Here is a 115343-nt window from a genome sequence, read left to right on the forward strand (position 1 = left end):
AAAATAATTCGACACGCCCCCGTCAAACCGGGTCCTTGGACTTGCCGATCCGTTCGAGGAAAGCGACCGCCATGGCCTTGTAGAAGGGTTCGGGACAGATCAGCTTGGACACGCCATAGGCGATGACCGAGGTGGTCAGCAAGGGAATGGTCATGTTGCTGTTGTCGGTCATCTCGAGGACGATGACCACGGCGGTGATCGGCGCCTGCACCACGCCGGAGAAATAGCCGACCATGCCCAGCAGCACCAGGACCGCCGCCGGCGTCCCCACCAGCCAGCGCCCCCATTCCGCGCCGATGCCGGCACCGATGGACAGCGATGGCGCGAAGATGCCGCCGGGTATCCCCGAGAGATAGGACGCCATGGTCGCCAGCATCTTTTCCAGAGCGAAGCCGAGGGGCGGCGCGGCGCCGTGCAACGCCTGCGCCGCCTGTTCGTAGCCGGTGCCATAGGTGGCCCCGCCCGAAGCCAGGCCGATCAACGCCAGCACCAGCCCACACGCCGCCGCGAAGCGTTCCGGGTATCGGGCCTTGAAGCGCCCGACCGGCCCCGGTAAGCCCCGCCGCCCGGCCAGGATCAGCGACTGGCTGAAAATGCCGCCCAACAGGCCGCCACTGACACCGCAGGCCAGGACCGCCACCCAAGCCTGTCCCAGTTCCATGCCTGCGTCGGCATGGCCGAAATAATGATAATTGCCGACCAAGGCCAACGAGGTGATACCGGCCAGGATCACCGCCGTCAGCACCAGGCCGTTGGTTCGGGCCTCGAACGAGCGGCTCAGTTCCTCGATGGCGAACACCACGCCGGCCAGCGGCGTGTTGAACGCCGCCGCCACCCCGGCAGCGCCGCCGGCCAGGATCAGCCCGCGCTGGATCTCGCGGCGGGTCAGCCGTACCCAGCGGCCGAGGTCGTGCATGATGGCGGCCCCCACCTGGACCGTCGGCCCCTCACGCCCGACCGAGGCACCGCAGCACAAGGCCAGGAGCGTCAGCAGGATCTTGCCCAGGGCCAGACGCAGCGACAGCACCTTGCCACGGGCCTTCTGGTCGGAGATTTCGAGTGCAGCGATGGTTTGGGGAATACCGCTGCCTTCGGCACCGGGGAACACCCGGCGTGTCAGCCACAGGGACAGCCATAACCCCGCCGGTGTCAGCACCAGCACCACCAGCGGACTGAAGGACAGCAGGACGTGGAAGGCTTGGTCGGCCAGGGTCGCGGCACGGGCGAAAGCCACCGCGACCAGCCCCACCGACAAGGCGCCACCCCAGAACACCGCGCGGCGCAGCCATAGCCAAGACGAATACCGAAAACGGCGCGAGGACAGAAAACGGGCTTCGATACGCATGAGAGCCGTTTTTATGCGAACAGGCCGCGCAAGACCAGCACGACAACCGAGCCATGTGCCAAACGGGCATCATCCCCGGCAGCAGCGGGAACCGCTATCAGCGCATCATCAGCCGGAGCACCAGCACCTCGAGGCATTTGGCGCCGTTCGGGTCCTTGCGCACCGCGTCCAGCGCCACCGCCTTGATGGTGGCGGCGGGATTGCCGCGAGAGAACTCCTCCCAGGTCATGGCCGACAGGGTTTGGGAAATCTCGTTCGAAACCTTCTTGTTGATGCTGGTCTGTTCGGCGAAGACCGCGCTCAGTTCCATGTTGACCGTGTGGAACAGGCCGTCGGCATCCCAGAACTCGATGACGATGGAGGGCAGCTTGACATAGATCTCGCCATTGCCGCCGCCACCCGAGGCCTGGGCCGACGACGCGGCCGCCAGCACCGGCAACGCCGCCAGGAAAGCGCGGCGGGACAGTATCGCCATTGCCGTCAGTCCTCGTCCAGGGCCAGGGTGACCTGGGCCTCGGCCAGTTCCGCCCCCATCAGACGGATGTTGCCCAGCAACGCGCCGACGATGACCCGCACCCCCTTGGGGGCCTGTTCCAGTTGCTCGGTCAGCCGGTCCTTGCCGATCACCACACAGGCGGTTTCCGCCTCGGCCACGGCCGAGGCCATGCGCGGCTGGTCGTCGATCAGCGCCATCTCGCCGAAGATGCCGCCCTGGATCACCGTGCCCAAATCGACGCGCCGCCCCTTGACCGTCTTGAAGATGGCGACCCGGCCGTATTCGACCACATAGGCCTCGGTCCCGGGCTCCCCCTCGGCGAAGATCGGGGTGCCGGGCTCGAACACACGCCGGCGCGCGTTGCTGGGTTGGTTCATGGCTGCCCTCCTCAGGCGCGGCGCCGGGCCGAGAAGTTCTTGGGCACCAGGATGGTGCTTTGCACCGGGGCGATGCCGTCGGTGCCGGGAAAGTCGATGGTGTAATGCAGCCCCCGGCTTTCCCGACGCTGCAACGCCGAGCGCACGATCAGGTCGGCGACCATGGACAGGTTGCGCAGTTCCAGAAGGTCGCTGGTGACGCGGAACCCGCCGTAATATTCCTCGATCTCGGACAGCAGCAACTTGACGCGGTGCTTGGCCCGTTCCAGCCGCTTGGTCGAGCGCACGATGCCCACATAATCCCACATGAAACGGCGCAGTTCGTCCCAATTGTGGGCGACCACCACTTCCTCGTCGGAATCGGTGACCCAGCTTTCGTCCCAGGCCGCCAGCACCGGCGGCGGCGGGATGTCGGCCAGACGGGTGGAAATGTCCTCGGCCGCCGCCGCGCCGTAGACCAGACATTCCAGCAACGAATTGGAAGCCAGACGGTTGGCCCCGTGCAGGCCGGTGCACGCCACTTCGCCGATGGCATAAAGACCATCCACGTCGGTATGGCCGGTACGGTCGGTCAGGACCCCGCCACAGGTGAAATGCGCCGCCGGCACCACCGGGATCGGTTCCTTGGTCATGTCGATGCCGTATTTCAGGCACTCGGCATGGATGTTGGGGAAATGGGCGGTGATGAACTCGGCCGGTTTGTGGCTGATGTCCAGGAACACGCTCTTGCAGCCCAGGCGCTTCATGACGTCGTCGATGGCCCGCGCCACCACGTCGCGCGGCGCCAGTTCGCCACGCGAATCGTATTCATCCATGAAGCGGGTGCCGTCGGGCCGCAGCAACTGCCCGCCCTCGCCGCGCACCGCCTCGGAAATCAGGAAGGACTTGGCCTGGGGATGGTAAAGGCAGGTGGGATGGAACTGGCTGAATTCCATGTTGGCGATGCGGCAACCGGCACGCCAGGCCATGGCGATGCCGTCGCCGGTGGAACCGTCGGGGTTCGAGGAATAGAGGTAGACCCGCGAGGCACCGCCCGAGGCCAGCACCACGGCACGCGCCGCCAGCGTGCTCACCGTGCCGGAATGGCGGTCAAGCGCGTAGGCGCCGACACAACGGCCCAGGCGGTTGCCGCCCAGACGCTCGCGGATCAGGTCGATGGCGTTGTGATGTTCGAAAATCTCGGCGCCCGATTCGCGCAGCCGCTCCATCAACCCGGTCTGCACCGCACGGCCAGTGGCGTCGGCGGAGTGAATGACGCGCCGGTGCGAATGTCCGCCCTCGCGGGTCAGGTGGTAGGCGCCGTCCTCGCGGTCGAACATCACCCCCTTGGCGATCAGCCATTCGATGGCCGAACGGGCGTTCTCGACGACAAACCGCACGGTGTCCAGGTTGCACAGGCCGGCACCGGCGACCAAGGTGTCGGCGATGTGGTTCTCCGTGGAATCGATGGCGTCCAGGACGGCGGCGATGCCGCCTTGGGCGTACATGGTGCTGCCTTCCGACAGCGGCCCCTTGGCCAACACGGCGACACGGGCGCGGGGCCGCGCCTCAAGCACCCTGAGCGCCACCGACAACCCGGCCGCGCCCGAACCAATCACCAGAAGATCATAAGCCATGGGAAACGAACTCCCGTCGTTCTTCCTGGGCCGACGGGGCCGTGATCAGCCCTGTCGGACCGTCATTGCCCCGAAGCGTCAGCTCCAGTCCAGGCCGATATCCACCGCCGGGGCCGATTGCGTGATACGGCCCACCGACACGAAGTCGACGCCGGTTTCGGCGATGGCCCGGATGGTGTCCAGGTTGACGCCGCCCGACGCCTCGGTCTTGCAGCGTCCGGCCACCAACGCCACCGCCCGACGCAGCACGTCGGGCCCCATGTTGTCGAGCAGCACGATGTCGGCACCGGCCTCGACCGCTTCGGCCACCTGTTCCAGCGTGTCGCATTCCGCCTCGACGTTGGGCAGGCCGGCAAGCTTGGCCGCACGGACCGCCGCGCCGACGCCTCCACACACGGCGATGTGGTTGTCCTTGATCAGGACGCCGTCATAAAGCCCCATGCGGTGGTTCCTGGCGCCGCCGCACAAGGTGGCGTACTTGGAAAGCCTGCGCAGGCCAGGAATGGTCTTGCGGGTGTCGAGCAGCGTGCAGCCGGTGCCCTTGATGCGGTCGGCATACTGCCGGGTCAGGGTGGCGATGCCGCTCAGCAATTGCAGCAGGTTGAGCGCGGTGCGCTCGGCGGTCAGCAGGCCGCGGGCCGGGCCTTCCATTTCCGCCAGGACGGTTCCGGCCGCCACCTCCTCGCCGTCGCTGACGCGGGGCGTGAAACGGGCCTCGGGCACCACCATGCGAAACGCCTCGGCCGCCACCGGCAGACCGGCCACCACCATGGAATGGCGCGCCTGCATCACCCCCTTGAAGCGCAGATCGGCGGGAATCACCGTCACCGAGGTGATGTCGCCGCGCTCCCACCCCAGGCCGCCGGTATCCTCGTCCAGGCTGGACTGGATGACGCGGCGGGCGTCGGACAGGTCGAATTCGAACGACATCTCATTTGCTCCCGGTGGACATGGGGACCGACGCGGACATTTCCAGCATGCGCTCCAGCGGCTTGAGCGCCCGCACCCGCAACTCCTCGGGCACGGTCAGCGCCGGGGCGGCGTTGGCCATGGCCAGATAGATCTTTTCCAGCGTGTTGCGGGCCATGAACGGGCAGTCGGCGCACGACGCGCAGGCACCGTCGGCGAAGGGCGCGGGGATGAAGGTCTTGTGCGGCGCCGCCTTGGTCATCTGGTGGATGATGTGCGGCTCGGTGGCGATGATGAACTCGGCGGCGTCGGTTTTCACCACGTAATCCAGGATTCCCTTGGTCGAGCCGACATAATCGGCGTGGGCGACCACCGCCTCGGGGCATTCGGGATGGGCGGCGACCAGGGCGTTGGGATGGCGCACCTTGAGCTTGACCAGTTCCTTTTCCGAAAACTGTTCGTGGATCAGACAGCTTCCCGGCCACAACGTCATCTCACGCCCGGTCTTGCGCGCGATATAGCCGCCCAGATGACGGTCGGGCGCGAACAGGATCGGCTTGTCCTTGGGCAGGGCGTTGACGATCACCTCGGCGTTGGAGGAGGTGACGATCACGTCCGACAGCGCCTTGATGTCCGCCGAACAATTGATGTAGGTGACCGCGATATGGTCGGGGTGCTTGGCCCGGAACGCGGCGAACGGCTCGGGCCGGCACGATTCCTCGAGCGAGCATCCGGCTTCGGCGTCGGGAATCACCACGATCTTGCCGGGGCTCAGAATCTTCGCCACCTCGCCCATGAAGCGCACCCCGCAAAACACGATCATGTCGGCATCGGTGGCCGCCGCCTTGCGCGACAGATCCAAGGAATCGCCGACGAAATCCGCCAGGTCCTGGATTTCCCCATCCTGATAGTAATGCGCCAGGATGATCGCGTTCTTTTCGCGGCGCAGACGGTCGATTTCCGCCACCAGGTCCAAGGTTGGGTCGATGTCGGCCTCGGTCATGGCGTCGGCGGCGGGCAAAACAACGGTATCAGTCATCGGCGTTCGTTCTTTCGGACATCGGGCCTTGCGGCGGAGCGGGGCGGAAGCTCCTGAGAGATGAATTGAGAAGTAAGAGCGAATTTCGCCGCCAAGCGCAAGCCATCACGCACGAAGACAAACGCAAGGCCGTTTGGCGGAAAAGCCGTCACACCCTGCCAAGGTCATACGGTGGTATGCCCATAGAACGAATTCCCCCGCTTGCCGCGATGCCGCATTATTCCAGGGAAGTAGAGGGAAGGATTGCGATCATGGCAGTCTTGATGCAAGCGGATGGTGCGACGTCGCCCCTGATCGTGGTGATCGAGGACGAATCCATCGTGCTTGCCGGATATCAGATGCTGTTCGAAAGCTGGGGCTATCGGGTGGTTGCCGCCCCCAGCACCGAGGAGGCGCTGAAGCTTTTACGCGACAGCCATGTCCGGCCCGACTTCATCCTGGCTGATTACCGCCTGAAGGAAGGCAACACCGGAACCGAGGCCATCCAGACCCTGCGCAGCGCCTTTGGCGCCGGCATTCCCGGCGTCCTGGTCACCGGCGACACCGCCGTCGACCGTCTGCGCACCGCCGCCGCCAGCGGTCTGCCCATCCTGCACAAGCCGGTCAACGGCCGCCAGTTGCTGGACATCCTGCAACGTTCGCTGGGCGCCGCCGCCTAGGATTCCCCTCTCAGCCTCAGCCCTTCCAGCAATTCGACGCGGCGGCGCAGGTCGGCGATCTGCGCGTCGAGCGCGTTGCTTTCCAAGGCATTGCGCAAAGCCTCGGTCACCCAGGCGCCCACCGTGCGCCCCTCCGTCTTGGCCCGTTCGACCACGGCCCGCCGCACGTCGTCGGGAATGCCGCGGACCGCCCAGACCATCTCGCTTTTTTGTTCGTTCGTCATGACAGAATTCTTCGCCAGACCACAGTTGTTACGCACAGGCCACACATGCGCCACAAGCGATTACCATCGATTGTGAACAGCATTACTGATGCCGTAGAAAAAATATAGGGGTAACAACTTAGGAACCGCTCGTCATTCCGAGGTAGAAGGCGCCTTACATACTTCTTTCGGAGTAAAGAACTTCATCGCGAACCGACACGGCACGTTATCGGATCCATCGAGAAACCGCTTTATTTTCTAGCTTCTCCGCCGCCGTCTGGACCATCGCGCCACGAGCTTGCGTCCCTCATCCAAAAGAAGGACAAGGCTGGCGACGGCGGTCGCCGTCAGCCACTCGGCGGCGCTCAACGCCGTGGTGTGGAACAGCTCCTGGGCCGGCCCCCAATGCACCGCCAAGGCCTGAAGCCCGACCACCGCCACCAGCGCCAGCCATAGCTTGCGGTTACGGAACATCCGCCGCCCCAGGGCCGATTCCGCGGCGACACGGGCGTTGAACACGTTGAACACCTGGAACAGGACGAAGGTGGTGAAGGCCAAGGTGCGCGCTTCGATCGGATCGGCGCCTCGGGCCAAGGCCACCCACAACACCCCCAGTGTCCCCACCGCCATGGTGGCGCCATAGGTCGCCAGCCGGATCAGCCGGGGACGCGACAAGATGGCTTCGTCACGGTCGCGCGGATGTTCGCGCATCAAGCCGGCGCGCGGCGGGTCGAAAGCCAGGGCCAGGGCCGGGGGACCATCCATGATGATGTTGACCCAAAGGATCTGGATGGGGTGGAACGGCACCGGCATGCCCAGCAACGGCGCGGCGAACACCGCCAGCAACGCGCCGACATTGGTCGACAACTGGAAGCGGACGAACTTGATGATGTTGTCGTAGATGGTGCGGCCTTCCTGGACCGCGCGCACCACGGTGGAGAAGTCGTCGTCGGTCAGCACCATGGTCGCCGCCTCGCGCGTCACGTCGCTGCCGGTGCGGCCCATGGCGACACCGATATGGGCGCGCTTGAGCGCGGCGGCGTCGTTGACCCCGTCGCCGGTCATGGCCACCACATGCCCCCGGCGCCTGAGCGCGGCGACGATCCGCACCTTGTGTTCGGGGGCGACGCGGGCGAACACGGCGATGGAATCGATCCGTGCGGCCAGTTCCTCCTCGTCCATGGCGTCGAGTTCCGGGCCGGTCACCACCTCGCCGTCCACTCCCAGCGAACGGGCCACCGCGGCGGCGGTGACGCGGTGGTCGCCGGTGATCATCTTGACGGCGATGCCGGCACGCCGACATTCGGCCACGGCATCCTTGGCCGCCGGCCGGGGCGGGTCCATCAGCCCAACCAAAGCGGTCAGCACCAGACCGCCGCGCGCCGCCGTCAGCGGGTCGGCCAGGGCGGCTTCGTCCACCTCGGCCTCGGCCAGGGCCAGCACCCGAAGCGCCCGCGCCCCCAGCCGCTCGACCTCGGCCCGCAACATGGCCCGGTCGCCATCGGTCAATGGCCGGTCGCCCTCTGGCCCACGCACCGCCACCACATGCTCCCCGATCACATCGGGCGCCCCCTTGGCGCACAGCAGCAAGCGGCCGTCGGTCTCGCGGCGGTGAACGGTCAGCATCAGCTTGCGTGCCGAATCGAACGGCAACTCCGCCACACGCGGCCATGTGGCGTCGATTCCGGCTTTTTCCGCCAACACCCGAAGCGCCCCTTCGGTCGGGTCGCCGACCAGAGTCCAGCCTTCGGGACCGTTGTTCAACCGGGCATCGTTGCACAGCGCGCCGGCCCGCAAACAGGCAGCCAACGACGGCACCGCGCCATGCGGGTCGTCGGGCATGACGCGGCCGCGCGGCACATAGCCCTCGCCCTCGACCCGGAACCGGCGGCCCAGGGCCCATCCCGCCCGCGCCGTCATCTGGTTGAGCGTCAGCGTGCCGGTCTTGTCGGAGGCGATCACCGTGGTCGAGCCCAAGGTCTCGACCGCCGCCAGCCGTTTGACGATGGCACCCTTGCGCGCCATGCGCGCCATGCCGATGGCCAAGGTCACCGTCACCACCGCCGGCAAGCCTTCGGGAATGGCCGCCACCGCCAACGCCACGGCGGTCATGACCGTGTCGGTCAAGGGCGCGCCGCGCGCCAGCCCCATGACCAGGATCACACCGACCACCACCCCCGCCACCAACGCCAGCCGGCGCCCCAACTGGTCCAGCCGCGCCTGAAGAGGGGTGCCGCCATCGATCGCGACATCGAGCAGGCCGACGATCCGGCCCATTTCGGTAGCGGCACCGGTGGCGGTCACCAGCATCTCGCCACGTCCGCGCGTCACCACCGTATTCATGAACGCCAAATTGCTGCGGTCGCCCAGGGCGGCACCAGGATCGGCCAGGACGCCCACATCCTTGGCGGTAGCCAGCGATTCCCCGGTCAGGCTGGATTCGTCAACCTCGATCCCGTACGCCACCACCAGCCGGCCGTCGGCCGGGACCCGGTCTCCGGCCTCGAGCAGCACCAGGTCTCCCGGCACCAGGGTTTCGGCCGCCACCTCGCGCGTTTCGCCGTCGCGGCGTACCCGCGATTGCTGGGCCAGCATGGATTTGAGCGCGTCGAGAATCCGTTCCGCGCGATATTCCTGATAGAAGCCCAAGGAGGCGTTGAACAGCACCACCACCACGATCACCGCCATGTCGGTGGTGTCGCCGATCATCCCCGCCAGCACGCCGGCCGCCAGCAACACCAGCGTCAGCAGGCTTTTGAATTGCGCCAGAAACAACCGCCATGCCGGCTTGCCCGGCTTTTCGGGCAAGGCGTTGGCGCCGAACCGGGCGCGGCGACGGCCGACCTCGTCCGAGCCAAGGCCGCGATCAAGGTCGCTGTCCAGCCGTTGGCAGGCTTCGGCGACATTCAAAAGATGCCAGGACGGTTCGCGCATGCTCGCCCCTCTCGCCTCCCGATCTCCACAGGATAAGCCCTGGGCCAAAGCCGGCAACAGCGGAGTTGCGAGGGCTGGAGAGCCGAGAGCGCGGAGCCTGCGGCAAGAAACGCCTTGTGCCTTGCGTTTTTCGCCCCAATGTCATGATGCATCGACGATGCATGTTGATACCATGGGGAGACATACAGCCAGGGAGGACGCCATGAAGAGCGACTGGTTGCCCGAAGCCGTGCTGGCCCTTGCCTTTGTCGTCGCGTTGGTGGCGCAGTCGGCCCAAGCTTTCCCCTGAAGCTTACGCGCCGAACGCGATGCCCGGTTCCAGAGCTCAGGCTCAGGAACCGACCTCGGGGGCCGTCAGGCCCAGTTGCGAGGCCGCCACCACCGCGCGCGTGCGGTTATTGACATTCAGCGCCTTGAGAATGGCGGTGACGTGCAGCTTGACCGTGCCTTCGGCCAGTTGCAGCACGCGGGCGATTTCCTTGTTGGACTTGCCCTGGCCCAAAAGCGCCAGCACCTCGCGCTGACGCGGGGTCAGGAACGACACCGCGTTCTCATTGGCCACCGGGCCCAGGGAATCGCCTTGCGGGTTGCCCTGTTCCAGCAAGGCCGGCGGCAGATAGACGCCGCCCGACAGCACCAGCTTGAGCGCCGACAGCATCACCCGCGACGACGACGTCTTGGGAATGAAACCCGCAGCCCCCATGTTGACCGCCTGCAACACGTGACGACGGTCGTCGGACGCCGACAGCACGATCACCGGCACCTGGTCGGACAGCATGTCCTTGAGCCGCTGCAAGCCCTCGTTCCAGCTCATGCCCGGCATGTTGAGGTCCAGCAGCACGATATCCATGTCGGGATGCGCGTCGACGGCGGCCACCGCCTGGGGAAAATCGCAGGCTTCCACGATCGTCAACTCGCCGCCCAGCTGGTCCAGCACATGACGCAGTCCGTCGCGGAACAATTCGTGGTCGTCGGCAATCAGAATCTTCATCGCTTCCACCGTCAACTTTGTCGCCCGACCGTCGCGGAACCGGTTTCCCGGAGACATCCCCGGCGGCGCCTTCCCCGGCAGCCATGGTGTCAGCTGCGCACGGCGACGTCACCAGGAAAAAGCCCGCCCGGACATGGCGATTCCGCCGTTCCGGCCTCTCCCGACTTCTGCAAAATAAGCCGCCCCCTATCGAATGCAATACGAAACCCGAAAAGCGTTCTATTTCCATACCATGGACATAAAATCGGATCAGAAAAGGTTATATCCATGGAGCAAGAAGAGGTACATTTCATCAAACAATGACTATAAGCTTGTCTTTGGCTGGTGCATTCATGGGAGGACACCATCCCCGGATTTGCCACGGTTGCGCCACACCCTTCCGATCACATTTCTCTTCCATGAGTGGGGGTGATTGGCGTACAGACGCCTCCCCCCTGGATCTTACGATCGGGAAACCGGAGAAAAACAAGATGGCACGACGCGAAGTGGCCGTCGGACAACGATATCAGCCCACGGAATCCACCGCCCAATGGGAGGTCCGGGAACTGACCCGCGACGCCGAGGGCATCGTCCACGCCCGCATGGTCAAGGTGGGCGACCCCACCGCGCTGAAGATGATTTCGGCCTTGGCGTTGCGGGACAGCAAACTCTATCGCCTGATGGCGGAACCCGCCGACGACGACACCCCCTGAGAGCCCCCCTGAATCGAGACGCCCCTGAAACAGGTCGGCTGAAATACACAGGCCGCCGGGAAGGTTCCCGGCGGCCTGGCTGTATGGGGCGCCCCCGGATGGGTGGGGGAGGAGAGCGCCGCCGTTTTGCCGCCGAAGGGGGGAAAGGGGGCGGCAACGTCTTGTCGACGCCTCCACTATGACAAAGCCCGCCCCCAGCGAACACTGTTCTTCCGCTGTAACCCACTGGGGCGAAAGAGGCATGCCGCCCCCCGAGATCGATCCGAAAGAAGGGGAGAGGTAATACCAGCGGAGAAGCCCGGTCATGCCGACTTTCCGAGAAATCCCGAACGCCCTCCCCGTCCTGCTTCATGTCCTCCATGGAAAGACGAGGGAATTTCGCATTCAACAAAATTTCCTCTGAACCAAATTAAATATAAATGACGTCACATGAAATTCACGCGCTACCTTTAAGGGTGGGCGCAGCCTTATTTTTATTTCATACGCCGACACCTTCATATAGCATCTTACTTTCAATAAAAGCGCCAAGGTGCCCACCTGAACGCCGGAACTTGGAAATTCATTTTGCCGCCACACCCAAGGTGTCTTGCCGTTTTCGGGGCTGGATTCGACTTCGCAGGTGTGCAATATGGACGACGTCAGAATTCGGCAGGCATTCCGCCCAACAGACGCCCCGTGCCCTCTGGCATTTCCGCCTTGGGGCTGGTCGGCTGGTGCCGTGTCGTTACCCACGTGGAGGAAGAAATGACTGTTCGTGTAGGCATCAACGGGTTCGGCCGCATCGGGCGCATGGTGTTCCGTGCCGCCACCAAGCACTACCCGGAACTGGAAATCGTGGCGATCAACGATCTGCTTGATCCCGAGTATCTGGCCTACATGCTGAAGTACGATTCGGTGCACGGCCGCTTCGACGGCGAGATCGCGGTTGACGGCACCACCTTGATCGTCAACGGCAAGAAGATCCGCCTGACCGCCGTCAAGGATCCGGCCGAGCTGAAGTGGGGCGAGGTCGGCGTCGACGTGGTCATCGAATCCACCGGCCTGTTCCTGACCAAGGAAGCTTGCGAGAAGCACATCGCCGCCGGCGCCAAGAAGGTCGTGCAGTCGGCCCCGTCCAAGGACGACACGCCGATGTTCGTCTATGGCGTCAACCACGAGACCTATGCCGGCCAGGCCATCGTGTCGGCCGCGTCGTGCACCACCAACTGCCTGGCCCCGGTGGCCAAGGTGCTGAACGACAATTGGGGCGTGAAGCGCGGCCTGATGACCACCGTGCACGCCGCCACCGCCACCCAGAAGACCGTGGACGGCCCGTCCATGAAGGATTGGCGCGGCGGCCGCGGCATCCTGGAAAACATCATCCCCAGCTCGACCGGCGCCGCCAAGGCGGTGGGCAAGGTCCTGCCGGCCCTGAACAAGAAGCTGACCGGCATGAGCTTCCGCGTGCCCACCTCGGACGTTTCGGTGGTCGACCTGACCGTCGAATTGGAAAAGCCCGCCAAGTACGAAGACATCGTCGCCGCCATGAAGGCCGCCTCGGAAAGCGCGCTCAAGGGTGTGCTCGGCTTCACCGCCGAGAAAGTGGTCTCGACCGATTTCGTCGGCTGCCCGCTGCCGTCGATCTTCGACGCCGAAGCCGGCATCCAATTGGACGAGACCTTCGTCAAGGTGGTGTCGTGGTACGACAACGAATACGGCTATACCTGCAACATGCTGCGCTTCGTGCAGTTCGTCGCCACCCACTAAGGGCCAAGGGGGACACCCATGTTCCGCACCATCGACGCCTTTGACGTCAAGGGCAAGCGGGTGCTGGTCCGTGCCGACCTCAACGTCCCGGCAAAGGACGGCAAGGTCACGGACACCACCCGCATCGACCGCTCGGCGGCCACTCTGAAAGAGCTGGCCGACAAGGGCGCCAAGGTCATCGTGCTGACTCATTTCGGCCGCCCCAAGGGGCGCGACGAGAAGTATTCGCAGAAACTTCTGGTCGAGCCGCTGGCCAAGGCGGTGGGCAAGCCCGTCGCCTGGGCCGACGACTGCATCGGTCCCGAGGCCGAGGGTGTCATCGCCGGCCTCAAGGACGGTGACATCGCGCTGTTGGAAAACGTCCGCTTCCATCCCGAGGAAGAGAAGAACGAGCCGTCCTTCGCCAGCAAGCTGGCCGATCTGGGCGACCTCTACGTCAACGACGCCTTCTCGACCGCGCACCGCGCCCACGCCTCGACCGAAGGTCTGGCCCACATCCTGCCGGCCGCTGCCGGCCGGTTGATGCAGGCCGAGCTCGAGGCCCTGGGCCGTGCGCTGGGAGCCCCGGAAAAGCCGGTGGCCGCATTGGTCGGCGGCGCCAAGGTCTCCACCAAGCTGGATCTGCTGGGCAATCTGGTGGCCAAGGTGGATTACCTGATCATCGGCGGCGGCATGGCCAACACCTTCCTGTTCGCCATGGGCAAGCCGGTGGGCAAGTCGCTGTGCGAAAAGGAAATGGCCGACACCGCACGGGAAATCCTGGAAAAGGCCAAGGCCGCCCATTGTCACATCGTCCTGCCGGTCGATGCGGTGGTGGCCGGCGAGTTCGCCGAGAACGCGCCCAACAGCGTGGTGTCGGTGGACGCGGTGCCCGAGGACAAGATGATCCTGGACGCCGGCCCGGCCAGCGTCGAGACAATCATCGACCGCCTGGGCGGCTGCAAGACCCTGGTGTGGAACGGCCCCTTGGGCGCGTTCGAGATCGCCCCCTTCAACGCGGCGACCGACGCCGTGGCGCAGGCGGCGGCGGAGCGCACCACCCAAGGCAAGCTGTTGACCGTGGCCGGCGGTGGCGACACCGTCGCGGCGCTCGCCAAGGCCGGCGTGGAAGAGAAGTTCTCCTACGTCTCGACCGCCGGCGGCGCGTTCCTGGAATGGCTGGAAGGCAAGACCCTGCCCGGCGTCGCCGCGCTTGAAATCAAGCATGGTGCCGGGTGCGGCTGCGGCGGCCAGCACTAAGCTTGCCCTTCGACGGTATGACGAAGGCGGGGGCCATTTGGCCTCCGCCTTTTTTTGCGCCCTCACTCAGAACAAATAAAACCAGAGGTGGTAACGATTACATGTCATTCATGTGCGTAAGGGAAATGTGACGAAGAAGATTCGTCCCGCCACTGATGACCTCTCGATAAAGAAATTGTGCGTATGTGCGCAACGATACTCCTCGCAAATTCTTACAATTTGTTGGTTTCTCGTTAAGTATATTAGCCGATAAAATTCCCTTGGACGAGCGCACCACCAAAATGTGGGCGCCGGTGGTCATGGGGACTTGCGGATGCAAGCGGGTATCGAACGGCTGAAGACGTTCCGTGCAAGCAAAGGAACGAAGGGGTATGTCGGCGTCGCCTCGGTGATGCTGAATGTCCTTGCTCTCGCCCTGCCGCTGGCGCTGCTGCAAATCTATGACCGCATCATCCCCAACAGTTCGACCGGCACGCTGTTGATCCTGATGGCCGGCGTGGCCAGCGCGGTGATCCTTGAGGCGCTGTTGCGCGTGGCCCGCACCGAAATCGTCGGCTGGGCCGGCGTGAAGTTCGAACACAACGCCGGGTGCGAGGCATTCGGCCGCATCATGGCCACCCCGGCCGACGAGTTGGAACGCATCGGCGCCGGCGAGCTGATCGAGCGCCTTGCCGGTCTCCCCACGGTGCGCGAGGTGTTCTCGGAACAATGGGCACTGATTCTGTGCGACCTGCCCTTCGTGTTCCTGTTCCTGGGCGCTATCGCCTATGTCGCCGGCTGGCTGGTGCTGGCACCGGTGGTCATGCTGGCCGGCTTTGTCGCCTTCGCCTATGTCTCGACCCGCAGCGTCGGCAAGTCGATCACCGATTTCAACACGGTCCGCGACCGTCGCCAGAACTTCAACATCGAGGTCATCCACGGCATCCACGCCGTCAAGTCCATGGCCATGGAAGGCCAGATGATCCAGCGCTATGCCCGCCTTCAGGAAAGCGTGGCACGGGCCAACCACATGGTGGTCCAGGGCAATTCCAAAGCGCTGGCGGTGGGACAGGCGTTCTCGCAATTGCTGACCCTGGTGGTGGTGGTGGGCGGCGGCTGGCTGGTGGTGCGCGGCCATCTGACGGTGGGCGGCCTGTCCGCCTGTACGCTGCTGGCCGGCCGCGCCTTGCAGCCGGTGCAGAAAGCGGTGGCCATGTGGACCCGTTTCCAGACCGCGCGCCTGATGCGCGAGCGGCTGGCCAGCCTGATGGAATTGCCGGGCGAGCCCCGGTCGGACAAGGTGCCGTCGCTCAAGCTCAAGGGTGCCATCACGCTGCGCGACGTGAGCTTCGGCCATGGCGAGGACGGTGACGACCTGTTCCAGGGGCTGTCGCTGGACATCCGGCCCGGCGAGCGCGTGGCCATCGCCGGCGACAACGGTTCGGGCAAGTCGACCTTGCTGCGCCTGATCCTGGGGGTAACCCAGCCCAATTCCGGCGAGGTGCTGATCGACGGCCAGCCGGTCACCTCCTACGACCCGGAGGCGCTGCGCAGCGGCGCCATCGCCTATGTGCCGCAATACAGCGAGTTGTTCCGCGGCACCATCCTCGACAACCTGACCATGTTCCGGCCCCATCTGCGCAAGTCGGCGCTGGCCATCGCCAAGGACCTTGGCTTGGACGAAGTGGTCTACCGTCTGCCCGGCGGCTACGACACCCGCATCGGCGACGGTTCGGCCGAAGCCTTGCCGCGCGGCGTCATCCAGCGCATCGCCGTGGTTCGCGCCCTGGCGCCGCGCCCCGGCATCGTGTTGTTCGACGAAGCCAACGCCAGCATGGACGGCCCCGGCGACGAACAATTGCGCCGCTATCTGGAAAACCTTGATCGCCACTGCACCATGATCCTGGTGACCTTGCGCCCCAGCCTGCAAAAGCTGGGCGACCGCCTGTTGCTGCTCAAGGGCGGCCGACTGGAGCCCAAGGCGCCAAATCCGGCGGCGCCGACCCCGTATCCCGGTGAATCCTCGGCGGCACCGCTCAGGAGGGCCGCGGAATGAGCACGATCCCGGCATCCTCGTTGGGGTGGGGCGGTTTCGTCCAACATGTCGAACTGACCGAGAAACAGGCGGTCGAGGGCGTCCTGGGCGGATTCCGCGCCGTCACCGACCTTGCCGCCTGTGTCCTGCCGCTGTTGCAGGCCCTGCGCTGGGACGGCGATCTGGTCCACGTCGCCGAGGCGTTGCCCCATTTCGCCGACCAGCTCGACCTGACCGACCTGCTCAACGTCATGGCCAATCTGGGTTACGCCAGCGCTTCCGAGCGGCTGTGCCCTTCGGGCCTGGATTCCCGCCTGTTGCCATGCCTGTTCCTGCCCGATGGCGACCACACCATGGCCATGGTGCTGGTGCGGCCCGCCGACGACGGCAGTGAAAAGCTGGTGGTGTTCGACGCCGCGTCGCGTTCCTATCTCACCATCACCGCCCCCGACAGCGTCGGCACGGTCTATCTGTTCCGCCCGCTGGACGAGGACCAGCGGATCGAGATGGAAGAGGCCCCCAAGAACTTCGTGGCCATGATCCTGGGACGGTTCAAGCCGCTGTTCGCCCAGATGCTGTTCACCAGTCTGGCGTCGAACCTGCTGGTGCTGGCGACGCCGCTGTTCATCATGGCCATCTACGACAAGTTCCTGCCAACCGGCGCGTTCGGCATCCTGGGGGCGTTGGTGGCCGGCATCACGGTGGCGGTGGCCGGCGACTTCGCCTTGCGCAACATCCGGGCCCGCATGATCGCCTATATCGGCGCCCGCCTCGACCACCTTTTGGGACTGGCCATCTTCCGCCGGCTGCTGCTGTTGGCGCCGCCTTACACCGAATTGGCCAACCCCAACGCCCAGATCGCCCGGCTGCGCGATTTCGAACTGGTGCGCGAGTTCTTTACCGGCCCCCTGGCCACCACCTTGGCCGAAGCCCCCTTCGTCGTGCTGTTCCTGATGGTCATGGGCATGCTGGGTGGGGCTTTGGTGCTGGTGCCGTCCGGGGCGCTGGTGTTGTTCTTCCTGTTCGCCCACTTCACCCGCCCCTTGGTCGAACGCCGGGTGATGGCATCGACGCGGGCGTCGTCGAAGCGCCAGGAATTCCTGGTCGAGGCGCTGTCCAAACCGCGGGCCATCAAGGAATCTGGGGCCGAGCAGGTGTGGCGTGAACGCTATCGCACGCTGTCCGCCGATGCCGGCCTGAAAACCCATGCCGCCAATCAGGCCCTGGCCATGGTGGCGTCGGTGTCCCAGGCCATGGTGGTGCTGACCGGTCTTCTCACCCTGGGCTGGGGGGTGTTGCGGGTGCTCGACGGCGCCATGACGGTGGGCGGGCTGATGGCGTCGATGATGATGGTGTGGTGGATCCTGCGCCCGCTTCAGACCGCCTTTTCGCTGTTCTCGCAGATCGAGCGGGTCAAGGCTTCGGTCGCCCAGATCAACCGGCTGATGCAGGTGCGCCCGGAACGGACCGGCACCCCGGCGGTACAGTCGCAACCCCGGCTGTCGGGCCGGCTGTCGCTCAACAACGTGTCGCTGCGCTACCACCCCGACGCCGACCCGGCGGTGCTGGGCGTCACCTTCCAGGTGGAGCCGGGCGAGATCGTCGCGCTGATCGGCCCCAACGGCTGCGGCAAGTCCACCGTGCTGAAGCTGCTGTTGGGACTTTACCGGCCGCAGACCGGCGCGGTGCAGCTCGACAACATCGACATCCGCCAGCTCGACCCGGTCGAATTGCGCCGGGCCATCGCCTATGTGCCGCAACAGCCCGAGATGTTCTTCGGCACGGTGGCCCAGAACCTGCGTCTGGTCCGCCCCATCGCCACCGACGAGGAATTGCGCTGGGCCTGCCGCGAGGCCGGGGTGCTGGACGACGTCGAGGCGCTGGAGAAAGGTTTCGAGACCCGGCTGGGCGACGGTCAGACCGAACGCATGTCGTCGTCGTTCCGTCAGCGCCTGTCGCTGGCGCGGGCCTATCTCAAGCGGGCGCCGATCACCCTTTTGGACGAGCCGGCCTCGGGGCTGGACTTCATGGCCGACCGCAACTTCATGGTCACCTTGGAACGCATGCGCGGCCATTCCACCGTGATGCTGGTGACCCACCGCCCCAGCCACCTCAAGCTGGCCGACAAGATCGTGGTGATGCAACAGGGCCAAGTGCGCATGGCCGGCCCGGCCAAGCAGGTGCTCGACCGCCTGCCCGCCGGCTTCTTCTGACGGAATTTCGCGATGACCAACCTCGCCACCAACCAGGCTTCCGCCATCAAGCTGCAAAAGGCGTCGCGTCAGGTGCGCCACCTGGCCCATTTCGCCATCGTCGAGGAAGCCGGCATGTCGGCCATCTCGCGGGCGGCGGTGATCGTGGTCTCGCTGGTGGTGGTCGCCTTCGTCATCTGGGCGTCGCTGATGCGCATGGACGAAGTGGCGACCACTTTCGGTTCGGTGGTGCCGTCGCGGTCGGTGCAGGTGGTCCAGCACCTGGAAGGCGGCATCGTGCGCGAGATCCTGGTCGAGGACCGCGCCATGGTCGAAGCCGGCCAGCCGCTGATCCGTCTCGACCCGGTCCAGGCCTCGGCGGAAATGGAACAGGCGGACAGCCGCCGCGTCGCCCTGATGCTCAAGGCCGAGCGTCTGCGCGCCTTCGTCGACGGCCGCAAGCCCGATTTCGGCAAGGTGTCGCCCAAGTACCAGGGATTGGCCGCCGACCAGATCGACATTCTGCGGGCCGACACCGAACGCTGGCTGTCGCAAGGCAACGTCTTGTTGGAACAATCGGCCCAAAAGCGCGAGGAAGTCGCCGCCGCCGCCGCCCAGGAACGCGCCGTGCGCGACCAGTTGTCGCTGGTGGCGGAAGAGGCGCAGATGCGCGAAACCCTGTACCGTGCCGGCCATACCAGCAAGGTCGACTATTTCGCCGCGCTGCGCCAGAAAGCCGCCATCGAGTCGGAAATCTCGCGCCTTCAGGGACAGCAGCGCACCGCCGGCAAGGCGCTGGAGGAGCTGGAACGCCGCCTCGCCGACCTCGACAACAACCAGCGCCAGGACGCCCTCAAGGACCTGGGCACGGTGACCGCTGAACTGGCCCAGGTGGACGAATCGGTGGCCCGCCTCAAGGACCGCGTCGATCGCCTGGAGTTGGTGTCGCCGGTCCGCGGCTATGTCCAGAACCTTAAGGCCAAGACGGTGGGCGCGGTGGTGCCGGCCGGCGGCCAGATCATGGAAATCGTGCCCACCGACGACGACCTGTTGGTGGAAACCAAGATCAACACCCGCGACGTCGGCCATCTGATGGCCGGGCAAAAGGTGATCATCAAGGTGGCATCCTATGACTTCGTCCGTTACGGCAGCGTTGAAGGCACGCTGAAGTCGGTGTCGGCCACCACCTACCTAGACGAGAAAGACAACACCCCATACTACAAGGGATGGGTGCAGATTGCCCATCCGTGGGTCGGGGACAAGGCCGCCGGCAACACCATCCTGCCCGGCATGACCGTGCAGGCGGACATCGTCACCGGCGAGAAGACGTTGCTGCAATATTTGTTGAAGCCGATCCACGCTTCGGTGGCACAGGCTTTCCACGAACGCTGAGCGGTTCCGGGATTCAGAAGGCGGGCTTTTGGAGGGGATGATGGCGGAAGAGAACCAGAACCAGAGCCAGGACGACGTCACCGACAGCGGTGCCGACCAGAACATCCAGACCCTGCACGCGCTGCATCTGGACGGCAAAGGGGCGCCCACCCTGGACGAGGCCGACGAGCGTTCGCTGAACGAACAGGGCGACATCCGCCCCGAGGACGTCACCGGCAACGCCAACGTGCAAAGCGCCGGCCGCACCACCTTCGAACAGATGGTCCAAGGCGGCATCCAGGAAGCTCCGGTGGTGCCGACCGGCGACAACGTGGTGCCCGATACCGTCACCCCCAGCGAAGGCGACAACCAGGTCGCCGCCCAGTTCGACAACGTCCACCCCGCCTTCACCCCCACCGCCGGCCTGGACGAACCCGACGCCCCCGCCACGCCGGACCAGCCCCCGTCGCCCGACTTCGCCCCACAGGTGACCCCCGACCCGGAAAATCCGATTCCGGCCGGACCGGACGACAACAGCGCGACCTCCGGCGCCCCCGCCCCGGCGGCCTTCGCGGAAACGCTGTCCGAGCCCCCTCTAGCCGAAGATCCCACCCCGGACGAAATCCCCGAGCCGGAAGAGATCATCCCGCGCGTCGCCGACGCCCCGGCGGTGACGGTCCAGACCGCGTCCGGCATCGAGGACACCGACACCCGCCTTGACATCACCGTCGCCACCGCCGACCGGGACGGCGGCAGCGAAACCATTTCCGCCATCACCATCTCGGGCGTGCCCGCCGGCTTCAGCTTCGTCAACGCCGCCGGCCAGACCGTCGGCGTCAACACCGGCAACGGCTCGTGGTCGTTCACCCAGGACCTGTTGCAGGACCTGTATTTGCGCCAGCCCGGCAATTATTCCGGCGACATCACGCTGACCGTGTCGGCGACATCGACCGAGATTTCAGGCGACACCGCCACCACCACCTTGCCGCTTTCCGTGCACGTCGAGGCGGTGGCCGACGCCCCCGGTCTCGACACCCGCGACGCCGCCGGCATGGAAGACCAGCCCATCGCGCTGTCCATCACCGTCGCCAACAACGATACCGGAAACGAGGGCACCGGCGCCTATGCCGCCGAGACCCAGACCGTCTACATCGACCGGCTGCCATCGGGAGCCACCTTGATCGACGGCGCCACCGGACAGGCCATCACCACCCGTCTCGACGACGATCTGGTCGTCGACGGCACCACCATTCCCGCCGGTTCCTACGTGGTCTCCGCCGCGCAGCTGGCCAGCCTTCAGGTGCAATCCGCCCCCAACGACAGCGCCGATTTCAGCCTTGACGTCTGGGCCACCTCGACCGAACCCAGCAACGGGGCCGTCGCCATCACCGGGTTCCAGACCATCGACGTGGACGTCGGCATCGTCGCCCCCACCGTCGATGGCCAAGCCACCGGCCAGGAAGGCAGTTGGACCACGCTTGACCTGTCGGCGACGGTCGAACACGACCTTGCCGGCGACCAGGAAACGCTGACCGTCTATGTCGAGGGGCTGCCCGACGGCGCCGAAATCCGCTTCGCCGACGGCACTGTCCCCACCGCCGTCGTGGTGGACGGCGTCACCCGCTACGACGTCACCGGCCATCTGGATGAGGTTCAGGTGCGCTGGACCGATTCGCGCTCCGACACCGACATGGATCTGACGCTGCGCGGCGTGGTCCACGACACCGACGTCGGCACCGACCGCGAGACGCCCTTGGGCGACACCACCGCGCCCGACTGGAACCAATCCACCGCCACGGTCCACGTCACCGTCCAGGCGGTGGCCGACGGCCCCAGCGAACTTTCGGCCAGCGGCATCGGCGTCGAGGACAAGTGGTTCGACCTCGACATCACCACCGGGCTGATCGACACCGACGACGGCAGCGAGGTGCTGACGGTCCAGGTGGCCGGCCCCGCCGGCTTCCTGTTGGCCGACAAGAACGACACCGACCATCCCTATGCCGGCGTCACCAGCGACGACGGCACCACCGTCACCTACACCCTGAGCCAGGCGCAGTTGGACGGGTTGCAGATGCGGGCCAAGCCCGACAGCGACACCGACATCGCCCTGACCATCAAGGCCACGGCGACCGAAACCGCCACCGGCGACGACCAGGTCGCGCTGGCCGAGAAGTCGCTGACCATCCCGTTGACCGTGACCGTGCTGTCCGACGCCGACACCCCCATCGTGTCGGTGGTCAAGGACACCCAGACCATCGACGAGGACGCGCTGTTCGACCTGTCGAAATCGGTCACCGGCACCTTCAGCGACGGCACCACCCCGACCACCCACGCCGCCGTCAGCGGCGGTTCGGCGGAAAGCGGCAGCACCCTGGGCGGCGACGCCAGCGGCGACGGGTCGGAAACCATCACCTACCGCATCACCGCCAACCAGGATTCGCGCATTTCGCTGGATGGCGGCGCCACCGTCGTCGACTTCCCGGCCGGGTCGTCGGTGACCGTCAACGCCGAGGACATCCGTACCGGGCTGGTCCGTCTGGGCGGGGTCGAGGATTGGGCCAGCAGCGCCGGCACGCCGCACCTGACCTTCAGCGTGGTGACCATCGCCACCGAAGCCACCAACGACGACGCCCTGGAAACCGCCGATCTGGCGCGAGAGACGGTGCGCGAAAGCGCGCCCGCCATCCTGACCATCGCCGTCAACCCGGTGGCCGACGTCGCCACCGCCACGCTTTCGGTGGTGGCCAGCGGTTACGAGGACGGCCTGTCCGGTGCCGCCGACCACACCGCCGGCGTTTCCGGCGGCGGCATCGCCATCACCCCCACCCTGACCCTGTCCGACGCCGACCATTCGGAAACCCCGACCGGCGTGCTGACCATCACCTCGACCGATCCGAACATGATCGCGGGCGAAATCGAGGTCACCGGCGGCACCGTCAGCCGCGTCGACACGGTGGAGAACGGCGTGGTGGTCAAGACGGTGTGGACCGTCGAGGGCGCCGACTACACCACCGCCGACAACGCCACCTTCACCTTCGGCGGCTTGGTGTTCAAGCCCGAGGCCGACAACGATTCCGATCCCAAATTCGATCTGGCCGTCCAGTTCCAGGACAGCGACGGCGGCCCCACCGCCATGGTCCAACTGGCCGACCAGACCGTCACCGTCGCCGCGGTGGCCGACGCCCCCACCTTGTCCACCACCGCGGCCGGCGGCCTGGAATCCGCCAGCGGCCCGGCCGAGATCGCGCTTGCCATCGACGCCAACCTGACCGACGGCGACGGCTCGGAGACCCTCTACGTCTACGTCACCGGCATCCCCGCCGACGCGGCGACCCTGTCGTCCTATGCCCAGGTGGTCAGCGGCGACGTCACCATCGGCGGCGTCACCATTTCCGGCTCGGCCGACACCCCGGTCTACAAGCTGGCGGTGTCCGACCTGGAAAACCTCAAACTGGTGGTGAACCAGGGCTATTCCGAGGACATGCGGCTTACCGTCTACGCCCAGAGCGTCGAAGGCGAAAACGGCGACGTGGCGGTGACCGGACCCAGCGTTCTGGACGTCGATATCGGCGTCCTGGCCCCGACCATCGGCAGCACCGGCCCATTGGCCGGCGCCGAAGACGATTACGTGTCCCTGGCCAGCATCGTCACCCAGCGTCAGGCCGGCGATGCCACCGACAGCCTGAGCGTCTATGTCGAGGGCTTGCCGGACGGCGCCAGCCTGTACAAGCTGGGAGCCGGCGGCACCTATGTCGCGCTTGAACCCGCCGAGTACCAGGACGCCTCGGGCGCCACCCACACCGGTTACGATGTCAGCGCCCTGGTGGGGGCCGATGGTTCGCTGGCGGGCGTCTACGTCAAATGGGACGACGCCAACAAGGCCGACGCCATCGACTTCACCCTGCGCTCGGTGGTGGCCGACGTGGATGCCGACGCGGCCGCCGACGCCGGTGGAATCGACCGCGCCACCGCCTATGACCAGCCCTACCGCGACATCACCGACCTGACCCAGGATTTCACCGTCACCCTGACCGCCAACGCCGACCAGCCGAATCTTTCGGCCAGCGCCATCGGCGTCGAGGACCAGTGGGTGGCCATCGACATCGACGCCGCCCTGATCGACACCGACGGTTCGGAAAGCCTGAGCGTCACCATTTCCGGCGTGCCGGCCGGCATGACCCTGAGCGCCGGCACGGTGATCACCACCGCCGACGATGGCACCACCACCTGGCAGCTTGATCCCGCCACGGACGACCTGCACGCCCTCAAGCTGACCGGCCTTGCCCCCAACAGCGACGCCGATTTCGATCTGGTGGTCCGCGCCACCGCCACCGAAAGCGGCGACGGCGCCCCGGTGGGCACCGCCACCGCCACCCGCGAGGTCACGGTCAACGTCCAGGTGTTGTCGGACGCCGACAAGCCGGTGGTGTCGGTGATCCAGGACACCCAGACCATCGACGAGGACGCTTGGTTCAACCTCGCCACCCAGATCAGCGGCAGCTATAGCGACGCCGCCAGCGCCGACCACGCCGCCGTCACCGCCACCGCCGGCGAGACCGGCAGCGTGCAGGGCGAGGCCACCAGCGCCGATTCCTCGGAAACCCTGACCTATCGCATTACCGCCAACCAGGATTCGCGCATCACCACCGATGGCGGCCTGACCGTCAAGGACTTCGCCGCCGGCCAAACCATCGAGGTCACCGCCGCCCAGATCGCCTCGGGCAAGGTGCTGATCAGCGGCGTCGAGGACTGGGCCAGCAGCGCCGACAACCCCAACCTGACCTTCAGCATCGTCGCGGTGGCCACCGAAACCCGAGGCGCGGCCGACGACGCCCTGGACGACAGCTTGCCGGACGGACTGAGCCGTTCCTCGGTGTCGATCAGCGCCCCCGCCGTCCTGACCCTGGCGGTCACCCCGGTCGTGGATTCCGCTACCGCCACCCTGACCGTGTCCGCCGTGGGGTACGAGGACGGCCTGTCCGGTTACGACCACACCGCCGGAGCCACCGGCTCGGGCATCGCGGTCAACGTGACGCTGGAGCTCACCGACGCCGACAAGTCGGAAAAACCCACCGGCGCGGTCACCATCACCTCGACCGACCCGACCATGATCGCCGGCACGCTGGAGCTGTCCGGCGGAACCATCCACCGCGAGGATACGGTGGTGGACGGCGTGGTCGTCAAGTCGGTGTGGACCATCGAGAACGGCACCTTCACCACCGCCGACAATTCCAGCTATGCGCTGTCCGGTCTGGTGTTCAAGCCCCAGGCCGACAACGCCGACGATCCCACCTTCGACCTGTCGGTGAAAATCCAGGACACCACCACCGGCGCGGTCGCCGACAAGGACGCGCTGAACCAGACCATCGTGGTCAACGCGGTGGCCGACCAGCCGCTGGTCGAGGCGCACGACACCGCCTTCGTGGAAAGCGCCACCGGCACCGACACCTTCGCGCTGGACATCGACGTGGCGCGCGGCGCCGACGCCGACGGCTCGGAAACCCTTTACGTCCTGGTCACCAACCTGCCCAAGTCGGCGGGCACCATCGTCGGCACCAACGTCGAACGCATCACCGACGGTTCGATCCCCGGTCTCGGCGCCAGCGACGACAACCCGGTCTATCGGGTGCTGGCCTCGGACGTGGACAGCCTGAGGCTGCAACCGGCCGCCGGCTGGTCCACCGATCTGACCCTGACCGTCTATTCCCAGACGGTGGAACAGGAAGGCGACAGCGCGCTCAGCGCCCCCGACAGCCTGCGCGTCGATATCGGCGTGCTCGATCCGGTGGTCGACGCGCCCACCTCCCTGACCGGTAACGAAGACGCCCGGATCAGCCTGTCCTCGGTCAAGGTCACGCTGGACGCCGTGGACGGCAGCGAGACGCGGACCGTCTATGTCGAGGCTCCGTCCGACGTCACCTTGTTCGACAGCAGCAACAAGGCGCTGACCCGGATCACTTTCACCGACGCCGACGGCGTCACCCACAGCGGCTACGACGTCAGTTCCCTGATCGACGCCAGCACCGGCGCGCTCAGGGCTTCGGCGCGCAACAGCGCCGCCAATGATGACGGCAACTTCTCGCTCAAGGTGTTCGCGCTGGCCCAGGACGTGGATTCGTCCACCAACACCGCCACCAACACCGCCTATGGCGAGGATTACCAGGATACCGCCCAGGTGACGGCGACGATCGCCGTCACGGTCAGGGCCATGGCCGACCAGCCCGGCCAATTCAGCGTCGTCGCCGCCGGGGTCGAGGACAAGTGGGTCGCACTGAACCTTGCCAGCCTGAAACTGGCCGACACCGATGGTTCGGAAACCCTGAGCGTGACCATTTCCGGCGTGCCCGAGGGGCTGACCCTGACCACCGCCGACAGTTCTGTCCAGATCACCCAGGTCAACGCCACCACCTGGAAGATCGAACCGGTCGGCGACATCGACCCAACCAAGACCTGGCTGGCCGACACCGACCTGCACATCACCGGCCTTGCCGACGCCCAGGAAGACCTGAACTTCAGCTTCCCACTGACGGTGACCGCCACCTCCACCGAGCACGGCACCGACGGCGAGATCGCGTCCGGCAAGACTACCAGCACCCGCAGCGTCGATGTCACGGTCACGGTGCTGGGTGACGCCGACATCCCGGTGGTCGAGGTGACCGCTGGCGCCACCGTCGCCACCGCCGAGACGGTGGCCGAGGACGAGTTCTATAACCTGAACGACGCCATCCGCGCCTCTTCCGGCGAAAATCCGGGCGTCTATGGCTATGAAAGCACCGACGGGTCGGAAACCCTGTCCTTCCGCGTCACCGTGTCCGAGGATTGCGTCATCAAGATCGGCGACACGGTCTACGAACTGAAGGCCGGCGACACCTTGCCGGTATCGGTCAGCGCCCAGGACATCGCCGAGGGCAAGGTGTGGGTGGGCGGCACCGCCAATTGGGGCAGCGTGGACGGCGATTCCGTCCTGGGCTTCCAATTGACTCCGATCGCCACCGAAGGCGACGCCAACGCCTCGACCGACGCCTTGAACGCCAGCAACGCCGTGGCCGACGAGGACTTGACCCGGCAGACCACCGCCGAGGGAACCGCGCAATGGTTCTACCTCAAGGTCACGCCCCAGGCCGACACCACCGACATCGTGGTCTCGGCGGCGGGGCTAGAGGATTCCACCGGCATCGCCATCGCCCCGACCATCACCTTGCGCGATACCGACGGTTCGGAAAGCTTGACCGGCACGGTGGACATCCTGGTGCGCTGTGACGAAAACGGCGACTTCCCCGGCACCATCGCCTTTTCCGGGACCGGTCTGGTCGATGCCGGAACCGAGGTCTACGAGGGTGTGACCTACCATGTCTACCAGGTCCCGGTGGACCAACTGACCAAGGTCGGCGACAACAGCTATCAACTGAACGGCGCGACCTTCGCCCCCACGCCCAATTCCGACATCGACATCCAGTATTGCATCCGCACCACCACGGTCGAGGAAGGCAATTCCAACAGCTACACCACGGTCAGCACCCCGGCGGTGCTGGCGGTGGCGGCGGTGGCCGACGCGCCGGCCCTGTCCATCGACGCCGACGGCGCCACCACCGACGCCAACGGCGTCGTCACCGTGCATGACGTCGAGGACGGCGGCGCCGACGGCTTGGTCTCGCTCGACCTCAAGGCGGCGTTGACCGACACCGACGGTTCGGAAACCCTGACCAACGTCGAATTGCGCAGCGTCCCCAAGGGATGGGGCGTGGTGGTGGTGGACCAAGACGGCAACACCACCGCCATCGCCGGCACCGACGACGATGGCGACGGGCTGTTCACCTTCGTCATCAACCCTTCGGTGTTCGCCGAGGATTCCGGGCTTTCGGTGGCGTTGGTGCCGCCGGCCAATTCCGACGTGGACGTCAGCGGGTTGCAAGTGTGGGCCAAGTCCACCGAAAACGCCCAGGCCGGCCGTCTGGACGGCGACACCCAAATCGACACCGCCACGGCGGAAAAGACCCTGACCTTCAACGTCCAGCTTGATCCGGTCGCCGACAAGCCGACCCTGATGGTCACCAGCGCCCGCACCAGCGAGGATGCCGGCGTGGCCCTGGACATCCGCGCCAGCGTCACCGACAGCGACGAAACCGCCAGCGTCACCATCACCGGCGTCCCGACCGGCGGCGTGCTCACCTATGTCAGCGCCGAGACCGGCCTGACGGTGACCACCACCTTCGGTGGCGACGTGACCTCGCTCACCTGTTCCGCCGCCGAGGCGCGCAGCCTGCGCTTCATCCCGCCGCCGGACGCCAGCGGCAAGTTCACCCTTTCGGTGACCGCGACCGCGACCGACACCGACCCCGAAGGACTGGCCGCCGCCAGCACCGCGTCCGACACCAAGGAACTGGTGGTCTATGCGCGCGGCGTCAACGACGCCATCCTGGACGCCGGCGGCCACGACATCACCACCATCGGCAATTTGACCGCACAGGGTACCGAAGACGCCAGCGGCAATCTGGTCAGCCTGAACCTGGGCAGCTACAGCGTCGACGACATCGACGGCTCGGAAACCCTGAGCGCGGTGATCAGCGGCATTCCCTCGGGCTTCACTCTGGTGGTCAAGACCGAGGACGGGGTCCAGGACCTGGCCGGCACCTTGCAGTATATCGGCAAGGACGCCAACGGCGGCGCCATCTGGTCGGTGCCGACCCAGTACCTCGACGACATCTACATCCGGGTGCCGCACAATTACGCCGGTGATTTCGACCTCGACGTCCGGCTGGTGACCACCGAGGCGGATGGCGCCGCCACCGCCATCGACAAGACGTTGACCGTTTCGGTCGAAGCGGTGGCCGACGGGCCGAACATCTCGGTCGCGCCCTCGGTCAAGGAGGACGCATTCGACCCCGCCACCGGCATCCCGGTCGCCATCTCCGTCACGCCCTCCGACACCTCGGCGGAAAGCCCCGAGCACATCACCGCGATCACCATCGACGTGGACGTTCCGGCCGGCCTTCCCGAAAACACGGTTCTTCATCTGAAGTTGGGCGACATCGTGGTCGAAATCGGCGCGGGCGCCGAGTTCACCATCACCCCGGACAGCCCGCTATGGGCGTCTTACGACGCCGCCACCGGCAAGATCGAAGGTCTTTCCCTGTTGGGCGTTCCCGACGGCTGGTCCAAGAACATCGCCCTGTCCGTCTCCGCCACGTCCGAGGACATCAACGGCACCACCGCCTCCTCCTCCACCAGCAGCGCCAAGGTGGTGATCACCGCCCAGGCCGACGAACCCGATTGGAGCCTGAACAGCGGCGCCGCCCAAGTGGACGACCACTGGACCGGCACGGCTTCCATCGGTCAGGCGGTGGATATGGGGCTCAGTGCCACGGCGGGCGATCCCGACGGGTCGGAAAGCATCTATTTCATCGTCTCGGGCGTTCCCAACGGGGTCGTGCTGAATCACGGCTACAACAACGGCGACGGCACCTGGACGGTGCTGAACACCGGCGAGGACGGGTGGACGCTGACCGCCACCTCGACCTATAGCGGCCAGGCCACCCTGACGGTCACCCCGGTCGTGGTGGACAAGGACCCCGATGGCGGCAGCGACCGCGAAAGCTTCGCCGCCAAGACCTTCGTCCTGGCGGTGACCGACGAAAACGGCGGCATCGGCACCTGGCCCGACAGCGAGGCGACGGTTCCCGCCTTGTCCTCTTCCCCGCTCGACGGTGTGGAAGAGAACGCCGTCAGCCTGGGGGGCGTCACCGCTTCGGCCGCCGCCGGCGACACCGTCAGCGCCATCGTGCTGACCCTGCCGGCTGGAGTGACGGTGGTCAGCACCACCGACGACGACGGCAACACCATCGCCTGGTACAACCCAGTCAGCGGCAGTTGGACCATCGATCCCGGCCACCTGGACGACTTCACCGTCAAACCGCCCAAGGACCTGTCCGGGACCTTCAGCCTGGAGCTGACGGCGGTGTCGGAACACAACGGCCTGACCTCCTCGACCACCAGCACGGTGGCGGTGGCGGATCTGGCCCCGGTGACCGACGGCGCCAGCCTGACGGCGGCGGTGACCGGCGGCGACAGCACCGAGGACGGCGGTCCCGTCACCTTCTCGCTGACCGTGGAAGGCAACGAGACACAGTATTATTCCGAAATCCTGGAAGACGGCACCATCACCGTGTCGATCTCCACCAGCGGTTCCTCGACGCCGCCCGGCACGTTGGCGACCGGGACGCTGGCCAACGGCGCCGTCGTGGCCGAGGGGTCCACGCCCGGCACCTACGTCATCACCTTGACCGAGGCGCAGAAGACAGCCTTCGCCAATGACGAGTCCTTCACCCTTGAGGACCTGTCCTTCACCCCCGCCGCCAACTTCTCAGGCACGGTCAGCGTCGGCTTCTCGACCTCGGTGGTCGATCCCGGCGCCGATGCCGTCACCTCGACCGGCGGCGTCAGCTTCACCGTCACCCCCGAAGTGGACAGCACGACCTTCGTCGCCGGGACCATGTCCGGCAACGAAGACAGCGCCATCGCGCTGAACCTCACCATCGAGCACCAGGACCTTGCCGGCACCGGCGATTGGGGATCGGAAACCGCGTCGGTGGTGATCACCGGCGTTCCGGCCGGCGCCATCATCCAGGGCGCCACCAACAACGGCCCGGTCACGGTGGACGGCGTCACCACCTACAGCTGGACGGTGAAGCGGGCGAATCTTGAGGTGTCCGAGGACGGCATCACCCTCAAGAACGTCAGCTTCGTCTCGGCCTCCGACGATTCGTCGGATGTGGCGCTGACCTTCACCACCTACGTCTTCGAAAAGGGCAGCTCGGACCCGGTATCGTCCTCGGCCACCTACACCGTCACCGTGGACGGCGTCACCGACGGGGCGATCCTGAACCCCGTCGATGCCGTGGGCGTCGAGGACAAGGTGACCGCCATCGACCTGGGTACCGAACTGATCGACATCGTCGGCACCTCCGAGGAGACCTACATCCAGCTTTCGGGCCTGCCGTCCGACTGCACCTTCACCGACGCCGATGGCGTCAAACTGACCCTGGCATCCGAACCGGTGCTCGATCCCGACACCAACACCACCACCTGGACCTTCTCCACCACCGAGGTCGCGGCCCTGGGGCTGATGACCGGCGGCAAGCTGTATGTGGTCGGGCCGGCCAACGTGTCGGGAAGCTGGAACCTGACCGCCCAGGCCTTCACCCGCGACACCGACGGCGCCAACGCTCAATGGGTGGCCAGCAACGCCTTGCCGCTGACCCTGACGTTGACGGCCGAGGCCGACACCCCCACCCTGACCCTGGGCGGCGACGCCGACGCCACCGAAATCGCCGCCGGCATGGTGGAAGACGGCACCCTCAGGCTGGATCTCGGCGCGGCGCTCAAGGATACGGACGGCTCGGAATCTCTTGGCCTGACCATTACCGGTGCGCCCGCGGGCTCGGTGATCCTGGTCGATAGCGGCGACGGCACCGTGATCGAAATCCACGGCCAGGACGGGGTGTGGACCATCTCCGCCGGCACCGCGCTCAGCCTGGACACCCTTTCCATCGTGCCGCCAGCCAATTACAACGGCGACTTCACCCTTGAGGTCACGGCCAGCGCGACGGAAATGGCCGGCGGATCGGCCTCCAGCGCCACCAAACAGATCCACGTCACCGTCGACGCCGGCAACGACGCCCCGGTCACCACCGTCGTCAGCGGCGGCATCGGCATCGAAGGCGGCGTGCACACCACGCCGGTCATGCTGTTGAAGGACGCCGACCAGATCGGCTTTACCGACGTGGATTTCGGCGTCGCGGAAACCGTGATGCTGGGCTCCATGACCGTGTCCATCAGCGGCGGCAGCGGCCGAAGCGCCGCCGATTCCCTGTCTCTGGACGGTCTCGACGTCACCTTGGCGGAAGATGGAACCTTGCAGGTTCATCTGGACGACGGCTCCACCGTGACCGTGGCCTATGACCACGCCAGCCAGTCGCTGACCTTCACCGGTGCGGCCTCGGCCGAGCAATATGCCGATCTGGCCCGCCATGTGGTGTTCTCGTCCCAGACCGAAGCGGTCGCAGCCGGTACCCGTGTGGTGAGCTTCAGCGTCACCGACCTGGAAGGCGCGGCCAGCACCGGCACCACCACCGGCATCACCGTGACGGTGGCCGAAGGCGCCAGCCTGCAAGGGGCGGCCAGCGGCGACGTGTCCTTCACCGCCGCCGGCGCGCCGGTGCTGGCGGCCGGGACCCTGGGCGTCGTCGAAGACGCCGCCCCGTTCTCGCTGGGCCTCAGCATGGCCTGGACCGCCGACGCCGACATTCCGGTGACCATCAGCGGCTTGCCCGCCGGCACGGTATTGTTGGACGCCAACAACGCCGTGGTCGATCCCGACAGCTTGACCGCCGGTCAATTGGCCGGCTTGCGCGTCGATCTGCCCGACGACTGGAACGGCAGCGTCAGCCTGACCGTCACCGCCACCGCCGGGGCCACGACCCTGACCGAGCAGGTCACGGTGACGGCGACGGCGGTCAACGACGCCCCCACCACCAGCGCGGTGACCCTGACCGGCACGGACGAAGGCACCGCCTTCACCTTCACCCGCGCGCAATTGCTGGCCAACGCCCACGACGTCGAGGGCGACGCCCTGTCCGTCGGCGGCCTCAGCGCCCTGCACGGCACCGTCACCGACAACGGCGACGGCACCTACACCTACCGCCCCAGCGGCGATTACGCCGGCACCGACACCATCAACTACACCATCGCCGACATCCACGGCGCGACGGTGGAGACGACCGCCAGCTTCCTGGTGTCCCCCATCAACGACGCCCCGGAAATAACCGCCGACGTCACCAGCCAGACGGTGACAGGCACCGATGGATCAATTTCCGATCCGTTGCTTGTACTCTCCGACAGCGCCAACCTGGCGTTCTCGGACGTGGACGACACCAAGATGTCGTCCATGGTGGTGCACCTGGACGGTCTGGACGGCGACACGCTGGGATTGGCGGACAAGGATCTGGCGCTCAACGCCTCGTGCGAGCTGGTGATCAAGGGCACCGACATCCTGGTGTCCTACGACCAGACCAGCCACACCCTGACCTTCAGCGGCGAAGCCGACACCTCGGTCTATGCCAATCTGGCCCGGTCGGTGGTGCTGTCCAGTTCCGACGGCACCCTGGCCGCCGGCGAGCGCGAGATTTCCTTCACCCTTTACGATGACGGCGGCGACGCCAGCTTGCCTTTCAGCACCAGCCTGACGCTGGACGACGGCACGACGACCTCTTTCGAGGTCGAGCGCGACGCCCTGGGCACCGTCTATTGGAACGGCGCGACCCCGGTGCTGAACGGGTCCGACGCCGACGACACCTTCATGGTCTCGGCCACCGGCCAATGGTCGGTCAACGGCTATGACGGCGCCGACACGCTGGTTCTCGATCCACAACAGGGAAGCTGGCTGTTCCAGGTGGACACCGACGGCGCCTTGCACGCCACCATGACCGATGCATTCGGCCAGTCGCACGACGGCGTCATCCACCTGAACCCCGATTCGGCGACATCCGGCCTGGATCATCCGTTCAGCATCGACCACAACCAAGTGGTGTTCAACGACGCCGCCAGCGGCAGCATCGACTTCGGCGACGGCAACCACGTCGACTTCCACAACCTGGAAAAAATTCACGGCTGATCCCAATTCCGGGCGGGGACGAACCCCGCCCGGAACATCCGAATCGGCCATGGTGTTGCCCCAATCCCAGCTTATTTTCCGATTTCTGTCGGTGCGCGCCGGAAATGGCTCGGCATCCCAACACCTGCCCCCTCGTGCCCCATGCCGAACAAAGCCTCTCTTTTGTGGGTCAGCGCGCATCAGACCCTGACGTCGCGCGGCGCCCGTCTGGCGACTTTTCCGCTGTTGCTGGCGGTCATGGTGTTGCCGGTCCTGGCCGGGCCGGTGGCGCCGCTGGCCGATTTCGTCAACCACCTGGCGCGGATGCACGTCCTGGCCGCACGCGACAGCCACCCCTTGCTGGCCGAACTTTATCGGGTGCAATGGGCGGTGATCCCCAACCTGATCATGGACGCGGTGGTACCGCCCCTGGTGCGGGTTTTCGGAGTCTACGCCGCCGGCCAGATATTCGTGGCGGCGACGCTGCTGGTTCTGGCCACCGGCCCGATGATGGTGCACCGCGCCCTGTTCGGCCGGTTCTCGCCCCTGCCCATGGTCGCGGTGCTGTTCCTCTATAACGGCATGCTGCTGTTCGGGCTGATGAACTACCTGCTCGGCCTGGGCATCGCGCTTTGGGGACTGGCCGGGTGGATCGCCCTCAGGGACCGTTCCTTGTGGCTGCGGCTGCCGTTGGCAACCGCCATCGTCGCCGTGCTGTTCTTTTGCCACCTGTTCGACGTCGGCCTGTTCGGGCTGGCGGCGGGCAGCCTGGAATTATGGCGGTGGTCCCGCGACTGGCCGGTGGCGCCACGTCGTCTGGTGGCGGATTCCCTGGCGTTGCTGGTGCCGTTCCTGCCGGTGCCGTTGTTGATGCTGGCCAGCCCGACCATGGGCTTGTCCCATGACGTCTTGTGGTTGCCGCAGGGCAAGATGGACGGCATCACCGCCATCATCCAGCTTTATGGCGACGTCACCGATCTGGTGTTCGGCGGCTTGTTGATCGGTGGCGGCCTGTGGCTGGCCCGTCGCCGGCTGCTGGGGCTGCACCCCGCCGGCTGGACGCTGTTCGTGATTGGCGTGCTGGTCTTCCTGGCCCTGCCGCGCATGCTGTTCGGATCGTGGCTGGCCGACCAGCGCATGCCCATCGCCCTGCTGTTCCTGGTGCTGGGGTTCCTGCGGCCGGCCTCCGGGCGGACATTGGGCGCGGCCTTCTACACCCTGCTGATCGGTCTTTCGCTGTTCCGGGTGGTGGACGTCCAGGCCCATTGGAGCCAATTGGGCAACCGTTATCAGGAATTCCGCGCCGCCTCGCAGCTGATTGCCCCCGGCGCCTCGGTTCTGGTGGCGACCGCCGATCAGCCGGCCGGTACCGAGGCCGCCAACCTGGCGATCAGCCACGCCGCCTGTCTGGCGGTGATCGAGCGCGACGCCTTGGTCTCCACCGTGTTCAGCGTGCCGGGGAAGCAAATCCTGGACGTCGCGCCGGCAAAACGCGACCGCGTCGATGCCGAAGACGGCGACCCGCCGACCGTCAGTCAGATGCTTGCGGCGGCCGATGGCCCCTTGCCGGGCAAGCCCCGCTATTGGGACCGCTGGGGCCAACGCTACGACTATCTCTTCGTGCTCTACACCCGGCGCGGCGACGACAATCCCGATCCCGAGCAATTGGCGTTGCTGACGGAAGGCGACGCTTTCCAGCTTTACCAAATCCGGCGCTAAAACAGCCTCAGGCCGCCTTGCGCAACGCCTCGGCGCGGGATTGCATCTTCTTCCAGGCGAAGGCCTTGGCCTTGCCGCCGATCCAGCCGGTGGGATCGATACCGATCACCTTGAGCACCATGGAAACGGCACGTTCGGTGTGTACCGGCCGATAGAAGCCATAGGCCCGCGCCGCGTATTCACGGTTGCAGCGAACATGATCATACGGAACGTCCAGCGGATCGACCGCCGCGTGGTAGGCATAGGCCAGTTCGTCGTCGTCGGTTTCCCTGATCCGGCTAATGGCGACCATGGCACGGCGCATCATGCTGACGCCCTCGCGGGCGACATAATGCTTCATGCCGTCATAGAACCACTTGTAATGGCGGAATTCGTCGCCGGCGATGCGATGGCAGATGGCCTTCAGCACCGGTTCGTCGGTGGCGTCGCGCAAGGCGGAATAAAAGGACGAGGTTCCGGTTTCGACGATACAACGGGCCAGCAACTCGCCGGTCAGCGAACCGCGAACCGAATTGTCCAGGTCGATCGGCACCTTGTAGCCGTCGGTGAAGCGCTTGAAGCGTTCCTGGAAATTGAAGCCGGGGTCGGCCAGTTCGGCATAGCGCCCCAGCACGTCGCCGTGCTGCACTTCCTCGGCCCGCCATTGCACCGACAATTGCTGGAATTCCGGGTCGTCGCGGAAAATCTTTTGTAGGTAGGACGTATAGTCGCCGGCGTTGCGTTCCACCATGGAAGCGGCCTTGACCACCTTGAGGATATCCGGGGAAAGCTTGGAAGCGTCGAATTCGCCCCACGGAATGTCATCCGGCGTCCATTGCGGCATGGTGCTTTCCTCGTCTGAAGGTGATTTGACCATTCTGTTACAGCGGTCGTAAAGTTCAAGGACATTCAACGACAAAGGGGGCAACGACAAAGGGGGCAACGACAAAGGGGCCGACCCGAAGGTCAGCCCCTTGCCAATGTTCGACGGCGCGACACGCGACGGCAACCGACACCAATCAGGCGGCGGCGGCCTTCATGGCGTTGGCGACCGCGATCTTCTTCTCGGCCGCGACCTTCTCGGCCTCGGTGCGGGCGTCGTCCAGCGCGTCCTTGGCGGCCACCAGACGTTCCTCGACCATGGCGGCGGTCAGGTCGGCCACCGGAATGGCCTCTTCGGCCAGGACGGTGATGCGCTCTTCGTTGACTTCGGCGAAGCCGCCAGCCACGAAAATACGGTCGGCGACCTTGCCGGCGTCATGGATGTCGATGACACCCGGACGCACGGTGGCGATCACGGGGGAGTGGCGGGGCAGCGCGCCGAAGTCGCCTTCGGTGCCCGGAACCACCACCATGTCGACGGCCGAGCTGACCAACAGCTTTGCCGGCGACACCAGTTCGAACTGAATCTTTTCGGCCATGAGCCCGGTTCCTTAACTAAATCGAGAAGAGGGGGCGGGCCGGAGCCCACCCCTTCGCGACCGGATTAGGCCTCGGCGGCCAGCTTCTTGGCCTTCTCGATGACTTCCTCGATACCGCCGACCATGTAGAAGGCGGCTTCGGGAAGGTGATCGTACTCGCCGGCGCAGATCGCCTTGAAGGACTTCACGGTCTCGTCGATGGCGACCAGCTTGCCCGGAGTGCCGGTGAACACCTCGGCCACGTGGAACGGCTGGGACAGGAAGCGCTGGATCTTACGGGCGCGAGCCACGACCAGCTTGTCCTCTTCCGACAGTTCGTCCATGCCCAGGATGGCGATGATGTCCTGCAACGACTTGTAGGTCTGCAAGATACGCTGCACTTCGCGGGCGGTGGAGTAGTGCTCTTCACCGACGATGCGCGGGTCGAGGGCGCGGGAGGTCGAGTCCAGCGGATCCACGGCCGGGAAAATCGCCTGTTCGGCGATGGCACGCGACAACACGGTGGTGGCATCCAGGTGGGCGAACGAAGTGGCCGGCGCGGGGTCGGTCAAGTCGTCGGCCGGCACGTAAATGGCCTGCACCGAGGTGATCGAGCCCTTCTTGGTGGAGGTGATACGCTCCTGAAGGGCGCCCATGTCGGTGGCGAGCGTCGGCTGGTAACCCACGGCCGACGGAATGCGGCCCAGCAGAGCGGACACTTCCGAACCGGCCTGGGTGAAGCGGAAGATGTTGTCCACGAAGAACAACACGTCCTGGCCTTCTTCGTCGCGGAAGTATTCGGCGACGGTCAGACCCGACAGGGCCACACGGGCGCGGGCGCCCGGCGGTTCGTTCATCTGACCATAGACCAGGGCCACCTTGGAGCCCGGACCGTCGGTCTTGATGACGCCCGATTCGATCATTTCGTGGTAAAGGTCGTTACCTTCACGGGTACGCTCGCCGACACCGGCGAACACCGACACACCACCGTGCGCCTTGGCGACGTTGTTGATCAGTTCCATGATGGTGACGGTCTTGCCCACGCCGGCGCCGCCGAACAGGCCGATCTTGCCGCCCTTGAGGTAGGGAGCCAGCAGGTCGATGACCTTGATGCCGGTGACCAGGATCTCGGCTTCGGTGGACTGGTCCACGAAGGCGGGGGCGTCGGCATGGATCGGAGCGGTCTTCTGAGCGCCGACCGGGCCACGCTCGTCCACCGGCTCGCCGATGACGTTGAGAATGCGGCCCAGGGTCTCGGGACCGACCGGCATGCGGATCGCGTCGCCGGTGTCCCGAACTTCCTGGCCGCGGACCAGACCGTCCGAGCTGTCCATCGCGATGGTGCGGACGGTGTTTTCACCCAGATGCTGGGCGACTTCCAGAACCAGGGTCTTACCGGCGTTGGTGGTGTGCAGCGCGTTCAGGATGGCCGGCAGCTGGCCCTCGAAACGCACGTCCACGACGGCGCCCGTAACCTGGGTGATCGTGCCGACGTTGGTGTTAGCCATGGGTGTGCTCCTAGACTTCCTTACAGCGCCTCGGCGCCGGAGATGATTTCGATCAGTTCCTTGGTGATCTGAGCCTGGCGAGACCGGTTGTACTTGATGGTCAGGCCGTTGATCATGTCACCAGCGTTGCGGGTGGCGTTGTCCATGGCGGTCATACGCGCGCCTTGCTCGGACGCCTGGCTTTCCAGCATCGAGCGGAAGACCTGCACCGCCAGATTGCGCGGCAACAAGGTGGACAGGATGCCTTCTTCGCTCGGCTCGAACTCGTAGATCGCCTTGGCCCCTTCGTCCTTGGCGGCGGCCACTTCCGGCACCGCGAAGGGAATGAGCTGCTGGCGGGTCACGACCTGGCTGATCGCCGACTGGAAGCGGTTGTAGACGACGGTGCAGACGTCGAATTCACCCGCTTCGAACATGTCGGTGACCTTGGTGGCGACGGCGTCGGCCTCGGGGAAGGTGATTCCCTTGCGGCCCAGACCCTCGAAACCTTCGATCAGGTGGGCGCCGAAATCGCGCTTGATCTGCTCGCGGCCCTTGCGGCCCACGGGCATGATCTTGACGGTCTTGCCTTCGCGCAGCAATTGGCTGACGAGGCGGCGAACATCGCGCACGATGGACGAGTTGAAACCGCCGCAGAGACCGCGATCGGCGGTCACCATGACGATCAACTGGACGTCGTCCTTGCCGGTGCCGGCCAACAGGCGCGGCGCGCCCGCCTGTCCGGCCACCGAAGCGGCCAGAGTGCCCAGCATCCGCTCCATGCGCTCGGCGAAGGGTCGTGCCTGCTCCGCCGCGCTTTGCGCGCGACGGAGCTTGGAGGCGGCGACCATCTTCATGGCCGAGGTGATCTTCCTCGTCGATTTGACGGAGGTGATCCTCAGCCGTAGGTCCTTAAGGCTCGGCATCGGCTAAGCCACCCCTTAGGCGAAGGTCTTGGCGTAGGCGTCGAGGAAAGCCTTGAGCTTTTCCTCGGTCTCCTTGGTGAGCTGCTTGTCGGTGGCGATGGCGGTCAGAATTTCCGGCGCCTTCGACTTGACTTCCGACAGCAGGCCACGCTCGAAGCGGCCGACGTCACGAACATCCAGCTTGTCCAGGTAACCCCTCACACCGGCGAAGATGGAAACCACTTCCTCTTCGGTCGACAGCGGAGCGAACTGCGGCTGCTTCAGCAGTTCGGTCAGACGGGCGCCGCGGGCCAACAGCTTCTGGGTGGCCGGGTCCAGATCGGAAGCGAACTGCGCGAAGGCAGCCATTTCGCGATACTGGGCCAGTTCCATCTTGATGGTGCCGGCGACCTGCTTCATGGCCTTGATCTGGGCGGCGGAGCCGACGCGCGACACCGACAGACCCACGTTCACGGCCGGGCGGATGCCCTTATAGAACAGGTCGGTTTCCAGGAAGATCTGACCGTCGGTGATCGAGATCACGTTGGTCGGAATGTAGGCCGACACGTCGTTGGCCTGGGTCTCGATCACCGGCAGAGCGGTCAACGAGCCGGAGCCGTTGGCGTCGTTCAGCTTGGCGGCGCGCTCGAGCAGGCGCGAGTGCAGGTAGAACACGTCGCCCGGATAGGCTTCGCGGCCCGGCGGACGGCGCAGCAGCAGCGACATCTGACGATAGGCCACGGCCTGCTTGGACAGATCATCATAGATGATCAGGGCATGCATGCCGTTGTCGCGGAAGTATTCGCCCATGGTGCAGCCCGAGAACGGGGCCAGGTACTGCAACGGAGCGGCTTCCGACGCGGTGGCGGCGACGACGATGGTGTAGTCCATGGCGCCGTAGTCGGACAGCGTCTTGACGATCTGCGCGACGGTCGAACGCTTCTGGCCGACGGCGACGTAGATGCAGTACAGCTTGGCCTTCTCGTCGGAACCGGCGTGGGCGGCCTTCTGGTTGATGATGGTGTCGATCAGAATGGCGGTCTTGCCGGTCTGACGGTCACCGATCACCAGTTCGCGCTGGCCGCGGCCGATCGGGATCAGGGCGTCGACGGCCTTGATGCCGGTGCTCATCGGCTCGTGCACCGACTTACGCGGAATGATGCCCGGCGCCTTGACGTCGACGTGGCGCATCTCGGCGCCGTCGATCGGGCCCTTGCCGTCGATCGGGTTGCCCAGCGCGTCGACGACGCGACCCAGCAGACCCTTGCCGACCGGCACTTCCACGATGGCGCCGGTACGCTTGACCGTGTCGCCTTCCTTGATGGAGCGGTCGTCGCCGAAGATCACGATACCGACATTGTCGGTTTCGAGGTTCAGCGCCATACCCTTGATGCCACCCGGGAACTCGACCATCTCGCCGGCCTGGACCTTGTCCAGACCGTGAACGCGGGCGATACCATCACCCACCGAGAGAACCTGGCCGACCTCGGCGACTTCCGCCTCGGTACCGAAATTGGCGATCTGTTGCTTGAGGATCGCGGAGATCTCAGCCGCGCGGATTTCCATTATCCAACCCCTTTCATAGCGAGCTTGAGGTGCTGCAGCTTCGTCTTGAGCGAGCTGTCAACCATTCGGGAACCGACCTTGACCACCATGCCGCCCAGCAGGGCGGGATCGACGACCAGGTCCACGGCGACATTGCTGCCGAACGCGGCCTTGAGCGACGACGCCAACGCATCCTGTTGAGCCTGGCTCAGCGGAACGGCGGAAGCGACATTGGCCGAAAGCTCACCGCGCTTGGCGGCAAGTCGGCCGAGATACGCGTCGATCACCCCAAGAAGGGTGTCTAGACGGCGATTCTTGGCCAAAAGCCCGAGGAAGTTCGCCGTCAGGGACGAGAACTTCGCAGCGTCGGCTAGGGCGGAAACGCCTTTGCCTGCTTCGTCACGGGTCAGCACGGGAGAGTCGAGAAGACGACGCAGGTCCGCACTTTCGCGGACCATGGCCTTCAGAGTTTTGAGGTCGCCCGCCACCTGATCGAGCACACCCTGGGTGTCGGCAAGCTCGAAGAGCGCGGTGGCATAGCGGTCGGCGATCACGCCAGTTGTTTCGGATGGCACCTGGGCAAGTCCTTCGGGTCAGGTCGAAAACGAATTCGCCGGGCGGCCTAAAATATTGTTTTGCAAACGTATTCTGTCGCCATGCGGGAAAATTCCCCCAAAAGCGCGTCGGTTAACTAACACATCGGGTTATACGTTGCAAGCCGACTCCTGCCCGTTTGGAGTGGGCTGTCCACTCTTGTCGTTCCAAGGGCCTGTGGAATCGACCCCACCCAACGAGGTAGCCATCGCTCCACCCACCCCCTACCCGCAGGCAGAAACCGCCAAATCAAGCATTCATACCCCAAGACGAATACCACCCCAGCGCCAACGATTTTGGCAACCTTGGCGAGAAAACGATTCGCGAAAAACGGCCAATGGCGGTTGATTAATAAGACCTTGCTCTTATGATTGTTTTGCCAGGCAGCAACCATCGCATCGGGGGATCTCATGCCGAAACTCGAGCCCAGTGATTTGAAGCCGGTGACCGGCATGCCCCAGGCGCTAGACAACCAGTGGCGTCCAAGGGGGGCGAAAGAGCAGGCATCCGCCACGGCGGAAACACCGCGCGACGATCTTGTCCGCGAAGAATTCATCCGCGCCCTGATTGCCCTGGAAAGCGTGGTCGTCAACCGCGCAAGCCTAGTCAACGCGTCCGCCTTGCGGCCCTATTTCGATCCCGGTCACCCCGAACGCGAACATCTAGCGGCATTGTTCCGTGACAAAGCCCTGATACCGTTCCTGTCCCGCGAAAACGACGCGCTGATCGACCCGGACGCGCTCGGTTTTTCTGCCAATGCCGAACAGGCCCGTGCGTGGAACGACTTCCAGCGCGACGCGGGGGATCTGCCCTTGCTGCGGCTGTCGTGGAACGATGCCGAAAACGACCAGTTGCTCCGCGAGAGGCTTGGACAAGCCTTTCACCATCGCATTCTGGTGATGTCCGCGCCCACAGATATGAGCGCGCTGGCCATGGCGCTGAACCTTGGCGAGGATGCGGTCGATACCTTGCGACGGACCCTGACACAGGTGGCTGCCGCCTGCCTTGCAGAATACGGCAACCATGGGCATTACACCCAACGCGAATTCATCTACAGGAAGTTCGTCGTTGAGGACGACAGCCCCCCCCCATCTCGGCCGCATTGATGAGCGCAAGCCCTTTTCCCGTGCCATCAAGGAATGTGCCGATCTGATCTACAACACCAATCTTCCGGATGCCCTCGACCGCTACCTGCTCACCCCGGCCGGCAGCCCCAGTCGTTCGATGCTTCAGGAGTTCGACCGCGACCTTAAACGTGGCAATGCTCTCGATCCGGAACGAGCCTTCCATCTGTTGCGGGCGACCACCTTCAGTCGCTTGCACGAGGGACTTTGCATTGCCGGCTATGGCGCCCTGGGACTGGGCGAAGTCAGAGCCTTGCGCGACACCGAGCAATGGAGAAACTACATCGCCTCCCATTCGCGGACCCTGGACGTGAGGACGCTGTGCGAGAACACGATGATCCTTGATGACGTTTTCCGACATTACGTTGAGGTCATCACCGAGGCCACCACCATGCTGGACCGGAAGCGCCGCGGCCAATTGGTGACACGGTGGCGGCCAATGGTCCAGATCGTGCTGGAAGCGGCAGGGCGCCCCGTGATCAGCACCATCTTTGATGGAAACGAGGCTTATTACACCGTCGCCGAGGCGGTCTTGCCCTACCTGACCGACCTAGCCACGCCAACCGTCATCAAGATGTGCGTCCTCGGCTATGACAGCCTGAATGGCGGATCGCCTCACCAGAGAAAGCTGGACAACAACATCGTTCTGATGACAGGCAACATGAGCCGAGCACGGACTGAGATAAACAATATGGTCCGCCGGTTCAAATCTGAAGGCGTCTTCTCTGATGCCCGGACGGAATTAGTCAAACGGCTTTCCGCCTGCCGCGAGAACCGATGATGACCTACGAAGAACTCCAGAGAGCACATCCTGAACTTTTCAACAACCCTGACGACGCTCCCATCCGCGTCCGTGCGAAAGCCGCTGGCGACGGGACCCATGGAATACTCTATGCGGATCCCTACCTGCTTCTGCTGCGCGACCCCGTCGTATTCGCGTCCGGACGGGCCGGAAGCTACCTGAGGATTATTGACCAGCCGATTGGAGTTCCCGGAGTGGCGGTCCTGCCCAGACATCAGGGCAACATCATCTTGATCAACCATTTCCGCCACGCCACACGGCGGCACCACCTGGAAATTCCGCGCGGCTATGGCGAAACCGGACGATCCTCGGTCGAGAACGCCGCAAAGGAAGTCCTTGAGGAGATTGGCGGCCACATCGAACACTTGATCAACCTGGGTTCGTTGACCTGGAACAGCGGCCTCAGCAATGGCTGCACCGATCTGTTTCTGGCTGACCTAGACGAAATCGGCGCCCCGGCAACGGAAGAAGGCGTGTCGGCCATCATGCCAGTCACCCTGAGCATCTTCGAAGAATGGATCGCCTCGGGCCGGATTGCGGATTCCTTCACCATCGCATGCTGGAGCCGCGCCCATCTCCGGGGGCTGCTGTCGTCACCCGTCCCCACTGCCTAGAAAAAACTATAGGGATCGACGTCCACCTGGACCCGGATTCCGCCGGTCGGCGGCACCTGGGACAGCCATTGCCGAAGCGCCGCGTGCAGGTTGGCCGAACGCGCCGCCTTGACCAGGAAACGGCGGCGGTGACGGCCGCGCAACAGCGCCAGGGGGGCCGGGGCCGGCCCCAGAACCTGAAGGGCCGGATCATGCGGCGCGGCACGGGCCAGACGGCGGCAGAAATCGTCGAGCGCGTTTGTGTCGGGGCCTGAAACCACCAGCGCGGCCAGCCGGCCATAGGGCGGCATGCCGGCCTCGCGCCGGAATTCCGCTTCCGACGCGATGAAGCCGTCGCGGTCGCCGTCGATCAACGCCCGCATCACCGGATGGTCGGGCTGATAGGTCTGCAACAGCACCCGACCGGGACGTTCGGCACGGCCGGCACGGCCGGCCACCTGGGACAGCAATTGATGGGTCCGTTCGGCGGCACGCAGGTCGCCGCCTTCGAGCCCGAGATCGGAATCCACCACGCCGACCAGGGTCAGCATGGGAAAGTGATAGCCCTTGGCGACGATCTGGGTGCCGATCAACAGGTCGATCTCGTGGTCGGCCACCTGACGGACGAACTCGGCCGCCGCGTGCGGTCCGGTCACCGTGTCCGACGCCATCAGGGCGACACGGGCGCCGGGAAAGCGGTGCGCGGCCTCTTCGGCGATGCGCTCGACGCCGGGACCGCAGGCGACGAAGCTGTCCTCAGCCTCGCATTGGGGGCATTTTTCCGGCGGCCGCACCGCATGGCCGCAATGATGGCAGACCAGCCGTCCGGCAAGACGATGCTCGACCAGCCACGCCGTGCAATGGGGACATTGCAGGCGGTGGCCGCAGGCGCGGCACAGCGTCAGCGGCGCATAGCCCCGGCGATTGAGGAACAGCATGGCCTGCTCGCCGGCCGCCAGGGTTTCCTCGATCGCCTGGACCAGCACCGGCGACAGCCACATGCCGCGCGGCGGCGGAAAGCGGCGCAGGTCGACGGCCGAAATCTCCGGCAAGGCGGCCCCGGCATGACGGTCGGGCAGGTGCAGGCGGACATAGCGCCCGGCCTGGATATTGGCCAAGGTCTCCAACGACGGCGTGGCCGAGGCCAGCACCACCGGCACCCCACCCAGCCGCGCCCGCACCACCGCCATGTCGCGGGCGTGGTAGCTGACGCCGTCTTCCTGTTTGAAGGCGCCGTCGTGTTCCTCGTCCACCACCACCAGCCCGAGAGTCCGATAGGGCAGGAACAGCGCGGACCGCGCCCCCACCACGACCCGGGCCTCGCCCGAGGCGACGGCGCGCCAGGTCTCGCGCCGCCGGGCGTCGGACAGTTCGGAATGCCACTCGGCCGGGGCGACGCCGAAACGGGCGCTGAAACGTTTGAGCCATTGCGCCGACAGAGCGATCTCGGGCAACAGCACCAGCACCTGACGCCCCTTCGCCAAGGCGGCGGCCACCGCCTCGAAATAGACCTCTGTCTTGCCCGAGCCGGTGACGCCGTCGATCACCTGGACGGAAAACCCGCTGTCCAGCGCCGCCACCAGAGCGTCGGCGGCCACGCGCTGACCGTCGGACAGGATGGGGGCCGGCCGGCCCAGATCGGGAGCGTGAAAAAACGGCGGCCGGGCGATTTCCACCATCTCCAGCCCGCCGGCCTCGACCAACCCCTTGACCACCGCCGGCCCCACCCCCGCCTCGCGCGCCAGATCGGCGCCCGGCAACGGTGGCAACTGGGCCGCCAGATCCAGCACCCTGCGCCGGGCCGCCGTCATCTTCAGGTCGGGCATTGTGGGGGCCAGCCGCACGCCATGCAGGGGCTTGGGCGGAACCAGCGCGTCGGGAACGCTCATGGCCATCTTCAGCACGGCACCGGGTGCCGCCAGGGTATAGGCCGCCACCCAGTCGACAAACTTGCGCGTCACCTCGGGCAAGGGTGGGCAATCAAGACGTTCCCCCACCACCCGCAAGCGACCGGCATCGACGTCACCACGGCCCTCGCCCCACACCACCCCCACCAGCTCGCGCTTGCCCAGCGGCACGGTGACGAAGTCGCCCACAGCCAACGGCCGCTCGCCGACCCGATAGTCGTAGGCGCCGGCCAAGGGCAACGGCAGCAAAACGGCAACGCGGTCTTGCGGAGAAAATCGCGGCGTGGGGTTGGCGACGGCGGAAAGCATGGTCTAGACTGTACAGCCCTTACCTCTTTCGCAAAAGCCGAGACGCTGAATGGCGCACAAGCGCGACGACGCCGCATCAGCCGCACCCCCTGCGGCCGCCCCCACCGAAGCCCAGGTGGCGGCTTATCTTCGCCGGCACGGCGACTTCCTGTTGCGTCACCCCGATCTGGTGATGGCGCTGTCGCCGCCGTCGCGCTGGGCCGAGGCCGGATCGGTGGTGGACATGCAGGCGTTCATGATCGAACGCCTGAAGGAAGAGGTGAACCGCATCAAGGGTGCGGCCGAGGATTTGATCCTGACCTCGCGGTCCAACATGAACACCCAGAACCGCACCCATCAGGCGGTACTGGTGTTGATGGAGGCCGACAGCCTGGCCGAACTGGCCCAGGCGGTGGCCGACGACCTGCCGCCGATCCTGGACGTGGACATCGCGACCTTGTGTTTCGAACGCGACGACCTCCAGCCGTTGCCGGTGTTGCAGGTGCCGGGCGTGTTCGCCCTGCCGACCGGCAGCGTCGATTTGCTGATGGGCGGTCCCGAGCGCCATTGCGCCCTGCACGAGGAAATGCCCGGCGACCCGGCGCTGTTCGGCGGCGGTGCGGGATTGGTGGCGTCGTCGGCCCTGGTCCGGCTGTCGCCCGGCGGCATCTGCCCCGAGGGGGTGCTGGCCCTGGGATCGCGCCACGGCTGCACCTTCCACGCCGGCCAGGGCACCGAGCTGATCTCGTTCCTGGCCCGCGTCATCGAGCTTTGTCTGCGCCGCTTCGTCTGAAAGGATGATTGACGGCTCCCTCGGCGCATGCTGCCTTATGGCGTCATTCCTGAGGGGGGATTTCAATCATGACTTTCGGTAACGCTGTCTCGGTCTGTTTCAGCAAGTTCGCCACCTTCCAGGGCCGGGCTGCACGGTCGGAATACTGGTATTTCACCTTGTTCCTGGTCCTGGCCAACATCGTCTTGACCATTATCGACGCCGTCACCGGCATCGGCGTGCTGGCGCTGATCTTCGCTTTGGCCACCCTGGTTCCGTCCATCGCCGTCTCGGTGCGCCGGCTGCACGACACCGACCGTCCCGGCTGGTGGTACCTGCTGTTTTTCCTGCCGGTGATCGGCGCCATCGTGCTGCTGATCTGGTTCAGCACCAAGGGCACCACCGGCCCCAACCGCTTCGGCGACGACCCCTTGGGCGGCGGCGAAATCCCGGCAGCGCTGGAGGCCCAGGCCTGAGAGTCCGTTGAGCCTGGGAGCCCGTTAAGCTTGAGAGTCCGTTGATCTTGGGAGCGGCGGCGCTATCATCACGCCATGGTCGCCGCTCCCATCCATTTCGCCGCCCGTCCCGATCTGGCCGCCGCCATTCAGAACTGGCGCGACTGGCTGGCCGGTGAACGCCGCGCCAGCCCGCACACCCTGGACGGCTATGCCCGCGACCTGTCGGCGTTCTGCGCCTTCCTGCTCGGCCATCTGGGACAAGAGCCCGACCTGCCGGCGCTGGCGACGCTGAGCCCGGCCGATTTCCGCGCCTTTCTGGCGGCACGTCAGAACGACGGCCTGGGGCGGTCGTCCATGGCCCGGCTGATGAGCACGCTGCGCGGCTTCTTCAAATATCTCGACCGCTTCGACCTGGTGCACAACCCAGCGCTTGGCGCCGTCAAGTCGCCGCGTCCGCCAAAATCGGTGCCCAAGCCGCTGGCCGCCGACGAGGCCTTGGAAGCGCTGGCCACCGCCGGCGAACTGCACGACGAACCATGGCTGGCGGCACGCGACGTCGCCTTGTTCACCCTGCTTTACGGCTGCGGCCTGCGCCTGGGCGAGGCCTTGGGCATGAACAAACGCGACGCGCCCAAGGGCGACACCATGGTCATCACCGGCAAGGGCCGCAAACAGCGCATGGTGCCGGTGCTGGCGGTGGTGCGCGAGGCCATCGCCGATTATGTCGGCCAATGCCCCTATCCGCTGGCCGCCGACGGCCCGCTGTTCGTCGGCGCACGCGGGGGCAAGCTCAATCCCGGCGTGGTCCAGCGCCAGATGCGGCGGCTGCGGCTGTTGCTCGGCCTGCCGGAAACGGCGACGCCGCACGCCCTCCGACATTCCTTCGCCACCCACCTGCTGGCCGGCGGCGGCGACTTGCGCACCATCCAGGAATTGCTGGGCCATTCCTCGCTGTCCACCACCCAGCGCTATACCAAGGTGGACGCGGCACGGCTCAAGGGCGTCTACGACGCGGCCCATCCGCGGGCGAAGGGATAAGGGGCTTTGCAGCCCCGCATCGCCCACGCTACAAGCAAGGGATGAGCACGACCCTCACTCTCGACCTGCCCGACGAGGCCGCGACCCGGGCCCTGGGCGCGCGGTTGGCCCGACTGGCCCGACCGGGCGACGTCATCTTGCTGTTCGGCACGCTGGGCACCGGCAAGAGCACGCTGGCACGGGCCTTCATCCGCGCGCTCACCTCCCCGGACGAGGAAGTCCCCAGCCCCACCTTCACCCTGGTCCAGGCCTATGAGGCAAAGACCGCCGACATCTGGCATTTCGACCTGTACCGCCTGGACAAGCCCGAAGACGCCTATGAACTGGGGATCGAGGACGCCTTCCTGGACGGCGTCAGCCTGATCGAATGGCCCGAGCGGCTGGGCGGACTGGCACCGCGTCGGCGCCTGGACCTAAGCCTTGAGACCGGTGGCGCCGAAACCGCCCGCCGCGCCACCTTGACCTCCCACGGACAGTGGGACGACCGACTGAAAGACCTGCCCGCATGACCACGCGCGACGCGCTGATTTCCCAATTCCTGACCCAGGCCGGCTGGGCCGACGCCGCGCGCGGCCGGCTGGCCGGCGACGCCAGCTTCCGCCATTACGACCGCCTGACGCGCGGCGACGAAAGCGCCGTGCTGATGGACGCGCCGCCACCCAAGGAAGACGTGCGCCCGTTTGTCCGCGTTGCCCGCCATCTCGCCGCCATGGGGTATTCGGCGCCACGCCTGTTGGCGGTGGACGAAAAGGCCGGCCTGCTGCTGCTGGAGGATTTGGGCGACGGCACCTATACCCGGCTGTTGGCCCAGGGCGGCGACGAAACCGCGCTTTACGCGCTGGCCACCGATGTTCTCGCCGACCTCAACAACCGTACCGACGCCATCCCCCAAGGGGTGCCGGCCTATGACAACGACCGACTGCTGACCGAGGCGTTGCTGCTGACCGATTGGTATCTGCCGGCCCTGGGAATGCAGCCCGACCCGGTGGCGCGGGCCGAATACCAGCGGCTGTGGCTGGAGTTGTTCCCCGTCGCCCGCGCCGTGCCCGAAACGCTGGTGCTGCGCGACTTCCATGTGGACAACCTGTTGCTGCTGGACCGTCCCGGCCTTGCCGCCTGCGGCCTTCTGGATTTCCAGGACGCGGTGGCGGGTCCTTTGACCTACGATCTGATGAGCCTGTTGGAAGACGCCCGGCGCGACATCGACCCCGCCTTGGTCTCGGCCATGAAGGACCGCTACCTCGCCGCCCGCCCCGGCCTGGACCGCGCGGCGTTCGAGGCGTCGTGGGCGGTGCTGGCCGCCCAGCGCCACGCCAAGGTCATCGGCATCTTCACCCGGCTGTGCCGGCGCGACGGCAAGCCCGGTTACCTGATTCACATTCCGCGCCTGTGGCGGTTGCTGGAGCGGGCCTGCGCCCACCCGGCACTGGCCGGCATCAAGGCGTGGCTGGATACCCATGTTCCCGCCGACCGGCGCGAGGTGCCGACACCATGACCGCACATCTCCACCACGCCATGGTGCTGGCCGCCGGGCTGGGCCTGCGCATGCGCCCCATCACCGACCACACCCCCAAGCCGCTGGTCGAGGTGGCCGGGCGGACCATGCTGGATCGGGCACTGGACCATCTGGCGGTGGCCGGGACCAGCCATCTGGTGGTCAACACCCATTGGCTGGCCGACAAGGTGGCGTCGCACCTGTCGGGCCGTCCCGGCATCACCTTGTCACACGAGAGCGAACTGCTGGAAACCGGCGGCGGTGTCGCCAAGGCATTGCCGCATCTGGGAACCGACCCGTTCTATGTGGTCAATTCGGACATCATCTGGACCGACGGGGCGGTGCCGGCATTGAAGCGGCTGGCCCTGGCCTGGGACGACGACCGCATGGACGTGCTGTTGCTGTTGACCCCCACCGCCACCGCCATGGGCTATGACGGACCCGGCGACTTCTTCCTGGACGGGCACGGCCTGCCGCGCCGCCGCCGCGACCGCGAGGTGGCGCCGTTGCTGTTCGCCGGCGTTCAGATCCTGTCGCCGCGGTTGTTCCAGGACGCGCCATCGGGCAAGTTCTCGTTGAACGTGTTGTACGACCGTGCGTTGGAGGCGGGACGGCTGTCCGCCATCGTCCACGACGGCCGCTGGTACCACGTCGGCACCCCCGACGCCCTGCCCCAAGTCGAAGCGGCTATCGAGGCCGAGACACCCTAGTGGGGTGGTGACACGGATGGACACGGATAAACACGGACCAAAAGCAAACGGGGGAACATCCGTGTTCATCCGTGTCCATCCGTGTCACCTTGATCCGGGCTGTTCGGGGAAGACCCCATGACCAATGTCGCGGGCAGGATATTCACCATTCCGCCGGGCATGGCCTTCGTCGATGCCCTGGCCGCCCACCTGTTGGCCGAGGCCGACGGCGACCCGTTGCGGCTGGCCGAGATGGAGGTGCTGTTGCCCAACCGCCGCGCCTGCCGCTCCGGGCGTGAGGCGTTTCTGCGGCTGTCTGGCGGCAAGCCCCTGCTGTTGCCGCGCCTGCGTCCCATGGATGGCGGCGACGGCGACGAGGCGGAATTGTTCGCCGATGGGCCGCTCGACATTCCCCCGGCCATTTCCCCCATCGAACGCCACCTGTTGCTGACCCGGCTGGTGCTGGCCATGGGCTCGGGGCGCGGCGGTCTGCCCCCCACCCCCGACCAGGCGGCCCGGCTGGCGGCCGAACTGGCCGCCCTGTTGGACGCGGTGCAGATCGAGCGCATCGACTTCAGCCGCCTGGAAACCCTGGTGCCCGAGGATTACGCCGAGCACTGGCAGGTGACGCTGAAGTTCCTGACGATCGTCACCGAATTGTGGCCGGCGCTGTTGGGCGACCGCCTTGATCCGCAGGAACGGATCAACCGCATCCTCGACGCCCAGGCGGCACGCTGGCGAAGCGATCCGCCCGATACCCCGGTCATCGCCGCCGGCTCCACCGGTTCGCGTCCGGCCAGCGCCGAGTTGATCGCCGTCATCGCCGGCCTGCCGCGCGGCAAGGTGGTGTTGCCCGGCCTGGACCTTGCCATGGACGAGGCCGCCTGGGCGGCCCTGGACGAAAGCCATCCCCAGTTCGGCATGAAGAAATTGCTGGCCCATCTGGGGGTGGAACGCCGCGCCGTCCGCCCCCTGGGCCGCGAGCCCGACCCGCGCGGCGCCCGCGCCGCCCTGTTGGCCGAGGCCTTGCGCCCCGCCGCCACCTGCGAAGCATGGCGCGACATGGGAGAGTTCCCCGCCGCCACCTTGGACGGCGTATCCCGTCTTGACGCCCCCACCCCGCGTGAGGAGGCGGGCGCCATCGCGCTGATCCTGCGCGAGACGTTGGAAAAGGACGGCCGCACCGCCGCCCTGGTCACCCCCGACCGGACCCTGGCCCGGCGGGTGGCGGCCGAACTGGAACGCTGGGGACTGGTGATCGACGATTCCGCCGGCCAGCCGCTCGACACCTCGGAACCAGGGTGCTTCCTGCGGCTGTTGGCCGAGATGGTGGCCGACGATTTCGCGCCGCACGCCACGCTGTCCTGTCTCAAGCATCCGCTGGCGGCGGCGGGCGACGACACCGCCGCCTTCCGCGCCCTGGTGCGGCGGCTGGAAACCGCCGCCTTGCGCGGGCCGCGCCCAGCCCCCGGCATCGCCGGCCTGAAGGCGGCCGCCAAGGACGGCAAGATCCGCGACGGGCTGGACCGCGTCGCCGCCGCGCTGGAACCGTTCGTGCGGGTGATGGCGCAAGAGACCGCCCCCCTGGCCGATCTGGTCCGCACCCACATGGAAGCCGCCGAGGCGTTGGCCGCCACGCCGCTGTTGCCTGGACCGGCGCGGTTGTGGAAGGGCGAGGCGGGCGAGGCCCTGGCCGGCTGGGCCGGCGACCTGACCACCGCCGCCCAAGCGGTGGGCGCCACCTTCCCGGCCATCCCGCCGCGTTTCTATCCCGCCTTGTTCGAACAGCTCCTGAGCGGCCAGGTGGTGCGCCAGGCCTGGGGCAGCCATCCCCGGCTGTTCCTGTGGGGCCCCATGGAGGCGCGGCTGCAAAAGGCCGACGTCATGGTGCTGGGCGGCCTGAACGAGGGCACCTGGCCGGGCGAGGCCCAGGCCGACCCGTGGATGAGCCGCCCCATGCGCGCCGCCTTCGGATTGCCGGCCCCCGAGCGCAAGATCGGATTGGCCGCCCACGATTTCGCCATGGCCTTCGCCGCGCCGCGGGTGGTGCTGTCGCGGTCCGCCCGCGTCGATGGCACCCCCACCGTACCGGCCCGCTGGCTGCTACGCCTCAAGGCGGTGATGGACGCCGCCGGCCTGGATTTTGGCGAGGACGCGACCCCTTTCCTCGACTGGCACACCCGTCTCGACCGTCCCGAGGCTTTCGAGCGGGTGGCCCCCCCGGCCCCGCGCCCGCCGGTCACCGCCCGGCCGCGCAAATTGTCGGTCACCGAGATCGAAACCTGGATGCGCGACCCCTATGGCATCTATGCCAAGCACATCCTGGGGCTTCGCGCGCTCGACCCCATCGACGCCGATCCCGGTGCCGCCGAATACGGGTCCCTGGTCCACGCCGCCATCGAAACCTTCCTGAACGAGATTTCCGGCCCGTTGCCGGCCGACGCCGAAACCCGGCTGCTGACCATCGGCCGCGAGGTGTTCGCCGACGTGCTGGACCGGCCCGGCGTGTGGGCGTTCTGGTGGCCGCGCTTCGTGTCGGTGGCGCGATGGCTGGTGGCGCATGAAAGCGCCCGCCGCGCCGACATCGCCCGAACCCATTGCGAGATCAAGGGCGCGCTTGAAATCGACGCCCCCGCCGGCCCCTTCCTGCTGCATGCCCGTGCCGACCGTGTGGACGTGCTGCGCGACGGCACGCTGGCGCTGGTCGATTACAAGACCGGCCAACCGCCCAGCCCGCGCGAAGTGGCCGCCGGCTACGCCCCGCAATTGCCTCTGGAAGCCGCCATCGCCCGCTTCGGCGGGTTCGAGGGCGTCGCCCCGGCCGAGGTCGCGCGCATGCTCTATTGGCGCCTGAAAGGCGGCGCGGACGGCGGCGAGGAAAAATCGGCCGGCGACAATCCCCGCCAGTTGACCGACCAAGCCATCGAGGGCCTCAAGGCCCTGGTCGCCACCTTCGACGACGAGCGCACCCCCTATGGCGCCCGCCCGCACCCCGACCGCGCCCCCAAATATTCCGACTACCAACATCTGGCCCGCATCCGCGAATGGTCAACCGCCGCCGAAGACGCAGAAGAGTGAGGCGGGATGACACGGATGGACACGGACAAACACGGATGAACGGAGCGCTTCCCCCCGCCACGGAAAAAATCACCGAAGCGATCATCGGTGCGGCTTTCGAAGTGTCGCGCCTGATGGGGCACGGTTTCCTGGAGGCGGTTTACCGGCGCCCGCTCGGACACGAGCTCGGACTGTGTGGGCTGAAATGGCGAGAAGAGGTTGCCTACCACCTTGCCTACAAGGGCAACCCCGTCGGCACGTATGTCGCCGACCTGTTGGTGGAAGACACGGTCATCGTGGAACTGAAGGCCGTGGACGCCCTCAACCCCCAGCACACCGGGCAAGTCCTGAATTATCTCAAGGCAGCCGACCTTACGGTCGGCCTTCTGCTCAATTTCGGCAAGCCGAGACTGGAAGTGAAAAGGGTGCTGCGATGACCCGTCCGTGTTCATCCGTGTTCATCCGTGTCCTTCCTCTGTTGGGGGGCCGTTCATGACAGATCCCTCGTCCTCCGCCCTTTTGGACGACGCCGCGTCGCGGCAGCGCCGTGCCGCCGATCCCGAGGCGTCGGTGTGGGTGGGCGCCTCGGCCGGCACCGGCAAGACCAAGGTGTTGACCGACCGGGTGCTGACCCTGTTGCTGGCCGGCACCGCGCCGCACCGCATCTTGTGCCTGACCTTCACCAAGGCCGCCGCCGCCGAGATGAGCAACCGCATCAACGAGCGGCTGGCGAAATGGGCCACGGCCCCCGATTCCGCCCTGGCCGGAGACCTGTTCAGGCTGTTGGGCCGCACCCCGGACGAGGGCACCATGATCAGCGCGCGGCGGCTGTTCGCCCGCGTGCTCGACGTGCCGGGCGGCATGCATATCGAAACCATCCACGCCTTTTGCCAATCGCTGTTGCGCCGCTTTCCGCTGGAAGCCGGGCTGGCGCCGCACTTCCAGGTGATGGACGACCGCGACGCCGGCGAATTGCTGGAGGAAGCCAAGGAAGAAATCCTGTCGCGCGCCCGTGGCGCCGCCGAGGGCGGCGTGGCCGACATGGCGCTGGCCGACGCCTTGGCCGACGTCACCGGCCGGGTCCACGAAAGCGCCTTTCCCGAACTGATGGCCGAATTGTCGGCGGAACGCGGCCGTCTGAAACGTCTGCTCGACACCCATGGCGGCATGGTGGGGGTGGTCGCGGCGGTGCGCGCCCGGCTTGGCCTCGCCGATGGCGACACCCCCGAAACCATCGTGGCGCGGGCCTGCGACGACGGTTCCTTCGACGGCGACGGGCTGCGCCACGCCATGGCGGCGTTGCTGAACGGGTCAAAGACGGACGTCGAACGCGGCCAGATTCTGGACCGCTGGCTGGCCGACCCGGACGGGCGGACGGCACGCTTCGCCGCCTATCGTCTGGCGTTCCTGACCGCCACCGACGGCACCGTCCGCAAGACGTTGTGCACCAAGAAAGTGGCCGAGCTTCCCGGCGTGCAGGCCGCGCTCGAGGCCGAGGCGGAACGTCTGGTCCGGGTGTCGGACCGGCTGAAATCGGCCACCATCGCCACCGCCACCGGCCATTTGCTGACCCTGGGCCACGCCTTGCTGGCCGCTTACGAACGGCGCAAGCAGGGCCGGGCGCTGATGGATTACGACGATCTGATCCTGGCGGCGCGCGAGCTTCTGGCCCGGCCCGGCGTCGCACCATGGGTGCTGTACAAGCTGGACGGCGGCATCGACCATGTGCTGATCGACGAGGCCCAGGACACCAACCCCGACCAATGGGCGGTGGTGGCGGCGCTGACCGAGGAGTTCTTCGCCGGACGCGGCGCCCGCGAGACGATCCGTACGGTGTTCGCGGTGGGCGACGTCAAGCAATCCATCTATTCGTTCCAGCGCGCCGACCCCAAGGCCTTCGACGCCATGCGCCGGCTGTTCGCCGAGCATGTCCCGCAAGCCGGCGGCAAATGGGCGGAAATCCCCCTGAACCTGTCGTTCCGTTCGGGCTGGGCGGTGTTGCGTGCGGTCAACGCGGTGTTCGCCCCCGACAGTCCGGCGCGCGACGGCGTCGCCGGCGCCGACGAGGACATCACCCACCTGGCTTTCCGCACTGGCTCCGCCGGCCGGGTCGAGGTGTGGCCGCCGGTGGAACCGCGCGCCGCCGACGAGGTGGCGCCGTGGAAGCCGCCCGTCGAGCGCATCAGCGGCGATTCCCCGCGCACCCGGCTGGCCCGGCTGGTGGCCCGGCGGATCAAGGCCATGGTCGGCCGCGAGACCCTGCCCAGCCACGGCCGCCCCGTCCGGGCCGGCGACGTCATGGTGTTGCTGCGCCGGCGCGGGTCGTTCGTCGAGGATCTGGTGCGCGAGCTCAAGGTGCTGGAAGTGCCGGTGGCCGGCGCCGACCGCATGGTGCTGACCGAACAGATGGCGGTCATGGACCTGATGGCGCTGGGCAACTTCCTGATCCTGCCCGACGACGACCTGACCCTGGCGACCGTGCTCAAGGGACCACTGGTGGGGCTGAGCGAGGAGGAGTTGTTCCGGCTGGCCTGGGGACGAGGCCGGGCGGGATTGTGGGACACCCTGCGCCGCCGCGCCGGCGAGGAGGAGGCGTTCGGCCGTGCCTTCGACACCCTGTCCGGGTTGTTGTCCAAGGTCGACCGGCTGTCGCCGCACGCCCTTTACGCCCAGGTGCTGGGGCCGTTGGGCGGCAAGCGCCGCCTGCTGGCGCGGCTGGGTCTCGAGGCCGAGGACCCGCTGGACGAGTTCATGTCGCTGACGCTGGCCTATGAACAAGGCCGCGCGCCCAGTCTTCAGGGCTTCCTGCATTGGCTGGAAACCGGCGCGGTCGAAATCAAGCGCGACCTGGAACAAGGCGGGCGCGACGCCGTGCGCATCATGACCGTGCACGGCTCCAAGGGACTTCAGGCGCCGGTCGTCTTCCTGCCCGACACGTTGCAGACGCCAACCCAAGGCTCACGCCTGCTGTGGCTGGACGACGACCTGTTGCTGTGGCCGCCGCGCGCCGAAATGAACGACGCGGTGGCCCAGGCGGGACGCGACGCCCAGAAGCTGGCGCGGGAACGGGAATACCGCCGTCTGCTTTACGTCGCCATGACCCGTGCCGAGGACCGGCTGGTGGTGTGCGGCTGGCAGACCAAGCGCGCCGCCCCCCAGGGGTGCTGGTACAACCTGACCCGCGAGGCGCTGGCCCCCGTCGCCGCCGAAATCGAGGACCCGTTCCTGGCGGCGCAAGGGGAAACCTCCGATGCCCGTATCCTGGTGACCGAATGCCCCCAGGACGGCCCCCCCGACCGCGAGGCGAAGACGGCCACCACCCGCCCCCCTGCCGCCGGCCCGCTGCCGTCCTGGGTGACGGCCCAGGCGCCGAACGAACCGGCGCCGCCGCGCCCGCTGGCGCCGTCGCGTCCCGACGGCGAAGAACCGGCCGCCCGCTCGCCGCTGAGCGGCGGCGCCGACACCCGCCGCTTCGCCCGTGGCAAGCTGATCCACAAGCTGTTGCAAACCCTGCCCGACATCGCCCCGGCCCAGCGCGCGGCGGCGGCCATGCGCTATCTGGCCAAGGCGGGACGGGAATTCGACGCCGCCGAACGAATCGCCATCGCCAACGAGGTCCAGACCGTGCTGGACCACCCCGCCTTCGCGCCGCTGTTCGCACCGGGCAGCCGGGCCGAGGTGCCCATCGTCGGCGTGGTGGACGAAACCCGCGTCATCGCCGGCCAGGTGGACCGGCTGGTGGTCACCGACAGCGAGGTTCTGGTGGTCGATTACAAGACCAACCGCCGGCCGCCGGTGGACCCGGCCGACATTCCGGCCGTCTATGTCCATCAGATGGCTGCCTATCATCTGGCTTTGTCGTGCATCTATCCGGGCCGCGCGGTGCGCTGCGCCCTGGTGTGGACCGACGGCCCCCGTCTGATGGAGGTCGAACGGAGCAGAATGGACGACGTTTTGGCCGGAATGATGACGCAGCGATAAATTGGACACATTCCGCTTCAAAAACTGAACCGGCTAGTTTAGTTTTGTCTTTATGCTCAAATCCTGTTCCGCCCGATCCTCGGCCAAACGCTCGGCCATCCTCGACGCCGCCCAGAGGTGTTTCCTCGAACACGGCTACGCCAGCACCAGCATGGACACCGTCGCCGCCACCGCCGCCGTGTCCAAGGCCACCATCTACGCCCACTTCCAAAGCAAGGACCAACTGTTCGCCGCCATCATCCACCGGCGCTGCGATTCGCTGGCCTGTGCCGCCGACGCGCTGGAAGTGTCCGAGATCACCGACGCGCGGGCCACCCTGACCACGCTGGCCCGCCAGTTGATGTCCATGCTGCTGGACGGCGACGTGTTGTGCATCTATCGCATGGTGGTGGCGGAATCGTCGCGCCACGCCGATCTGGCGCGAACCTATTTCGAGGCCGGACCGACACGCGGCAAGCAACGCCTGTCGAAAACCCTCGACGCGCTGGTGAGCAAGGGGCTGCTCCAGATCGACGACACCTGGCTGGCCATGGACCAGTTCATCGGCATGCTGCGCGGCGAACATTTCCACCGCGCCCTGCTGGGGTTGCCGGCCGGCGACCGCACCGATTTGGAACGCACCATCGAAGGCGCGGTCGAGACGATCATGCGGGCTTACGCCCCCCGCGCCTGATCTCCCCGCGCGCCAGTCCCTCGACCGCCGCCGCCGCCAGACCAAGACCGCCGCCCAGCACGCAGACCCCGCCCCAGCCCCAGCCGGCCCAGGCCTGGGCCCCCAAGGCCGAGCCCAGGGCGCCACCGGTGAACATCACCGTCATGTACACGGTGTTGAGCCGCGACCGCGCCGCCGCGTCCAGCGCATAGATGCGGGTCTGGTTGGACACCATGGCCGCCTGGGCGCCGACATCCATCACCAGCACCCCCACCACCAGCGCCGTCAGCGAATTGGGCCACAGCGCCATGGGGACAAAAGCCAACCCCACCGCCGCCGCACCACCGACGATCAGGAACCGCGGCCCCCGCCGGTCGGCAAGCCGCCCGGCCAAGGGCGCCATCAAGGCGCCGGCCGCGCCGATCACCCCGAACAGGCCGGCGACCGAACTGCCCAGATGCAGCGGCGGGGCCTGAAGCTTGAGCGCCAGCACCGACCAGAAGACGGAAAAGGCGGCGAATTGCAGCGCCTGGACCAGGGCGCCGCGCCGCAACACCGGATGAGCCAGGAACAGATCCAAAAGCGAGCGCATCAGACGCGGATAGGACAGACGCACGCTGGGCGCCACGCGCGGCAAGCGTGCCCACAACGCCAAGGTCATGACCAGCGTCAGCGCCACGCCGCCCCAGAAGGCGGCACGCCAGCCGGCCAGTTCGGCGATGAAGCCCGAGACGGTGCGCGCCAGCAAGATCCCCAGCAACAGCCCCATCATCACCGTGCCGACCGACCGGCCGCGCCGTGCCTCGGGCGCCAGTTGCGCCGCCAGCGGCACCACCTGCTGCGTCACCGTCGCCAACAGCCCGACCCCCAGTCCGGCCGCCGCCAGCACCGACAGCGACGGCGCCAGCGCCGCCACCGTCAGGGCCACCGTCAACGCCGAAGCGGTCACCAGGATCAGCCGCTTGCGCTCGACCCGGTCGCCCAACGGCGACAGCAGCAAAAGCCCCAGGGCGTAACCCACCTGGGTCAACACCGGCACCATGCCGATTTCGGCGCCGTCGGCCCCGAACTCGTGCGCCAGCAACCCCAGCACCGGCTGATTGTAATAGATGTTGGCGACCATGATGCCGGCCGCCGCCGCCAACAGGAACAGCAGCGACGGCGGCAACGGGTCGGCGGTGGATTCCGGGTTACGCATTCAGGCCCTTCATTCCTTCGGTGGGGTAGCGTTCGCCGGCCGCCGCACCGGGTGGCAACGCGGCATCCAGCGCCGCCAGTTCGGCCGCCGTCAAGGTTACGGCCGCCGCCGCGACGTTGTCTTCCAGATACTTGATCCGCTTGGTTCCGGGAATGGGCAGGATGTCGCCGCCTTGCGCCAGCAACCAGGCCAGCGCCACCTGGCCGGGGGTGCAGCCCTTGGCCGCCGCCAGGGCGCGGACCTTGTCCACCAGATGCTGGTTGGCCTCCATGTTGGCCCCCTGAAAGCGCGGGTTGGCGCGCCGGAAATCGCCTTCGGCCAGATCGTCGGTCTTGGCGATGGCCCCGGTCAACATGCCGCGTCCCAGCGGCGAATAGGCCACCAGACTGACCCCAAGCTCGCGACAGGTCGGCAGCACCTCGGCCTCGACGTCGCGGGTCCACAGCGAATACTCGCTTTGCACGGCGGAAATGGGGTGCACCGCATGGGCCCGGCGCAAGGTGTCGGCCGACACCTCGGACAGGCCCAGCGCCCGGACCTTGCCCTCCTTCACCAGATCGGCCATGGCCCCCACCGTATCCTCGATGGGAATGTCGGGATTGCGGCGATGAGCGTAGTAAAGGTCGATGACCTCGATTCCCAAGCGGGACAGCGACGCCTCGCACGCCGCCTTCACATAGGCCGGGCTGGTGTCGATGGTCCGCGCGTATTGACCGGGCTGGCGCACGATGCCGAACTTGGTCGCCACCACCACCCGGTCGCGCTTGCCCGCCAGAAAGCGTGCCAACAGACGCTCGTTGTGGCCGCTGCCATACATGTCGGCGGTGTCGAAATGGGTGACGCCGATCTCGAAAGCGCGGTCCAGGGTGGCCAGCGACTGCGTCTCGTCGGTGGGGCCATAGAACTCGCTCATGCCCATGCAGCCCAGACCCAGGGCCGAAACGCTCAGGCCGCTTTGGCCGATCTTACGCTGTTCCATGTTTTCTTCTCCCGCGCCGGGGTTGGGCGCATTAAGCTGGAGGGAGGAAATATGTAAACTACACTGTGCAGTGTACTTTCGGAGCCCAACCATGTCAAACCCCGGCTGCGGACAGCGCGGCGAGGTCAAGCGTCAGGCGGTGATCGATGCCGCCGAACGGATTTTCCTGGATCTGGGCTATGCCAACGCCTCGATGGATGGCATCGCCGCCGAAGCCGGGGTGTCCAAGCGCACGGTCTACAATCATTTCGCCGGCAAGGCCGAATTGTTCCAGGCGGTGGTCGGACGGCTGTATGCCGGCTTGCAGGAAGTGCAGCGGCGCGGCCTGCCGCTGGATCGCCCGCCGGAAGAGGTGCTGGCCGAGTTCGCCCGCGAGCTTCTGGTCCATCTGCGCCGGCCCGAGATGCTGGGGCTGTTCCGGCTGATCGTCGCCGAACGGCCGCGTTTCCCCGAACTGGGGCTGGCCTTCACCTCGGGCGGCAAGGGCGCCATCTTCGCCGTTCTCGAGGACTATTTCGCCGCCCAGACCAAGCGCGGCATCCTGGCGGTGGACGATCCGTGGCAGGCGGCGGCGGTATTTTTGGGGGTGCTCAAGGAAAGCGTGCACTGGCCGGCCCTGTTGGGCCTGCCGGTGACCGCGGACGACCGTGCCATCGCGACGGCCGTCCGCGCGATCATGCGTATGTATGGGGGGTGATTACTCCCCCGCCACGTTCTGGCTGAGACGGAACGGGTGCGCCGGATAGACGCCGACGATCCGCACCTCGTGGCTGAAGAATTCCAGTTCCTCAAGCGCCAGCCGCAGGGAACGCTGACTGGGGTGCCCCTCGACGTCGGCATAGAACTGGGCGGCCACGAACTCGCCGCCGACCAGATAGCTTTCCAGCTTGGTGATGTTGATGCCGTTGGTGGCGAAGCCGCCCATGGCCTTGTAAAGCGCCGCCGGCACGTTGCGCACCCGGAAGACGATGGTGGTGACGCAGGGCTGGTTGGGGTTGGGTTCGATCGCGTCGCGGGCCAACACCACGAAACGGGTGGTGTTGTGCTCGGCGTCCTCGATATTGGCCTTGAGGCTGTCGAGACCATAGATTTCGGCCGCCAGCTCGGAGGCGATGGCGGCGCGGGTGAGGTCACCGCTCTTGGCCAGTTCGGCCGCCGAACCGGCGGTGTCGGCGCCGACAATGACCTTGAGCCCCAATTGGCGGATCAGGTTGCGGCACTGTCCCAAGGCGTGGACATGGCTTTCCACCGAGGTGATGGAGTCGAGCGAAGCCCCCTTGGGGGCCAGCAGGTGGTGCTGGATGCGCTCGAAATGCTCGGCGATGATATGCAGCCCGGAATAGGGCAGCAGATGGTGCACGTCCGCCACCCGGCCGGCCACCGAATTGTCGATGGGGATCATGGCATAGCGGGCGCGGCCTTCGCGCACGGCGGCGAAGGCGTCCTCGAAAGTGGCGCAGGGCAAGGGCTGCATGGCCGGAAAGGCGTTGCGGCAGGCCAGATGGGAATAGGCGCCGGGCAAGCCCTGGAAGGCGATGGAATTGGCGGAATCGGACGTGGTCATGGCAGCCTGGAAATCCTAGAGGCCGGCGGCGAGGATGGCGCGGGCACGGTCGAGGTCGGCGGGAGTATCGACACCCAGCGGAACGGTGTCAACCAAGGCGCAGTCGATGCGCATACCGGCTTCCAACGCCCGCAACTGCTCCAGTTTCTCGCGCTTCTCCAGCACGCCCTGGGGCATCGAGACGAAGCGCCGCAATGCATCGCGCTTGTAGGCGTAAAGACCGATGTGGTGGTAATGCGGCCCCTCTCCCCATGGCGCGGTGGCACGGGTGAAATAAAGGGCGCGGCCGACCCGCGCACCGGCGGCGAACCCGACCACCGCCTTGACCACGTTGGGATTGGTGCGCTCGTCCTCGATGGCGATCTCGGCCACCAGGGTCGAGAGGTCGACATCTGGATTCTCAAGCGGCTGGAACACCGCGCGCACGATCTGGGGGTCGAGGGTCGGCAGGTCGCCCTGGACGTTGACCACCGCCCCATAGCGGCCTTCGGGGTCGACCTTCTGCAACGCCTCCCACACCCGGTCCGAGCCCGAGGGATGACCGGGATCGGTCAGCACCGCCGTCCCGCCATGGGCGACGACCGCGTCGGCGATTTCCTGCTCGGCGGCGGCCACCACCACCGGGCCGATACCGGCATCCACCGCGCGCCGCCACACCTGGACGATCATCGGCACGCCGTTGATGTCGGCCAACGGCTTGTTGGGCAAACGGGTGGCGGCCAGACGGGCGGGAATGACGACGACGGGATCGAGACGCGAAGACATGGGAAACGGCCCTCAGGAGGAATACGCAAGACGGCAACCTTATCGTGCCGCCCGCACGCGCGCCAACGCCTTTCCCCTCTGGCCTTCCGCGCCGGATCGCGCCACACTCGGGCCGCGCAAGAAATCCTTGGGGGATCCATGACCGCCGCCTGCACGCCTGGATTTGTCGTCCCGGCCGAGTTCGTCGCCCTGGCCGGGCGTCTGGCCGACGCCGCCCGCCCGGTGATCCGCAAGTATTTCCGTACGCCGGTGACGGTGGACGACAAAGCCGATTCGAGCCCGGTCACCATCGCCGACCGCGAGGCCGAGGCGACCATGCGGGCCATCATTTCGGAAACTTTCCCCGAGCACGGCATCCTGGGCGAGGAACACGGCCGCCATAACACCGACGCCGAATGGGTGTGGGTTCTGGACCCCATCGACGGCACCAAGGCGTTCATCACCGGCAAGCCCAGCTTCGGCACGCTGATCGCCCTGGCCCATCGCGGCAAGCCGGTGCTGGGGGTGATCGACCAGGCCATCCTGGACGAACGCTGGCTGGGTGGCGCGGGCCATCCCACCACCTTGAACGGCCAGCCGGCGCGGGTGCGGGACTGCGATGCGCTGGCCAAGGCCTATGCCTATACCACCGGGCCGGAATTCTTCGACGCCGACACCTTGCCGGCATGGAACCGCATCGCCGAACGGGTCAAACAGCCGCGTTATGGCTGCGATTGCTACGCCTATGCGTTGCTGACCTCGGGTTTCGTCGATCTGGTGGTCGAGGCCGGGCTCAAGCCCTATGACTATGCCGCCCTGGTGCCGGTGATCGAAAACGCCGGCGGCACCGTCACCGACTGGCTGGGGCAGCCGTTGACCATCGCTTCCGACGGCCGCGTCTGCGCCGCCGGCGACGCCCGCCTGCACGCCCTGGCGCTCGAGGTGCTGGCGGGATGAGGGGAATCGCCGCGGCCGTCCTTGCCCTGATCTGCGCCACCACCCCCGCCTGGGGCGCCCCCCGCCACGGTATCGCCATGCACGGCGAGCCGAAATACCCGGCGGGCTTCAGCCATTTCGGCTACGTCAACCCCGACGCCCCCAAGGGCGGCGAGCTGCGCCTTGCCGACCAGGGCACCTTCGACAGCCTGAACCCGTTCATCGCCAAGGGACAGACCCCGGCCGGGCTGACGGCACTGGTGTACCAGAGCCTGATGGTCGCCAACGCCGACGAGCCGTTTTCCATGTACGGCCTGATCGCCGAAAGCGTCGACACCCCCCCCGACCGGTCGTGGGCCACCTATGTCATCCGCAAGGAGGCACGCTGGCAGGACGGCACCCCCATCACCCCCGAGGACGTGGTCTTCTCGCTCGACATCCTGCGCGGCAAGGGCACACCCAATTACCGCTTTTACTATGCCGGGATCGAGAAAGCGGAAAAGGTCGGGCCGCGTTCGGTCAAGTTCACCTTCAAGCCCGGCGACAACCGCGAACTGCCGCTGATCATCGGCGAGATGCCGATCCTGCCCAAGCATGCCTGGGAGGGCCGCGCCTTCGATTCCACCTCCCTGGAACGCCCGCTGGGCAGCGGCCCCTATCGCGTCGGCGCCTTCGAACCCGGCCGCTACATCGTCTATGAGCGCGATCCCGATTATTGGGCCGGGAATCTGGCCGTCCAACGCGGGCTCTACAATTTCGACCGCGTGCGTTTCGACTTCTACCGCGACGCCACCGTCGAGCTGGAGGCGTTGAAAGCCGGGGAATTCGACTTCCGATCCGAGAGCGAAGCCAAGAAATGGGCCACCGCCTATGACGACTGGGCGGCGCTCAAGGACAGACGCGCCCGCAAGGAATGGCTGGACGATTCCATGCCCAACGGCATGCAGGCCTTCGTCTACAACCTGCGCCGGCCGTTGTTCGCCGATGCCCGCGTCCGCCGGGCACTGGCCTATGCCTTCGACTTCGAATGGACCAACGCCACCTTGTTTTATGGCCAGTACCGGCGCAGCGACAGCTATTTCGCCCATTCCGAACTGGCCGCCACCGGATTGCCCGGCCCCGACGAACTGAAGGTTTTGGAGCCGCTCAGGGACAAGATTCCGCCCGAGGTGTTCACCACCCCCTACCAACCGCCGGCCACCGATCCGGCCACCGGCATCCGCCCCAACCTGCGCGTCGCCATGAAGCTGTTGGAAGAGGCCGGCTGGCGGGTGGTGGACGGCAAGCTGGTCAAGGACGGCAAGCCGTTCCGCTTTGAAATCCTGTTGGTCCAGCCGGCGTTCGAGCGCGTCACCCTGCCCTTCGTGCGCAACCTCGCGCGATTGGGCATCGAGGCGCGGGTGCGCACCGTCGATTCCACCCAATACACCAACCGCCTGCGCGACTTCGACTTCGACATGGTGGTGGGGAGCTGGGGGCAATCGGCGTCGCCCGGTAACGAACAGGCCATGTTCTGGAGCAGCCAGGCCGCCGACCAGCCGGGCAGCCGCAACGTGGGCGGCATCAAGAATCCGGCGGTGGACACCCTGGTCGACCTGGTGATCAGCGCCCCCGACCGCGAGCAGTTGGTGGCGCGCACCCGTGCGCTGGACCGGGTGCTGTTGTGGAACCATTACGTCATCCCGCAATGGTATCTGGGGGCCAGCCGGCTGGCCTATTGGGACAAGTTCGGCCACCCGCCGGAGGTGCCGATGAAGGGCTACCAATTGTTCGCCTGGTGGGCGAAAAGCGCGGAAAAGAAGGGGAAATAGGGCATGCTGGCCTATGTCCTGCGCCGTCTGGCGCTGATCCCGCTGACCTTGTTCGGCATCATGGCCGTCAACTTCGTCATCGTGCAACTGGCCCCCGGCGGCCCGGTCGAGCAGATGATCGCCCGCCTCGAAGGCACCGCCGGCGGCGAAACCCAACGCCTGTCCGGCGGCGGCGGCGAACTGGCGGGAGCGGCCCGCGCGGCGCGGGCCGGCGAGAACAGCGCCTATCGCGGCGCCCAGGGGCTTGACCCCGCCTTCGTCGCCGAGATCGAAAAACAGTTCGGTTTCGACAAGCCGGCGGGCGAACGCTTCGTCCAGATGCTGGGCAATTACATCCGCTTCGACTTCGGCAAGAGCTTCTACCGCGACACCTCGGTCATCGATTTGATCCTGGAAAAGATGCCGGTCTCCATCTCGCTGGGATTGTGGACGACGCTGATCATCTATCTGGTGTCCATCCCGTTGGGCATCGTCAAGGCGCGGCGCGACGGATCGGCTTTCGACATCGCCAGCTCGTGGGCGATCATCGTCGGCTATGCGGTGCCGGGCTTCCTGTTCGCCATCTTGCTGATCATCGTCTTCGCCGGCGGCCGTTATCTGGCATGGTTCCCGCTGCGCGGGCTGACCGGCACCGATTGGGACTCGCTGTCCACCTTGGGCAAGATCGCCGATTATTTCTGGCATCTGACCTTGCCGGTCACCGCACTGGTGGTCGGCAGCTTCGCCAGCCTGACCATGCTGACCAAGAACTCGTTCCTGGAAGAGATCAACAAGCAATACGTGATCACCGCAAGGGCCAAGGGCTTGTCCGAAAACCGCGTCCTTTACGGCCACGTCTTCCGCAACGCCATGTTGCTGGTGGTGGCCGGCTTCCCCGCCGCCCTGGTCGGCATCCTGTTCGCCGGTTCGATCCTGATCGAGATCATCTTCTCGCTCGACGGCATCGGTCTGTTGGGATACGAGGCGGTGGTCAACCGCGATTATCCGGTGATGTTCGGCACCCTTTACATGTTCAGCCTTCTGGGGCTGGTGCTCAACCTGATCGGCGACCTGACCTACCACCTTGTCGATCCACGCATCGACTTCGGCAAGCGCGAGGTCTGAGGATGAGGCTCTCTCCGCTCACCCGCCGCCGCCTCGACGCCTTTCGCCGCAACCGCCGCGGCTTCTGGGCGTTGTGGCTGTTCCTCGGGCTGTTCGTGCTGACGCTGGGCGCCGAGTTGGTGGCCAACGACCGGCCGCTGATGGTTGGCTATCAAGGCTCCTTGTATTTCCCGGTGTTCAAGGATTACCCCGAGGTGACGTTCGGCGGCGATTTCCTGACCTATACCGACTACCGCGACCCCTACATCGCGCAAAAGATCGCCGAAAACGGCTGGGCGCTGTGGCCGCCGCTGCGCCACGACCACCAATCCATCTCCTATGACGTGACGCGCCCCCATCCCAGCCCGCCCTCGGCCGAGAACCCGCTGGGCACCGACGACCAGGGCCGCGACGTGCTGGCCCGGCTGATCTATGGCTTGCGGCTGTCCATCCTGTTCGGCCTGACGCTGACGCTGGTCAGTTCGGCCGTCGGCGTCGCCGTCGGCGCGGTCCAGGGATATTTCGGCGGCCGCGTCGACCTGCTGGGGCAACGCTTTCTGGAAATCTGGGGCGGATTGCCGCAATTGCTGATCCTGATCATCGTCGCCAGCATGATCGCGCCGGGATTCTGGACGCTGCTGGGGGTGCTGGTGCTGTTCTCGTGGACATCGCTGGTGGGGGTGGTCCGCGCCGAGTTCCTGCGCGCCCGCAACTTCGACTATGTCCGCGCCGCCCAGGCGCTGGGCATGGACGACCTGCGGGTGATCATGCGCCACGTCCTGCCCAACGCCATGGTGGCGACGCTGACGTTCATGCCGTTCATCCTGTCCTCTTCCATCGTCTCGCTGACCGCGCTGGACTTCCTCGGGCTTGGCCTGCCGCCCGGTTCGCCGTCGCTGGGCGACCTGTTGGCCCAGGGCAAAGCCAACCTTCAGGCGCCGTGGCTGGGCATCGCCGGCTTCGTGGTGGTGGCGGCGCTGCTGTCGCTTCTGGTGTTCGTCGGCGAGGCGGTGCGCGACGCGTTCGATCCCAGGAAAACCAACCAATGACCCAATCCCCCTCCATCCTCGAGGTCCGCGATCTCGCGGTATCGTTCGGACAAGGCGACGCCGAGGTTCGCGCGGTGCGCGGCGTGTCCTTCACCCTGGCACGCGGCGAGACCCTGGCCCTGGTCGGGGAATCGGGATCGGGCAAGTCGGTGACCGCGCTGTCGATCCTGCAATTGTTGCCGTACCCGCGCGCCTGGCATCCCTCCGGGTCGATCCGGCTGAACGGCCAGGAACTGGTGGGCGCGCCGGAACGCGCCTTGCGCGCCGTGCGCGGCAACCGCGTCGCCATGGTGTTCCAGGAACCCATGACCTCCCTGAACCCGCTGCATTCCATCGAAACGCAGGTCGGCGAGGTGCTGGAGATCCACAAGGGCCTGCGCGGCCCGGCCCGGCGTGACCGCGTGCTGGAACTGCTGCGGCTGGTGGGCATCCCCGAACCGGAAAAGCGCCTGGGGGCGTTGCCGCACGAACTTTCCGGCGGACAGCGCCAGCGGGTGATGATCGCCATGGCCCTGGCCAACGAGCCCGACATTCTGATCGCCGACGAACCGACTACGGCGCTGGACGTCACCATCCAGGCGCAGATCCTGGCCTTGCTGAAGGAGCTTCAGGGCCGTCTCGGCATGGCGTTGCTGTTCATCACCCACGATCTTGGCATCGTGCGCAAGATGGCCGACCGGGTCTCGGTCATGAACATGGGCGAGGTGGTGGAAAGCGGCCCGGCGGCGGAATTGTTCGCCGCCCCCCAACATCCCTATACCCGGCGCCTGTTGGCGGCCGAACCCAAGGGCAAGCCCAATGCCGCCCCCGCCGACGCCCCGGTGGTCATGGAGGCCCGCGACCTGCGCGTGTGGTTCCCGATCAAGAGCGGCCTGTTGCGCCGGACGGTGGCCCACATCAAGGCGGTGGACGGCATCTCGCTGTCCATCCGCCAGGGCCACACCATCGGCGTCGTCGGCGAATCGGGGTCGGGAAAGACCACGCTGGGGCTGGCGCTGCTGCGGCTGATCGGGTCGAACGGCGCCATTTCCTTCGGTGGCGAGAACATCGCCGGCCTGTCGCCAAGCGCCCTGCGGCCACGGCGGCGGCACATGCAGATGGTGTTCCAGGACCCCTATGGCTCGCTGAGCCCGCGCCTGTCGGTCGGCCAGATCGTCGGCGAGGGGCTGGAGGTGCACAAGATCGGTGCCGACAGCACCGAACGACGCGCCATCATCTCGCACGCGCTTGAGGAGGTGGGACTGGACCCCGCCACCCAGGACCGCTATCCGCACGAATTTTCCGGCGGCCAGCGGCAACGCATCGCCATCGCCCGCGCCCTGGTGCTCAAGCCCCGCTTCATGGTGCTGGACGAACCGACCAGCGCCCTCGACGTCTCGGTTCAGGCGCAGATCGTCGATTTGCTGCGCGACATCCAGGCTCGCCACGGCATCGCCTACCTGTTCATCAGCCACGACCTGCGGGTGGTGCGCGCCCTGGCCGACGACCTGATCGTCATGAAGGATGGCCGCGTGGTGGAGATGGGCGACGCCGCCAAGATGTTCACCCACCCCCAGACCGACTACACCAGGGCGCTGATGGCCGCCGCGTTCAACCTGGAGGCACTGGAGCCTAGCACCACAGCGCCTTAAGGAACGCCTCCATGTGGAACGCGGCTTGTTCCGGCACATAGGCGTAATCCCGCCCCAAGGGACAGGCATGACGCGGCAGACAGCCGATGCCGCGGCATTCGCCGCCCGCTTCCAGATACGCCTTGCACTTCGGCACGTCATAGGGCACCGCCGCCGCTACCGGACAGGCGGCGGCGCAGGGTCTGTCGGCGCAACTGTCGCACGGGTTGGCCCCATCCGGGCGTGACGGCACCGCCACCGGGCCGTCGAAGGCCAAGGCACCGCGATAGGAATGCCACAGCCCGTATTGGGGATGGACCAGCACGCCCATGGGCGATGGATAAACCGCTTCCGCCGCCATGGCCCAGCGCTGGAACGGCAGGAAGGGCGGCCCGTCCTGGGGCAGCAGCGGCCGGGCGCCGAAACGCGCCGCCAAATCACCCATCACCCGCCGCGACCAATGGTCCAAGGGATCGGCCTCGTCCCGGCGCGCCGCCTGGAAATACGGCCAGAACGCCGAGCCGGCGGTACCGATCAAGACCACCGTGCCGAAATCGGGTGTCACCACCCCGCCACGCGCCAGCAAGCCGAACCCGGCCGCCGCATGGGCGACGTCGTCATAGCGCGTCATTTTCCCTCTTGCCGCATTTTTTCCGCCGGATCATGGCCCCCGCGCGCGTTCAATAATCGGGTATGGAGGATTTGGCCGCAAGAACCCTTACGCGCGGGGACGCCATGAGCACCACCGTCACCTCCACCGATTCGTCCACCTGGACCAGCCTGCAAACCCTGATCGCCGCCGCCGACGCCAACGGCGACGGCACGGTGTCGGAAACCGAGCTGGTGAGCGCCGTCACCGACGAATCCTCGTCCGTCGCCTCGGCCATCGTCACCGCCGCCGACAGCGACGGCGATGGCGCGGTGTCGCTGATGGAGTTCTCAAGCTTCGCCGACACCTTTTCCTCGGCCACCGGCATGGCCTTGCTGTCGGCGCAGGAACAATCCTCGGCCGTGGTGTCGTTTTTCACCGGTCTCGACAGTGACGGCAGCGCCACGCTCGACAGCGACGAACTGACCGCCGGCCTGACCGCCACCGAGGACAGCAGCGAAACCGAGGTCACCGTCACCGAGGAAGAGGAAACCAGCGAAAGCGAGGACACCTACACCGTATCGGACGAGGTCCAGGCGTTGCTGGACGCCATCGACACCAATGGCGACGGCGCGTTCGACAAATCCGACGTGGCGTTGCGGGTGCTGGAAGCGGCCGGCGAGGCGGAATCCAAGAACGACGACGATTTGACGTCGTCGCTGGTGACCACGCTCGACGCCAACGGCGACGGCACCTTGTCCGACGAAGAACTGCAAGCGGCCGGTCTCGCCTGAGACCGGCCACCGTTCAGAACCGAAAGAAGCGGGATCAGTCCGCCTTGATCAGCGTGCCGACGCCGTGCGGCGTGAACAGTTCCAGCAGCAGGGCGTGGGGCACCCGGCCGTCCAGGATGACGGCGGCATCGACGCCATTGGCCACCGCGTCCAGACAGGTTTCCACCTTGGGGATCATGCCGCCCGAAATGGTGCCGTCCTCGATGTAGCCCTTGACCTGGCTCGCGGTCATTTCCGGGATCAGGTTGCCGGCCTTGTCCAGCACGCCGGCGACGTCGGTCAGCATCAGCAGACGACGCGCGCCGGTGGCCCCGGCCACCGCGCCGGCCGCCGTGTCGGCGTTGATGTTGAAGGTCTCGCCGGCACCGCCCATGCCCACCGGAGCGATCACCGGGATAACGTCGGATTCGCGGAAGAAATCCAGGATATGCGGGGTGATTTCCGCCGGTTCGCCGACGAAGCCCAGATCCAGCACCCTCTCGATGTTGGAATCCGGGTCCTTCTTGGTACGGCGCAGCTTGCGCGCACGGATCAGGTGGCCGTCCTTGCCCGACAGGCCGACGGCGAAACCGCCGGCTTCGTTGATGGCCGACACGATCTGCTTGTTGATCTTGCCCGACAGGATCATCTCGACCACCTCGACGGTGGCTTCGTCGGTGAAGCGCAGGCCATCGACGCGCGGAGTGTTGATGTCCAGCCGCTTGAGCATCTGGTCGATCTGCGGGCCGCCGCCATGGACCACCACCGGGTTGATGCCCACCTGCTTCAACAGCACGATGTCGCGGGCGAACAGCCGGAACAAATCGTCCGATTCCATGGCGTGGCCGCCGAACTTGATCACCAGCGTCTCGTCCGAGAACTGGCGCATGAACGGCAGCGCCTCGGACAGGGTCTTGGCGCGTTCCAGCCAGGACGAACGGTCATGCAGGATGTCGGGCGAATCGCTCATTTGGAGATCACTCCGGATTGGCCAATTGCAGGATTTCCGCGCGCAGTTCGGGGATGCCGAGGCCCTTTTCCGAACTGGTGAGAATGAGTGTGGGATGGGCGGCGACATGGTCGGCGATCTCGGTCCGGGTCCGCGCCTCGACCGCCGCCAGTTCGCTGGCGTTCAGCTTGTCGACCTTGGTCAGCACCACCTGATAGACCACCGCCGCCTTGTCGAGCATGGTCATCATCTCGCGATCCACGTCCTTGAGGCCGTGACGCGAATCCACCAGCATCAGACAGCGGCGCAGGGTCGGACGGCCGCGCAGATAGCCGTTCACCAGCCGCTTCCAGGCGTCCACCTTGTCCTTGGGCGCCTTGGCGAAACCGTAGCCGGGCATGTCGACCATGATCAGCCGGCCCGCCACGTCGAAATAGTTCAGTTCCTGGGTACGGCCCGGCGTGTTGGAGGTCCGCGCCACCGTGGACCGGCCGCACAAAGCGTTGATCAACGACGACTTGCCGACATTGGAACGCCCGGCGAAGGCGATTTCCGGCAGATCGACGGGCGGCAGGCCGTCCAAACCCGCCACGCCGCGCAGGAAGGTCACCTCGCGGGCGAACAGCAGGCGGCCCGCCTCGATCAGCTGGGCCGCCTCTTCTTCTGGGGAAAGACCGCTCAGGACTTGGCCCCCACCTTGCGCATGATGACCCATTGCTGAAGGATCGACAGCGTGTTGGACCACGCCCAATAGATCACCAGACCGGCGGCGAAGTTAGCCAGCAGGAAGGTGAAGACGATGGGCAGGAAGCTCATCATGCGGGCCTGGACCGGGTCGGCGGGCTGCGGGTTGAGCTTTTGCTGCAACCACATGGTCACGCCCATGATCAGCGGCCACACGCCCAGGTGCAGGAACGACGGCAGCACCGCGTTGGCGTCCCACGGGATCAGCCCGAACAGGTTGAAGATGGTGGTCGGATCGGGCGCCGACAGATCATGGATCCAGCCGACGAACGGCGCATGCCGCATCTCGATGGCGACGAACAGCACCTTGTAGAGGGCGAAGAACACCGGAATCTGCACCAGCATGGGCAGACACCCCGAAACCGGGCTGACCTTCTCCTTCTTGTAGAGCGCCATCATCTCCTGTTGCAGGCGCATCTTGTCGTCAGCGAAACGCTCCTGAAGCTTCTTCATCTCGGGCTGAAGATTCTTCATCTTCGACATCGAGACATAGGATTTGTTGGCCAGCGGGAACATGGCCAGCTTGATCAGCACGGTCAGCGCCAGGATGGCCAGCCCCATGTTGCCGAGTGCCGAATGCAGCATCTGCAACAGATAGAGGAACGGCTTGGTGAAGAACCAGAACCAGCCGAAATCGATGGCATAGGCGAACTTGTCGATGCCCATCTTCTCGCCGTAGGCGTCGAGCAGGTCGACCTGCTTGGCACCCGCGAACATGTGGAAGCCGGCTTCGGCCGAGGCGCCGGGGGCGACAATCAGGCCGGCCCCGGTGAAGTCCACCTGATACTGGTCGCCGTTGGGGCGAACCTGATGCACGAAGCGGCCCGAAACCTCGGCCTTCTGGTCGGGGACCAGGGCGGTCAGCCAGTACTTGTCGGTGATGCCGGCCCAGCCGCCCACCGACTTCTCGCGCACGGTGCCTTCCTTCTTGAGGTCGTCGTACTTGAATTCCTTGAGCGTGCCGTCGAACACGCCGAGCGGCCCCTCGTGCAGGATGTACATGCCCGAGGTGTGCGGCGTGCCCAAACGCGAGATCAGGCTGTAGGGATGCAGGGTCACCGGCTTGGTGCCGTAATTCTCGACCCGCTGCTCGATGCCGAACATGTAGTTCTCGTCCACCGAGAAGGTGCGCACGAAACGCAGCCCCTCGCCGTTGTCCCAGGTCAGCACCACCTTGCCGCCGGGAGCCAGCTCGTCGGAGCCGGGCGCGGCCTGCCAGACGGTGTCGGGACCGGGCACCTTGGCGACGCCGTCGGCCGGCACCCAGCCGAATTCGGCGTAATAGGGATGCGGACTGCCGGCGGGCGACAGCAGCACGATCTCGGGGCTTTCGCGGTCGGTGGCCTCGCGATGTTCGACCAGGGTCAGGTCGTCGAGACGCGCCCCCAAGGTGGCGACCGAGCCGTGCAGCTTGGGCGTGCGCACCGGAATGCGGCGGCTGGAGGCCAGTGCCTCGGCGCGGGTCTCGGCGGCGGACAGCGCCTTGGCGGCGGCCGGGGCCATGTCGGTCCTGGCCGTGCCTTCCGGCACCGGCGGCGCCGAACTGGCGGACGCCGCCTCGGGCGCGGGCGCGGGCGGCGGCGCCTTGGGGAACAGCCACTGGAATCCGAACAGGATCAGGACCGAGAGGACGATGGCGATAAGGAGGTTGCGCTGTTCGTTCATGACATCCTAATCCAGGTGCCGGTCGGACGATGAACCGTCCCCGGCCTTGGTCTTCGCATCCGGTTCGGGGACCGGGTCGTAGCCCCCCTCGTTCCAGGGATGGCAACGGCAAATCCTGCGCACCGCCAGTACCGACCCTTTGACCGCCCCGTGCTTGGCGATGGCCTCGATGGCATAGGCCGAGCACGAGGGGGTAAAGCGGCACGACGGCGGCAGAACCGGCGAGATCAGCAATTGGTAGGCGCGGATCAATCCGCGCAACACCATGCCGAGCGGGCTCATGGCCGCGCCTCTTCCCCTGCGGCCCGGCCGGAATCGGATTCCGAACGCAAGCCGCCGACACGTTTTAACGCGGTTCGCAAATCCTGCAAGAGAAGAGAGTATGGCCGTGCCACGGTTTCCGCCCTGCCGATCACCACGTAATCCAGTCCGGGCCGGGCGGAAGCGGGAAAAACCTCGTCCACCGCGGCCCTTAGACGACGGCGGGCCCGGTTGCGCGCCACCGCGTTGCCGACCTTTTTCGAGGTGGTGAAGCCGACACGAATCACCACGTTTCCCGCCTTTTCCTCACAACACGAAAAGCCGGCGCTTGCGGCGTCGGCTTTCGCGTTGGCGCTGTCCGGGCCCGAAGGCACCGGTGCCGCCTGAAGGACAAGCCCAGGGGTCGCCCACTTCTTGCGCTGACCGGCGACGCGGAGAAAATCCGCGCGCTTCTTCAGTCGCGCCAGGGTCGCGGGCATCCCCGTCCGTCGGGGCTTAGGCCGAGAGGCGCTTGCGGCCCTTGGAACGGCGGGTGGCGATGACCTTGCGGCCGCCGACGGTGGCCATACGGGCGCGGAAGCCATGACGGCGGGCGCGGACGAGCTTGGACGGCTGGTAGGTGCGCTTCACGACGAGGTACTCCAAAATAAAATGCGGTCGGGCCCGCGTTCGCAGGCCGAAAACGGGAGCGGTGCTTATAATCCGAGTCGACGGGTGGAGTCAAACTTCGTGTTTCGGCCGACCTACGGAATACCCCAGGTTACGACTAAAGCCGGGTGCGCTATGGTATGACCGGAGAGACGGAGAACCGCATGCCCTGGGACCCTACTTTATATTCGGCATTCGCCCAACCGCGCCTGCGCCCGGCGCTGGACCTTCTGTCGCGCGTCGATGCCGAACACCCGCACACGGTGGCCGACCTGGGTTGCGGCACCGGCAACGTCACCCGCATCCTGGCCGACCGCTGGCACGACGCCAGCGTGTGGGGCGTCGATTCCTCGCCCGAGATGCTGAACGCCGCCGCCCTGCCCCCCAGCCGCATTCGCTGGGTCCAGGCCGACGTCGCCCAATGGGTTCCCGAACGCCCCGTCGACGTGCTGTTTTCCAACGCCGTGCTGCAATGGCTGGACAACCACGACACGCTGTTGCCGCACCTGTTCGCCCAACTGGCGCCGCGCGGCGTCCTGGCCATCCAGATGCCGCACAATCACTATGCCGCAAGCCACGCGGTCATGGCCGACACGGTCGAGGCCGGCCCCTGGGCCGCCCGCCTGCGCCCCCTGATCCGCCGCTTCCCGGTACACGACCCCGACTTCTATTATGACGTGCTGGGCCCGCTGGCGGCCTCGCTGGACATCTGGGAAACCGAATACCTTCACGTTCTGGAGGGCGACAACCCGGTGGTCAAGTGGACCATGGGCACGTCGCTGCGGCCGTTGCTCGACGCGCTCGACGAACCCGAGCGGAGCGAGTTCCTGAGCGAGTATTCCCGCCGGGTCGCCGACGCCTATCCGGCCCACGCCGACGGCAGGACCCTGTTCCCGTTTCGCCGGCTGTTCCTGGTCGCCAAGGCGAGATAACCCGGCTTCCGTATCATTACGGAAACGACGTCCCCAGCCTTAAGCCGCGCCGGATTCCATGCCATGGTGGCGCCATGAACGCCGAACTCGCCCTGGTTCTCGCCTTCCTGGCCGCCGCGATCATCATGTTTTCCGTCAACCGGCCGCGCATGGACGCGGTGGCGTTGATCATGATGGTCGCCCTGCCCCTGACCGGCATCATCACCATGGCCGAGGCGCTGGCCGGGTTTTCCGATCCCAGCGTCGTCCTGATCGCCGCGCTGTTCGTCATCGGCGAGGGATTGGTGCGAACCGGCGTCGCCCAGCGCCTGGGCGACTGGCTGATCCGCAAGGCCGGGCGGACCGAGAACCGCCTGCTCTGCCTGCTGATGGCGGTGGTGACGGCCATCGGTTCGGTGATGAGCTCGACCGGCGTCGTCGCCATCTTCGTGCCGGTGGTGTTGCGGGTGGCGCAAAACGCCGGACTGGCGGCCGGCCGGCTGATGATGCCGCTCAGCGTGGCGGCGCTGATCAGCGGCATGATGACCCTGGTGGCGACACCGCCCAATCTGGTGGTCCACGCCGAATTGATCCGCAACGGGTTCGACGGCTTCGACTTTTTCGCCTTCACACCGTTCGGGGTGCCGATCCTGGCCCTCGGCATCGTCTACATGATTTTCGCCCGCCGCTGGCTGTCGGCGCGGCGAACCGACGCCAACGCCCCCTCCCGGCCGCGTCTGGCCGACTGGGTCGAACGCTACCAGTTGGGCGAACGCGAATACCGGCTGCGGGTCAGCGCCGCCTCACCGATGATCGGCCGCAAACTCGAGGAACTGGACTTGCGCGCCACCTCGGGCGTCAACATGGTCGCCATCGAACACGACCGCCGGCTGGGTGAACGGTTCGTCAGCCCGACCGCCCACACCCGGCTTCAGGCCGGCGACGTGCTGTACCTCGACCTGTTTTCCCCAAACGTCGACATCGACGCGGTGGCCCGCCGCTACCGCCTGGAAAAGCTGGAACTGAGTGGGACCTATTTCTCGGATCGCACCCAGGAAATCGGCATGGTCGAGGTCATGGTGCCGCAAACCTCGGCGCTGATCGGCAAGACCGTGGCCGGTGCACGCTTCCGTTCGGAATTCGGTTTACATGTGATCGGCCTGCAACGGGGCGGCGTTCCCCATCCCGGCAGCGTACTTGAACGTCACCTGCGGCTGGGCGACACCTTGTTGCTGATCGGACCGTGGAAGGCCATCCGCCGCCTGAGGACGGAATCGAAGGACATGGTGGTGCTTGACCTGCCGGTGGAGTTCGATCAGGTGGTGCCGGCGGCGGCACGCGCGCCTTTCGCCCTTTTGGCGCTGGCGGTGGTGGTCGGACTGATGGTCGGGGGCGTTGTCCCCAACGTTCAGGCCGCGCTGATCGGCTGTTTGCTGCTGGGACTGTTCAAATGCATCGACTTCAACGCCGCCTATCGTTCGATCCACTGGCAAAGCCTGGTGCTGATCGTCGGCATGCTGCCGTTCTCGTTGGCGCTGCAACGTACCGGCGGCGTCGAGATGGCGGCCGGCATGCTGCTCGACGCGGTCGGGAACTCCAGCCCGCATGCCGTGCTGGCCGCTTTGTTCGCGGTTACGGCATTGTTCGGACTGTTCATCTCCAACACCGCCACCGCGGTCCTGATGGCGCCGGTGGCGCTGGCGGTGGCCCGCGAATTGGGCGCCTCGCCCTATCCCTTCGCCATGATCGTGGCGCTGGCCGCCTCGGCGGCGTTCATGACCCCGGTGTCGTCGCCGGTCAACACCTTGGTCATCGGACCGGGCAACTACACCTTCGGTGATTTCGTGCGGGTCGGCGTCCCGTTCACAATCATGGTGATGGCGCTGTGCGTGGCCATGGTGCCGGTGCTGTTCCCGTTCACGCCGTGACGTCCAAACCCTGACGGTCCAGCCGTTCGACGTCGTCGGCCAGCGCCCCGGCCTGGGCGGCGTCGCCGCGCCGGGCCGCGACCTCGGCCGCCTGGGCCAGGCTTTCCACCTGCATCTGCTTGCGCAGCGCTCGCGACTTGGCGGCGGATTCGGCCACCTCGCCGCGGGCAGCGGCAAGATTGGCCAAAAGGTCGGCCGCGTTAGGCGGCGCCTTGGAGGGAATGGACGCGGACATGGGAGTACACTACCACAAGCACGGGACGGATAAGCCCGGAATCAGTCTCCGACCGCCCGCAGTCCCGAGGGCGAACCCACAAGACCAGCAGCTCATGTGCCCGCGGCTGTCCTGGCGTAGAGGCACGAAATCCGGCCTAAAGCCGGAACCGACACTGACTTCACGAAGGAGGAAATTGGCTGGGGCGGCAGGATTCGAACCTACGAATGGCGGTACCAAAAACCGCTGCCTTACCGCTTGGCGACGCCCCAGCAGGGAGGACGCACCATAAAAGGTTCGTGCGAGGGTTTCAACGGGGTTTCGTAGACTTTTTTCAGTCCAGCAACGGTGCCGCCGCCACCCACCAGCCGGGCTGGCTCGCGCTCACAGCCGCCGCGGCCGTCTCGGCGGCGGGGCGGTCGCCGAACAGACCGAAACAGGTGGCCCCGGAACCGGACATGCGCACCAACAGGCAGTCCGGTTGCGCGGCGATGGTGGCCAGGACGTCGGCCACCATCGGCTCCAGGGCAATGGCCGCCGGGGTCAGATCGTTGCGCCGCGCCGCCAACGCGACTGCCAGGGCGCGAGCGTCGGCCGGCGGCTCGGTTAGGGGGGCGGGCGCGGAAAAATCGCCGGAGCGCGCCTTGAACACCTGGGGCGTCGACAGCGGCCGGCGCGGGTTGACCAGCACCAGCCAAGCCGGCGGCAGGGCAGGAGCCGCCTCCAGGCGTTCGCCCACGCCAGCCATGGCGGTTGGACGCCCCCTCAGGCATACCGGAACGTCGGCACCCAACCGCAATCCCACGGCACGCAGATCGCTTTCGGAAATCGACAGCCCCCACAACCGGACCAATGCCCGCAAGGTGGCGGCGGCATCGGCCGAGCCGCCGCCGATGCCGGCGGCCACCGGCAAACGCTTGGTCAAGGTGATGCGCGCTCCGGCCGTCACTCCGGCATGTCCGGCCAACAGGCGCGCCGCACGCAAGACGATGTTGTCGTCGCCGACATCCACCATCAGGGCGGCGGCCGTGGGGCCGTCCACGCTCAAGGAAAACTCGGGCGCCGGTTCGACCGCGACGGTGTCGCCCATGCCGACGAACACCACCAGACTGTCGAGCAGATGATAGCCGTCCGCCCGCTTACCGGTGACGTGCAGGTACAGGTTGACCTTGGCCGGCGCCTCGACAGCCGACACCATGGTCATTTCGACAACGGCACGGCCGGCAACGTCCCGCTCCGTACCTTTTCCTCGAGGGTTTCGAGCATCTCGGCCTCGGGTTCGAGCGACAGCGCCCGTTTCCATTGGAAGTTGGCTTCGGGGAAACGGCCGACCTGGAAATAGGCGTCGCCGAGATGGTCGTTGATGGTCGGGTCCTCGGGCTTCAACTCGACGGCACGCTCCAGCGCCTTGACCGCCCCTTGGAACTCGCCCATGCGGTAAAGCGCCCACCCCAGGGAATCGACGATGGCACCGTCGCGCGGACGCAAGGTCACCGCCTTTTCGATCATGGCCCGCGCCTCGGCCAGATGCATGCCCTTGTCGATCCAGGAATAGCCGAGATAGTTGAGCACATCCGGCTGGTCGGGCCGCAATTCCAGCGCCTTTTGGAAATCGGCTTCGGCCTTGGACCATTCCCCCGAGCGTTCGTAGGCGATGCCCCGACTGTAAAGCAGCGGCCAATGGTGGGACGCCAGTTGTGGAACACGGCGGATGGCCGCGTCATAGGCGGTCGCGGCATCGGCGAAACGTTGCTGGCGGCGCAGGATGTCGCCCTTGGTCACCAGCGCGTCCAAACCATCGGGCCGTTCACGAGCCAAGACGTCGAGGTTGCGCAACGCCGCCTCGGTCTGCCCCATCTCTTCGAGATTCATCGCCACACGCAAGCGGCCGAACTCGGCCACCGGCGACGTGGCGGGAATGGCCTGATAGGCGGCGTTGCCTTCGGCGTAACGCCCCTGCGACGACAAGATGTCCGCCACGTTCATGTGGGCCAGGGCGAAATCGGGCCGCAACGCCAAGGTCAACCGCGAGAACACCATGGCCATGTCGAGCGCGCCGCCCTGACGCATCAGCGAGCCCATGTCGAACAAGGCTTCGGCCATGCCGGCGGAAGCGTCGGGGACGGTGCGCGGGATTGACCTGTCCTGCGCCAGCAACCGGCCGCCGTCGATCAGCAAGGTGTCGGGATGTTCACCGAGATAGCGGTCATAGAGCGCCTTGGCCTGTTCCGGCCGCCCCGCCCGCTGGTGGAATGCCCCGGCCGCTTCGACCAGACGGATCGACGCCTGGCCGTCCAACGCCTGAAGATAGGCGGCATCGGCGGCATCGGCCCGACCGGCGAGGTCGTTGATCAATCCGGCATGATAGGCCCGCATGGGCTCCAGCCCCTGGACCGCACTCAACGCGGCCAGCGATTCCAATGCCGGGTCGATCTGGCCGGCGCCCACCTTGCTCCATGCCACCAGCAACGGCGACAGGAAACCGAACACCCCCCGTTTGGGAAGTGCCGAGAAATATTTTTCCGATTGTTCGAAATGACCGTCGCGAGCCGCCCGCAACCCGGCCACCAGCAACGGCAACGGCGCGTCGGAATCGAAATCCAGCAACCGTTCGGCCAGGGGCATGGCCTGTTCCAGCCGGCCTTCGGCCACCATCAGGGTGAACGCCCGCTGCAACAGGTCGGCGTTGTCGGGATCGTATTTCAGCGCCGCCGTATAATAGTCCGCCGCCGCGCGGGTGTCACCCTCGGCCTGGGCCAGACGGCCGGCAAGATAGGCGCTGAGCGCCGTACGGCCGAGGATGCCCTCCCCCTGTTCCGCCACCGGACCGGAAGCGGCCCCAGGATGAGAGGAGCACGCGGCCACCAGACCCGCCCCGACCAGAACCGTTCCCAGGGCCAGAGCGGCTGTCCGCCGCCCCGCCCATATGCGCCAACTCGCCATGTTCACCCGTTCGACACCCATTCAAATGCAGGGAGCCGAACGGCTCCCACCTTACATATTGGGATAGTTGGGACCGCCGCCACCTTCCGGCACCACCCAGGTGATGTTCTGGGTCGGGTCCTTGATGTCACAGGTCTTGCAGTGCACGCAATTCTGCGCGTTGATCTGCAAGCGCGGATTGTTTCCGTCGTCGTCCCGAACGATCTCGTAAACACCCGCCGGACAATAACGCTGCTCGGGCGCATCGTACAGCGCCAGATTGACCGCGATCGGAACCGATTCATCACGCAGTCGCAGGTGTGCCGGCTGATCTTCCTCGTGATTGGTGTTGGAAATGAACACCGACGACAGCTTGTCGAAAGAAACCTTACCATCCGGTTTCGGATAGGTGATCTTGGGGCATTCCGACGCCTTCTTCAATTGGTCGTGGTCGGAATGGATACGGAAAGTCCACGGCGCCTTGCCCTGGAAAAGATAGGTGTCGAGCGCCGAATAGGCGATGCCCACCCACAAACCCTTGTGGAAGCTGGGGCGGATGTTGCGGACCTTGTGCAGTTCCTGCCACAGCCAGCTCCGGCGCAGCGCGCCCGGATAGGACACCGCCTCGTTGCCTTCGCCGGCCAGCAACGCCACCACCGCCTCGGCGGCCAGCATGCCCGACTTCATGGCGGTGTGGCTGCCCTTGATCTTGGGCACGTTAAGGAAACCGGCGGTGTCGCCCACCAGCACGCCGCCGGGGAAGGTCAGCTTGGGGATGGACTGCAAGCCGCCTTCCGAGATGGCGCGTGCGCCATAGGCGATGCGGCGGCCGCCTTCGAAGGTGTCGCGGATGGCCGGATGGGTCTTGAAGCGCTGGAACTCGTCGAACGGCGACAGATGCGGGTTCTTGTAATCCAGACCGATGACGAAACCGACCACCACCTGATTGTCTTCCAGATGATAGAGGAACGACCCGCCATAGGTCTGGCTGTCCAGCGGCCAGCCGACGGTGTGGACGATCCGGCCCTGGCAATGCTTGGCCGGATCGACCTCCCACAATTCCTTGATGCCGATGCCATAGGTCTGGGGATCGCAATCGGAGCGCAGGTTGAAGCGCTCGAACAAGGTCTTGGTCAGGCTGCCGCGAACACCTTCGGCGAAGATGGTCTGGCGGGCGTGCAGTTCCATGCCCGGCGTGTAGTTGGCCGTAGGCTGGCCATCCTTGCCAATGCCCATGTCGCCGGTGGCCACGCCCTTGACCGAACCGTCTTCGTTATAAAGGATTTCGGCGGCGGCGAAGCCGGGATAGATCTCGACGCCCAGTTCCTCGGCCTGACCAGCCAGCCAGCGGCACAGGTTGCCCAAGCTGATGATGTAGTTGCCGTGATTGTGCATCTGCGGCGGGGTCGGCAGCTTGAACGACTTGTCCGCGGTCAGGAACAGGAAACGGTCGTCGGTGGCCGGGGTCAGCAGCGGCGCGCCCTTTTCCTTCCAATCGGGAAGGAGTTCGTCCAGCGCCCGGGTCTCGAAACATGCCCCCGACAGGATGTGGGCGCCCACTTCCGAGCCTTTTTCCAGCACGCAGACGCTCAAGTCCGGGTTCAGTTGCTTGACGCGAATGGCCGAGGCCAGGCCGCTCGGCCCGGCGCCAACCACCACCACGTCGAATTCCATCGCTTCACGTTCCATATTCTTTCCCCCGGACTTGGGTCTCTCTTGGCCTGCGCTGCACCGTGCCGCACGGCCCTTGCCTTTTCGCGCAAGGAACGGCACGGTTCCATATTCACGGGCGCCTCTATACCATTGAATTCAGAATGATACGAATCATTCAAATGCAGGGGTCCCCCACGTTATTTTGTTAGCCGAGATGCCGCTGGATCAATCCCTAGAGCAGTTGCTGCGCTGGTACGTGGACGCCGGCGCCGACGAAGCCGTCGGCGAGACGCCGGTGGACCGTTTCGCGCTGTCGGCACGACCGGCACCGAAGCCCGCCCCGCAGCCGGCGGCACCCGTGGCGGCATCCGTTCGGCCCGCCCCGCCCCAACCCGCTCCCCTCCGCGTTCCGCCCGTCTCGGGAACCGCCACCCACATCGCCGCCGAGTGCAAGACCCTTGAACAACTGCGCACCGCCCTCGAAAATTTCGACGGCTTGCCGCTCAAACGCACGGCGCGCTCCACCGTGTTCGCCGATGGCGATTCCGAAGCGACACTCATGGTGATCGGCGAGGCGCCGGGCGCCGAGGAAGACCGCGCCGGCCTGCCCTTCGTCGGCAAGTCGGGCAAGCTTCTGGACCGCATGCTGGCCTCGATCGGCCTGGACCGCGACAGCGTCTACATCACCAACGTCGTTCCCTGGCGACCGGTGGAAAACCGCAAGCCCACCGCCGAGGAAGTGGCGGTCTGCCTGCCCTTCGTCAGCCGTCATATCGAATTGGTCGATCCCAAGTTCCTGTTGTTGCTGGGGGGGGCCTCGGCGTCGGCGCTGCTGGCCCGGCACGAAGGCATCAACCGTCTGCGCGGACGCTGGTACGACTACGCCTCGCCCGGACTGCCGCGCCCGATTCCAGCCATGGCCACCTTCCACCCCGCCTACCTGTTGCGAACCCCGGCGGCAAAGCGTGACGCCTGGCGCGACCTGCTCCAGGTGAAAAAGCGCCTGGAAACGGGCCACTGAGCACCAACGGGGTGGCACGCCCCGGCCCGCGCCGCCCTGTCGGACGCAATCCGCTTACGGTTGCTCGGTCACCGGCGAACAGATTTCCACCAGGAAACCATCGCGGTCCCGCACATAAGCGGTGACCTGCCCCCACGGCATGGCCTGGGGCGGCTGGACGTCTTCCGCCCCCGCGGCGACTGCGCGGGCGTGAGCGGCGGCCACTTCGTCGGTTTCGAAGGCGATTTCGAAAACGGGGTGGGCAGGGTCGGGACGCCCCGGCGCCTTGCCCAATTCGGTCATCAGCCGGCGCGACGAGAACGACAAAGTGGTGGCACCAGTGTCCAACTCGCCGTAATCGCCGCTTTCATGCAACATCCGCCGCTGGATTCCAAACGCCGCGCCGTAGAAGTCAAGACTGGCGGCGACATCGTCCACGTACAAAATGGTGTATCTCAGTTTCACGACCGCGACCTCCGTTGCACGACCCCCAAGGTAGCGGCGAAAAAGAGGCAAGTCTTGCACGAACACGACATGCCCTGCCGAAGCACCTTTGCCATCGCGCTGCCATAAATCGGATTTACCGATAACGCCCATCGATATGCCGGGCGGTCACGCCACCTTTTACGCACAGGTTTAATGCATTGATTTGTAATCATAAAATTTTCGATATAGGGGGCATGCTTCTTTCTAGGGTTGCTCCGGCCGCGGCGGTCATTTATAAAACCGCGCAGACAGTTCGATGTTTCCGATAACCTTCTGAGGAGAACAGCCTTGCGCGACAGGCTCCTCCCGGCCGTGATGTTGGCGATCATGGCCGTGACCTCCCCGGTCCTTGCCGGCGAACCGACCTCGTTGAAAGAGGCGGTGGCGCAGCAGGTGGCTGCGGCCACCGGCGAAGAGGGAACCCTCACCGCCGCGGTGATGCCCGGCATTGGACGCGAATCCCGTATCGCGCCGCTGCCCCGCCCTTTGGCTGCTTCCGACGCCGAGGCGTACACCCGTGCGCTCAAGCTCCAGGCCCAGGGACAGGTGGCGGCCGCCGACCGCGAGTTGGCCGGGGTCAAGGATGAAATTCTGCGCGGCCACGTCCTGGCCGCCCGCTACCTTTCCGGCCGGGCCAAGCCCAAATACCAGGAACTGCGCGCGTGGATGGCGGAATACGCCGACATGCCGCAGGCCGCCGCCGTCCACAAGCTGGCCACCAGCAAGGGCATCAAGGGCTTCGGCGCCATCAAGCCGCCGGTGAAGGGCTATCTCAAGGGCAGCGGCATCGACACCTCGGACGACGGTGCCGGCTGGGAGATGGGCGTTTACGACCTTGATCGCGGCAACCCCAAGGCCCGCGCGCTGAAGACCAAGTTCCGTTCGCTCTTGCGCAAGAACGACCCGGCTGGCGCCCTGGCGTTGATGACCGGGGCCGGCGCCCGCGTGCTGGAGCGCGAGGACGTGGACGAGCTGAAGCTGGTCCTGGCCGCCGACCATTTCGCCAGCGGCCGCGACGCCGAGGCCGCCACCTGGGCCGGTCAGGTTGCCGAACGCGCCAGCGCCGAGTTCCCCGCCGCCCATTGGGTGGCCGGGCTGGCCCACTGGCGCCAGGGTAAGCCGGAAGAGGCCCGCCGCCATTTCGAGGAAATCGCCAACCGCGATGACGCCAGTCCGTGGATGGTGTCGGCCGCCGCCTTCTGGGCCGCACGAGCCAATCTGGTGTCACGGCGCCCCGAGGTGGTGAATCACTGGCTCGAAATCGCCGCCACCTACCCGCGTACCTTCTATGGCCTTCTGGCCCGCCAGACCTTGGGATACGAGACCTTGTTCTCGTGGGAGACCCCGCCCTTCACCGAGGCCGACGCCGACATGCTGATGCGGGTGCCGGGCACCCGCCGCGCGCTGGCCTTGCTGCAACTGGGCGACACCCAGGGGGCCGAGGAAGAACTGCGCCGCATCTATCCGCGCGCCACCAAGACGTTGCGCCAATCCATGCTGGTGCTGGCCCAGGCCGGCGGCATGCCGGGACTGGCGGTGCGGCTGGGCGGCATGGCGCCGGGACTGGTCAACGATGCCGCATCCTATCCCATGCCGTCATGGACGCCGCAGGGGGGGTGGCAGTTGGACAAGGCCCTGGTTTACGCCTTCGTCCGCCAGGAATCGTCCTTCAACCCCAAGGCCCAAAGCGGCGTCGGCGCGTCCGGGCTGATGCAGTTGATGCCGGCCACCGCCGCCTCGCTGGCCGGGAACCACGTCCGCGAAAAGCTGCACGAACCCGAGCTGAATCTGGCGCTGGGCCAGAAATACCTGGGCAAGCTGTTGGCCGAGGAACCGATCAGCGGCAACCTGCTGATGCTGGCCGCCGCCTACAACGCCGGCCCCGGCAAGCTGGGTCAATGGCTGTCGACGCTGAAGTACAACGACGACCCGCTGTTGTTCATCGAAAGCCTGCCGTCGCGCGAAACCCGCGCCTTCGTCGAACGGGTGATGACCAATTTCTGGATCTACCGCGCCCGCATGGGCCAGCAATCGACCTCGCTTGACGCCATCGCCGCCGGCGCTTGGCCCTTGTACGAAGGGATCGATCCGGTGCCGCAGCGACGCAAGGGGTCCAAGATCTGACGTTCGACACCGCGCCGTCGCGGTCACAGTTCGCGCATCTGGCCGCATGTCGGCTGGATTGAGCAGGGGGCGGTTCCAGGACGCCGTGAACCGCCCCCGACTTTTTTCCGCTAACCACTTCATCTCGTTTGATTTTTCACGACACCGCCCATTTGCCGCATGGTCGATGCGCGCTTTCTCTTGCTCCGGCCGGCGGCTGTGGTATGAAACCTCCCCATGCATATCCTTGAATTTGAAAAGCCCATCGCCGAGCTCGAGGGCAAGATCGAAGAGTTGCGGCACCTTGCCGACAACGGCGACGTCAACATCGCCGAAGAGGTTGCCCGTCTTCAGGCCAAGGTCGACAAGCTCTTGCGCTCGACCTACGCCAAGCTCACCCCGTGGCAGAAGACCCTGGTGGCCCGCCACCCGGAACGGCCGCACGCGCTTGCCGTCATCAAGTCGCTGATCAGCGACTTCACGCCGCTGGCCGGCGACCGCTGCTTCGGCGAGGACAAGGCCATCGTCGGCGGTCTGGGCCGTTTTCGCGGCCAGTCGGTGGTGGTGATGGGCCATGAAAAGGGCCACGACACCGAATCGCGCCTCAAACACAATTTCGGCATGGCCAAGCCCGAGGGCTATCGCAAGGCGGTGCGCCTGATGAAGATGGCCGACCAATTCGGCCTTCCGGTCCTCACCCTGATCGACACCGCCGGCGCCTATCCCGGCGTCGAGGCCGAGGCCCGCGGCCAGGCCGAGGCCATCGCGCGCTCCATCGAGACCTGCCTGGACATCCGCACCCCCTCGGTGTCGGTGGTCATCGGCGAGGGCGGCTCGGGCGGCGCCATCGCCCTGGCGTCAGCCAGTTCCGTGCTGATGCTGGAGCACGCCATCTATTCGGTGATCAGCCCCGAAGGTTGCGCCTCGATCCTGTGGCGTTCGAGCGAGAACGCCAAGGACGCCGCCGAGGCACTGAAGCTGACCGCCCAGGACCTGCAACGGCTGGGCGTGATCGACCAGATCGTGACGGAACCGCTGGGCGGCGCCCACCGTAACCCGGAACTGACCTTCCAGAACCTGTCCGCGGCCATCGACGGCGCCTTGTCCGAACAGATGGGCGTCGATGGCGGCGTGCTCCGGGCGCGGCGCCGCGACAAGTTCCTGGAAATGGGCCGCGCCGGGCTGGCCTGACACCATCGCAGTCAAGGCGCCGCCCCACCGGGCGGCGCCGTTTCTAGGGCACGACCAGACATGACCGCCACCCCTCCCGAACTCGCCGTCGTCGTCCCCGTCAAGAACGAGGCCGGCAACATCCTGGCCCTGGTGGAGGAAATCCACGCCGCCCTTGAAGGCAAGGTGGAATTCGAGGTCATCTACGTGGACGACGGCTCGACCGACGCCACCCCGGCCAAGCTGGCCGAGGCCAAGCAACGCTTTCCCCGTCTGCGCAGCGTGCGCCACCGCTTCAGTTGCGGCCAAAGCCAGGCCATCGCCACCGCCGTCAAGGCGGCGCGCGCGCCGTTGGTCGCCATGCTGGACGGCGACGGCCAGAACGACCCGGCCGACATCCCCAGCATGCTGGAGCGCTGGCGGGCGGAACCCGAGGAAACCCGGTCCAAACTGTTGATCGCCGGCTGGCGCGCCAACCGCAAGGACACCGCCTCGCGGCGTTGGGCGTCCAAGGCGGCCAACGCCATCCGCGTCGCCTGCCTCAAGGACGACACCCCCGACACCGGCTGCGGGTCCAAGCTGTTTTCGCGCGACCTGTTCCTGGATATGCCGCGCTTCGACCACATGCACCGCTATCTGCCGGCGCTGACCATCCGCGCCGGCGGAAGCGTGGTCTCGGTCAAGGTCAACCACCGCCCGCGCGGTGCCGGCGCCTCGAACTATTCCAACCTGCGCCGCGCCCTGGTCGGGGTTCCCGACCTGCTGGGCGTGATGTGGCTGATGCGCCGCTCGCGCAATCCGGTGGTCGAAAACCAATCGTGAGTGCATCCCGGCGCCATCCGCTGCTCGACCCGCGCGTTCTCCTGCGCGGGCTGGTGCTGATCGCCACCATGGTCGCCATCGGCTGGCTGTTCGAGGTGGTGGGCATCAAATCCATGCTGAACACCGGCTGGGTCGATCAGGCGGTGCGCGGACAGCAAGGCCTTTATGGCGAGGCCCTGTATCTGGCCGTTGGCGCCGCGGTGGTGGCGCTGGGGCTGCCCCGTCAGGCGGTGGCCTTTGGCGCCGCCTATGCCTTCGGCCCGTGGATGGGGTTGGGGCTGGCGCTGGCCGCCACCTTGCTGGGCTCGCTTTTCACCTTCTATTACGCCCGCTTCATTGGGCGCGACGTGCTGGCCCGGCGCTTCCCGAACAAGATCGCCCGCATCGATTCCTTCCTGACCGGCAACGAATTCACCATGGCCATCATCCTGCGGCTGTCGCCGGTGTCGCACAACGGCACCGCCAACGTCGCCGCCGGCGTGTCGGCCGTGCGGGTTCTGCCGTTCTTCGCCGGGTCGTTGGTCGGCTATGTGCCGCAGACGGTGGTGTTCGTGCTGGCCGGCGCCGGGTTCGAACTGGACAAGATGGTCACCTGGACACTTTCCGGTGTACTGTTCGTCGGCTCCACCGTGCTGGGCATCTGGCTGTGGCGTCGCACCCGCGCCGCCAAGGGGCTGCCGGACGACGAAGAGGAAGGGGAAAGCTGATGCGCCGTCTTGCCGTCCTGGCCCTGCTTTGCGCCACCGCCGCCTGCCAGACGGCCGAGACGTCGCCGCCCCCGGCCGTGACCGCCACCCCCGCCGCCGCCAAGGCCGCCGTGCCGGTCTTTGCCGGGCTGGAACGCCCGCGCGCCCAGTCCAACCGGGACGACATCCTGAAATCCATCCTCGAACGCAAGATTCACGCCCTGGACGCTCGCGCCTATCGCGCGGTCACCGTCGAGGTGTGGGGCGGCCGTGCCCTGTTGATGGGGGCGGTGATCAAGCCCGAACAGCGGCGCAAGGCCGAACAGACGGCCGCCGCCATGGACGGCATCGTCGCCGTGCACAACGAACTGGTGCTGGCCGAGGACAAGGCGCTGGACGTGTTCGCCGCCGATCCCCAACGCGAGGAACAGCTTCGGCTGGCGCTGGGCATCGCCGGCCGCGCCGGAACCACCGTGCGCGTCATCAACGGCGTCGCCTTCCTGTTGGGGGCGGTCCCCACCGCCGAAGCGGCCAACGCCATGAAGGCCGATGCCGGCGAGGTGGCGGGAATCAAATGGGTCGTGACGGCGCTGGCCGTCACGGAATAAAATATATTCAAAATCAATGCCATAACGGAATCCTGCGACCCGAGGCGGAAAAATCCGCACCTTGGCGCTTGACTCTTCCCTGCCCCACTCCTAGATCGTTGGCACTCCTCGGTCGAGAGTGCTAACACTGGCGCTGACTCCCCGAGACGTTCTATTCGGATCCATCCAGACCCGTTTAACGGAGGTTTTTATGAAGTTCCGCCCGCTCCATGATCGCGTGCTGGTGAAGCGCATCGACGCGGAAGAGAAGACCGCTGGTGGCATCATCATCCCGGACACCGCCAAGGAAAAGCCGATGCAGGGCGAAGTCATCGCCGTCGGTTCCGGCGTGCGCGGCGAGGACGGCAAGATCGTCGCCCTCGACGTCAAGGCCGGCGACCGCATCCTGTTCGGCAAGTGGTCCGGCACCGAGGTCAAGATCGACGGCGCTGAGCTGTTGATCATGAAGGAATCCGACATCCTCGGCATCCTCGCCTAAAGACCCGCCCCCAATTTCCTGACAGAGGTTTACGAACATGGCTGCTAAGGAAGTCAAGTTTTCCACCGATGCGCGCACCAAGATGCTGCGCGGCGTCGATATCCTGGCCGACGCGGTCAAGGTGACCCTGGGCCCGAAGGGCCGCAACGTGGTGATCGAAAAGTCTTTCGGCGCGCCGCGCATCACCAAGGACGGCGTCTCGGTCGCCAAGGAAATCGAGCTGGCCGACAAGTTCGAGAACATGGGCGCCCAGATGGTGCGCGAAGTGGCCTCGAAGACCGCCGATCTGGCCGGTGACGGCACCACCACCGCCACCGTGCTGGCCCAGGCCATCGTCCGCGAGGGCGTCAAGGCCGTCGCCGCCGGCCTCAACCCCATGGACCTCAAGCGCGGCATCGACCTGGCTGTCGGCGCCATCATCGCCGATGTCAAGGGCCGGTCGCGCAAGGTCTCGACCAACGAAGAGATCGCCCAGGTTGGCACCATCTCGGCCAACGGCGAGCGCGAGATCGGCGACATGATCGCCAAGGCCATGGAAAAGGTCGGCAACGAGGGTGTGATCACCGTCGAAGAAGCCAAGGGCATGGACACCGAGCTGGACGTGGTCGAGGGCATGCAGTTCGATCGCGGCTATTCCTCGCCGTATTTCGTGACCAATGCCGAGAAGATGACCGTCGAGCTGGATGCTCCCTACATCCTGCTGTTCGAGAAGAAGTTGTCGGGCCTTCAGCCGCTGTTGCCGGTGCTCGAATCGGTGGTGCAGTCGGGCCGTCCGCTGCTGATCATCGCCGAGGACGTGGAAGGCGAGGCCCTGGCCACCCTGGTGGTCAACAAGCTGCGTGGCGGCCTGAAGGTCGCCGCCGTCAAGGCTCCGGGCTTCGGCGATCGCCGCAAGGCCATGCTGGAAGACATCGCCATCCTGACCGGTGGTCAGGTCATCAGCGAAGACCTCGGCATCAAGCTGGAAAGCGTTACCCTGGACATGCTGGGCACCGCCAAGCGCGTGACCATCACCAAGGAAGACACCACCATCGTCGATGGTGCCGGCTCGAAGAACGACATCGAGGCCCGTTGCAAGCAGATCCGCGCCCAGGCCGAGGAAACCTCGTCCGACTACGACCGCGAGAAGCTTCAGGAGCGGCTGGCCAAGCTGGCCGGCGGCGTCGCCGTCATCAAGGTCGGCGGAGCCTCGGAAGTCGAGGTGAAGGAGCGCAAGGACCGCGTTGACGACGCCCTGCACGCCACCCGCGCGGCGGTCGAGGAAGGCATCGTCCCCGGCGGCGGCACCGCGCTGCTCTATGCCGTCAAGGCGCTGGAAGGCCTGAAGCCGGTCAACAACGACCAGAAGGTCGGCATCGAGATCATCCGCCGCGCCCTGCAAGCGCCGGTGCGTCAGATCGCCGAGAACGCCGGCTTCGACGGTGCCGTGGTCGCCGGCAAGCTGCTGGAATCCTCGGATGCCAATTTCGGCTTCGATGCCCAGACCGGCGAATACACCGACCTGATCAAGGCCGGCATCATCGACCCGACCAAGGTGGTCCGCTACGCCCTGCAGGACGCCGCTTCGGTCGCCGGCCTGCTGATCACCACCGAGGCCATGATCGCCGAGAAGCCCAAGAAGGACGCCGCTCCGGCCATGCCGGACATGGGTGGCATGGGCGGCATGGGCGGCATGGACTTCTAAAGTCCCGCCGTTCAGCCCTTCCGCTGATCAAGCGAACCCCCTCCCGCAAGGGAGGGGGTTTTGCTTTTCAGACCATCGTCTCCCTAGGCAAAGGCATGACGTTTGGATACCCTGATCCCTGGGAGAAAATAAACCCGAAGGGGTGGGACCCGTGGGCAGGATACCCGGCTGGGCCGGCGCGCTGGTCACCGCCTTGGCGGTGCTGGCGTCGACCGTTCTGTTCGACCATCTGGAAACCGAACGGTTCCTGTCTGAACTGCGCGTCCAGGTCCTGGACCGGGTCAGCACCAAACGCGCCACCCTAGAAGCCAGCCTGAACGCCCGCCTGCATCTGGTGCGCGGACTGGCGGCCTTCACCCAGACCGGCGACGAGATCAGCGAAAGCCGCTTCACCAACTTCGCCCGCAATCTGGTGACGGGCCGGACCGACGTGCGCGGTCTGGTGCTGGCGCCCGGTTGCGTGATCCGCTACGTCTATCCACGGGAAAGCAACGCCTCGGCCATCGGCACCGACCTGATGTCCATCCCACGTTTCGCCCCGATCATCCGCCAGACCATCGAAAGCAACAAGATGACCGTGGCCGGCCCGGCCGAACTGGTCCAGGGCGGTTCGGGTCTGTTGGGACGCATTCCCGTCTTCCACGACGAAAACGGTGTGCGCACCTTGTGGGGGCTGGCGATCATCGTGCTCGACGTTCCCTCGCTGTTGGCCGAGGCCGGACTGACCGACGATTCCCTGGTGGAATACGCCATCCGCGGCCGCGACGGATTGGGCGCGATGGGCGAGGAATTCTTCGGCCCCGCCAAACTGTTCGCCTCGCAACCGGTGCTGATGGACGTGACCTTGCCCAACGGCTCGTGGCAGATCGCCGCCGTGCCGGTGGGCGGCTGGCCCACCGCCTCGCCCCGGCGGCCGACGCTGTTCGCCATCGGCTGCGCCCTGGCTCTGTTGTCGGCGCTGGCGGTGCACGGCCTGCTGAGCCAGGCGGCGAGGCTCAGGCGGGCCATCGCCGACAGCCGGGCCGGCGAGGCCCGTCTGCGCGGCGCGGTCGACGCCCTGGCGCAATCCAACGCCGAGTTGGAGCGTTTCGCCTATGTCGCCTCGCACGACCTCCAGGAACCCTTGCGCACCATCACCAGCTTCGCCCAATTGCTGGAACGGCGGTCAAGCGCCCGCCTGCAATCCGAGGACCTGGACTACCTGCGCTTCATCGTCAGCGGGGCGAAGCGCATGCATGCGCTGGTCAACGACCTTCTGGCCTATTCGCGGGTGACCAACAAGGGCTCGCCCTTCGTCCCGGTGGACACCGCCGCCCTGGTCGAGCGGGTGGTGCAGAACCTGCACGAAAGCATCGTCAGCGCCGGCGCCCAACTGAACATCGGCGCGTTGCCCGCCGTCCAGGGAGACGAGATGCAGTTGACGCAGTTGTTCCAGAACGTGATCGGCAACGCGGTCAAATTCCATCGCCCCGGCCAGCAGCCCCATGTCAGCATCCAGGCCACGGCCATGGCCGATGGCATGCGGTTTTCCATCAGCGATGATGGCATCGGCATCCCGGCCGAATACCGCGAACACATCTTCACCATCTTCAAACGTCTGCATCCCGGTGAGACCTATCCCGGCACCGGCATCGGCCTGGCGATCTGCAAACGCATCGTCGACCGCCACGGCGGACGCATCTGGGTCGAGGAAAGTCCCGAGGGCGGCTCCATCTTCTTCTTCACCCTGCCATCCACCATTTCTGACGAGCCGCTGGCTTAGGCGCGCGCGACCGGCTACCATCGGGACAGGACAATTCCCATGGACCGGATGGATGTTCGGGTTCCTCAAGACCATGTTCGACAAGGAGGCACAGGAGGCCATCGATCGGCGCGCCCGCCAGTTGGCGCCCAGCCGTGCCCCAAAGCCGGCAGCCGTGCCCGCACCGAACCGCGACGCGGCCATCGCCCGCATGCAATCCCAGGTCAAGGACTTCGTCACCCCGGAACGTCAGGCGCTGATCGCCAACGCCATGGCGGTTCACCGCGCCAAACAGAATATCCTGGCCGACCTTGACGACGAAAGCCGCGCCAAGCTGGTGGCCATGGCCATCACGACCCTGCTGCACCAGGACCCGCCCCCCGAAAAGACCAAGAAGTAACAGGAACCGCTCTCTTGTCCCTTGATCCCCTGCACCTTGCCGAAGGCGTCCTGGCCGGCCAACGCCGCGCCCTGGCCCGCGCCATCACCTTGATCGAATCCACCCGCCCCGACCACCGCGAAGCGGCCGAGGCCCTGTTGCACCGCCTGCTGCCGCATGCCGGCCGCAGCGTGCGCATCGGCATCACCGGCGTGCCCGGTGCCGGCAAGTCCACCTTCATCGAGGCTTTCGGCCTGCATGTGGTGGACAAGGGGCATCGTCTGGCGGTGCTGGCGGTGGACCCGTCCAGCCCCCGCACCGGCGGCTCGATTCTCGGCGACAAGACCCGCATGGAGGAATTGTCGCGCGACGAACGGGCCTTCATCCGTCCCAGCCCGTCGGGCTGCACGCTGGGCGGCGTGGCGCGGCGCACGCGCGAGGCCATGCTGGTGTGCGAAGCCGCCGGCTACGACGTCATCGTGGTGGAAACCGTCGGCGTCGGCCAAAGCGAGACGGCGGTGGCCGACATGGTGGACATGTTCCTGTTGCTGCTGGTCCCCGGCGGCGGCGACGAACTTCAGGGCATCAAAAAGGGCATCGTCGAACTGGCCGACGCCATCATCGTCAACAAGGCCGACGGCGATCTGGCCCAGGCGGCGGCGCGGGCCGCCCGCGACTACAAGAACGCCCTGCACCTGCTGACCCCGGCCAACGCCGCGTGGACGGTGCCGGTGCTGACCTGTTCGGCGCTGGAACATGCCGGCATCGAACAGGTGTGGCAAAGCGTCGGCACCTATCGCGACACCATGGGCAAAGTCGGCGCCTTCTCCGAACGCCGTTCCGCCCAGGCACGGGCCTGGATGTGGAACGAAGTCGCCGAAACCTTGATGCAGACCCTGAAGGACGACCCCAAGGTCGCCCAATTGCTGCCGGCCCTGGAACGCGACGTGGCGACGGGAAACACCGCCCCCGGCCGCGCCGCGCGACAGTTGGTGGCCACCTTCCGCCACCACCTTGAGTCGGCACTTGCGTAGGAAAATTTCCAACCCACCGTGTCCCCCGCTTTGCGGCGGTGCACGTGTGGGAGTATGGTAAGACCGCCCGTTTTGGCAAAGCACCAGGAAAGTCAGTCGATGAACAGCCAGCCTAACGCCCAAGACCTTTTGGTCCTGAAAAAGGAACTGGTCGGTCTGTTCGGCCATTTGCAGAAAATTCGCAAGGAGCTGGCTGCGCTGAACCCTCCTGGGGCTCCCGATCATTTCGGTTCCATGTCCGAACAACTTGACGCCATCGTCAGCGCCACCGAAGGCGCCACCAACACCATCATGGAAAGCGTCGAGGGGGTCGACACCCTGATGAACGAGGCGCGCTCCTATTGCCAGGGCGGCAAGCTGGGCGACATCTTCGACCAGGTGACGGAGCGGGTGAACACGGTGTTCGAGGCCTGTTCGTTCCAGGACATCACCGGCCAGCGCATCACCAAGGTGGTCAACTCGCTGAAGTTCGTCGAGGAACGGATCAACGCCATCATCTTCACCTGGGGTCGCGACGAGCTGACCAAGGTGGTGGTCGAGATCAAGGAAGACAAGGACCCCGACAAGAAGCTGCTGCACGGCCCCCAGCTTCCCGGCCAAGGCGTCAGCCAGGCCGAAGTCGACAAGATGCTGGCCCAGACCGACATCGACAAGCTTTTCGGGTAGGCTTCCTCATACGCCGTGCCAAGGCATGATTCCAAGCGCTTGGCAAAGAATCGGAATCCGCTTGACTGGGGGCCTTCGCCCCCGTAAAAACGCGGCTTCCCCGGTTCAAAGCCGGGAGCGGATTACCTTGCGCGGGGCATGACCCCACGCCGAAAAACAAGAGGATGTCGACCATGGCCCGTCGTTGCTCCATCACCGGCAAGGGCGTTCTGACCGGTAACAACGTCAGCCACGCCAACAACAAGTCCCGTCGCCGGTTCCTGCCCAACCTCCAGGAGACCTCGGTTCTGTCCGACGCCCTGGGTCAGATGGTTCGCATCAAGGTCTCGACCCGCGGCCTCAAGACCATCGAGCACAATGGCGGCCTGGACGCTTTCCTGCTGACCACCAACGATTCCGTGCTGCCGACCGAGTCCCGCCGCCTGAAGAAGCGCGTGCAGGCCGCTCTGTCCAAGAAGCAGGCCGCTTCCGCCTAAAAAAGCGGTCGCCGCGCTTCCGGCACAAGCCGATCGCAAGGCCCTGGGGGAAACCCCAGGGTCTTTTGGCGTTCGCCCCTTCTCTCGCACAGCACCTTGGCAAACAAAAAAGTTCTTCGCCGATTTGCGGGGAGCGGCCCATCAACAGGGCGCTACCCCGGCCAAGCGTAGCGCGAGCCGGGGGCCATGGTGCCGTTTCCCACCGTGGTTTTCGGCTCTCCGCTCCGCTTCGCCCGGAATGACGCCCTTGGGCAAGGAACGGCGTTCCCCGAAATCCGGTGGATAACCTTTTTCCCTCCTACAAAGCCGCCAATGTCCGGTCCAGACATTCGGCGAACAGCCTGATCTCGGCGTCGCTCACCACCAGCGGCGGCAGCATTCGGGTCACATTGTCCCCGGCGGCGATGGTCAGGACCTTGGCCTCGCGCCGCAGCGCCTCGACCAGAACCACGGACGGACAGGTGGTCTTGATGCCCAGCATCAGCCCGCATCCCCGCACCTGGACGACGACATGCGGATGACGCGCCGCCACATCCTCGATCAGTTCCCGCGCCAAATCGCCCTTGCGCCGGACGTCCGCCAAGAAACTGCGGTCGCAAACCACGTCGAGCACCGCGTTCGCCACGGCAACGGCAAGGGGATTGCCGCCGAAGGTGGAACCGTGCGCCCCCGGCGCCATGCCGTGCGCCGCGTCGCGGGTGGAAAGACAGGCCCCGATGGGGAAACCGCCGCCCAGCCCCTTGGCCAGACTCATGACGTCCGGTGCGATTGCCGCCGCCTGATGGGCGAAAAGCTGCCCCGTGCGCCCGATTCCGCACTGGATCTCATCGAAAATCAAAAGCAGACCCTGTTCGTCGCACAATGCCCGCAGATCGCGCAGGAACCCGTGGCTGACCGGCCGGATGCCGCCTTCCCCCTGGATCGGCTCGATCATGATCGCCGCGGTTTCCGGCCCGATGGCGGCCCGCACGGCCGCCATGTCCTCGAGCGGGCATTGGTCGAAACCGTCCACCGCCGGACCGAACCCCGCCAGATACTTAGGGTTCCCTCCCGCCGCCATGGTCGCCAGCGTCCGGCCATGGAAGGCGCCGGCGAAGGTCAGGACACGCCAGCGCTCAGGCCGGCCGGCGGCGGCGTGGTGCCGCCGGGCGATCTTGATGGCGCATTCATTGGCCTCGGCCCCGGAATTGGCGAAAAAGGCGAGGTCGGCGAAACAGACGGCCGCCAACCGCTCGGCCAGCCGCTCGCCCTCGGGAATGCGGTAGACGTTGGACAGGTGCCACAGCTTGCGCCCCTGCCGCTCCAGCGCCGCGACCAAGTGGGGATGGGAATAACCCAAGGCGTTGACGGCGATGCCGGCGCCGAAATCCAGATAGCGCTCGCCCTCGGTGGTGGTCAGCCATGCGCCCTCGCCGTGGTCGAACACCATGGCGGCCCGCTGAAACACGGGAAGCAACGCATCGGTCATTGCGCTGCCTCCTCTTTCGCGGACAGCGTTTCCACGAAACGACGGGACGGCAAGCGGCCATGCAGCACCGCATAGGCCCCCAGGCCGATCACCAATCCCCAGAACGCCCCGCCGATACCAAACAGGCTGATCTTGGCCGAGGCGGCGAGGAAGGTGATCAGCGCCGCCTCGCGCGATTTCACGTCGGCCATGGCGTTGGCCAGACTGCCGCCGATGGCTCCCAGCAGTGCCAGCCCGGCCAGCGTGGTGATGAACGTCGCCGGAAAAGCCATGAACACCGCCGCCAGCGTCACCCCGAACACCCCGACCAGCACGTAGGAAACTCCGGCGGCGATGCCCGCGACCCACCGCTTGGCGGGGTCCGCATGGGCTTCCGGCCCGGTGCAGATGGCCGCCGTGATGGCCGCGACGTTGAAGGCATGGGAACCGAACGGCGCCATCAGCAACGATCCCAGTCCGGTCACCGCCACGATGGGATTGGCGCTCGTCTTGAACCCGTCATTGCGCAGCACCAGCATGCCCGGCATGTACTGGCCGGTCAGCGTGATCAGAAACAGCGGCAGCGCGACGCTGAGCAATCCGTTCAACGAGAATTCCGGCATGGTGAAGACCGGTGCCGCCAGCTCAAGACGCAGCCCGGAAAGGTCGAGCCGCCCCTGCCCCAACAGAACGGCCAACCCCAGCACCAGGATGCCGACAACCGCATAGCGGGCGGTCACCCGCTTGAGCGCGACATAGGCGACGATCAGAAAACCGACCAGCAGCGGATCGACCGTCGCGCCGCCAAAGGCGCCAACGCCGAATTGCAGAAGGATGCCGGCCAGCAGGCCGGACGCCACCCCGGATGGAATCAGCCGGATGACCCGCTCGAAACATCCCGACAGGCCAAGGACGACGAAGGCGGCGGCCGAGAGCAGATAGGCGCCGACCGCCTCGGCGTAGGAGGTGGTGGACAACGCGGTGACCAGGAAGGCGGCGGCCGGCGTGGACCATGCGGTAATGACCGGTTCACGCTGGCGCCAGCTTAGATAAATTCCGGTCAACCCGACACCGATCGAGACCGACCATACCCAGGAAGCGGTCTGTTCCGGGCCCAGGCCGGCGACCTTGGCCGCCTGGAAAACCAGGATGAAGGTTCCGCCGTAATTGACGATGACGGAAAGCACCCCCGCGACAATGGGGTGCAGCAGATCACCGAACCGCGAAGCCGATGATGGAAGAACAGGCAACATGGTGAAGGTCCTTGCTGGTCTGCGGCATCCGGCCGCCGGAAGGCTTGACTCCTAACCTGGAAATGGCCTGAAATTTCCTGCCACTTATGCAAATTGGACCAGACCAATTGTTCAAGCATTCCCAACTGGAATCCGTGAAGGCTTGGCTGGTCGATCCGACCCAGGCCAGCCTGCCGCGACATGCCCGCATCCAGCGTGCGGTCCGACAACTGATCCTGGACGGCGCGCTTGGTCCGGGCAGGCCGCTGCCGGCCTCGCGCACGCTCGCCCGGTCGCTTGGCGTTTCGCGCGACACCGTCGAGACCGCATACGCCCAACTCCACGCCGAAGGCTTCATCGAACGGCGGGTGGGCAGCGGCAGCTATGTGGCGGAGATGAACGAGTTCTTTTCCGGCCCCCGGCTGTCCCGCCGCGACGCGCTGTCGCGCAACCAGACCCCGAACCTGAGTGCACGGGGAGAGGCCATGTTCCATGGCGGTGGCGTGCGTGAACACCTTTCCCCCCGTCCCTTCGCCCCCGGCGTGCCGGAAACCCGCAGCTTTCCGATCCAATTATGGGAACGCCTGGAGCGTCAGGTCCTCAAGGAAAGCGGCACCCGCGCCCTGGTGCACGGCGACCCGCAAGGGGCGGAACCCCTGCGCCGCGCCATCGCCGATTACGTGAATCTGGAACGGGGCGGACGCGCCACCGCCGACCGCGTGGTCGTGCTGACCAGTTCGCAACAGGCGCTGACGCTGTGTGCCAACCTTCTGCTTGATCCCGGTGACCGCATCCTGATCGAGGACCCGGCCTATTACGGTGCCCGCAAGGCCTTCGACGCCGCCGGGCTGGATTGCGTGCCGGTCCGCGTCGACGGCCAGGGCATGATGGTCGAACGGCTGCGTGACGACCCGCGTCCCGCCAAGGCGGTGTTCCTGACCCCGTCCCACCAGTTCCCGACCGGCGCCACACTGACGCTCGACCGCCGGCTGTGTCTCATCGATTGGGCCGCCAAGCACCAGGCCTGGATCATCGAGGACGATTACGACAGCGAGTTCCATTACGCCGGCAAGCCGACGGCCTGCGTCCAGGGTCTCGACCCCCACGACCGCACCCTCTATATCGGCACGTTCACCAAATCGCTGTTTCCCAGCCTGCGCATCGGCTACGTGGTCCTGCCGCCGTCGCTGGTCACGCCGATGACCGTGGCCCGCACCCTGTTGGATGGCCACACGGCCTCGATCCCCCAGTTGACGCTGGCCCGTTTCATGGACGGCGGGCATTTCGGGGCCCATGTCCGGGCCATGCGCGCCGTCTACGCCCAGCGCCTCGACATCCTGGCGGGGTTGGTGCGCACCCACCTGTCGACCTTCGTCGAGCCGCGGGTGCCCATCGGCGGGCTGCAACTTTCCTGCGTGCTGAAAGACGGGCTGAGCGAGCGCGCCACCATCGACGCCGCCCGGCGGGTCGGCGTCGAATTGCTGGGGCTGTCGGGACTTCATGCTTCCGACGGGGGACAACCCGGCTTCCTGATGGGATTCGCCGCCTACGATCCGGCCGAGCTGGAAACCGCCGTGCGGAAACTGGCGGGTGCCCTGCGCGCCTGATTGGTCTGCCCTATATCGGGAAAGTGGATGGGGAATGCAGACCACTCCCATGCTAAGTGCTGGCGTAGCAACCGCTGGCGCCACATGCAGGAGTTCGGCCATGAACACCCACCCCCAAACAATCCCTTCCTCCACCGACCCGGAAGTCTTCACCGCGATCACCGCCGAAAAGCTGCGTCAGCGTCATTCCATCGAACTGATCGCGTCCGAGAACTTCGTCAGCCGGACCGTGCTGGAAGCACAAGGGTCGGTGTTGACCAACAAATATGCCGAAGGCTATCCACACCGGCGTTATTACGGCGGCTGTACCCATGTGGACGTGGTCGAGGACCTGGCGATCGACCGCGTCAAACAATTGTACGGCTGCGCTCACGCCAACGTTCAACCCCATTCCGGCAGTCAGGCCAACCAGTCGGTGCTGCTGGCCCTGCTGTCGCCGGGCGACACCATCCTGGGCCTCGACCTCAAGGCGGGCGGGCATCTTACCCACGGTGCCACCGTCAATCTGTCCGGCCGATGGTTCAGGGCGGTCGGCTATGGCGTCGATCCTGAAACCCATCGCATCGACATGAACGAGGTCGAGCGGCTGGCCCGCGCCCATCGTCCCCGGTTGCTGATCGCCGGCGGTTCGGCCTATCCGCGCGTCCTGGATTTTCAACGCTTCCGCGCCATCGCCGACGCGGTGGGCGCCATCTTGTTGGTGGACATGGCGCATTTCGCCGGTCTGGTGGCGGGCGGCGCCTATCCGTCGCCATTTCCGTTCGCCCATGTGGTGACCTCGACCACCCACAAGACCCTGCGCGGACCGCGTGGCGGCTTCGTGCTGACCAACGACCCGGACATCGCCAAGAAAATCAATTCCGCCATTTTCCCCGGCCTTCAGGGCGGGCCGCTGATGCATGTGGTCGCCGCCAAGGCGGTGGCTTTCGGCGAGGCGCTGCGGCCGGAATTCCAGACCTATGCCCGCGACGTGGTCGAGAATTGCCGCACCCTGGCAGAGGCCTTGACGGATGGCGGACTGACGATCACCACCGGCGGCACCGACTGCCACCTTGCGGTGGTCGATCTGCGACCCTTGGGAGTGACCGGAGCCGTCGCGGAACAGGCATTGGAATCGGTCGGGATCACGCTGAACAAGAACGCCATCCCCAACGACCCGGAAAAGCCGATGGTCACCTCCGGCATCCGGGTCGGCAGCGCCGCCGGCACCTCGCGCGGGTTCGGCCCCGACGAATACCGCCAGATCGCCGCCATGATCCTGGACACGTTGCGTGCCGTCAGGGGCGGCAGCCTGGGTGAGGAGCGGTCGCAGATCAGCCGCCGCGTGCGCCATCTGGCCGACCGCTTTCCCCTGCCATATTAACGGGACGGCGACCATGGACACGTCGTTGCAGCCCGAGGACGTCGCGCGCTTCGGCGCCGACCCGGCGGCGGTCTTCGCCGCCAACCTGGCCCAGGTTCATACCCGCATCGCCGCCGCCTGCCATCGTGCGGGCCGTCCCGTCGGCGACGTGCGCCTGCTGCCGGTCACCAAGACGGTCCCGGCCCGCATTCTGCGCCGGGCCTTCGCCGCCGGCATCACCGATTTCGGCGAGAACAAGCTTCAAGAGGCCCGCGACAAACAGGACACGTTGGGGGATTTGCCCATCCACTGGGCCATTATCGGCCATCTTCAGCGCAACAAGGTGAAGTACCTTGTCCGCTTCGCCCAGGAATTCCACGCTCTCGACAGCCTGCCACTGGCCGAGGAACTCAATCGCCGCCTGGACGCCGCGGGGCGCGACCTGGACGTCTTCGTCCAGGTCAACACGTCGGGCGAGGCCAGCAAGTTCGGCCTGCATCCCGACGACCTGCTGCCCTTCGTGACACGGTTGCCCGATTTCCCCCGGCTTAAGCCGCGCGGCTTGATGACGTTGGCGGTGTTCAGCGCCGACACCGACCGGGTACGGAACTGTTTCCGGCTGTTGCGAAACTTGCGGGATCGTGCCCTGGACATCGATTCCGGGCTTGCGGAATTGTCCATGGGCATGTCCGGCGACTTCGAAACCGCGATCGAGGAAGGCGCCACCGTCGTTCGGGTCGGCCAAGCCATTTTTGGGGCACGCCCGACCAGCGATGCCCTTTATTGGCCCGGCTTCGCCCCCGACAACCGATAGTGCCGCAGGATTGTGACCGACACGTTCACAATCCTGCGGTCTTTCATTTGCTTAGCCCCGCACCTCGGCGACGAAGCGGACAACTTCACCTTCCAGGTTGGCGGCCTGTTGCTTGAGACGGCCGGCGGCCGCGAGCACACCGTCGGCATGGTTCCCGGTCTGGCGGACACCGTCGCGCAAATCGCCGATGGCGGCGGTGACCTCGCCGGTGGTGGCGGCGGCCCGATCCACGTTGCGCGCGATCTCGGCGGTGGCGGCACGCTGCTGTTCCACCGCGGCGGCGATGGTCGCGGCGATTTCGTTGACGCGGGTGATGGTTCCCGAGATGCCGGAAATCGCTCCCACCGCCTGGTCGGTCGCCCCCTGGATCTGGTCGATCTGACCCGCGATTTCCTCGGTGGCGCGGGCGGTCTGGGTGGCCAGCGCCTTGACCTCGTTGGCCACCACGGCAAAGCCTTTTCCGGCCTCGCCGGCGCGGGCCGCCTCGATGGTGGCGTTCAAGGCCAACAGGTTGGTTTGCGACGCGATGTCGGTGATCATGGTCACCACCTCGCCGATCCGCGCCACCGCCTGAGCCAAGCCGCCGATCATCCGGCTGGCCGCTTCGCTTTCGCCGACCGCGTCGGCGGAAATGGTGTTGGCCTGGCTGGCCTCGCGACCGATCTCGGCGATGCTGGCCGCCAGTTCCTCGGCTGCCGCCGCCACCGTGGCGACGTTGCCCGACGCCTCCGCCGACGATCCCGCCACCGCCTCGCCGGCACCGGCGGCACTGTCGGCCAGAACCCGCATCTCGCTGGCGGCGTCGTGCATGTTGGCCGCGGCCTGCGATACCTCTCCGACCACGGCGGCGACGCTGGCCTGGAAAGCGTCGGCCATGCGGACCATGGCGGCACGGCGCTCGGCCGCCGATTTCTGCTCGGCTTCTTCCTGCTGTTGGCGCAGACGCTCCACGGCCTGGGCGTTGTCCTTGAACACCGACAGGGCGCGGGCCATGGCGCCGACTTCGTCGCCCCGGTCGTCCCCGGTCACCGTCACCTCAAGCCGGCCGGCGGCCAATTGTCCCATGGTGGCGGTCAACTCGCGGATGGGCCGGCTGATGGCGCGGGCCGACAGCCACGCCAACACGCAGCCGACGGCCACCGCCAGCAGCGACAGGATCAACACCTGAGTACGGGCCGAATGCTCGGCGGCCTCGACCCGGTTGCGGGTTTCCTGCTGGCGAGCCTCGGCCTTGGCCTTGAGGTCGCTGGCCAAGGCGCTCATGCGTTCACCGAACCCTTTCAGCAGGCCACCTTGTTCATCCAGTTCCACGTTGCGCTGGACCAACGCCTCGTACGAACGGCCGTAATCGGCCACCGCCTCGGCCAGTTCGTTCAATCCCGCCGCCTTGGTCAAGGTGGAAGCGCGGGCGATCAGCATGCGAGCACGCTCCACCTCGGCCCCGGAACTGGCCTCAAGGGTGCGGCGGACATAGAGCCGGGCCTCCAGCATGGCGGCGTGAGCCTTGATCAACTGCCCGTTACCGGTCTGATCGGCCTCGCGTTCGATAGCGGGAGCGGCGATGTCGCCATAGCGGCGAATATCGAGATGGGCCGCCTTGCGGCGGTCCAGGATATCCGTCACGACCTTGACTTCGTCCTGATACTTGGCGAATTCGTCACGCAGCGACGCGACGATGGCGGCCTGTTCCTCGCTCGACGACGGCAGCGACGTCAGACGGCGCCCCATCGCCGCCAACGCCGCCTGCATGGCCGCCACGTTCTTGTCGGTATAGGACGCCATCACGTCGCGCACCACCTGACGGGTGGCCAGGGTGTCGTAATCAGCGGATTGCGCCGCGCTCATGACTTCGATTTCGGCGGTCAACGCGACGGTGCCGTCGGCCAGCACCTGGAACGTCCGCATGGCAAGTGCCGCCAGGACACCCATCACCACGATCATCACGGCGAACGCCGCCGCCAATCGTCTTGCTATGGTCCAGTTGCGCATCTTGCCCCTCATTCCAAGTTTCGATTTGGAATAAACGGAAAGAAGCCTGTGCCTATCAAACCCCGAGTTCACATGGCTGTCATGTCGAAAATTATCCATTCGTTATTAACGCAGCATTTTCCCTTACGCCTTTAGCATATATTACCAACCATAGCGTGCCGTCAGTACGGCCCTGCCCAGCGAATGGCTGTGAAGCATGAACCCGACCATGGCGGCCGAGGCATCCGGCGGCAGTTCCAGCGTCTCGACGTCAAGCGCATGCACGGTGAAAACATAGCGATGCGGCGCGCCGGATGGCGGACAAGGGCCACCATAACCGGGGGCGCCGAAATCGGTTCGTCCCTGCCGCGCCCCCTGGGGCAGTCCCCGACGTGATGCGTCGGCCGGCAAGGCGGCAAGCGTGGCCGGCAAGTCGTACACCACCCAATGCCACCAGCCGCTGCCGGTGGGGGCGTCGGGGTCGTAGACGGTCAGGGCGAAGCTTTTGGTGCCGGCCGGCGCACCGTTCCAGGCCAGGGCCGGCGAGGAATTGCCGCCGGAACAGCCGAAACCGTTCAACACATGACGTTCCGCCATGGGCTGGCCCTCGGCGATATCCGGGCTGCTCAGGGAAAAGTCGCCAGCCTGGGCGGCAAAGGTGAAAACGGCTGTCAGGGCGGCGGCCAGGATCGGAAGACGGGGCATGGCGGGCTCCTTGCTGAAGACAAGCCCACCTTAGCCACAGCCGAAGCCTCCCGCGCGCCGCGTTCGCTTGGGCATGCGCCCGTTTCGCTCAACCGCCGCGCAGGGGCGGTTCCGACACCCCCGACGAACGGGCGACGCCGGCCGCCGCCCGCTGGAGTTTGCCTGGTCCAGCACTGACCTTCACTTTGAAGGTCATATTGGAATTGCCGAGAATCAGGCCGCTCGCACCACCCCCAGGAAATCATCGACGGCCGCGTTCAAGCGGCTGGAATTATCCGTCAGATCATTGGCTGCGCTGAGAACGTCTCCGGCGGTACGAGCCGTGCCCGCGGTGGCGTCGCCGACCACGGCGATGCTGGCGGTGACTTCCTGGGCACCATGGGCCACATGCTCGACGGTGCGGGCGATTTCGGCGGTGGCGGCGTCCTGTTCCTCGATGGCGGCGGCGATACCCTGGGTGATGCCGCTGATGTCGTGGATGGTGCGGCGGATGCCATCCAATGCCCCCCCCATGCCGGCGGCGGCACCCTGGATATGCCGGACCTTGCCGGAGATGTCGTTCGTGGCCCGCGCCGTCTGGGCAGCCAGCGACTTGACCTCGCCGGCGACCACGGCGAAGCCCTTGCCGGCCTCGCCGGCGCGGGCCGCTTCGATCGTGGCGTTCAAGGCCAACAGGTTGGTCTGGGCGGCGATGTCGGAGATCAGCCCGATCACCGCGCCGATTCCGGCGGCGGCATCGGCCAGTTCGGCGGCGGTGCCGGAGACCACGCTCATCTGCTCAACCGCCGCGCCGGCGATACGGGCCGCCTCGCTGACCTGGCGGGTGATCTCGCGTACCGACGAGGCCAATTGTTCGGCGGCGGCGGCCACGGTTTGGATTCCGGCATTGGTCTCGGCGGCAACGTTGGCCACGGTATCGGCATGGTTGCCGACCTCGCCCGCCTGGGCGGTCATGGTACTGGCGACTCCGCGCAATTGCTCGGTGGCGGCCCCCATCTGGCTGAGCACGCCGCCGACATTATGCTCGAAGACACGAACCATCTCGGCCAGAACCTGGGTCCGTTCTTCCTGGGCACGCAGCTTGGCCGCTTCCTGGTCGCGGCGCAGTTTCTCCAGGCCCAGGCCGTTCTCCTTGAACACCGCCATGGCTTCGGCCAAGGCGCCGATTTCATCGCGCCGCTGCCAGGACGGAATGTCCACGAACAGATTGCCACGCGCCAAATCCCCCATGGCATGGGTCATCAGGCGCAGCGGCCGGACGATAGAGCGGGCCAGCACCGCCGCCACCGCCAGGGCCAACAGCGTGGCCACCACCACCGTCGCCACCACCAATCTGGAAACCTGTTCGATCTCGGTTTGGGTGGCGGTGACGATGGATGCCGCTTCCTCGTCGTTGTGACGGCGAATGCGCTCGGCCGCCATGGCGGCGGCGTTACCCGCCCGCGCCAGAGCCTCGGTCAACTCACCCAACCGGACACGATCGTCCTCGCCGCTGGCGGCAGGCGGGGCCTCGTCCACGCCGTCGGCGAGCGCCAACATCTTGTCCAGAGCGGCATTATAAGCGGTCAACGCCGTCTTCAGTGCCGCCATGTCCGGCGTATCATGCTCATGCTGCTCAAGCTCGTTCAAATTGCGCGACAGCGCCGCCCGCACCTGGGCGACGGAAGCGCTGTTTCCGTCCTTACCGGCTGTTACCAATGCATTCACTTCATGACGCAGCACCAGCAGGTTCCGGTCCACGGTCTGGGCGTCGGCGGCAACGTCGGTACCGGCCATGGCACGGTCGATGCCGTCATGGGCGGCATCGGCCAAGTTCCACGACACCGCCGCCAAACCGGCGATCAACGACAACATCACGGCGAAACCGGCACGCAGACGGCCAGAGATCGACAAGGACAGCATGCGCGGACCTCCCCAGGGAAAGCTTCCTGAGAAGTATCGTGATGGTCACCGCCAATAACCGTGAATTTTGTGAGGATTCTGTCGTGTCTTCGCGCTTCGGCCTCATACCAAGTCTCGGTGAGCACGACACATCGGGACTTGGTCGGGCGCAAGGCGTCCGCGCCGCCAATGCGGCGGAAGCCAAGGGTTTTGGAAAAACCCGCCCGGCGCTTGAGGGCGGCGTTGATCGGTTCAGATCAACGCGCTTCGGCCTCAGTGGCCAAGAACATATCCTCGACATGAACCCGACCATGGCCGCCGAGGTATCCGGCGACAGTTCCAGCGTCTCGACGTCAAACGCATGCACGGTGAAAACATCGCGATGCGGCGCGCCGGCTGGCAAAGCTGAAGACAAGCTCACCTTAACCGCGATCACATCCCCCCCGCGCGCCGCGTTCGCTTGGGCATGCCCCCGTTTCGCTCAACCGCCGCGCGGGCCGCGCAGTTCGGACGGCGTCATGCCGAAACGATCACGGAAGCGGGCGGCGAACCGTGACGGCGAATCGTAGCCGCAGGCCGCCGCCACCTCGATGACCGGCATGCGGGTGGTCTGGAGCAGGTGCAGCCCGTGCCCCAGCCGCATCTCGGCGACGATCTGGCGGAAGCTGGTGTCTTCGGCAGCCAACCGGCGGCGCAGGGTCGGTTCGGACACCCCCAGCGAACGGGCGACGTCGGCCGCCGCCCACGGCAGATGCGGCCGAGCCGCCACCAGCGCCTGGACGGTGGCGACGATGTCGTCGTCGCGCCCCGACGACAAATGCACGCCCCGTTCGGCCAGCACCGCCAGAACCTCGGCGCAGCGGTGCAGGGCCATGCGCTCGGACACCGCCTCGTCTTCGAGCCCCAGGATCGCATGACGAATGGCGGCGGCCAAGGCGACGTCGCCGGGACGCGAATGCCACGGACGCTCGGGCGGTGCCCCATCGGCGGCCAAGGTCGGATAAAGCTGACGGAAGGCGGCGAAGGCGCGTGGCCCCGGTATCAGCACCAGGGCCGCGTAATGGCTGGTTCTCGGATCTGGACGGTTGCCGATGGTCGGACGCCCGCCGGCATGAAGGACAACCACATCGCCAGCCGTCAGCCGGGCGCGGGCTCCGTCGGCGGCCAACACTTCCTTGGCCCCCTCGCACACCAGCACCAGACAATGGTGCACCACCGGCACCTGGCGCAGATCCTGGCTGACCTCGGCCTCGTACAGCGCCGAGGCGCCGATCTCGCCGCGAAGGACGGGTGGCGCGGCCACGGACGTCAGCCCTCGGGCTTGATCTTCCGATAGACCTTGGCCTCGAACACGATGAACGCCTCGATCATCGAACGGTAGATGTGCTCGACCAGATCGGGCTCCATCCCCTCCTCGACGGCCATGTGCCGCACCTTCAAGATAATTTCCTCGATGCGGGCGGGATCGACCACCGCCGCCTTGGTCGCCTTGAAGCCCGCCGCCTGTTCCACATAGCCCGCCCGCTCGGCCAGAAGCGGCACGATCCTGCGGTCCAGACGGTCGATGTTCTCGCGCACCTCGGCGAGGGACTTGCACTCGGGCATGCCGGAACTCCTAATAGGCATATTCTTTGAAGATGGGATCGACGCTGCCCTGCCACCGGTCGGCGAAGGCTTCCAGCATCTCCTCGGCCGGGGTGCGCCCGGATTCGGCGATGGCCGAAAGGGTGTCGAGGAAGATGGATTCGTCGCGTCCCGAATCGTTGAGCCGACGCCGACGCTTCAGCCCCTCGGCCGACAGCGCCAGAACCTCGCGGGCCACGTCCTGAAGCGACCGCCCGCCCACCTGGGCGCGAAGCCCCAGACGCGGCACCTCGGCGCGCAGACGTTCGCGCTCCTCGATGCTCCAGCCCTTGGCCACATCCCAGGCGGCATCCAACGCCGCGTCGTCGTACAGCAACCCGACCCAGAACGCCGGCAACGCGCACAGCCGCCGCCACGGTCCGCCGTCGGCGCCGCGCATCTCCAGGTATTTCTTGAGCCGCACCTCGGGGAAAGCGGTGGTCAGATGGTCGCCCCAATCGCCCAGGGTCGGCACCTCGCCGGGCAGGGCCGGCAGCGTGCCGGCCATGAAATCGCGGAACGACTGACCCGAGGCGTCGATGTACCGGCCGTCGCGATAGACGAAGTACATGGGCACGTCGAGCATGTACTCCACATACCGCTCGAACCCCATGCCGTCCTCGAACACGAAGGGCAGCATGCCGCAGCGGTCGGGATCGGTGTCGGTCCACACGTCGGAACGGGTGGACAGCAATCCCGAAGGCTTGCCCTCGACGAACGGCGAACAGGCGAACAGCGCGGTGGCCACCGGCTGCAACGCCAGCGACGCCCGGAACTTCTTCACCATGTCGGCTTCCGAGGCGAAATCCAGGTTCACCTGGACCGTGCAGGTGCGCAGCATCATGTCGAGCCCCTTGGACCCGCGCTTGGGCATGTACTCCCGCATGATGCGATAGCGGCCCTTCGGCATCCACGGCGTCTCGGCCCGGCTCCATTTCGGCTGGAACCCCATACCCAGGAAACCGATCCCCAGACGTGCCGCCACCTGCTTGACCTGCTTCAGGTGTTCGTAGGTCTCGCAGCAGGTCTGGTGGATGCTGTCGAGCGGCGCCCCCGACAATTCCAACTGCCCGCCCGGTTCCAGCGTCACCGAGGCGCCCTGGTCGTCCACCAGGGCGATCAGGTTGTCGCCTTCGAACACCGGTTGCCAGCCGAACTGGCGCAAGCCCTCGAGCATGGCGCGCACGCCGCGTTCGCCCAGGTATTCCAGCGGGCGCAGATCGTCCTGGGTATAGGCGAATTTCTCGTGCTCGGTGCCGATGCGCCAGCGCTCGGCCGGCTTGCACCCGCTTTCCAGATATTCCACCAGTTGGCGTTTCGAGGTGACGGCTTCGCCACTGGGCTTGGCGGGTGCGGACATGTCAAGACCCTGGCTGCATGGGGTTTTTCGAGAACGAATCTAAGGCTAGCAAACCCTCAAGCGCCGGCCAGCGTCAAGCTTCGATTTGGCGCCGGCCTTCACCCTTCTCGCCGCCGTCGGGATCGCGCAGCACATAGCCGCGCCCCCACACCGTCTCGATGTAATTGTCGCCGCCGGTGGCGGTGGCCAGCTTTTTCCGCAGCTTACAGATGAACACGTCGATGATTTTCAGCTCGGGTTCGTCGATGCCGCCGTAAAGATGGTTGAGGAACTGTTCCTTGGTCAGGGTCTGCCCCTTGCGCAAGGACAGCAGTTCCAGGATGCCGTATTCCTTGCCGGTCAGGTGCAGCGGCTCGCTTCCGGCCTCGACCGTGCGGGTGTCCAGGTTGACCGACAGCTTGCCGGTACGGATCACCGACTGGGCATGGCCCTTGGAACGGCGCACGATGGCCTGGATGCGGGCCACCAGTTCGCCCCGGTCGAACGGCTTGGTCAGGTAGTCGTCGGCACCGAAGCCCAGGCCCTTGATCTTCTTGTCCGGTTCGGTCAGCCCCGACAGGATCAGCACCGGCGTCTCGACCCGCGCCGCGCGCAGGCGGCGCAGCACCTCGTAGCCATCCATGTCGGGCAGCATCAGGTCCAGCAGGATGATGTCGTAATCGTAGAGCTTGCCGATCTCGAGCCCGTCCTCGCCCAGCGCGGTGGTGTCGACCACCATGCCTTCGGCCTTGAGCATGGTCTCGATGACCTGGGCCATCATCCGGTCGTCCTCGACCACCAGCACTCGCATGGGACTGTCCCCGTTTTTAACCCCTTCAGAATATGTTAACCATAAGGGGCTATCGGGGCCACTGCAAGCTGCCGCCAGATAAGCCTCTCTGGGACAAGGGTGTTTTTCCGCCGTGAAGTTCCTGGCCCGCAATCTGATCAACGACATCGAACGCCTGACCGACGTCAGCGTCTACGGCCGCGTCGCCGCCGTCCAGGGCATGCTGATCGAGGCCGGCGGCGTACAGCGCCAGATTTCGGTGGGCGACCGCTGCCACGTGGTGGCCCGCGACGGCCGCCGCGTCCCGTGCGAGGCGGTGGGCTTCCGCAACGGCCGGGCGTTGCTGATGCCGTTCGTCGATGTCAACGGCGTCGGCCTTGGCTGCCGTACCGAGGTCCAGGATTCCGAACCCGTGGTCTATCCCGAGCGTTCGTGGCTGGGCCGCACCATCAACGCCTTCGCCCAGCCGGTGGACGGATTGGGGCCGTTGGGCCTGGGCGACACCGCCTATCCCATTCGCAACCGGCCGCCGCCAGCCGCGTCGCGCCAGCGGGTCGCCGGCAAGGTCGATCTGGGCGTGCGCGCGGTCAACTCGTTCCTGACCATGTGCCGGGGTCAGCGCATGGGCATCTTCGCCGGCTCGGGTGTCGGCAAGTCGTCGATCCTGTCGATGATGGCCAAGAACACCTCGTGCGACGTCTCGATCATCGGGCTGGTCGGCGAACGCGGCCGCGAGGCGCGCGAATTCATCGAGGACGATCTGGGCGAAGAGGGCATGAAGCGGTCGGTGGTGATCTGCTCGACCTCGGACGAAAGCCCGCTGATGCGCCGCCAGGCGGCGTATCTGACGCTGTCGGTGGCGGAATATTTCCGCGATCTCGGGCTTGACGTGCTGTGCATGATGGATTCGGTCACCCGCTTCGCCATGGCCCAGCGCGAAATCAGCCTGTCGGCGGGCGAGCCGCCGGCGTCCAAGGGCTATACCCCCACCGTGTTCGCCGAATTGCCGCGCCTTCTGGAACGCGCCGGCCCCGGCGTCGGCCAGGGCTCCATCACCGGGCTGTTCACCGTGCTGGTGGACGGCGACGACCACAACGAACCCATTTCCGACGCGGTGCGCGGCATCCTGGACGGCCACATCGTGCTGGACCGCGCCATCGCCGACCGCGGCCGCTATCCGGCGGTCAACATCCTGCGCAGCGTGTCGCGAACCATGCCCGGCTGCAACAACGCCCAGGAAAACGACCTGATCCGCCGCGCCCGGCGCCTGCTCGCCACCTACGAGGACATGGCCGAGCTGATCCGCCTGGGCGCCTATCGCCGCGGCACCGACCCGGCGGTGGACGAAGCCATCCATTACTATCCGATGATCGAACAGTTCCTGACCCAGGGCAAAAAGGACGCCACCTCGCTGCACGATTGCTATGCCGCTCTGGCCCAGATCCTGAAGATGCCGTTCGATGGCGACGGCATGGGGCGCCAGGAATGACCCCGCGCCCAAGGGGCCTTTAAGACATGGCCAAGCCGGCCAAGGGCCTGAAGACCCTGATCCGCCTGTCCAAGTTCAACGTGGACGAAAAGCGCCGCGTGCTGACCCAGCTTCAGGCGCGCGAGGAGCACGTGATCGAGGAGATCCGCAAGGGCGAGGAACAACTGAGGCGCGAGCAACAACTGGCGGCCGAGGATTCCACCGGTGTCGGCTTCGCCTATGGCGCCTATCATCAGGCGTGGATGAAAAAGCGCGACCTGATGCATCAGGCCCTGGCCGCCGTGCGCGCCGAGATCGAAAAGGCCCGCGAGGAGCTGGCCGAGGCGTTCCGCGAACTCAAGACCTATGAGGTCACCCAGGCCAACCGCGAGAAACGCGAACGCGAAGAAGCCGACCGCAAGGAACAGATCTTCCTGGACGAGGTCGGCCTGACCATGCACCGCCGCAAGGGCGAAGCCGACGCCCAAGCCGACACCGAGGAATTCGGCGGGGAGTGACTTACGGCATGATCCAGATTATCTATTCATCCACCGGAACGTTTTGGAGATTGGCATGCCCGCGCTTGAATCCATCACCATAAAAGGATTCAAGAGCATCGCCTCGGTCGAGAAGCTCCAATTGCGCCCGATCAACGTGGTGATCGGGCCGAACGGTGCCGGCAAGTCCAACTTCATCGGCGCCTTCGCATTCTTACACGCCATTCGCGAAGGGCGATTACAGGATTATGTTCTGAAAGCGAATGGGGCAGAACGAATTCTTTATTTTGGATCAAAAAATACAGATCGCGTCCTCATCAAAATCGCATTCGCGGATTGGGTCAACCAATACGAAATCACATTAGTTCCGACATCTGCGGACGAACTCGTTCCATCGGAAGAATGGGGTTACTTCTGGAACAAAAGCCGCTTCCCCAAAGGCCCGTTAGGCGAAGGCATCCGGCGCATCGGCAAGGAAGCCGGAATCAGTGCCCCCGCTCAACACGGAATATCCCGATACGTGGCAAACCATTTGGAACGTTGGCGCGTCTATCATTTCCACGATACCAGCACGTCATCGCCGATGAAAAAGACGTGCGATATCGGCGACAATCGCTTCTTGCGCCCAGACGCCTCGAATCTGGCCGCCTTCCTGTTTCGGCTCAAGGCTCAATTCCCGGCCGCCTATGGCCTTGTCCGCAGATCGGTTCAGCAGGTCGCGCCCTTCTTCGACGACTTCATTTTGGAGCCGGTCGCCCTGAAGCCCGATTCAATCCGTCTCGAATGGAAGCATAAACGCTCCGACGCCTATTTCGACGCGGCGGCCCTGTCGGACGGCACCTTGCGTTTCATCGCCTTGGCGACGCTCTTGCTTCAGCCGGAAATGCTTCGTCCGTCGGTCATCCTGGTCGATGAGCCTGAATTGGGCCTGCATCCTTACGCCATCACGCTTTTGGCATCCCTGGTGCGACAGGCGTCGGTGAAAACCCAAGTCATCCTGTCCACCCAATCACCATTGTTGCTGGACCAGTTCCCGCCCGAGGACGTCTTGGTCGCCAGCCAAGGCGATTCCGGGACCACCTTCACTCGCCTCGACGCCGACCGTTTGGCCGAATGGCTGAATGACTACAGCCTGGGCCAATTGTGGGAAAAGGGCGAACTCGGCGGCCGCCCCGGCGGAGATTGAGATCGTGACTCGTTTGCTCATTCATGTGGAGGGCGAGACCGAGGAGACATTCGTCAGAGAGGTCTTGCGCCCGCACCTCTTCGCCTACGGATACCAGCGTGTGGATGCAAGGTTGCTGGGCAACACCCGGTTGCGTTCCCACCGAGGCGGCATCCGCCCCTGGACGTCCGCACGGACCGACATCCTGCGGCATTTGTCCGAAGACAAGGGGTGTCTGGCCACAACCATGGTAGATTATTATGGTTTGCCTGTCGGGGAAGGGCGGGCATGGCCAGGACGATTAGAGGCCCGCGGACGGCCTTTCGCCGAAAAAGCCGCCGTCATGGAGAAAGCCATCATGGCCGATTTGGAGGGGCTGGCGGACTTTGCCGTTACACGCCGGTTTATCCCATTCGTGATCATGCACGAGTTCGAGGCCCTATTGTTCAGCGATTGCGAAGCCTTCGCCCGTGGAATCGGACAAGACTCGATGGCCAAGGCGTTCCAGGAAATTCGCGACCTTTTCTCTTCCCCCGAAGAAATCAACGATTCTCCAGAAACGGCCCCGTCAAAACGAGTTGAACGCCTTGTCCCTGGATACGAAAAACCACTCATGGGCACCATTGCGGCATTGGAAATAGGTCTTCCCGCCATTCGCTCCGCCTGTCCGAGCTTCCATTGCTGGCTGGAGCGGCTGGAACACTGGCCTCGGCACCCCGCGCCATGACCGATATTCCGCCGCCGCCCGCTCCGATTCCCACCGGCCTGACCGGCTATCTTGCCGCCGAGGGGTTCGAGGACGATTTGCGCACCGAACTGGGCGACACCGTGGTCGAGGAACACGGCCGGCTGTTGCTGGCCGAGGGGCCGGCCCGGCCTGTCGCCTGGGTCGCCAACGTCTGGCACGACGTGGTGCGCATCCCCATCGCCTCGATCGGCGAGGGCGCCAGGGCGTTGCGGGCGATCCAGCGCAACTGGTGGCCCTATGCCCCCATCCTGCACCGCCGCACCACGCTGATGGTGGACAAGCTGCCCAAGGTGTCGGCCAAGCCCCTGGCGTTCGGCACGCCGGCGCCCACCGCGCCGCTGGGCTCGTTCACCCTGACCGACGAGAATACCCTGTTGGCGGCGGCGCGTTGCGACAGTCCGTTTCCCAACGGCGAATGCGCCTTCGTCGAGGACAAGACGACGCCGCCCAACCGCGCCTATCTGAAACTGTGGGACGCCTTCACCCGGCTGGGCACCGCCCCCGGCCCCGGCGAGCTGTGCCTGGACCTGGGCGCCTGTCCCGGCGGCTGGAGCTGGGTGATCGCCTCGCTGGGGGCCAAGGTGATCAGCGTCGACAAGGCACCGCTGGATCCCCGCATCGCCGCCATGCCCGGCATCACGGCCCGCAAGGAAAGCGCCTTCGGACTGGATCCGCAAAGCGTCGGGCCGGTGGACTGGCTGTTTTCCGACATCATCTGCTATCCCGAGCGGCTGCTGGGATTGGTCAACCGCTGGCGGGCCAGCGGGTTGGTCCGCAACTTCCTGTGCACCATCAAGTTCCAGGGCGAAACCGATTTCGCCGCCTTGCAGTCCTTTGCCGCCATTCCGGGATCACGCGTCTTCCATCTCCACCATAACAAGCACGAGTTGACCTGGGTGTTGCTGGAACGGGACAGGGAGGTTGCCTCGCCGGAAGTGAACAGGTAAACCAATAGCTTCCGTGAATTGCCCTTGGGGGCCCTGGGGTCATGGCCGTTCCTACGCTTCCGCCGCCGGTGGACATCGACAACGACACCAAGAAGGCCATCATCGACGGCCTGAAGAAGGTACTTGCCTGCCTGCAAAAGAATGGCTTGGCCGACGAGGGGCTGACCTATCAGGACCTGATCTCGCACCCCGACGTGCTTGAGGATTTCATCGGCCAGTTCACCGCCAACCGGCCGCTGTGCGACGACAT

Annotated in this window: 94 protein-coding genes and 1 tRNA gene (1 of these 95 running past the window's edge); 53 read left to right on the plus strand and 42 right to left on the minus strand. The window is 66.0% G+C overall.

From position 1 onward, the window contains the following. Positions 1-22: 22 nt before the first annotated feature. From G4223_RS00560 to nadA, 6 genes are all read right to left on the minus strand, one after another. Positions 23-1345, minus strand: a complete 1323-nt coding sequence (locus G4223_RS00560; protein WP_163673692.1) for a chloride channel protein — start codon at positions 1343-1345, stop codon at positions 23-25. 97 nt (positions 1346-1442) lie between these two features. Beyond that, positions 1443-1820, minus strand: coding sequence for a hypothetical protein (locus G4223_RS00565; RefSeq protein WP_163673694.1), 378 nt, complete (start codon positions 1818-1820; stop codon positions 1443-1445). A 5-nt stretch (positions 1821-1825) separates the two neighbouring features. Further along, entirely contained in the window at positions 1826-2218 is a 393-nt protein-coding gene (locus tag G4223_RS00570; RefSeq protein ID WP_163673696.1) for a cyclic nucleotide-binding domain-containing protein, read from the minus strand. An 11-nt stretch (positions 2219-2229) separates the two neighbouring features. Continuing rightward, positions 2230-3834, minus strand: coding sequence for an L-aspartate oxidase (gene nadB / locus G4223_RS00575; RefSeq protein WP_163673698.1), 1605 nt, complete (start codon positions 3832-3834; stop codon positions 2230-2232). 78 nt (positions 3835-3912) lie between these two features. After that, positions 3913-4764 (minus strand): carboxylating nicotinate-nucleotide diphosphorylase, encoded by an 852-nt coding sequence (gene nadC / locus G4223_RS00580; protein ID WP_163673700.1) that lies wholly within the window; start codon positions 4762-4764, stop codon positions 3913-3915. Between the two features lies 1 nt (position 4765). Further along, the gene (gene nadA / locus G4223_RS00585; RefSeq protein WP_163673703.1) at positions 4766-5782 is read right to left on the minus strand and encodes a quinolinate synthase NadA; all 1017 of its coding nucleotides are present in this window, start codon (positions 5780-5782) and stop codon (positions 4766-4768) included. 251 nt (positions 5783-6033) lie between these two features. Here nadA and G4223_RS00590 point away from each other — a divergent pair, with 251 nt between their 5' ends. Beyond that, positions 6034-6441, plus strand: a complete 408-nt coding sequence (locus G4223_RS00590; RefSeq protein ID WP_163673705.1) for a response regulator — start codon at positions 6034-6036, stop codon at positions 6439-6441. On the opposite strand, the gene G4223_RS00595 is transcribed toward G4223_RS00590, so the two are convergent. The 3 genes from G4223_RS00595 to G4223_RS00605 form a co-directional block, all read right to left on the minus strand. Continuing rightward, positions 6438-6665 carry a hypothetical protein gene (locus G4223_RS00595; protein ID WP_163673707.1) on the minus strand — a complete coding sequence of 76 codons (228 nt, stop codon included), beginning with the start codon at positions 6663-6665 and terminating at the stop codon, positions 6438-6440. The genes G4223_RS00590 and G4223_RS00595 overlap by 4 nt on opposite strands. A 237-nt stretch (positions 6666-6902) precedes the next feature. After that, positions 6903-9578, minus strand: a complete 2676-nt coding sequence (locus tag G4223_RS00600) for a cation-translocating P-type ATPase (RefSeq protein WP_163673709.1) — start codon at positions 9576-9578, stop codon at positions 6903-6905. A 331-nt stretch (positions 9579-9909) separates the two neighbouring features. Further along, entirely contained in the window at positions 9910-10569 is a 660-nt protein-coding gene (locus G4223_RS00605) for a response regulator (protein WP_163673711.1), read from the minus strand. 470 nt (positions 10570-11039) lie between these two features. Here G4223_RS00605 and G4223_RS00610 point away from each other — a divergent pair, with 470 nt between their 5' ends. The 8 genes from G4223_RS00610 (at position 11040) to G4223_RS00645 (ending at position 35190) form a co-directional block, all read left to right on the plus strand. Continuing rightward, entirely contained in the window at positions 11040-11261 is a 222-nt protein-coding gene (locus G4223_RS00610; RefSeq protein ID WP_163673713.1) for a hypothetical protein, read from the plus strand. 744 nt (positions 11262-12005) lie between these two features. Beyond that, positions 12006-13007 (plus strand): type I glyceraldehyde-3-phosphate dehydrogenase, encoded by a 1002-nt coding sequence (gene gap, locus G4223_RS00615; RefSeq protein WP_163673715.1) that lies wholly within the window; start codon positions 12006-12008, stop codon positions 13005-13007. 18 nt (positions 13008-13025) lie between these two features. Further along, complete coding sequence (locus G4223_RS00620; protein WP_163673717.1) at positions 13026-14246, plus strand: phosphoglycerate kinase; 1221 nt, start codon at positions 13026-13028, stop codon at positions 14244-14246. Between the two features lie 313 nt (positions 14247-14559). Then, entirely contained in the window at positions 14560-16281 is a 1722-nt protein-coding gene (locus G4223_RS00625) for a peptidase domain-containing ABC transporter (RefSeq protein WP_163673718.1), read from the plus strand. After that, positions 16278-18473, plus strand: coding sequence for a peptidase domain-containing ABC transporter (locus G4223_RS00630; RefSeq protein WP_163673721.1), 2196 nt, complete (start codon positions 16278-16280; stop codon positions 18471-18473). Before G4223_RS00625 ends, G4223_RS00630 begins: the two co-directional genes overlap by 4 nt. 12 nt (positions 18474-18485) lie before the next feature. Further along, positions 18486-19844 (plus strand): HlyD family type I secretion periplasmic adaptor subunit, encoded by a 1359-nt coding sequence (locus G4223_RS00635; protein WP_163673723.1) that lies wholly within the window; start codon positions 18486-18488, stop codon positions 19842-19844. Positions 19845-19881: 37 nt separating this feature from the next. After that, the gene (locus G4223_RS00640; RefSeq protein ID WP_163673724.1) at positions 19882-33492 is read left to right on the plus strand and encodes a cadherin-like domain-containing protein; all 13611 of its coding nucleotides are present in this window, start codon (positions 19882-19884) and stop codon (positions 33490-33492) included. A gap of 141 nt (positions 33493-33633) precedes the next feature. Further along, on the plus strand, positions 33634-35190 hold the full coding sequence (locus G4223_RS00645) for a hypothetical protein (protein WP_163673726.1): 1557 nt from the start codon (positions 33634-33636) through the stop codon (positions 35188-35190). 7 nt (positions 35191-35197) lie between these two features. Here G4223_RS00645 and G4223_RS00650 read toward each other — a convergent pair whose 3' ends face one another. The 6 genes from G4223_RS00650 to G4223_RS00675 form a co-directional block, all read right to left on the minus strand. After that, complete coding sequence (locus G4223_RS00650) at positions 35198-36013, minus strand: ferritin-like domain-containing protein (RefSeq protein ID WP_163673728.1); 816 nt, start codon at positions 36011-36013, stop codon at positions 35198-35200. Positions 36014-36188: 175 nt separating this feature from the next. Then, complete coding sequence (locus G4223_RS00655; RefSeq protein WP_163673730.1) at positions 36189-36590, minus strand: F0F1 ATP synthase subunit epsilon; 402 nt, start codon at positions 36588-36590, stop codon at positions 36189-36191. Between the two features lie 65 nt (positions 36591-36655). After that, positions 36656-38077 carry a F0F1 ATP synthase subunit beta gene (gene atpD, locus G4223_RS00660; protein WP_163673731.1) on the minus strand — a complete coding sequence of 474 codons (1422 nt, stop codon included), beginning with the start codon at positions 38075-38077 and terminating at the stop codon, positions 36656-36658. A 20-nt stretch (positions 38078-38097) separates the two neighbouring features. Then, positions 38098-38982 (minus strand): F0F1 ATP synthase subunit gamma, encoded by an 885-nt coding sequence (locus tag G4223_RS00665; RefSeq protein ID WP_163673733.1) that lies wholly within the window; start codon positions 38980-38982, stop codon positions 38098-38100. A gap of 15 nt (positions 38983-38997) precedes the next feature. Then, a complete protein-coding gene (atpA, locus tag G4223_RS00670; RefSeq protein WP_163673735.1) occupies positions 38998-40527 on the minus strand; it encodes a F0F1 ATP synthase subunit alpha in 1530 nt (509 codons plus the stop codon). Continuing rightward, positions 40527-41081 carry a F0F1 ATP synthase subunit delta gene (locus tag G4223_RS00675; protein ID WP_163673737.1) on the minus strand — a complete coding sequence of 185 codons (555 nt, stop codon included), beginning with the start codon at positions 41079-41081 and terminating at the stop codon, positions 40527-40529. The genes atpA and G4223_RS00675 overlap by 1 nt, the downstream gene beginning before the upstream one ends. A gap of 429 nt (positions 41082-41510) precedes the next feature. On the opposite strand from G4223_RS00675, the gene G4223_RS00680 reads away from it, so the two are divergent. The 3 genes from G4223_RS00680 to G4223_RS00690 are packed head-to-tail and all read left to right on the plus strand — an operon-like array spanning position 41511 to position 43640. After that, a complete protein-coding gene (locus G4223_RS00680) occupies positions 41511-42206 on the plus strand; it encodes a hypothetical protein (RefSeq protein WP_163673739.1) in 696 nt (231 codons plus the stop codon). Next, entirely contained in the window at positions 42169-43005 is an 837-nt protein-coding gene (locus tag G4223_RS00685) for a hypothetical protein (protein ID WP_163673741.1), read from the plus strand. The genes G4223_RS00680 and G4223_RS00685 overlap by 38 nt, the downstream gene beginning before the upstream one ends. Continuing rightward, complete coding sequence (locus tag G4223_RS00690) at positions 43002-43640, plus strand: NUDIX hydrolase (protein WP_163673743.1); 639 nt, start codon at positions 43002-43004, stop codon at positions 43638-43640. The genes G4223_RS00685 and G4223_RS00690 overlap by 4 nt, the downstream gene beginning before the upstream one ends. Here the strand turns inward: G4223_RS00690 and G4223_RS00695 are convergent. Further along, on the minus strand, positions 43637-45835 hold the full coding sequence (locus G4223_RS00695; RefSeq protein ID WP_163673745.1) for a primosomal protein N': 2199 nt from the start codon (positions 45833-45835) through the stop codon (positions 43637-43639). The two genes, G4223_RS00690 and G4223_RS00695, sit on opposite strands and share 4 nt — an antisense overlap. Before the next feature lie 49 nt (positions 45836-45884). On the opposite strand from G4223_RS00695, the gene G4223_RS00700 reads away from it, so the two are divergent. The 10 genes from G4223_RS00700 to G4223_RS00745 all read left to right on the plus strand — a co-directional run bounded on the left by G4223_RS00700 (position 45885) and on the right by G4223_RS00745 (position 57977). Next, the gene (locus G4223_RS00700) at positions 45885-46607 is read left to right on the plus strand and encodes a DUF484 family protein (RefSeq protein ID WP_163673747.1); all 723 of its coding nucleotides are present in this window, start codon (positions 45885-45887) and stop codon (positions 46605-46607) included. Positions 46608-46675: 68 nt separating this feature from the next. Further along, entirely contained in the window at positions 46676-47062 is a 387-nt protein-coding gene (locus G4223_RS00705) for a DUF805 domain-containing protein (protein WP_163673749.1), read from the plus strand. 75 nt (positions 47063-47137) lie between these two features. Continuing rightward, a complete protein-coding gene (locus G4223_RS00710; RefSeq protein ID WP_163673751.1) occupies positions 47138-48082 on the plus strand; it encodes a tyrosine recombinase XerC in 945 nt (314 codons plus the stop codon). Between the two features lie 41 nt (positions 48083-48123). Beyond that, complete coding sequence (gene tsaE / locus G4223_RS00715; RefSeq protein WP_163673753.1) at positions 48124-48591, plus strand: tRNA (adenosine(37)-N6)-threonylcarbamoyltransferase complex ATPase subunit type 1 TsaE; 468 nt, start codon at positions 48124-48126, stop codon at positions 48589-48591. Next, complete coding sequence (locus G4223_RS00720) at positions 48588-49577, plus strand: aminoglycoside phosphotransferase family protein (protein ID WP_163673755.1); 990 nt, start codon at positions 48588-48590, stop codon at positions 49575-49577. The genes tsaE and G4223_RS00720 overlap by 4 nt, the downstream gene beginning before the upstream one ends. Next, positions 49574-50287 carry a nucleotidyltransferase family protein gene (locus G4223_RS00725; RefSeq protein WP_163673757.1) on the plus strand — a complete coding sequence of 238 codons (714 nt, stop codon included), beginning with the start codon at positions 49574-49576 and terminating at the stop codon, positions 50285-50287. Before G4223_RS00720 ends, G4223_RS00725 begins: the two co-directional genes overlap by 4 nt. Before the next feature lie 117 nt (positions 50288-50404). Beyond that, positions 50405-53344 (plus strand): double-strand break repair protein AddB, encoded by a 2940-nt coding sequence (addB, locus tag G4223_RS00730; protein WP_163673760.1) that lies wholly within the window; start codon positions 50405-50407, stop codon positions 53342-53344. 35 nt (positions 53345-53379) lie between these two features. Continuing rightward, positions 53380-53760, plus strand: coding sequence for a GxxExxY protein (locus tag G4223_RS00735; protein WP_163673762.1), 381 nt, complete (start codon positions 53380-53382; stop codon positions 53758-53760). A gap of 55 nt (positions 53761-53815) precedes the next feature. Beyond that, positions 53816-57304, plus strand: coding sequence for a double-strand break repair helicase AddA (addA, locus tag G4223_RS00740; RefSeq protein WP_163673764.1), 3489 nt, complete (start codon positions 53816-53818; stop codon positions 57302-57304). 52 nt (positions 57305-57356) lie between these two features. Continuing rightward, positions 57357-57977 (plus strand): TetR/AcrR family transcriptional regulator, encoded by a 621-nt coding sequence (locus tag G4223_RS00745; RefSeq protein WP_163673766.1) that lies wholly within the window; start codon positions 57357-57359, stop codon positions 57975-57977. On the opposite strand, the gene G4223_RS00750 is transcribed toward G4223_RS00745, so the two are convergent. Continuing rightward, positions 57949-59154 carry an MFS transporter gene (locus G4223_RS00750; protein WP_163673768.1) on the minus strand — a complete coding sequence of 402 codons (1206 nt, stop codon included), beginning with the start codon at positions 59152-59154 and terminating at the stop codon, positions 57949-57951. The two genes, G4223_RS00745 and G4223_RS00750, sit on opposite strands and share 29 nt — an antisense overlap. Continuing rightward, positions 59147-60133, minus strand: coding sequence for an aldo/keto reductase (locus G4223_RS00755; RefSeq protein WP_163673770.1), 987 nt, complete (start codon positions 60131-60133; stop codon positions 59147-59149). Before G4223_RS00755 ends, G4223_RS00750 begins: the two co-directional genes overlap by 8 nt. Positions 60134-60224: 91 nt before the next feature. Between G4223_RS00755 and G4223_RS00760 the strand changes: the two genes are divergently transcribed. Further along, positions 60225-60830, plus strand: a complete 606-nt coding sequence (locus G4223_RS00760) for a TetR/AcrR family transcriptional regulator (RefSeq protein ID WP_163673771.1) — start codon at positions 60225-60227, stop codon at positions 60828-60830. On the opposite strand, the gene G4223_RS00765 is transcribed toward G4223_RS00760, so the two are convergent. Both G4223_RS00765 and G4223_RS00770 read right to left on the minus strand, forming a co-directional pair. Then, the gene (locus G4223_RS00765; RefSeq protein WP_163673773.1) at positions 60831-61697 is read right to left on the minus strand and encodes a prephenate dehydratase; all 867 of its coding nucleotides are present in this window, start codon (positions 61695-61697) and stop codon (positions 60831-60833) included. It abuts the gene before it with no gap. 15 nt (positions 61698-61712) lie between these two features. Beyond that, entirely contained in the window at positions 61713-62462 is a 750-nt protein-coding gene (locus G4223_RS00770; RefSeq protein WP_163673775.1) for a 3-deoxy-manno-octulosonate cytidylyltransferase, read from the minus strand. Positions 62463-62600: 138 nt separating this feature from the next. Between G4223_RS00770 and hisN the strand changes: the two genes are divergently transcribed. From hisN to G4223_RS00795, 5 genes are read left to right on the plus strand one after another with little or no spacing between them, the layout of a single operon-like run. After that, positions 62601-63398 carry a histidinol-phosphatase gene (gene hisN, locus G4223_RS00775; protein WP_163673777.1) on the plus strand — a complete coding sequence of 266 codons (798 nt, stop codon included), beginning with the start codon at positions 62601-62603 and terminating at the stop codon, positions 63396-63398. Then, positions 63395-65188, plus strand: coding sequence for an extracellular solute-binding protein (locus G4223_RS00780; RefSeq protein WP_163673779.1), 1794 nt, complete (start codon positions 63395-63397; stop codon positions 65186-65188). Before hisN ends, G4223_RS00780 begins: the two co-directional genes overlap by 4 nt. Positions 65189-65191: 3 nt before the next feature. Next, positions 65192-66292, plus strand: a complete 1101-nt coding sequence (locus G4223_RS00785; RefSeq protein ID WP_163673781.1) for a microcin C ABC transporter permease YejB — start codon at positions 65192-65194, stop codon at positions 66290-66292. Positions 66293-66294: 2 nt separating this feature from the next. After that, complete coding sequence (locus G4223_RS00790) at positions 66295-67320, plus strand: ABC transporter permease (RefSeq protein WP_163673783.1); 1026 nt, start codon at positions 66295-66297, stop codon at positions 67318-67320. Then, the gene (locus G4223_RS00795; RefSeq protein ID WP_163673785.1) at positions 67317-68951 is read left to right on the plus strand and encodes an ABC transporter ATP-binding protein; all 1635 of its coding nucleotides are present in this window, start codon (positions 67317-67319) and stop codon (positions 68949-68951) included. Before G4223_RS00790 ends, G4223_RS00795 begins: the two co-directional genes overlap by 4 nt. Here the strand turns inward: G4223_RS00795 and G4223_RS00800 are convergent. Further along, complete coding sequence (locus G4223_RS00800) at positions 68932-69561, minus strand: hypothetical protein (protein WP_163673787.1); 630 nt, start codon at positions 69559-69561, stop codon at positions 68932-68934. The genes G4223_RS00795 and G4223_RS00800 overlap by 20 nt on opposite strands. A 104-nt stretch (positions 69562-69665) precedes the next feature. On the opposite strand from G4223_RS00800, the gene G4223_RS00810 reads away from it, so the two are divergent. Continuing rightward, complete coding sequence (locus G4223_RS00810) at positions 69666-70313, plus strand: EF-hand domain-containing protein (RefSeq protein WP_205762307.1); 648 nt, start codon at positions 69666-69668, stop codon at positions 70311-70313. A 34-nt stretch (positions 70314-70347) separates the two neighbouring features. Here the strand turns inward: G4223_RS00810 and argB are convergent, their stop codons facing one another. From argB to rpmH, 6 genes are read right to left on the minus strand one after another with little or no spacing between them, the layout of a single operon-like run. Beyond that, the gene (gene argB, locus G4223_RS00815) at positions 70348-71262 is read right to left on the minus strand and encodes an acetylglutamate kinase (RefSeq protein WP_163673789.1); all 915 of its coding nucleotides are present in this window, start codon (positions 71260-71262) and stop codon (positions 70348-70350) included. Between the two features lie 7 nt (positions 71263-71269). Continuing rightward, a complete protein-coding gene (gene yihA / locus G4223_RS00820; protein ID WP_163673791.1) occupies positions 71270-71956 on the minus strand; it encodes a ribosome biogenesis GTP-binding protein YihA/YsxC in 687 nt (228 codons plus the stop codon). Beyond that, a complete protein-coding gene (gene yidC / locus G4223_RS00825) occupies positions 71920-73650 on the minus strand; it encodes a membrane protein insertase YidC (RefSeq protein ID WP_163673793.1) in 1731 nt (576 codons plus the stop codon). Before yidC ends, yihA begins: the two co-directional genes overlap by 37 nt. Before the next feature lie 6 nt (positions 73651-73656). Beyond that, positions 73657-73932, minus strand: coding sequence for a membrane protein insertion efficiency factor YidD (gene yidD, locus G4223_RS00830; RefSeq protein ID WP_163673795.1), 276 nt, complete (start codon positions 73930-73932; stop codon positions 73657-73659). After that, positions 73929-74390, minus strand: coding sequence for a ribonuclease P protein component (gene rnpA / locus G4223_RS00835; protein WP_163673798.1), 462 nt, complete (start codon positions 74388-74390; stop codon positions 73929-73931). Before rnpA ends, yidD begins: the two co-directional genes overlap by 4 nt. A 16-nt stretch (positions 74391-74406) precedes the next feature. Beyond that, complete coding sequence (gene rpmH / locus G4223_RS00840) at positions 74407-74541, minus strand: 50S ribosomal protein L34 (RefSeq protein WP_163673800.1); 135 nt, start codon at positions 74539-74541, stop codon at positions 74407-74409. Positions 74542-74699: 158 nt separating this feature from the next. Here rpmH and G4223_RS00845 point away from each other — a divergent pair, with 158 nt between their 5' ends. Together G4223_RS00845 and G4223_RS00850 are read left to right on the plus strand one after the other, a co-directional pair. Continuing rightward, positions 74700-75491 carry a methyltransferase domain-containing protein gene (locus G4223_RS00845; RefSeq protein WP_241003883.1) on the plus strand — a complete coding sequence of 264 codons (792 nt, stop codon included), beginning with the start codon at positions 74700-74702 and terminating at the stop codon, positions 75489-75491. A 74-nt stretch (positions 75492-75565) separates the two neighbouring features. Next, positions 75566-77398, plus strand: a complete 1833-nt coding sequence (locus tag G4223_RS00850) for an SLC13 family permease (RefSeq protein WP_163673801.1) — start codon at positions 75566-75568, stop codon at positions 77396-77398. Here G4223_RS00850 and G4223_RS00855 read toward each other — a convergent pair. The 5 genes from G4223_RS00855 to G4223_RS00875 form a co-directional block, all read right to left on the minus strand. After that, positions 77388-77633: a hypothetical protein gene (locus G4223_RS00855; RefSeq protein ID WP_163673803.1), complete on the minus strand. Its 246-nt coding sequence runs from the start codon at positions 77631-77633 to the stop codon at positions 77388-77390. The two genes, G4223_RS00850 and G4223_RS00855, sit on opposite strands and share 11 nt — an antisense overlap. 176 nt (positions 77634-77809) lie before the next feature. Beyond that, positions 77810-77884: transfer RNA gene (locus tag G4223_RS00860), tRNA-Gln, on the minus strand. Between the two features lie 62 nt (positions 77885-77946). Further along, entirely contained in the window at positions 77947-78816 is an 870-nt protein-coding gene (locus G4223_RS00865; protein WP_163673804.1) for a 4-(cytidine 5'-diphospho)-2-C-methyl-D-erythritol kinase, read from the minus strand. Next, positions 78813-80555, minus strand: coding sequence for a tetratricopeptide repeat protein (locus G4223_RS00870; protein WP_163673806.1), 1743 nt, complete (start codon positions 80553-80555; stop codon positions 78813-78815). Before G4223_RS00870 ends, G4223_RS00865 begins: the two co-directional genes overlap by 4 nt. Before the next feature lie 51 nt (positions 80556-80606). Next, a complete protein-coding gene (locus G4223_RS00875) occupies positions 80607-82223 on the minus strand; it encodes an electron transfer flavoprotein-ubiquinone oxidoreductase (protein WP_163673808.1) in 1617 nt (538 codons plus the stop codon). A 178-nt stretch (positions 82224-82401) separates the two neighbouring features. Between G4223_RS00875 and G4223_RS00880 the strand changes: the two genes are divergently transcribed. Then, positions 82402-83208 (plus strand): uracil-DNA glycosylase, encoded by an 807-nt coding sequence (locus G4223_RS00880; protein ID WP_163673810.1) that lies wholly within the window; start codon positions 82402-82404, stop codon positions 83206-83208. 54 nt (positions 83209-83262) lie between these two features. On the opposite strand, the gene G4223_RS00885 is transcribed toward G4223_RS00880, so the two are convergent. After that, on the minus strand, positions 83263-83652 hold the full coding sequence (locus tag G4223_RS00885) for a VOC family protein (protein WP_163673811.1): 390 nt from the start codon (positions 83650-83652) through the stop codon (positions 83263-83265). A 348-nt stretch (positions 83653-84000) separates the two neighbouring features. On the opposite strand from G4223_RS00885, the gene G4223_RS00890 reads away from it, so the two are divergent. The 12 genes from G4223_RS00890 to rpmB all read left to right on the plus strand — a co-directional run bounded on the left by G4223_RS00890 (position 84001) and on the right by rpmB (position 95520). Further along, positions 84001-85797 carry a lytic transglycosylase domain-containing protein gene (locus tag G4223_RS00890; RefSeq protein WP_241003884.1) on the plus strand — a complete coding sequence of 599 codons (1797 nt, stop codon included), beginning with the start codon at positions 84001-84003 and terminating at the stop codon, positions 85795-85797. Between the two features lie 216 nt (positions 85798-86013). Continuing rightward, a complete protein-coding gene (locus tag G4223_RS00895) occupies positions 86014-86967 on the plus strand; it encodes an acetyl-CoA carboxylase carboxyltransferase subunit alpha (RefSeq protein ID WP_163673813.1) in 954 nt (317 codons plus the stop codon). 60 nt (positions 86968-87027) lie between these two features. Then, positions 87028-87768 carry a glycosyltransferase family 2 protein gene (locus tag G4223_RS00900; protein WP_163673815.1) on the plus strand — a complete coding sequence of 247 codons (741 nt, stop codon included), beginning with the start codon at positions 87028-87030 and terminating at the stop codon, positions 87766-87768. Next, positions 87765-88475: a VTT domain-containing protein gene (locus G4223_RS19800; protein WP_163673817.1), complete on the plus strand. Its 711-nt coding sequence runs from the start codon at positions 87765-87767 to the stop codon at positions 88473-88475. Before G4223_RS00900 ends, G4223_RS19800 begins: the two co-directional genes overlap by 4 nt. Next, on the plus strand, positions 88475-89062 hold the full coding sequence (locus G4223_RS00910) for a BON domain-containing protein (RefSeq protein WP_163673819.1): 588 nt from the start codon (positions 88475-88477) through the stop codon (positions 89060-89062). The genes G4223_RS19800 and G4223_RS00910 overlap by 1 nt, the downstream gene beginning before the upstream one ends. 190 nt (positions 89063-89252) lie before the next feature. Beyond that, entirely contained in the window at positions 89253-89540 is a 288-nt protein-coding gene (groES, locus tag G4223_RS00915; RefSeq protein WP_163673821.1) for a co-chaperone GroES, read from the plus strand. 37 nt (positions 89541-89577) lie between these two features. Next, the gene (gene groL / locus G4223_RS00920; protein ID WP_163673823.1) at positions 89578-91224 is read left to right on the plus strand and encodes a chaperonin GroEL; all 1647 of its coding nucleotides are present in this window, start codon (positions 89578-89580) and stop codon (positions 91222-91224) included. A 151-nt stretch (positions 91225-91375) separates the two neighbouring features. After that, positions 91376-92986, plus strand: coding sequence for an ATP-binding protein (locus tag G4223_RS00925; RefSeq protein ID WP_163673825.1), 1611 nt, complete (start codon positions 91376-91378; stop codon positions 92984-92986). A 52-nt stretch (positions 92987-93038) separates the two neighbouring features. Beyond that, positions 93039-93365: a hypothetical protein gene (locus G4223_RS00930; RefSeq protein WP_163673828.1), complete on the plus strand. Its 327-nt coding sequence runs from the start codon at positions 93039-93041 to the stop codon at positions 93363-93365. A gap of 14 nt (positions 93366-93379) precedes the next feature. Further along, positions 93380-94378 carry a methylmalonyl Co-A mutase-associated GTPase MeaB gene (gene meaB, locus G4223_RS00935; protein ID WP_163673830.1) on the plus strand — a complete coding sequence of 333 codons (999 nt, stop codon included), beginning with the start codon at positions 93380-93382 and terminating at the stop codon, positions 94376-94378. 99 nt (positions 94379-94477) lie between these two features. Beyond that, entirely contained in the window at positions 94478-95044 is a 567-nt protein-coding gene (locus G4223_RS00940) for a protein phosphatase CheZ (RefSeq protein WP_163673832.1), read from the plus strand. Positions 95045-95217: 173 nt separating this feature from the next. Then, on the plus strand, positions 95218-95520 hold the full coding sequence (gene rpmB, locus G4223_RS00945) for a 50S ribosomal protein L28 (protein ID WP_163673834.1): 303 nt from the start codon (positions 95218-95220) through the stop codon (positions 95518-95520). Between the two features lie 298 nt (positions 95521-95818). Here rpmB and G4223_RS00950 read toward each other — a convergent pair whose 3' ends face one another. Together G4223_RS00950 and G4223_RS00955 are read right to left on the minus strand one after the other, a co-directional pair. After that, complete coding sequence (locus G4223_RS00950) at positions 95819-96988, minus strand: aspartate aminotransferase family protein (RefSeq protein ID WP_163673836.1); 1170 nt, start codon at positions 96986-96988, stop codon at positions 95819-95821. Beyond that, the gene (locus G4223_RS00955) at positions 96985-98220 is read right to left on the minus strand and encodes a benzoate/H(+) symporter BenE family transporter (protein WP_163673838.1); all 1236 of its coding nucleotides are present in this window, start codon (positions 98218-98220) and stop codon (positions 96985-96987) included. The genes G4223_RS00950 and G4223_RS00955 overlap by 4 nt, the downstream gene beginning before the upstream one ends. A gap of 107 nt (positions 98221-98327) precedes the next feature. Here G4223_RS00955 and pdxR point away from each other — a divergent pair, with 107 nt between their 5' ends. The 3 genes from pdxR to G4223_RS00970 all read left to right on the plus strand — a co-directional run bounded on the left by pdxR (position 98328) and on the right by G4223_RS00970 (position 101962). After that, the gene (gene pdxR, locus G4223_RS00960) at positions 98328-99806 is read left to right on the plus strand and encodes a MocR-like pyridoxine biosynthesis transcription factor PdxR (protein WP_163673840.1); all 1479 of its coding nucleotides are present in this window, start codon (positions 98328-98330) and stop codon (positions 99804-99806) included. Positions 99807-99906: 100 nt separating this feature from the next. After that, positions 99907-101169 carry a serine hydroxymethyltransferase gene (gene glyA, locus G4223_RS00965; protein ID WP_163673841.1) on the plus strand — a complete coding sequence of 421 codons (1263 nt, stop codon included), beginning with the start codon at positions 99907-99909 and terminating at the stop codon, positions 101167-101169. A 13-nt stretch (positions 101170-101182) separates the two neighbouring features. Further along, positions 101183-101962, plus strand: coding sequence for a YggS family pyridoxal phosphate-dependent enzyme (locus G4223_RS00970; RefSeq protein ID WP_163673844.1), 780 nt, complete (start codon positions 101183-101185; stop codon positions 101960-101962). A gap of 51 nt (positions 101963-102013) precedes the next feature. Here the strand turns inward: G4223_RS00970 and G4223_RS00975 are convergent, their stop codons facing one another. The 7 genes from G4223_RS00975 to ctrA form a co-directional block, all read right to left on the minus strand. Further along, entirely contained in the window at positions 102014-103951 is a 1938-nt protein-coding gene (locus tag G4223_RS00975) for a methyl-accepting chemotaxis protein (RefSeq protein WP_163673846.1), read from the minus strand. A gap of 141 nt (positions 103952-104092) precedes the next feature. After that, positions 104093-104635, minus strand: coding sequence for a YbhB/YbcL family Raf kinase inhibitor-like protein (locus G4223_RS00980; protein WP_163673848.1), 543 nt, complete (start codon positions 104633-104635; stop codon positions 104093-104095). 213 nt (positions 104636-104848) lie between these two features. Then, the gene (locus tag G4223_RS00985) at positions 104849-106537 is read right to left on the minus strand and encodes a methyl-accepting chemotaxis protein (protein ID WP_163673850.1); all 1689 of its coding nucleotides are present in this window, start codon (positions 106535-106537) and stop codon (positions 104849-104851) included. Positions 106538-106997: 460 nt separating this feature from the next. Continuing rightward, positions 106998-107819 carry a helix-turn-helix domain-containing protein gene (locus G4223_RS20325; RefSeq protein ID WP_163673851.1) on the minus strand — a complete coding sequence of 274 codons (822 nt, stop codon included), beginning with the start codon at positions 107817-107819 and terminating at the stop codon, positions 106998-107000. A 5-nt stretch (positions 107820-107824) separates the two neighbouring features. Continuing rightward, a complete protein-coding gene (locus tag G4223_RS00995) occupies positions 107825-108121 on the minus strand; it encodes a chorismate mutase (protein ID WP_163673854.1) in 297 nt (98 codons plus the stop codon). A 10-nt stretch (positions 108122-108131) separates the two neighbouring features. After that, the gene (locus G4223_RS01000) at positions 108132-109499 is read right to left on the minus strand and encodes a glutamate--cysteine ligase (protein ID WP_163673856.1); all 1368 of its coding nucleotides are present in this window, start codon (positions 109497-109499) and stop codon (positions 108132-108134) included. 73 nt (positions 109500-109572) lie between these two features. Next, positions 109573-110289 carry a response regulator transcription factor CtrA gene (ctrA, locus tag G4223_RS01005; protein ID WP_163673858.1) on the minus strand — a complete coding sequence of 239 codons (717 nt, stop codon included), beginning with the start codon at positions 110287-110289 and terminating at the stop codon, positions 109573-109575. A 112-nt stretch (positions 110290-110401) separates the two neighbouring features. Between ctrA and fliI the strand changes: the two genes are divergently transcribed. The 6 genes in view from fliI to G4223_RS01035 are tightly spaced (at most 55 nt apart) and all read left to right on the plus strand, a layout consistent with a single transcriptional unit that may run on beyond the window. Further along, positions 110402-111757: a flagellar protein export ATPase FliI gene (gene fliI / locus G4223_RS01010; protein WP_163673860.1), complete on the plus strand. Its 1356-nt coding sequence runs from the start codon at positions 110402-110404 to the stop codon at positions 111755-111757. Between the two features lie 26 nt (positions 111758-111783). Beyond that, positions 111784-112254, plus strand: coding sequence for a flagellar export protein FliJ (locus G4223_RS01015; protein ID WP_163673862.1), 471 nt, complete (start codon positions 111784-111786; stop codon positions 112252-112254). 55 nt (positions 112255-112309) lie between these two features. Beyond that, positions 112310-113419, plus strand: a complete 1110-nt coding sequence (locus G4223_RS01020) for an AAA family ATPase (RefSeq protein ID WP_163673864.1) — start codon at positions 112310-112312, stop codon at positions 113417-113419. Between the two features lie 4 nt (positions 113420-113423). Further along, complete coding sequence (locus tag G4223_RS01025; protein ID WP_163673866.1) at positions 113424-114125, plus strand: DUF4276 family protein; 702 nt, start codon at positions 113424-113426, stop codon at positions 114123-114125. After that, entirely contained in the window at positions 114122-115093 is a 972-nt protein-coding gene (locus G4223_RS01030; protein WP_163673868.1) for an SAM-dependent methyltransferase, read from the plus strand. The genes G4223_RS01025 and G4223_RS01030 overlap by 4 nt, the downstream gene beginning before the upstream one ends. A 41-nt stretch (positions 115094-115134) precedes the next feature. Then, positions 115135-115343, plus strand: partial view of a hypothetical protein gene (locus G4223_RS01035; protein WP_163673869.1) — the beginning only. It continues 901 nt past the right edge of the window; only the first 209 of its 1110 coding nucleotides appear in the window; it begins with the start codon at positions 115135-115137; the stop codon falls past the right edge of the window.

The organism is Magnetospirillum aberrantis SpK, from assembly GCF_011022235.1.
GTDB lineage: Bacteria > Pseudomonadota > Alphaproteobacteria > Rhodospirillales > Magnetospirillaceae > Magnetospirillum > Magnetospirillum aberrantis.

What these genes read in the sequence shown, in the direction of transcription:
- G4223_RS00565 (WP_163673694.1), bottom strand. Translation starts at nt 1,820, where the DNA reads ATGGCGATACTGTCCCGCCGCGCTTTCCTGGCGGCGTTGCCGGTGCTG.
- G4223_RS00695 (WP_163673745.1), bottom strand. Translation starts at nt 45,835, where the DNA reads ATGCTTTCCGCCGTCGCCAACCCCACGCCGCGATTTTCTCCGCAAGAC.
- rpmB (WP_163673834.1), top strand. Translation starts at nt 95,218, where the DNA reads ATGGCCCGTCGTTGCTCCATCACCGGCAAGGGCGTTCTGACCGGTAAC.
- groL (WP_163673823.1), top strand. Translation starts at nt 89,578, where the DNA reads ATGGCTGCTAAGGAAGTCAAGTTTTCCACCGATGCGCGCACCAAGATG.
- nadA (WP_163673703.1), bottom strand. Translation starts at nt 5,782, where the DNA reads ATGACTGATACCGTTGTTTTGCCCGCCGCCGACGCCATGACCGAGGCC.
- gap (WP_163673715.1), top strand. Translation starts at nt 12,006, where the DNA reads ATGACTGTTCGTGTAGGCATCAACGGGTTCGGCCGCATCGGGCGCATG.
- G4223_RS00845 (WP_241003883.1), top strand. Translation starts at nt 74,700, where the DNA reads ATGACCGGAGAGACGGAGAACCGCATGCCCTGGGACCCTACTTTATAT.
- G4223_RS00745 (WP_163673766.1), top strand. Translation starts at nt 57,357, where the DNA reads ATGCTCAAATCCTGTTCCGCCCGATCCTCGGCCAAACGCTCGGCCATC.
- G4223_RS00890 (WP_241003884.1), top strand. Translation starts at nt 84,001, where the DNA reads ATGGCCGTGACCTCCCCGGTCCTTGCCGGCGAACCGACCTCGTTGAAA.
- G4223_RS00980 (WP_163673848.1), bottom strand. Translation starts at nt 104,635, where the DNA reads ATGCCCCGTCTTCCGATCCTGGCCGCCGCCCTGACAGCCGTTTTCACC.
- G4223_RS00755 (WP_163673770.1), bottom strand. Translation starts at nt 60,133, where the DNA reads ATGGAACAGCGTAAGATCGGCCAAAGCGGCCTGAGCGTTTCGGCCCTG.
- hisN (WP_163673777.1), top strand. Translation starts at nt 62,601, where the DNA reads ATGACCGCCGCCTGCACGCCTGGATTTGTCGTCCCGGCCGAGTTCGTC.
- rnpA (WP_163673798.1), bottom strand. Translation starts at nt 74,390, where the DNA reads ATGCCCGCGACCCTGGCGCGACTGAAGAAGCGCGCGGATTTTCTCCGC.
- G4223_RS00875 (WP_163673808.1), bottom strand. Translation starts at nt 82,223, where the DNA reads ATGGAACGTGAAGCGATGGAATTCGACGTGGTGGTGGTTGGCGCCGGG.
- G4223_RS00625 (WP_163673718.1), top strand. Translation starts at nt 14,560, where the DNA reads ATGCAAGCGGGTATCGAACGGCTGAAGACGTTCCGTGCAAGCAAAGGA.
- G4223_RS00600 (WP_163673709.1), bottom strand. Translation starts at nt 9,578, where the DNA reads ATGCGCGAACCGTCCTGGCATCTTTTGAATGTCGCCGAAGCCTGCCAA.
- G4223_RS00590 (WP_163673705.1), top strand. Translation starts at nt 6,034, where the DNA reads ATGGCAGTCTTGATGCAAGCGGATGGTGCGACGTCGCCCCTGATCGTG.
- G4223_RS00865 (WP_163673804.1), bottom strand. Translation starts at nt 78,816, where the DNA reads ATGACCATGGTGTCGGCTGTCGAGGCGCCGGCCAAGGTCAACCTGTAC.
- G4223_RS00795 (WP_163673785.1), top strand. Translation starts at nt 67,317, where the DNA reads ATGACCCAATCCCCCTCCATCCTCGAGGTCCGCGATCTCGCGGTATCG.
- yidC (WP_163673793.1), bottom strand. Translation starts at nt 73,650, where the DNA reads ATGAACGAACAGCGCAACCTCCTTATCGCCATCGTCCTCTCGGTCCTG.
- G4223_RS00655 (WP_163673730.1), bottom strand. Translation starts at nt 36,590, where the DNA reads ATGGCCGAAAAGATTCAGTTCGAACTGGTGTCGCCGGCAAAGCTGTTG.
- G4223_RS00850 (WP_163673801.1), top strand. Translation starts at nt 75,566, where the DNA reads ATGAACGCCGAACTCGCCCTGGTTCTCGCCTTCCTGGCCGCCGCGATC.
- G4223_RS00790 (WP_163673783.1), top strand. Translation starts at nt 66,295, where the DNA reads ATGAGGCTCTCTCCGCTCACCCGCCGCCGCCTCGACGCCTTTCGCCGC.
- addA (WP_163673764.1), top strand. Translation starts at nt 53,816, where the DNA reads ATGACAGATCCCTCGTCCTCCGCCCTTTTGGACGACGCCGCGTCGCGG.
- G4223_RS00880 (WP_163673810.1), top strand. Translation starts at nt 82,402, where the DNA reads ATGCCGCTGGATCAATCCCTAGAGCAGTTGCTGCGCTGGTACGTGGAC.
- G4223_RS00855 (WP_163673803.1), bottom strand. Translation starts at nt 77,633, where the DNA reads ATGTCCGCGTCCATTCCCTCCAAGGCGCCGCCTAACGCGGCCGACCTT.
- G4223_RS00975 (WP_163673846.1), bottom strand. Translation starts at nt 103,951, where the DNA reads ATGCGCAACTGGACCATAGCAAGACGATTGGCGGCGGCGTTCGCCGTG.
- ctrA (WP_163673858.1), bottom strand. Translation starts at nt 110,289, where the DNA reads ATGCGAGTGCTGGTGGTCGAGGACGACCGGATGATGGCCCAGGTCATC.
- G4223_RS00870 (WP_163673806.1), bottom strand. Translation starts at nt 80,555, where the DNA reads ATGGCGAGTTGGCGCATATGGGCGGGGCGGCGGACAGCCGCTCTGGCC.
- G4223_RS00785 (WP_163673781.1), top strand. Translation starts at nt 65,192, where the DNA reads ATGCTGGCCTATGTCCTGCGCCGTCTGGCGCTGATCCCGCTGACCTTG.
- G4223_RS00970 (WP_163673844.1), top strand. Translation starts at nt 101,183, where the DNA reads ATGGACACGTCGTTGCAGCCCGAGGACGTCGCGCGCTTCGGCGCCGAC.
- nadB (WP_163673698.1), bottom strand. Translation starts at nt 3,834, where the DNA reads ATGGCTTATGATCTTCTGGTGATTGGTTCGGGCGCGGCCGGGTTGTCG.
- G4223_RS00810 (WP_205762307.1), top strand. Translation starts at nt 69,666, where the DNA reads ATGAGCACCACCGTCACCTCCACCGATTCGTCCACCTGGACCAGCCTG.
- groES (WP_163673821.1), top strand. Translation starts at nt 89,253, where the DNA reads ATGAAGTTCCGCCCGCTCCATGATCGCGTGCTGGTGAAGCGCATCGAC.
- G4223_RS00610 (WP_163673713.1), top strand. Translation starts at nt 11,040, where the DNA reads ATGGCACGACGCGAAGTGGCCGTCGGACAACGATATCAGCCCACGGAA.
- G4223_RS00940 (WP_163673832.1), top strand. Translation starts at nt 94,478, where the DNA reads ATGAACAGCCAGCCTAACGCCCAAGACCTTTTGGTCCTGAAAAAGGAA.
- G4223_RS00620 (WP_163673717.1), top strand. Translation starts at nt 13,026, where the DNA reads ATGTTCCGCACCATCGACGCCTTTGACGTCAAGGGCAAGCGGGTGCTG.
- G4223_RS00985 (WP_163673850.1), bottom strand. Translation starts at nt 106,537, where the DNA reads ATGCTGTCCTTGTCGATCTCTGGCCGTCTGCGTGCCGGTTTCGCCGTG.
- G4223_RS01000 (WP_163673856.1), bottom strand. Translation starts at nt 109,499, where the DNA reads ATGTCCGCACCCGCCAAGCCCAGTGGCGAAGCCGTCACCTCGAAACGC.
- G4223_RS01015 (WP_163673862.1), top strand. Translation starts at nt 111,784, where the DNA reads ATGGCCAAGCCGGCCAAGGGCCTGAAGACCCTGATCCGCCTGTCCAAG.
- G4223_RS00705 (WP_163673749.1), top strand. Translation starts at nt 46,676, where the DNA reads ATGACTTTCGGTAACGCTGTCTCGGTCTGTTTCAGCAAGTTCGCCACC.
- G4223_RS00955 (WP_163673838.1), bottom strand. Translation starts at nt 98,220, where the DNA reads ATGTTGCCTGTTCTTCCATCATCGGCTTCGCGGTTCGGTGATCTGCTG.
- nadC (WP_163673700.1), bottom strand. Translation starts at nt 4,764, where the DNA reads ATGTCGTTCGAATTCGACCTGTCCGACGCCCGCCGCGTCATCCAGTCC.
- atpA (WP_163673735.1), bottom strand. Translation starts at nt 40,527, where the DNA reads ATGGAAATCCGCGCGGCTGAGATCTCCGCGATCCTCAAGCAACAGATC.
- G4223_RS00570 (WP_163673696.1), bottom strand. Translation starts at nt 2,218, where the DNA reads ATGAACCAACCCAGCAACGCGCGCCGGCGTGTGTTCGAGCCCGGCACC.
- G4223_RS00710 (WP_163673751.1), top strand. Translation starts at nt 47,138, where the DNA reads ATGGTCGCCGCTCCCATCCATTTCGCCGCCCGTCCCGATCTGGCCGCC.
- G4223_RS00725 (WP_163673757.1), top strand. Translation starts at nt 49,574, where the DNA reads ATGACCGCACATCTCCACCACGCCATGGTGCTGGCCGCCGGGCTGGGC.
- addB (WP_163673760.1), top strand. Translation starts at nt 50,405, where the DNA reads ATGACCAATGTCGCGGGCAGGATATTCACCATTCCGCCGGGCATGGCC.
- G4223_RS00765 (WP_163673773.1), bottom strand. Translation starts at nt 61,697, where the DNA reads ATGACCACGTCCGATTCCGCCAATTCCATCGCCTTCCAGGGCTTGCCC.
- G4223_RS00950 (WP_163673836.1), bottom strand. Translation starts at nt 96,988, where the DNA reads ATGACCGATGCGTTGCTTCCCGTGTTTCAGCGGGCCGCCATGGTGTTC.
- G4223_RS00630 (WP_163673721.1), top strand. Translation starts at nt 16,278, where the DNA reads ATGAGCACGATCCCGGCATCCTCGTTGGGGTGGGGCGGTTTCGTCCAA.
- G4223_RS00640 (WP_163673724.1), top strand. Translation starts at nt 19,882, where the DNA reads ATGATGGCGGAAGAGAACCAGAACCAGAGCCAGGACGACGTCACCGAC.
- G4223_RS00700 (WP_163673747.1), top strand. Translation starts at nt 45,885, where the DNA reads ATGGCGCACAAGCGCGACGACGCCGCATCAGCCGCACCCCCTGCGGCC.
- G4223_RS00895 (WP_163673813.1), top strand. Translation starts at nt 86,014, where the DNA reads ATGCATATCCTTGAATTTGAAAAGCCCATCGCCGAGCTCGAGGGCAAG.
- G4223_RS00800 (WP_163673787.1), bottom strand. Translation starts at nt 69,561, where the DNA reads ATGACGCGCTATGACGACGTCGCCCATGCGGCGGCCGGGTTCGGCTTG.
- G4223_RS01030 (WP_163673868.1), top strand. Translation starts at nt 114,122, where the DNA reads ATGACCGATATTCCGCCGCCGCCCGCTCCGATTCCCACCGGCCTGACC.
- G4223_RS00770 (WP_163673775.1), bottom strand. Translation starts at nt 62,462, where the DNA reads ATGTCTTCGCGTCTCGATCCCGTCGTCGTCATTCCCGCCCGTCTGGCC.
- G4223_RS00605 (WP_163673711.1), bottom strand. Translation starts at nt 10,569, where the DNA reads ATGAAGATTCTGATTGCCGACGACCACGAATTGTTCCGCGACGGACTG.
- atpD (WP_163673731.1), bottom strand. Translation starts at nt 38,077, where the DNA reads ATGGCTAACACCAACGTCGGCACGATCACCCAGGTTACGGGCGCCGTC.
- argB (WP_163673789.1), bottom strand. Translation starts at nt 71,262, where the DNA reads ATGAGCGATTCGCCCGACATCCTGCATGACCGTTCGTCCTGGCTGGAA.
- G4223_RS00750 (WP_163673768.1), bottom strand. Translation starts at nt 59,154, where the DNA reads ATGCGTAACCCGGAATCCACCGCCGACCCGTTGCCGCCGTCGCTGCTG.
- G4223_RS00735 (WP_163673762.1), top strand. Translation starts at nt 53,380, where the DNA reads ATGAACGGAGCGCTTCCCCCCGCCACGGAAAAAATCACCGAAGCGATC.
- yidD (WP_163673795.1), bottom strand. Translation starts at nt 73,932, where the DNA reads ATGAGCCCGCTCGGCATGGTGTTGCGCGGATTGATCCGCGCCTACCAA.
- yihA (WP_163673791.1), bottom strand. Translation starts at nt 71,956, where the DNA reads ATGGGTCATCATGCGCAAGGTGGGGGCCAAGTCCTGAGCGGTCTTTCC.
- G4223_RS00690 (WP_163673743.1), top strand. Translation starts at nt 43,002, where the DNA reads ATGATGACCTACGAAGAACTCCAGAGAGCACATCCTGAACTTTTCAAC.
- G4223_RS00995 (WP_163673854.1), bottom strand. Translation starts at nt 108,121, where the DNA reads ATGCCCGAGTGCAAGTCCCTCGCCGAGGTGCGCGAGAACATCGACCGT.
- G4223_RS00650 (WP_163673728.1), bottom strand. Translation starts at nt 36,013, where the DNA reads ATGCCGCAATGGACGCCGGATGACATTCCGTGGGGCGAATTCGACGCT.
- glyA (WP_163673841.1), top strand. Translation starts at nt 99,907, where the DNA reads ATGAACACCCACCCCCAAACAATCCCTTCCTCCACCGACCCGGAAGTC.
- G4223_RS00780 (WP_163673779.1), top strand. Translation starts at nt 63,395, where the DNA reads ATGAGGGGAATCGCCGCGGCCGTCCTTGCCCTGATCTGCGCCACCACC.
- G4223_RS00635 (WP_163673723.1), top strand. Translation starts at nt 18,486, where the DNA reads ATGACCAACCTCGCCACCAACCAGGCTTCCGCCATCAAGCTGCAAAAG.
- G4223_RS00900 (WP_163673815.1), top strand. Translation starts at nt 87,028, where the DNA reads ATGACCGCCACCCCTCCCGAACTCGCCGTCGTCGTCCCCGTCAAGAAC.
- G4223_RS01020 (WP_163673864.1), top strand. Translation starts at nt 112,310, where the DNA reads ATGCCCGCGCTTGAATCCATCACCATAAAAGGATTCAAGAGCATCGCC.
- G4223_RS00760 (WP_163673771.1), top strand. Translation starts at nt 60,225, where the DNA reads ATGTCAAACCCCGGCTGCGGACAGCGCGGCGAGGTCAAGCGTCAGGCG.
- G4223_RS00560 (WP_163673692.1), bottom strand. Translation starts at nt 1,345, where the DNA reads ATGCGTATCGAAGCCCGTTTTCTGTCCTCGCGCCGTTTTCGGTATTCG.
- G4223_RS00645 (WP_163673726.1), top strand. Translation starts at nt 33,634, where the DNA reads ATGCCGAACAAAGCCTCTCTTTTGTGGGTCAGCGCGCATCAGACCCTG.
- G4223_RS00930 (WP_163673828.1), top strand. Translation starts at nt 93,039, where the DNA reads ATGTTCGGGTTCCTCAAGACCATGTTCGACAAGGAGGCACAGGAGGCC.
- tsaE (WP_163673753.1), top strand. Translation starts at nt 48,124, where the DNA reads ATGAGCACGACCCTCACTCTCGACCTGCCCGACGAGGCCGCGACCCGG.
- G4223_RS00595 (WP_163673707.1), bottom strand. Translation starts at nt 6,665, where the DNA reads ATGACGAACGAACAAAAAAGCGAGATGGTCTGGGCGGTCCGCGGCATT.
- G4223_RS00910 (WP_163673819.1), top strand. Translation starts at nt 88,475, where the DNA reads ATGCGCCGTCTTGCCGTCCTGGCCCTGCTTTGCGCCACCGCCGCCTGC.
- G4223_RS00720 (WP_163673755.1), top strand. Translation starts at nt 48,588, where the DNA reads ATGACCACGCGCGACGCGCTGATTTCCCAATTCCTGACCCAGGCCGGC.
- G4223_RS00665 (WP_163673733.1), bottom strand. Translation starts at nt 38,982, where the DNA reads ATGCCGAGCCTTAAGGACCTACGGCTGAGGATCACCTCCGTCAAATCG.
- G4223_RS00680 (WP_163673739.1), top strand. Translation starts at nt 41,511, where the DNA reads ATGCCGAAACTCGAGCCCAGTGATTTGAAGCCGGTGACCGGCATGCCC.